We start from the raw sequence: 114,188 nt of genomic DNA, 5'->3' as shown, positions 1-114,188 counted from the left end.
GAGGTTATATTGGTCGCCGCAGTCAGAGTCCAGGAATAGCGCCGCCAGAAATTGACTTGACCGGCATTCCCAGTGAGGGAATAGTCTCACGTCGTCATGCGCGAGTCGATTGGGACTGGTCGCAAAATTCCTACATGATTGTTGATATGAGTACAAATGGTATTTATTTAAACAACAATCCTTTGACTCCCGGTATGCAGTATCGCCTACTGAACGGCGATTCCCTGCGATTTGGTCAGGATAATCTAGTTAATTTCACTGTATATGTTGTGTAGTAGAAAGCTGAATTTATAACTTTAAATTAATAAGACTTGGGGCTTAACAACAAGCTTAAGCCCTTTGTTAAAGGTAGACAAACTTTTGGGCTAAATAATTTAGTAAACCTGCTGTTGACGACTCATTTTTACCTTCTTACAGCGATTTTCAGGTAAATGAACCACAAATAGACCTCACTTCCATTCCTCTCTCCTAAAAGGAGAGAGGCTTTGATTTTCTCCCCAACGCTTAGTAGGGAAGGGGCTGGGGGTTAGGTCTCATAATTGTGGTCTAAATACATGAAAACTGCTGTAAATCCATAATTCGGTCATTAGCCATTTTCGGTTATTCACGGACAATGGACAAATGACAGTGGACAAAGGACGAAGGACAAAGGAAAAATGAGCAATGTATTTCGGGAATTTCTGCAAAAAGTAGGCAGTGGAAACCACACATCTAAGAATTTAACTCGTATTGAAGCAGCCACCGCTACTAAAATGATGCTGCTGGGTGAAGCGACACCAGCCCAAATTGGAGCCTTTTTGATTGCTCACCGAATCAAGCGTCCTACGGGAGAAGAGTTAGCCGGAATGTTGGATGCTTATGAGGAACTGGGGCCAAAACTGCAACCCATAGCCTCTGGGCGACCAGCGATCGCTCTTGGCATCCCTTATGATGGTAGGACACGTACAGCACCAATTAGTCCCGTCACAGCTTTACTACTCGCCGCAGTGGGACAACCAGTGGTAATGCATGGTGGCGATCGCCTACCCACGAAGTATGGCTTACCCCTGATAAATATTTGGCAGGGTTTAGGAGTCGATTGGACTACTTTACCCATAGCCCAAACTCAACAAGTGTTTGAGCAAACGGGAATCGGCTTTATTTATCTACCTCAGCATTTTCCCTTAACTACAAGTCTTTGGGAGTACCGCGACCAACTTGGCAAACGTCCGCCGTTGGCGACAATGGAGCTAATTTGGTGTCCTTATGCTGGGGATGTTCACGTAATTGCTGGGTTTGTCCATCCACCGACAGAAGGGATGTTTCAGATAGCTTTAGGACTGCGAGGAGTGACAAAATTTACATTAGTCAAAGGATTGGAAGGTAGTTGCGACTTACCGCGCGATCGCACTGCAATCATCAGCTTATCTTCATCCGTAGCACCCCAAGAGGTAGAACGATTGCACCTCGTACCGCGCGATTACGGCTTTACTACCAAGAACGTACCCCTTGGAACTACTGAAGAACTGGTGGCGGATATTCAAGAGGTTTTGGCAGGTAAACCAGGTGAATTGATGCAAACAGCCTTGTGGAATGGCGGATTTTATCTATGGCGCAGTGGTATTTGTTCAGATATGGCAGAGGGTTTAGCTAAAGCAGAAGAATTATTAACCAATGGTGCAGTAGCAGCTAAACTCCAAGAACTGAGCCAGGTAATAAATTCAGTATCAGCAGATGTACCCTTTAGGGTGTCAACGACTTCTCCAAAATAGATTTTTGTTCCAACCAATCTTTACCTACTTGGATACTGATATCCGATGCAAGGTTGCCAGTGCTTTCCACCCGCACTTCTCCAAATCCCAAAGTGCCGCGAATTGACTCGGCACTGTCACCATCTCCCTGTTGGGCGACAATATGAGTTACATCTAGAGGTTCGCCCCATGCCTTGGCCACATAGATATTGCGATATCCAGATTTTTCTAAGGCTCTAATTAACGGTTGCAGGTTAGAGCGATCGCCACCTGTACTATCTTGAATTGCTACACGCAAAGAGCGGGGGTTAGTTGTAGTTGCCAGCTGTTCCTGTTCTGACTCCAAACCAAAGTGTTGAGCCATCAGTTTCGCAATTCCATCTTTGTTGGGCAACCAATAGCTAGCATCAAACTCATTCTTTTCGCTAAAGCGACCTGGCAGCATTAACATTTGCATATTAGAGCGATTTGTCCGCACCCCAAAACCCATTAGCGCTACTAACTCTTCAACCGTCAAGTTAGTATCAATGTGGTCTTTCACGACATCAAGAACTTTCGGTAATTGAGCAACAGTAGCCGGGTTGAGTGTTTGCTCCATCAAAGCACGCATGACCATTTGCTGGCGCTGAATCCGACCAATATCACCGAGTTCGTCATGGCGAAAACGCAGTAATTGCAATGTTTGCTCGCCATTGAGGTGCTGCTTACCAGCCTTCAAATTGATGTACAAATGCTGAGAATCATCTTGATATTTCATATCTTTAGGAACGTAGACAGTCACGCCACCCAAAGCATCAATTAGCTTGGCAACTCCCAAAACGTTAATTCGGACATAGCGATCGATTCCTGCTCCTCCTAAGAGATTACTAACAGTTCTGGCAGTCAAAGCTGGCCCACCGTCAACATTGGCAGCATTAATTTTTTTCACTCCATACCCCTCTATTTCCGTGCGGGTATCTCTGGGAATGGAGAGCATATTTATTTTTTTCGTCTCTGGATCGAATTTGACCAAGAGCATCACATCAGAAAGACCATCAAAAGAGTTGACTTGGGGCAGGTATTTGAGATTTTTGGTATCTTCAGGAGGGTTTTGGATATCTGGGGGAAGTACGCTCATTCCCATCACCAAAAGATTCACTGGACGAGTTAATTCTGAAAATCGCAGCACACCTCCAGAAATGCGATCGCTATCAAAGGCCGCCTCATCCTTTGGAGTTAGCTGCGCTTGTTGCAAAGGCGTACTCGTCAAAGACACTGCTAAAAGCGCCCCCGCAGTTGCTGATACCATCGCAATACCACCCATACCTACCCAAAACCACAGCCACCGCCCTGATGTTGAGCTTTGGGGAATTTTTTTATTGGATTTTGAGGCTTTTCCCGACTGGTTTTCTTCCGCCGAACTTCTTTGAATGGTCACAGACTTCCTCACACTTACTCACTAATCAAATTCAGTAATTTTGCAGACTAAAAACACCCAAACAAATTAACCCATAATAGCTAACTCTTAATTATCGGTGCTAACTTTTTTAATGTAGTGTCAACCACAACACTTATAGCAGCATTTATTCTTTTTTTGGGACAACCTGGAGATGTTTTACTGAAGTATGGCAATAATAAACTGGATTTGACTAGATATATAAAGAAATCAGCCAGAAATTTTCCAAAATTCAGTAAAAACACCGACAATTTATCGCCTTAAAAAATTAAGATAAATACTTGCCAAGCACTCGTTCAGCTAAATTACTAAACCCTGGTAAACGACTAGATCTGCCCTGCATTAGGCGCAAAATCAACCAAATACTTACTAAAAAGTAACCTGACGTGAGAAAGCTATTGAGGATAAATAGACGTAGCGGAAAAAAATCTGAAGTTGCTACCCCGGTAGCCAATAATAAATAACTCAACAACCAAGTAAGTGCCAAAGTAATAGACAGACGACTAATAGCAAGTTGTTCCCGATTACCCTGGCCTCGATAGAGCGTCCACAAGGATGGAAAAAAGCCGACGATCGGAACTAAATGTAAAAGCAACTGTGTTTTAGGCATTGGGTACTGGGGATTGGGTACTGGGGATTGGGAATTGGAAGAAGACAAAAAAGAGACTTCTGGAATAATTCTTCCTTGTCCTCCTTGTCCCTCTTCTTCCCCCAGTCCCCAGTCCCCAGTCCCCAGTCCCCAGTCCCTATTGTCTTTCGGTTCAAAATTCTTCATTGGGGTTAATCTAACTCCTAAACTAGAAGGATGAATAAGATTCATATAGTTAGAGATAATAAGCTGTAAGGAAAAATTTCATTTAGTTCTATTCCGCAATCAGCTCAAAATGCAGACACGTAAGCTACTCGACTGGTGGCAAACATTTACTCCAATAGCGCGAATCGGGGCGATCGCGCTATTTGCTCCGCTGCTAGTTATCAATGGTTGGGCAATTTCGGTATTTTTCAATTATTTCCATTCTCTCATAGTCATTTTAGTCGGAGCCTCAGTGCTAGCATTTCTGCTCAACTACCCCGTGAGCTGGATGGAGCATCATGGTGCTAAGAGAGAGCAAGTTGCTATTTTAGTATTTCTCTTGGCTTTATCGATTTTATTAGCGTTGGGTGTGACACTTTTTCCCTTGGCTCTTACCCAAGCTGAACAACTGGTGGCTCGTTTGCCAGAGCTGATCGACTCTGGACGCTCTCAGTTAATGATATTAAACGAAAAAGCTGAGACTTTTGGCTTGCCGATTAACCTCGATGCTCTGGTAGTGCAAATCAACGATCGCGTCAAAGGACAATTACAAGCGATCGCCGGACAAGTTTTAAATCTAGCTGTACTGACAGTTACTAGTCTGCTAGATATTCTCTTGACGATGGTTTTGACTTTTTATCTTTTACAGCATGGGGGTGAACTCTGGGAAAGTTTAGTGGAGTGGCTACCTAATAAATTTCGCGAGCCTTTCTCTAAAACAGTCCGCCTAAGTTTCCAAAATTTCTTCATCACCCAGTTGATTTTATCTACCTGTATGGCTTCAGCCCTTATTCCTACCTTTTTGTGGCTGAAAGTGCCGTTTGGATTGTTATTCGGACTAACTATTGGCCTGATGGCTCTCGTTCCCTTTGGCGGTTCTGTAGGCATTGCCCTGACTACACTGTTGGTAGCGTTGCAAGATTTTTCAATGGGTGTGAGAGTGTTGATCGCAGCGGTAATTGTACAGCAAATTCTCGAAAACTTAATTGCCCCCCGAATTTTAGGCAGTTTTACCGGTTTAAATCCAGTTTGGATTTTAATTTCGGTCTTAACAGGGGCAAGAATTGGCGGACTGTTAGGTGTAATTGTGGCAGTACCTACAGCTGTTGTGATTAAGACTGCTTTAAGTGCCTTGCGTCCTGGTACTGGGACAAACGACAGCGCCATTGGGGAGATAACTGCATCCGTTCCAGGAAATGAGTCCTCGAAAGCCGACGACAACAAAACTTTGAGCATTTCTGAAGCAACATTGCCTTAATACAAGAAGGCAGGAAGGAGCAGGAAGTGTATCATCAGTTATTTATCAGGAACGGTAAGGGACAAGGGAAAGGGTAAAAAGCTATTGCTTCTATGGTGAGAGACTATTATTAACCTTTTTCCCTTTACCTCTCTTATTTCTTAAATTCTGTTGCAAGCGATTGTTTAATATCAAAATTTTCTAAATACTGTGAAAAGTCAGCTTTTGCCACAAGAAATGAATGCCAGTTGGTGTTTCGCTTCAATATTCTAAATAGCTTTTAAGCTTTTAAATAAATCTAACTTTCAGAATCATTATCTAATTTAGAATTTAGGAAAGGAAACTACTTTGCAAGAAGTGCTTTTAAATTGCAGCAGGAGTGAAATTGCTAGGTTCTACACTTGCCGATCGATACCATCTCCCTGAATAATCACCTGGGAACGTGACTGAATTAATTCCCGAATTTGTGGACATAATTCACGCCTGGAGATTACAGCTTGAAATGAACTCTGCAAGAATTGCTATTTGCTGAGTAAATTGGGATATAGATGCGGAAAATTTTTCTGGGTAAACTTGACCAGCAAATGGTAATGAAAAACTATTATCAAGATTTTTTAATTCGTGATTGGGTGAAAAGCGATCGCACAAGAGCCGCCGAAGTCATCAGTTATGTATTATCAGAATACGGTCTGGCTTGGGAACCCAAGGGTGCTGACCAAGATGTGCTGCGAGTTGAGGAATGTTATTTAGCTACTGGGGGAGAGTTTTGGGTAATTGAACACCAAAGTCAGTTAGTAGGTACTGGAGCATACTACCCCATACACCGAGGTGAAAAAGCTGTAGAAATCCGCAAAATGTATCTTTTACCCAGCATTAGGGGTTTAGGATTAGGGAAATATTTGTTACAACAGCTAGAAGCAGCGATCGCAAAGCGTGGTTTTCAACAAATTTGGATTGAAACCGCCAGTGTTTTGGTGGAAGCAGTCAAGCTGTATGAAAACAATGGCTACACTCCAGCAACAGGAGTGGAAACAACAAGGTGCGATCGCGTGTATGTTAAGTCATTGATCAATAGTCATTAGTCATTAGTCATTAGTCATTAGCTAAAAACAAACGACAAAGGACAAATGACAAACGATAAATGACAAATGACAAATGACAAAGGACAATTTTAAATGCACGCTTGGATTAAAAATCTCACAGGCTTACTCAATCTTTTTCTTCAATCCCATTGCCCTCTATGTCAACGCGCAACTTCCCAAGAATTCTGTCAAAACTGCACCAGACAACTGCAAAAATGTCAACGTAAAGACCCGATTTCTCTATGGCAAGAGCCTATACCAGTGTTTGGCTGGGGGGAATATGGTGGGCCAGTGAAACGAGCGATCGCAGCGATGAAATATGAAAATCAACCCCAAATAGCTCGTCCTTTGGGTCAATGGTTAGGGGAAGCATGGTTGTTAAATTCACCGAAGCGAGATAGCCAGCCTGTAGTAGTTCCTATCCCACTTCACGCTAGCAAACAAAAACAACGTAAATACAATCAAGCCGCACTGATAGCACAAAGTTTCTGCGAAATAACTGGATTAAAATTGAAACTAAACGGTTTAGCAAGAGTGCGAGAAACTGAAGCGCAGTTTGGTTTGTCGGTATCTAAACGAGAAAAAAACTTGAACCAAGCTTTTGCTATTGGGCAAGAATTTCGCCATCGTCCTCCAAATGTCCCAGTGCTGTTAGTGGACGACATTTATACTACTGGTGCTACTGCCAGGTCTGCTGTGCAAACACTTCGTCAGTATGGAATTGTGGTCTTAGGATTAGTAGCTGTAGCCACTGCCGTCAAAGACGGATAAATTAAGAAGCAATAGGCAAGCTTTGACGGATAAGTACATAAATTGACCTAATTACCCTATTTTTGTAGAAAAATTGCTTGAAATGTATGAATAAAGTTTTTGCGGCAGGTTTAAAACAACTTGTCATCATTCCTGCCACATTGCTGGCAATAGGCATTAGTACTAGTGCAGCTTTTGCTCAAAATAAATTGTATAGTCCAATTCCTTTATCCAACAGTACTGAAATTGACGATCGCCTTTCGGATAAAGATATTCCCACAGGTCAAGGTGGGTTTGCCCGTGATTACACTGTGAAGTTGCAGAAGGGCGATAATTTAGCAGTTGACCTGTCATCGGAAAACTTTGACAGTATCATCACACTGCTGGCACCTGATGGTTCGACTTTAGCAGAAAATGATGATGGCCCTGATGGGAGTAGCAATTCCTTACTCTTTACTCGCATCGTAGAGACAGGGAATTATGTGATTCGTGTCCGGTCTTTTGGAGAAACTGGAGTTGGGGCTTTTAAACTCAAAGTGACAAAGTTGCAACCGATTAAATAAAGTTAGGAGTTTGGAGTTAGGAGTTTGGAGTTTGATTTTTAACTCCTCACTTTTGACTCCTCACTCCTAACTTCCTACAGTAGTCAGTACGCAGAGAAATAAGGCTTCAGTCCACTCAACGACTGCGCCGTAAGTATCTCCAGTGTGTCCACCTAATTTGTGGTTGAACCATGCACCAGTTAAAGTAGCGATCGCACTTCCAGCAATTATCATTGCCAGTGCGAGAAATAGTTGCTGTCTATTTATCAGCCAAAGTAAACCACTCAAACTAAACAACAATAATAATCCTGGTAACAAATCTTTGTAAGAACGAATGGCTTGTTTGTGAAATGCGCCTTTACCAGTTGCTTTCAGATAAGGGTATCGGGCGATCGCTAGCTGTTGTCCCCAACGTCCCCAGCCACAAGCAGCCATCAGCAACAACCAACGGTTTTCTGGTATATCTGTCAAAGCTGTTATTTTCAGTAGCATCAAGGCGATCGCAGCCATTGCTCCAAAGGCTCCTGTAGCACTATCTGCCATCACCTCCAGTCGCCGATCTCGGTCGCCCACTGCTAAACCATCGGCAGTATCCATTGCCCCATCTAAGTGCAATCCTCCAGTTATGGCAATCCAAACACTTACTACTAAAGCACTACGAGTTAACACGGGCATCCCCAGATAATCCATCCCCGTATCCAGAAACCCTAAAATTCCCCCAATCATCACTCCAACAAGCGAAGCAAGACGTGCTACTCTTTGAAAGTCCAATCCGTTCAAATACGGTAACGGAATACTTGTGTAAAATATAATACTAGCCGCCAGCTTTAACAGCAGCTTTTTCCACCACTGTTGCTGTTTCGTCATCTGAATTACATTAATTTTTGGTAAATTGCTGGATAATAGTCATAATTTCGGTAGAACCGACATCAGTAGACTTTAAAACTTTAAATAAGATTTACTTCTATTAAACATTCTCGTTGAAAATTTTGTTATGCTGGTCTAAGTGGTAAACAAATATTTTTGAGTATTTTTTTATACAAAAACGACTAACTTAGGAAGTTAAAATTCCATCAAGGAGCAAAATTTCTGTTTTGTATTCGTTAACTAAAAACTTACTCCAAATTATTAGACGATTGCCCCATAAAATTGATATTTTTTTAAATGTAGGGAGTAAACAAGCTATTCAATTATGACAGTTTAGCTATGTTGTTGCTCTCCTTAGCTCAATCGCAATTTTCCTATGAGTCATCATCTACCCGACACCAGGATACCAGCTCCGTGCATTATTAACACGGGCATCATTGTGAATAAGCTCGACATCCGGCGATTGCTGGCAGATTTAGGTCGAGTCCACTACATCTACACCCAAGAAGATAAGGTACTGAGCGAGGGTGAAGGGGATGTGATGGAAGTTTTTGCCAATCCGCAAAGGTCTACCTTAGTGGCTAACCGCGCGCTATATCTGAATGTTTGTAGTTTTGATTATTTAGAACTAAAACAGTCGTCGCAACAAGAAACCTACTTCGATTTGATGCAAGAAGGATTGTGTCTGCGGTTAATTCCCCGCTCGACACCTTTACAAGAGCGACGAGAGCGAAGCTTCAATGTCAGCGCTATAGAAGCGATGATGGAACAAGTACTCTCAGCCAAGTGGGATGCAGAAATTGACGATGACTGTTCTGATTCTTTCTAAATAACAATTATTTAGAGTATATACTTGTAAAGTTGGTAACTAGGTTAATAATGAATGCTTAAGTGTTCGCTAAAACTCAACTACCAATCTTGATGTTTGTCCATAATTTAGCCAAATAATATGAATTTTGCCCTAATACCATTTGGTTTTATGGCTGCTAGTATCGCAAGGCAAAAGCCAAAAGTCAAAAAGCTTTCATTTTGGATTTTCTGGCTGTAATGAAATGGTAGGTTTAGTTCTGCTCCGTTGTACTAGTTATGGATTTTTGAAACTCTTTACCGATTAGTGTTTCACAATCCAAAATCGTTCGACTGAGCGCAGCCGAAGTCTAAAATCTAAAATTCCAAATGGCATGAGTGCGAATTTTTCTTTTCAATGTCTTGCTTGCTGTAGTCAGACAAAAGCTAGAGCAGGAGTGTTTTTCACCCCTCACGGTCTTGTAGAAACCCCCAGATTTATGCCAGTAGGAACGCTGGCTAATGTCAAAACTATTACTCCATCTCAACTCCGAGAGACTGGGGCGCAAATGATCTTATCCAATACTTATCATCTTCACCTACAACCAGGAGAAGCGATCGTGGCTGGAGGTGGTGGGTTGCATAAATTTATGGGGTGGAACGGGCCAATGCTCACAGATTCAGGTGGGTTTCAGGTCTTTAGCTTAAGCGAGATGCGAAAAATTACTGAAGAAGGCGTAACTTTTCGCTCGCCCCATGATGGACAAATTATTAATTTAACACCAGAGCGCTCCATTGAGATTCAAAATACTTTGGGGGCAGATGTGATTATGGCCTTTGATGAGTGTCCGCCTTACCCAGCGACTCGCCAAGAAGTAGAAACTGCAACTGAGCGCACTTACCGCTGGTTAGAACGCTGCATAACGGCTCATCAACGCAGCGATCAGGCTTTGTTTGGGATTGTGCAAGGGGGCGTGTATTTGGATTTGCGTTGCCGTGCGGCGGAAGCTTTGGCTAAGTTGGATTTGCCGGGATATGCCATTGGTGGCGTGAGTGTGGGAGAACCGCCAGAATTGATGGCTGAGATTGTCAAAGTAACAGCACCACTTTTACCCCCCGAAAAGCCGCGTTACTTGATGGGTGTGGGAACTTATCGGGAAATGGCGATCGCGATCGCATCTGGTATAGATTTATTTGATTGCGTCATTCCCACCCGTTGGGCAAGACATGGTACAGCGATAGTCCAAGGCGGACGCTGGAATTTAAAAAATGCTAAGTTTCGTGAAGATTTTACGCCATTAGATGAAACTTGTCCTTGCTACAGTTGTCAAAATTTTAGCCGTGCTTACATATCTCATTTAGTGCGATCGCAGGAAATTTTGGCTTATACCTTGTTGAGCATTCACAACATTACCGAACTAATTCGCTTTACGCAAAAAATTCGAGAAGCAATATTGAGCGATCGCTTTGTCGCAGAATTTGGTCATTGGCTCACCGAAGAAAGCAAAGATGAGAAATAGAGAGTCAAAGAGCAGAGGATTAATGACAAATGACAAATGACAAATGACCAATGACCAATGACCAAACCATGTTAAGATACTTCTCAATTATGAAAGCTGTGTTGGATAGGTGGATTTAAACAAACATGGAAGCAGCACTTTTATTAGCAAAACTGCCAGAAGCTTACCAAATCTTCGATCCTTTGGTAGACGTTCTCCCAGTTATCCCGGTATTCTTCTTGTTGCTTGCTTTCGTTTGGCAAGCAGCTGTGGGATTTAGATAAGTTAATCTATTGTTCAATTTATAGGACAGGTAGACTACCTGTCCTATTTTTTTGCAGTGTCATGTTTGAAAAAATTAATATTTATTAATATTTTGCAATGAATTATGATAATAAATAAGATGTTAATCAAGCTATGTCAATATGAAGCCTTGAAAGCCAAGCTTACAGTCAAGGAGGAATCAGTTATGGGTAATATCAAATTCGTTAAAGAAAATAAAGAAGTAGTGGCAGCAGATGGTGCTAATCTCCGGCTCAAGGCGATACAAAATGGTATTGACATATATACATTGATTGGCAAGATGACCAATTGCGGTGGTAATGGTCAGTGTGGTACTTGTGTTGTTGAAATAGTCGAAGGACTAGAAAATCTTTCCCCGCGCACAGACGTAGAAAACCGGAAATTCAAGAAAAAGCCAGAAAATTACCGCCTTGCCTGTCAAACTTTAGTGAATGGCTCAGTCAGCGTAGTCACGAAGCCTTAAGTTCTCAAATCTGTCATTATATCCAGTCAGTAGTCAAAATACTTACCAAAATTGAGTTTTCTCTCTACGAGACGCTACGCGGACATTTTGAATACTTCAACAAGCTCAGTACAAGTTTTGAATTTTGAATTGGTATAACTCTGTCATCGATAATGCTATCCTAATGTTGTTGACTGGAAATTTAAGAGAGGCTTTCTTGCCATGCAAGTTAATGACCTGGGGTTCATAGCGAGCATTTTGTTCGTACTAGTCCCCGCCGTGTTTTTACTAATTCTTTACATCCAAACTGCTAGCCGCGAAGGTGGAAAAGATAGTTAAGAGTTTGTGTATAAAATAAATAACCCCTGCGCCAATAGTGTAGGGGTTTTTATTTATCAACTATCCATTTAGTGCTGTTAGCGTAGCCTATGCTGAGTGCCCAATAGTAAAGACAAGAAAAATCTTACTTCTTTACTATTTTATTACAACAATTATTATACTCAGCACTGTTTACTTTAAGAAGCGATTGTCCGCGCCAACAATACCGGACAAGTGGCATTGACTCGAACATAGTCAGACAAGGAAGATCCGATAAGTCGATCGATATCAACAAAACTCTTAGCGATCGATGGCCGACGATCTGGAGAACCGAGCAATAATAAGTCTATATTCAACTCTTCTGCCAATCGACAAATTTCTTCACCAGGTTTGCCACTGCTGATATAAGAACGAGATTGGATGCCTTGTTTTTCAGCTTCTGCAACAGCGGCTGCTAAAACTGGATTTTGAGCTGGGTTAACCTTGGTTATTTCCGATTTTTTACCGCCGAAATCTGTACTAATATTTGCCAAAATTAATTCGCCACCTGGAATATCTCGCAGTAAAAACAATGCCAATTTCAAGCAATTTTTTGCTGAATCAGAGTTATCTATTGCCACCATAATTCGCTTAATTCTTTTAACATAAATGTCATCTTTTACCAGCAGCATGGGGCGAGAAGATAACTGGAAAACATACTGACTGACTGAGTTTGATAAAATCGATTGCAGCCGCTTCAGTCCACGCGAACCCATAATAATCAAGTCAGCATCGATTTCATCAGCGACCTGGCAAACCACATCTTTGGGATCGCCTTCACGTAAAATTGAAGAAACTTGGCTAGGATCTAAGTTCAAGGTTTGAATGGCATTCGCCAGAATTTTACCCCCATTTTCCCATTTAGTTGTCATGGTAGCAGCAGCATTTTGTGCTTGAACAACATGCAAAATTGTAACTTTTGCAGATTGAATTGAAGGGATTTCTTTCAGGGTTTTGAGCATTTCTTCTGCGTGTCCCAATCCCGATACAGCCAGCAAAATTCTTCTGATCATTTTACGTAATTTTTGTGAAGTTTACTTTTGTTTTCGCTGTTGGTACTTGGCTCTGGTCGGATTTTCACCACTTTGCTTGACAACCTAGTTAGGAAGTTGGCACAAATAAACTTTGTTTTTTAGTATTTAACACTCAAATAAATGACAAAGGAGAAAAAACTAAACAAATATTTAACTTTATTTGCACTTAGTACTTCAACTCTAAACTAGGCTTCAACTATTCAGCATACTCTTAATTTAGTCTAATGAACTTAATAAATTATGATGTTAGTTATTATTTTTAATCTATGTTTACTTTTGTTAATTATAGATAAGTTAAGTATTGCAAATAAATGCCAAAATAACTCTATAGGAAAATTGATTTAGTATAACCTTTAACAGGCGATCGCTTCCCACTTAATATAGTCTACGCTCCTTTTGAGTTTCCCATATTCTCTAGCTTTTTAAACCTTTAGCAGTTTTAGTAACTCAGATAAGATTGCTATATCGGAACACCCGCAAAATGTGGGATAACAAGCTCCGAATTCAGATATTCTAATAGTCGAAATTATATTTAATACTATATTGAAACCCCCCAGATTCTATTTGGAGGGTTTGTTTGATTACTTGTGAGATTTGCTTAACTTGGATGCGCCCCTGGTTGTCCGTTTTGGACTATAAACGAAGCTAAGGTTTTGACTGAAGCATTCAAGTCAACGATGCTTGATACAACACGATAGTCGCTTTGCCAGCGTTTTGGAGTCAGGTTGCAGCGGACGTATCCTCGGTAAGCACCATCAAAGAACTTAGTATGGGGATTATTAGTTAGGGCAGCTTGAGATGGAGCGATGAATGAGGTGGGAAAGTCAGAGGTGATTGAAGTTCCTACAAACTCAGTGCCTACAGTCGGCGAGTTTGGGTTATTAAAGTCAAGCTTTAGGTCGTGTACCCAACTAGAATGAATATCTCCAGTAATTACCACTGGATTAGAGGGTTGGCGCTGGTTGAGAAAACTCAAAAGCCGATTACGCGCAGCCACGTAACCGTCCCACTGATCCACATTGAAGACACCAACACCTGGATTACTATTGAAATTGTACTCGGCTAGCATGGTCTGTTGAGCAATCACATTCCAGCGCGATCGCGATTGGTCTAACCCTTTTCGTAGCCACTGTTCTTGCTTTGAGCCGGCCATGGTAGCATTTGTATCAAAAGCTTGGGAACAGCGAGGCTTAAGTCCATCATCACAAGGTTGGTTAGTGCGATACTGCCTCGTGTCTAGCACATTGAACTCAGCTAAATTACCGAAAGTCAACCGCCGATAAAGCAGCGCGTCTGGGCCCTTGGGCAATGAAGACTGACGTAAGGGCATGTGTTCGTAGTAAGCCTGGTAAGCATTAGCTCGCCGTTTTCTAAAAGCCTCTTGGGTTTGGTTGTCTTCAGGGGTTAAGTTGGCGTAGTTGTTGTCAACTTCATGATCGTCCCAAGTCACAATCCAGGGAAAAGCCGCATGAGCAGCTTGCAGATTCGGGTCAGTTTTGTACAAAGCGTGGCGATCGCGATAGTCTTTAAGAGTGATAATTTCTGGACTATTATGCTGGCGCGGCCCACCAGATTGTGGCCCGTATTCGTAGATGTAGTCACCCAGATGAACCACAAGGTCGAGATTTTCCTCAGCTAAATGCCGATAAGCTGTATAGTAGCCATTTTGCCAATCTTGACAGGAGACAAAAGCAAAGTTCAGTTGTTGGGTATAGCTATAAAATGCTGGTGCTGTACGAGTCCGTCCAATGGGGCTAACTTCCCTACCTGCTTGAAATTGATACCAATACCAATGGTCAGGGTTTAGCCCACGGACATCAACGTGGACTGAGTGCGCTAACTCTGGTGTTGCTAGTACTGTTCCTCGCCGCACAACCTGTTTCATGTTTTCATCAAGGGCAACTTGCCACCGCACTGGAACATTTACCAGTGGCATTCCGCCTCCAGAGAGTGGATTTGGAGCCAGTCGTGTCCAGATAACAACACCATCCGGCAAAGGATCGCCAGATGCAACACCAAGACTGAACGGATAGCTAGAAAACCTTGAGTTAGCCAATACCGGATGCCATTGGCTAGCGATTGTTAACCCCGTTAAAAATCCTGCACCCAACAAAAAATTCCGCCTTCTGCACCGATTTGCTAGGAGGCGTGTGCTATCAATAAGTTCCATATTCACCCCTATTCAGATGTAAATACAGTTGGCATTTAGGAAGGTCAGTTGTGAAAAGCACAAATAATGGCTTGATTTGACTTGTTTCCTAATTGCTGCTCAACCAAACACAAGGAACTTAGCAAACCAGGATCAAGCAGAAATTAAGATTTTGTTAAGTTTAAATTTGAATTAGGGAATTGGCACTGGGAGAATTTTGTGGGGAATTTAAACCCACCACCTAAATAGTAAATAATTTATGACAGTTAACAATACAATTTTGGGAGCGATTGAAAGAGTTAAGCAATTGCTAGCTTATGGAAAATTTGAACAAAAAATTGATGCCCTTCTAGATGCTTTTGAGTATGGGGAAGCTGGCTTAGACTTGATTATTCAAGCTTTAGAGAACTCAGAAGTTGATGTTCAAGAAGCAGCTTATTGGCTACTTCTTGAAAGTGCAGAGCCAAGAGCTAAACTGGCATTACAGGCATACAACCCCTATTTATTTTTTGAGTATCTTTTTACTATTGAAAGGTATACCGATAAAGTTCGCAGGATAGCTTGTGTAGATATAAGCCAAGAGTTGCAAACCTTAGTTACTTGTAATTATAAAAACATAATTCAAGTGTGGAATATGCAAACACAACAAGTAATATGCACATTCCAGTCAGAAGCAACGAAGGAATTCGATCAAATCGCGATCGCACCCAACAATCGCGTTTTAGGACTTTGGAATTGTAATGATTATGCTGAAGTGTGGGATCTAAAAACAAAACAAAAAATCTTCACTACACATCGGCGCTCAGATTGGTTTTGGTATATTGCCTTTAGCCCAGATGGTCAATCATTTTTAAATGCTGTTGACGGAGAAATTTTTGAATTGTGGGATATACAAATAGGAGAAATAATTTTCTATATTTCTATGTTTAATCTGGGTCAGAATTTTATCTATTCAAATTCGCAAGTTTTAGTGACTCAAGAACAAAGCTTTGACCAAAAGTATAAAATATGGGATTGGCAAACACAACAAGTAATTTGCACTTTAAGCCTTTCAGGATATATGCCTGTAATTACTGTCAGCCGCGATCGACGCTTTTTACTTAGTGGTAGTCGTGAAAATGGAACCATTAAAGTGTGGAATATTCGGACAGGACATGAACTTTGTAGTCTCACAAGTCATTTATCGTCAATTACTGGTCTTGCAATTAGCTCAGATGGACAGAAACTATTTGTTTGGAGTGGAGACAACACCGTTGAGGTGTGGGAAATTTAATTTTTCACGGTGATTTCAGATAGTTTTACTTCAAAATTCCGAATTACACTGTATAAATTACGAATTATTTAAAACCTGCCATTTCCCTGAACAATGTGCTTAACAGTGGTCAAAGTTTCCAGACTGATAAATCCCCGGCGATGACCTTTTTGATTAGACATGCCGAGAAATACTGAATCTCCCCGCGAGGGGTTACGGGAAAAACGCGGAGAAGTGTTGATGTAGGTAGAGGCACTGTTAACTCCCAAGGCAAACTGCCGACTTTCCTGGTAGGATTCAGTCACGATGGAGTCAGCATGACCACTGCTGTATTCATTAATCCAAGCGATCGCACCCTCTAAGCTATCCACCAGTTTAAAAGCTACTGTCCTCGTTAAATAAGGGTTTCCCCATTCGCCTTCTTTTACCAGCTGCAACTGAGGAAAGGATTGGACTAGTTCTGCATCTCCTTTAATTTCAAAGCCTTTTTCCATCAAGCTGTTCCACAAGACTGCTAAAGATGATGGCAAGGCTTGACGATGAATTAGTACTTTTTCAATGGCGTTGACTTGATCGGGTTCACTTTGATGACTATTAAGAATCATCCAGCGCACCATTTCTAAGCTACTATTGAGCGACCAGTAGAGGTAACAGTTACCCATCGCCGACTTTAAAACTGGGCAAGTTGCCTGTCGGACTACCTGCTGCACTAAGCTAGTACGTCCGTAGGGAATAACTAAATTCACGTACTGGTCTTGGGTGACTAGATCCCGAACAGAAGCCCCATGTTCTGCTGTGATCAGTTCTAGACAGCCAGGAGCTAGGCCAACTTCTGCGATCGCATTTTGCAGTACCTCAGCGATGACCGCGTTGGAATGGCTAGCTTCGGTACTGCCTTTGAGAATTATACAATTACCAGTTTTGATACAAAAACCCGCTGCGATCGCCCCTAAATCGGGAAACGCCTCATAAATAAATCCAATCACTCCCAAGGGCATTAATTGGGTATAACTCTGGGAATCTTCCAGTTGATAATCAGCAGTTCTGACGCGTCGCAGCGGATCTGATAATTCCCCCAACCGTTGTAAAATGTCCACTGTCATCTCTAGCCTTGTGGGAGTCAGCTTCAGCCAGTCCAATATCAATTCAGGCACTGCCATTTCCCGACTAGCCTCTAAATCCAAGGTATTGGCTTCTAGAATGTCGTCAAATGAGCGCTCAATCGCCTTTGCCATTGCCAATACTGCACGACTTCGGTCTGCTCCCTTTGTGAGCGCCAACTTTAGGGAAGCTTGATAGGCTCGTTGGGCACTAGTAATCGGTTCGGGGTGGTCATACAATTCAACAGTCATTGAGTTAACGTCTGTAGGTAAGCCAAACCATTAGTGCTGGTAAGATAGCCAATAGCACCGCCACCATTGCCCAAGCAATAATGCTGGAACCATTTGCCAATCGCAGTGCTAATGGCAGCCATATAATCACTAGCACGAAAATAATCCCCAGCGCTATAGGCAAATAGCTTTCTCCCAAGCGGGGATGGACAACATGCCAACTATTTCCCATCCAACGCCAAGCCCGTTTGTAGGGATAGGTGGTGGAAAGCTGTTCTAGGACATGACCATTATCTTCTACAACAAAGATTTGCTGACAGCGATCGCAACCAAATGCTTCTGTCAGCGTAATCGGAATTAACTGACCCCGGCGACGACAGGGACAGGGGTATTCGGTATTGAAATCGATTTTTTCGGGTTTTTGAGATTGCACAAGCGTTCTAATAACTTGAGCGTGTTTTACACGAACTACGAGAATATAATGCCTTGGTAAACACCTTAAAGGCTTCTGTCTTTATATACATAAAAAGGTGATGCAAACATTGCCCTGATTACCAACAGTAGATGCAGCTAACTTTAAGTATCCTACTAATTGCCACAGTACGGAGTTATCTATTTTTAATCTTTCCCCGTAGTTGGCGATCTTGTTTAAAAATTTCCTTCTCTTCATCTGTCGCTTTCAAGGTAATGTGGTTGCGTTTTTGGGGATTTATTATGCGCATAAGTGGCGACCACTCCTAAAGCCAATCCTTTGGGAAGGCTAGGCTCGTAAACAACACGCATTAACAAACCCGCTAATTTCCCTTTGGGTCACTATATATTACAATCAGTTATCAAGGTTAGATCGGGATTGTCTCCAATCTCTATGCCTTGGAGTTCACAGGCGTTTCCAGAGCAGAAACTGCTAAAACATATTTAGTGTCTAACTCTTTGTCCAAATATATAGATTGTGGCTAATTTTAACCGATCTGTCCACATTTGGAGCAGTTTACAAGAGTGCAGAGGTAATCTACGAACACTTCAACGCACCCTAAAAACACTAAACCTCTTGGAATTGTTAAATTCAAGAGGTTTTAGTTGGAAGCGGGTAACGCGATTCGAACGCGCGACATTCACCTTGGCAAGGTGACGCTCTACCACTGAGCTATACCCGCGATCATCACCCAAATACCAATATCTCAGATTTATCTGTAATTGTCAACCCCTTAATTTAGTCATTGGTCATTGGTCATTGGTCATTGGTCATTGGTCATTGGTCATTAGTCATTGGTCATTCGTCATTAATGAATAACAAAGGACAAATGACTAATGACGGACTAGCTGAGTTCTTCTGACTCGACAGTTAAATTGCTAACGCTGGCACTTGGAAAAGAAGGTGGCAGAGACTGGCTACTACGAGAATATGGCTCTGCTAGGTTAGAACGCAGTTGTCGCATCAGGCTAGCCATTTCTAAAGCATTCAGGGCGTAATCCCAGCCATGATTACCTTTTATGCCTGCCCGTTCTAGGGCTTGCTGCATAGTATCTACTGTCAAAATGCCAAAAATTACTGGCACTCCAGTTTGAAAGCTAGCGGCGGCAATGCCTTTAGAAACCTCTGAGGATACGTAATCAAAATGGGGTGTTTGTCCTCGAATCACTGCGCCAAGACAAATTACAGCATCATAACGATGGGAAAGTGCTAATTGGCGAGCTACTAAAGGTACCTCAAAACTTCCCGGAACCCAAACATAGTCCACCTGATTACCTTGGGGATTAGGGTCTACACCGTGGCGTTTTAAACAATCTTGACATCCCTCTAGCAGCTTTCCGGTAACGAGGTCATTGAATCGACCAATCACCACTGCAAACCGCAAAGGCTCCGTTTGGGTAAAAGTTCCCTCGAAAACTGCCATGACTGCCTCTTTATCAACTATACTTCTGGCCAATATACATTTCTTATTTAAATGTAGAGGAGCAGGAAAGCGCGGTCAAAATTAAGTTAGTAGGAAAAAGAAAAAATCCCTTGTTTCCCTTAACCTTTGACCTAGGCTTTTCTGCCCCTCTATTTCTTATATTATGTGCCTGCGCCAGAGCGAAGCCGTCGCCTACACGACAAAAAAGTTTAACAAACCAACTAAAAACACCAAACCAATCCAGACCCCAGAACCAAGCCAGAGCAGTTTTTTAGATTCATTCCAGTTTTGGGGAGTGGCATAAGCAACCGGAACGCCTACAACGAGGACAAAAGACAACACTACTAGACCGATCAAGGCAAATTGGAATATTATGGTCATTTTTGCTTCTCCCAATACAGCGAAATACTAAGGATAGAATATCCTAAAGGGCGACACTGACACTTTCTTATTATTTTTAAGCTAGCAGAAATTGCAACATTTTTGTCATTTGTCCTTTGTCTAAACACCAATGACTAATGACTAATGACTCTTAACTATGGATTTAATTCTTTGCCACACAACAGCAGATTTTGACGCATTAGGAGCAGCAGTAGGGTTGACGCGCCTACTATCGGGAAGCAAGATTGTGCTACCTGGCGGCTCTCATCCTACTGTACGGGATTTTTTAGCATTACATCGGGATGAATATCCACTGATTGAACGCCGTTCGGTGAATCCAGAAAAAATTCGCTCTCTGACCGTGGTGGATACACAGCAACGCGATCGCTTGGGTAAAGCTGCCCAGTGGTTTGATTTACCTACTGTAAGAGAGATTATAGTTTATGACCATCACTTAGGACAAGAATCAGATATTCCCGCCACGCGATCGCATATTGACTCAGTAGGAGCCACCACAACTTTAATCGTCGAGCAATTGCAACAACAGGAAATTTCCTTGACTGCTGCCGAAGCAACTGTGATGGCTTTGGGTATCCACGTTGACACTGGCTCTTTAACATATGACCAGTCCACAGCACGGGATGCTTTAGCTTTGGCTTGGTTGATGCAACAAGGGGCTAGTTTATCAGTAATTTCCACCTACCGTGACCCTGGATTATCTCCGCAATTGCAGCAGCTATTAACTGAATCTCTGGAAAGTTTAGAATATCTCTGTCTACATGGATATACGGTTGCTTGGGTAACTTTGAAAACTGAGGTTTTTGTGCCGGGGCTATCGAGTCTAGCTTCGGAACTTGTGGAATTAACCGAAATTGATGCCCTACTGCTGGCTAATGAGTATCCTTTAGGTGAAGAGGATTCACGGTTAACGGTAATTGGGCGATCGCAAATTCCCAAAACGAATCTTAACCTATTATTTCAACTCTTGGGTGGCGGCGGTCATTCGCAAGCCGCATCGCTAAATCTCAGGGGAGTTGATTCGCAGGCAATATTAAAACAACTCCTTGACGGGATAAAAGCACAAATTCCCCATCCCCTCACTGCTAGGGATTTGATGTCTTCTCCTGTCCGCACGATTCTGCCTGAAACCACAATTGCCGAAGCCCAGCGCATTTTATTACGCTACGGACACTCTGGTTTATTCGTAGTCGATACTCAAGGGCAACTAGTAGGTATTATTTCACGGCGGGATATTGATATTGCCTTACACCACGGATTTAGTCATGCACCAGTCAAGGGCTACATGACCAAGAATCTCAAAACGATTACACCAGATACGACACTGCCACAAATTGAGTCACTGATGGTGACTTATGATATCGGACGCTTACCAGTATTGGAAAATGGGCAGTTAATGGGCATTGTCACCCGTACTGATGTCTTGCGAGAATTACATCAAGAAAGGGATGAAGACCAAGAAGGACAAAAATTCAAAATTCAAAATGACGCTCACGGACTCGCTAACGCTGCGCTAACAAAATCTAAAATTCCTCTCAGCACTGAATTGCAAAATCGCCTTGCTCCCCAACTGTGGCAATTACTCACTACAGCATCGCAAGAGGCAGAAAAACAGGGTTGGCATCTTTATCTAGTGGGCGGTGCGGTGCGGGATTTGCTATTAACAGAAGCAGTAGCGGGCACTTTGATGATTAAAGATATCGATCTTGTGGTTGATGGCTTTCATAAATCAGCAGATGTCGGTGCTGGTGTGGAATTAGCCAAAGCACTCCAACAACTTTACCCTATGGCTCGCTTAGAAATCCACGGGGCTTTTCAAACTGCGGCTTTGCTGTGGCACAAAGACCCAGAATTAGATTCTTTATGGGTAGATATTGCCACCGCTAGAACAGAATTCTATCCTTATCCAGCCGCAAATCCAGAAGTTGAGGCGAGTTCTATTCGTCAAGATTTGTATCGCCGAGATTTTACCATCAACGCCCTCGCCTTGCGCCTGACTTCTCCTCGGACTGGTGAATTACTCGATTTTTTTGGTGGATTACTAGATTTACAAGCTAAACAAATTCGGGTTTTACACGCCAATAGCTTTATCGAAGACCCCACCCGCATTTTTCGTGGCGTGCGCTTTGCCGTGCGCTTCGGATTTCAGATAGAATCGCAAACTGAAGAGTTTATCCGCTATGCCATCAACAGTGGTGTTTACGATCGCACTGCTCAAGAGAATAGCAGAACTCCAGCCCTGCAAACTCGACTGAAAACAGAACTAAAACACATCCTAGAAGCCCCCTACTGGAAATCGGCTTTGCAGTTGCTAGATAACTTAGAGGCATTGCAATGCATCCATCCTAGCCTGAAGCTAGATGTGGAAGTCCTACGACAATTACGTTTGCTAGAACGCTGTTTGCGGCGATTTGACCCGCAACCAACCCTCATTCATTGGGAAATGCGTTTAGAAACGTTAATCGCCCATCTAACACCAGAATATCGGGCAAAAGTGGCAAAAAATCTGCAATTGCAAGAAGATGGGATTAAACGCTTGCAAAACTTGGTTTGTGCTCAAACTGAAGTAATGGAATCTTTGCCTAAGTGCCAAAGTCCTAGTCAAGTAGTACAGTTATTGCGACAGTATGATTTACCAATGCTGATTTTAATTGCTGTGCAAAGTTTGCGATCGCTTAGACATCAGATTTGGGAATATTTAACTGTTTGGGCTAATGTGCAGCCACTACTGAATGGCAATGATTTAAAGAAACTGGGTTACAAACCAGGGCCTCAATATCGACAAATATTAGATGATATGCTTGCAGCTACCTTGGATGGAGTAATTAAAGATAAGACTGAAGCTAAGGAGTTTTTAGCACAACACTATCCTAAATGAAATAGCTCTGGTCTAAATTGTATCTGGATTGATATTTAACTCCCGCAGTTTTGCTGCTAAACGTTCAGCTTTTTGTTCGGCTTGTTCAGCTTTTTGTTCAGCTTGTTCAGCCTTTTGTTCGGCTTGTTCAGCTTTTTGCTGTACCTGTTCTGCCGTTTCTTCTGGCGTTGGTACTAGTTGTCCATCTCGTGTAAAAAACCGCAATAAACCTTCATAAACTCCTAAGTATAACCCTAGCTGATGACTCCACAAATACCCTTCTTCACTTGCTTGTAGAGGTTGATATTCTCCATCTATTAAATGAAATCCCGCAAATTCTTGTGTGTAAGGGTCGAACCAAAAATAGTCGGGTGTGCGGAAAGTGTCTTGATAAATTGTTTTCTTTAAACCTTTGTCAGTATTAGCTGTTGAGTTAGATAAAATTTCTAGAATTACATTCGGATATTTACCATCTTCTTCCCAGACTACCCAACTTTTGCGGGTTTTACGTTCAGTTCCCAGCACAACAAAAAAGTCTGGCCCCCGGAAGTATTCTGATTTGCGTTGGCGCGGACTGTAGTAGATAGTCAGATTTCCCGCCGCATAGAAATCATTTCTCTCTCGCCACAACCATTCCAGACAGGTTAAAAGTAAAATTATTTGCCGTAAATGCAGTTCGCTTTCCAAGGGAGGTTCGTCACTATATAAATCACCAGGGGGAAATATAATATCTTGGCAGATGCCTTCTTGAGAATCTAATTCTTGAGCAATGGTCATAGAATGGATATGGCATCAAGTAGTTATAAATTTACTTTAGCAGTTTTGTAGTTAGCGATCGCCTAGCGTACCGTAGGTAATCGCCTATTTGTAGGGTAAGGGTAAATAAACTATTCTGTCTTGATATTCATCGTCTTCTGATGCCAAAGCAACTATTATGAGTTCTTCTATATTTTCACCAATACTTAAATTTTGATTGAGGATAAAAATTCCTGGTACGTGACGATTAACAGCAATATGTTCAGCTAAATGTACTGGCATAGAAGTTCAGTTGTTTGTCACTAATATAAAATTATTATTCTCACACCAACACAGGATTTCTGGATCGAGTGTACTTTTTGGTGGAGTTCTTGATTCTCCTACCACTTCGATCGCAATATCAGGTTCTCGTAGTCTAATTTGATTTGGATATATAGGATTGACATTTTCATCAATCAGATATTGTAGTGTCATGCTTGCTGTTTAGCTTGTCTTTTAATTCGGAGTTGGCGCAGTTTTTCTGACACTGGCGGGGGATTAAGCCTCTGTTGTTCTCGCATTCTATGACCGTGTTCTATCCAGTTTTTGATGTAAGCACTGACAGTTTCTTTGTTTTGCAGATAATAAATAATTGTTGTATATACTTGTTCTAAAGATATTGTTTGATAAATTTGGGCAATTTCTTCTGGAGAACGTCCACAATGAATGTATTCATAAAGAATTGTTTCAATACCGATTCTTGAGTCTTTCAGTCTAATGTCTTCAGAAGAGAGAAATTTGAAATACTCTGCGATATGCTTGGTAGACATAGATTAACCTATATTCATAGTTAGTTATTATATATAGTAATCTTTTTGCTCAAGCGATAAGCTTGACGGCATAGCGATCGCTTACCGCACTACATTAAGGCTTGGGAAAAAAAGGCTTCGCATTCTTAAGTTAGACACAAAAAAAGAGAGTGCGATCTTATCTTTGTCACAAACAAGACTAGATCCCCGACTTCTTAAACAAGTCGGGCATCTGTTTGATTACAGTTTAATTAAAGTTCTTCATACTGGCGATATTTAGTAATTAATCTACGTCTTTTTAGGGGTGAAAAAAGCAGCATGGAAAGTGCGGATAAACTGGTTACTGTTAGTGCTAACAAAATAAATTGATTTAGAAAGCTTGCTATTATCCCAGTTCCTACAGTAGCTCCAAATCCTAATGTTAGTAGTATTAGTACTGTTGTAAATGAGTCTTCAGCCAAATTTATAACCCAATCCCTAGCCCAACCCACAGCCTCACCCACAGCCCAACCCGCAACCAAACCCACAACCCAACCCATAAACCAACCCACAAACCAACCCACAGTCCCAACCACAACCACACCCACATCCCTACCCATAAACGCACCCACAAGAGTATTTAAGACAAAATCAAACTGCTGTAAGTCTTTCTAGTAGGGCTGGGGAGTGTGGAAATAGAAAAAGCGATCGCATTCTCACTTTCCGAAATACCTTAGTGCTACACTGTAGTCAATATCAAACCTCATCACAACTCCAATGAGATAGCACAAATGAAGTAGTACCAAACACCTGTTGCACTAAAGCAACAAATGTCAACGAAGAATAAACGCAACTAGTTTGACAGGGTTACTTCACATAGTCATGCACTAAAAATATTGTCATCATTCCTATCTATATAGAACCGTTTGACGATTGTCTGCGGCTGAGTTTTTTTTGTGTCTAATTTACCCGTAAATTTTGGAAATATGCGGGTGGAAGTTTGCGAATTGAGGTTTGAGAATAATGCCGAAAAAATCAATATTGTTAGCTGAGAATTTAGCCTATGACCTCAGCGTAGATAGAACTTTGTTTCAAGGAGTTCATGTGAATATCGACGCGGGCGATCGCATTGCTTTGGTTGGTCGCAACGGGGTAGGAAAATCAACACTTTTCAAGATACTTGCAGGTCAAATTAACCGATATACAGGTTCAGTTTGCTGTAATGGTATTGTCTATTATTTGCCACAAATCAGCACTATCAGACAAGAAATTACAGCAGATACAGTACTTAATTTTTTGATTTCTATCTCTGATGAATGGTGGAAGATTGAGGATATTTTGCAAACACAATTCCACACCAAAGTTGACTTATCTTTACCAATTGCTAACTTGAGTGGTGGAGAACTTACTAAACTGTTTTTGGCGATCGGTTTAGCTCAAAAGCCAAACTTGTTATTGCTCGATGAACCAACTAATCACATGGATTTGCAAGCATTAGAAAGCTTAAGACAGTTTCTTTTGAATTTCACAAGTGCGTATGTAATTGTCTCTCACAAGCCTTTTTTCTTAGACCAAGTAACAGAAGTAACCTGGGAACTTACACCTGTTGGTTTGAAAGTATATGGAGGTAATTTTTCTCATTATCGACAACAGAAAGAAATAGAGTTAGAAGCAGCATTGCGATCGCACGAAGTTGCCAGAAAGGAACTCAAACGTACCCAAATCACAGCGATGCAAGAACAGCAACGCGCAGCCCAATCTAGTCGCAACGGTCGCGCCAAGTTTCTGAATGGTAGTATTGATAGAATGGCAGCAGGACTGATTAAAACCAAAGCTGAGGTGTCTACCGGAACTGCGAAAAAGAAACATGAAGCAGCAGTAGCAAAGGCTAATCAAAAGGTTACACAGACGAAGGTCAAAACTACCAAAGTAACGAGTATTCAGCTAGAAGAAAAAAATCAAAAACGCCGAAATCTAATTAATATCCAGGGTGCAAATCTTAGGATATCAGAGCGTCTATTGATTCAAAATATTCAACTGCATATATCATCTGGCGATCGCATAGCCATTATCGGTGCAAACGGTTCTGGTAAATCGAGTCTGGTAAAGGCAATTTTGGGAATGGAAAACCAAACAGCGGTTTTAGAATCAGGTGAGGTTTTGCTCACACCAGCGATGAAAGCTGTATATCTCGATCAAACCTACGAATTGGTAAATCGCCAATACACAATTCTAGAAAATATGCAAGCTGCCAATCCCGATCTCAGCTATCAGCATTTACGTCAACAACTGGGACACTTTCTCTTTAAATATGATGACGTTCACAAAAGCGCCTCTGTACTGAGTGGAGGTGAATTAGCAAGATTAGCGATCGCTATGATTAGTATCTCAGAAATCGATCTACTGATTCTCGATGAACCAACTAATAACTTAGATATTGAAACTGTTGAACAAATAGTAATAGGTATCAATGATTACCAAGGAGCGCTTTGGGTAATTTCCCACGATATAGATTTTCTCAGCCAGATTAACATTACCCAAGGTTTCAAGTTGAGGGAACAAACTTTGCAAATGACAACTTATTTACCAAGTACACCAGAGCAATATTATCGAGAGTTGCTGGAATACAATCAATAAAGCGATCGCCTTATGTAAATTTCTAGTAAATTTCTACCTCAACAACAGAAGCCGTAAAGCATACAGGCAAGTTATAATTCTCTTGCGGTGCAACGTAACAAAAATTTATGAGTAACCCCCTTGTACAAGCCTTTTTCGTAGGCAGAGCGGTAGCAGAAGTAGTTAATGAGCGTTTAGAGGTCGCCTTGACCGATGCTTTGAGCGATCTGGGCAAATTTGATGCAGAAGCTAGAGAGCAACTGCGCCAATTTACAGAAGAAGTTTTAGAGCGAGCAAATCGGGCAGCAGAAGCAGCTAATGCCAGTCAACCTACCCCAGGTACTGGGCAAGCCAGTTCTGATTCAGGTGACTTGCAAGCAGAGATTGATGAATTACGAGCTGAAATTGCCCTGTTACGAACAGAATTGCAACATTATCGTAGAACTTCTGCATAAATTTTAGTCATTGGTCATTGGTCATTAGTCATTAGGCTAAGAATTATGCACAAATGACAAAGGACAAAGGACAAATGACACTTAAGAAAGAATAGTTTAGGAATCAGAGTGTCTTTTCTTCCAAGTGATTCGATCGCAAACCAACGGTAAACAAAGTATATGGAACAAGGTTATTCAGAGAAGGCATACCGTTGGAATCGGGAAAAATACTCTAGCAAACGGCGTTTTGTGGACATTTGGTCTTTTGTCTTGACCTTACTGTTCAAACTTTGGCTATACAACAAATCTTGGAGTTATCCGGGAGGTGTGACTGATGTCAAGCAAGCTGCAAGACGCAAAACCCAAGCAGTCTGGATTCGCAATACTCTATTGGATTTAGGGCCAACCTTCATCAAAGTTGGGCAACTGTTTTCTACCCGTGCTGATATATTCCCTGGTGAATATGTAGAAGAACTAGCCAAGTTACAAGACAAAGTACCGGCATTTAGCTATGAGCAAGTAGAAGCGATCGTTGAGAAAGAACTAGGCAAGAAAATTCCTGAACTTTTCCATAATTTTGAACCTATTCCCTTAGCTGCTGCTAGCTTGGGGCAAGTACACAAAGCTATACTACATACTGGAGAATCAGTTGTTGTTAAGGTGCAACGTCCTGGGCTAAAGAAGTTATTTGAAATAGATTTACAGATTCTCAAAGGAATTACCCGCTACTTTCAAAACCATCCCAAATGGGGACGTGGACGAGATTGGTTGGGTATTTACGAAGAATGTTGTCGCATTCTTTGGGAAGAAATTGATTATCTTAACGAAGGTCGTAACGCCGATACTTTTCGCCGGAACTTTCGCGGCTACGATTGGGTGAGCGTCCCCAGAATATACTGGCGTTATGCTACTTCCAGAGTGCTGACTTTGGAATATCTCCCTGGAATTAAAATTAGCCAATATGAAGCTTTAGAAGCAGCAGGTTTAGATCGAAAAGCGATCGCTCGTCAAGGTGCTCAAGCCTACTTACTACAATTGCTCAATAGTGGCTTTTTCCACGCCGATCCTCATCCAGGCAATATTGCCGTTAGTGCAAATGGTGCTTTGATATTCTACGATTTCGGCATGATGGGGCGGATTAAGTCCAACATCCGCGAAGGATTGATGCAAACACTGTTTGGTATTGCCCAAAAAGATGGCGATCGTGTTGTGCAATCTTTAATAAATTTAGGTGCGATCGCCCCAACTGATGATATGGGCCCAGTACGGCGTTCCGTCCAGTATATGCTGGATCATTTTATGGATAAGCCCTTTGAGAACCAATCAGTTGCAGCAATCAGTGACGACCTTTACGAAATAGCTTATAATCAGCCATTTAGATTTCCAGCAACTTTCACTTTCGTGATGCGAGCCTTTTCTACTTTAGAAGGGGTAGGTAAAGGCTTAGATCCAGAGTTTAACTTTATGGAAGTTGCCAAACCTTATGCAATGCAACTTATGACCGATATGAATGGTTCTGAGGGGAATAGCTTTCTTAACGAATTAAGTCGTCAAGCAGCTCAGGTAAGTAGTACCGCCTTTGGTCTACCACGTAGATTAGAGGATACACTAGAGAAGCTAGAGCAAGGAGATATGCGCTTGCGCGTTCGGTCTATAGAAACTGAACGCCTGCTGCGACGACAGAGCAGTATTCAGCTCTCAATAAGCTATGCTCTGTTAATCAGCGGTTTCACGCTTTCAGCTACTATTTTAGTGGTTAAGGATTATGTATGGTTAGCACTGCTGCCTGCTTTAATTGCAGCTGCGCTTTCAGCGATCACGATCCGATTACTTTTACGCCTCGACCGTTACGATCGTATGTATTAATTGTTGCAAAAAATTTATGAAACTTAATTTCACGGGTTTTAGCGATCCGGGACTTATTCGTTCTAATAATCAGGATGCTTACTATATAGACCCAGAAGGACGATTTTTCGTTGTTGCCGATGGTATGGGTGGTCATGCCGGAGGTGAAGAGGCAAGTCGGATTGCTACTGAAGAAATTCAGGCGTATTTGGTAGCAAATTGGGAAACTTCTAAGTCTTCTCAAGAATTACTAGAGCAAGCTTTGTGGGGTGCCAATGAAGCGATTTTGCAGGATCAGCAAAATCATCCCGAACGCGCCGATATGGGGACAACTGTTGTAGCAGTAATTTTTCGCTCCCCAGAGTCGCCTTGGTGCGCTCATGTTGGCGATTCGCGGCTGTATCGCTTCCGCGAGTCGCACTTAGAACAGGTGACGGAAGACCACACTTGGGTAGCACGAGCAATCAAAATCGGTGACATCACCTTAAATGAAGCACGATTACATCCTTTTCGCCATGTATTATCGCGTTGTTTAGGGCGTGAAGACTTGCATCAAATTGATGTACAACCACTAGATGTAAAAGTTGGCGATCGCTTGCTGTTATGTAGTGATGGTCTTACAGAAGAACTTGTCGAGCAGAAGATTGCTAACTGCCTCCAAAATAGTCCTTGGCTTGATAAAGCCGCCATCTCTCTTGTTGAGGCTGCCAAAGAGCATGGAGGGCACGATAACATCACAGTTGTCATCGTCTCGCTTGAAGAAAATAGTCATTAGTCATTAGTCATTAGTCATTGGTCATTAGTCGATTTGGTAACTTTAAACAAATGACAAAGGACAACTGACAAAGGATAAATGACAAATCCGGTAAATATACTCAGTAATTTGTTCAGCGTGAGCATTTTTCCTTTTTACAATTTGATACAAATATTTTTAGCCTCTAAAATCACCCAAAGAGGATAAATTTGTATAAATTAGTAAATTGACATCTTGCACGTAATAAGGTAAAGCGACTATAATTCACGCTTATTACCATTAATTCCCCAACCTCCTTACAATTTCCCTCCTCCGAAGCTTCTTCCACCCTTGCGGAGACAGCATCTTAGGCTTTTTAAACACAAAGACTAAGACAGGTTTTACATAGCACCAAATATTCTCTTTAAAAGATATTTGTGCAAAACAGGAAGGAATAAGGGAGGTAGTTATACCTATCTAAGACCAAATAGAGCTTATTTTCCGGAATATGGTTCAGCTGACTTGGGTGGTATATCAGTAGGATTAGGTGCAAGATATCAAAGCAGAAAAAAGTCCACACTTTGGATGTGGGCAATCTGTCAAACAATTGTTATCTTTCGTAATACGGAGGAACAAATGTTGGACAGATATAAGTCCAAATATTATCCCATTTGGACTTCTGTGAGCGATATCACCTTTACGCGTTGTTTTTTCGGAGTAATTATGAATCAACCAATGAAACTATCCTTGGAACAGCAATTCAGCATCTGCTCATTTGCTACTCAGGTGCAAAATATGAGCCACGATCAAGCTAAAGATTTTTTAGTCAAGCTCTATGAGCAAATGGTCGTGCGCGAGGCAACTTATCAAGAGCTTCTTAAACACCAGTGGGGCTTAGATTCCGGTTCCACTATGGCATAGAGTCGTTCTAATGTCGCAGTGGGCGACCTCCTTCTCTTGCTTGGTTCCAAGGAGGAAAAGAGCTGGGGATGCCGGGGCGTCAACTTCGATAAGTAATTCCACAATAATATGGCGCAAAAGTTCAATTCCCGAAATTAACTAAGAATGAGTAAACATTGTCTACGGCATATCTGATGAAGTCTAGACTAACTTTAGCATTGCAGGGTAAAACTCTTGTTTGCTTTAGCCAAACTTTTTGTTGTTTCGTCTAATCAGGGAATCACACCTGCACAAATTGACAATCCACTGGAATATTTGCAGAGGAAGATTCAGAGATAATTTATATACTACTGCTTTAGCAGCTAGTGATTTCACTCTTTATACATATAACTAGAAGTTACATCTTTATATATATTTTGTTTATAAAACGTTACATTGTGAGAGCGACCACCTATGAAACACGTAACATTAAGAAATTATGCCTAGCTGGAAAGATCGTATGGAGAATCTGTATCTATACTTTCCAGTTTTGTTATAATCTGAGGCTTAATCTTTTCGTACTCGTTTTTGAGTAAACTTTTACTAATTTGCGGGTCGGCAGAGGACATCAAGGTATTGCTGATTGCGACCCACTCTTGCAGTCGTTGCCGCTGGGCAGAAGCGACGCTGGAAAGTAAGATGTGGGTACAGGGATTTGGTGCTTCTCGTGCAAAGAATAAGAGGCGGTAGTAACCTGTGTGCTGTAGTAACCGAGCAATTTCTTGACCAAGGCTGGTTTTGAGATCGAGATAATAAGGCAACCATTTAGCGCCATGCTTGCGATTGTAGATGACAGTAATCCATAGGAGCATGGGATGGGGGATAGAGATGAACAGAAATTGGTTATAGCGTGTACAGAGTAAGCGTTTTTGAATTTCTTCTTGCGGTAGCATCACCCACAAAGCTGGTAAAACCTCCCCATTGGTATGAATGGGCTGGGGAAACACAATATCGGCAATTGGTTTATTTTTGGGCCAGGAAATGGCACGAGCGATTTCATCGTTTGACCAGGATACCCGCAAATCGGCTTTGGTCTTTTGTTCAAGCTCAGTGCTAGCTGTAGTAGTAGGAACGAGGGAATGGCTGGCTTGCTGAATTTTGCGTGTATGCTCAGGCTTTTCTAAAGATGCTAAAACTCTGAGGATTTCAGTAATACTTTGGGGGCGATCGCGTGCTACTTTAGCTAGACAACTCATCACCAAATTTTCAATTTCTTTTGGTAGTTCTAATCCAGGCACAGCCTCAGAAAAAGAACGTGGTTTTTGATAGTGATGTGTTTTATACCACGCACCAAAAGAGTGAGTTGGTGCCACCAGTGGCATTTTGCCTGTGAGCATCTCAAACATCATGACGCCCAAACTATAAATATCAGCACGGTTGTCTAATTCTTTACCCTCCATCTGTTCGGGAGAAGAATAAGCCAATGTCCCCAAATAAAATTTTGTATGGTCGCCATCTGACTGTAATAACTTAGCAATACCAAAATCTAGAACCTTGACCAATTCTCCAAAACTGGGATCTTGAATCACCAGCATATTGCTTGGTTTGACATCGCGATGGATAATTGGGCAAATAGCGCCATCAACCGGGATGCCATCATGGGCGCACTGTAACCCTAAGCTGAGTTGACGCGCCATACTGAGGAATCTAGCTAAAGGTAATCGTTGCTTGCGAATAATATTGTTCAGGCTTTGTCCTTGTAAGTATTCCATAACGTAGAACGGGGTGTTATTGTCATCTACGCCGTAGTCCATAACTCGGACAATATGGATACTTTTTTGCCCTAGTAAAGCACAGGTTTTTGCTTCTCGCTCAAAACGGTCTTGCAATCGCATCTTTTCATTTTGGATTGATAGAGCCAGAAACTTAACTGCAACAGGTACACCTCCCAACAATGTATCTTTAGCACGATAAACCCGACCCATTGCTCCAGTACCGATTAACTCTTGGAGTTGGTAGCGTTTGCTGAGTAAGCGACCAATGTTGGGGTCTGACATAGAAAATTCGACTCCAAAAGCAGTTTGTAAATATTTGGGAGGACAAGTGCATTCAAAAATTGTGGTGTAGTTTTAGTTTGCCCAATTTTGACTAATGCGCTATCACTCTTGGCATCTCCTTTTCTCTACGAGACGTTGGTTTGTGTTGGGAGAAGACGGCATTAGTTTGGCTACACCAGGACTTACGCAACTGATTAAGCAATGGCGTGCGGAGCGCGCCGACTGCCTAAAAACTAAGCCATTGACATAGCAATATCTGGACGTTTTAACTGCCCAATTAAATAATTTGACAACTAGCCATGTTTAATTTGATAAACCTGTCTTTGTAGGTTAACAAACCCTTAAATTCGCATTAGTTCACGAAGATAGACTTAGTTTATGTAATAACGAATTATATTCACCCAATACTTTTAAAAAATTTTCTGATTACCTAACAATCTTTTTAATCTTCAAGCTAATTATTACTATGTAATAATGCATTATTCATTGGTAAACTGTAATATTTAAGTGTTGTTTTTTCGTTTTTCCTGTTGATTAGGATATATATCAAAACTTGATTTATTATTCATTATATAATATTGAATTCGACGCTCGACAATACTATGAAATCTGGACATAAAATCATAAAAGAAACCCGGATATTTCCTGATTCCTGTGAATGCTGTTAACCATTTTCTTTGTTTTATAGGTTCTACAACTTGAAGATAAGCTAGATTTTTCTTATAGACTGAGAGATTATAAGATAGAGCACGCATTAGAGTAGGATTATTTTTCACAATGTCTTGTTGCATGAAAGAAGTAGTAGTTTTGCAGTATTGATTTAGACGTGGTAATTGGCTTTGATATACAAGAGAACCAGGGCGTGAACGGTAGAAATAATAGGGTTTTGGCTCAATAAAAAACCTAGCTCCTTTGATTAAGCATTTCATGTCAATCCAAAAATCTTGACCCATTCTAATTTCTTCATCGTACTCGATGCAGTTCTTAATCAGGAATTCTCGTTTGAATAGAGGCTTGCTTAAGCCAAGATGCAACCCTGGTTGCCCATAGACATCAGTTTCTACAAAATAAACGATATCAATTTGGAAGATTTTATCTATACGTTCTCCACTTTCTTGAATCAATGTACTCCAAGGAGATGTTGTACCGTCTTCGATCAAATAAACATCATCAGCAATCATGTCTGCATTTGTTTGATTTGCCAGAGACACAAGATTTTCTAATCTTTTGGGAGCATACCAATCATCTGAATCAAGTACAGCAATCCATTCTCCTTGGGCTGCTCTGAAGGCGCGATTACGTGCCGCCGCCGCTCCAACATTTTGCTGATTAACTATCACTTTGAGACGTCGATCGGTGAAACTTTTAGCGACTTCTACAGTTTTATCACTTGAGCCATCATCGACCATGATAACTTCAATGTCAGTGAGTGTTTGCTTTAAGGCTGACTCTATTGCCTTTCCAATATAAGTTTCAGTATTGTAAGCAGGGATAATAACAGAGACTTTAGGATTCACGAAACTGAACTCCTGACTACATGGTTAGGTAAAATACTAAAATCCTGACCATAATTTGATCGTTTCTTTTTTACTATACAACTCAGTAGGTCGGTAAGAATATACGATGAGTGGTTAAAGTCGGGTAGGAGATATTAGGCGTTGGTAAACCAGTGCGTTGCCAGAGTTCTTTGAACGGCAGTTTTTGGCTTAGAAGAACAGCAAAGCGGTGAGGTAGGGCTGCTTTTAAGCTGACTGACGCTCTAGGCTAGCTTCCATTGTGCTAGTTAAAAAATGACCAGCCAAGATACCACTACTGAGGTAATATGTATCTTGCGAAATCCGGTGTAGGGTTTCAAAACCACTACGACGCTGACGATCGCTTAGTACCCAGTAACGCTGTACGATAGTATCTAGACCAATCCAGCCTTCGCCTTCAACCTGCCCCAAAATATTATGTTGTAGTAAAAAAGTATACTGACGCTCTCCATCATGCAACCGCCCCTTATATTGCAAAGAGATTTCAGAGCGATCGCTACCTGGAAATATCAGTTTTGTGGCCATAGTAAACCAGTTATCTCGATTCCAAGCTACCAATGTCATACCCTTGACGCTGATTGGCGTACCATTACGTTCCAGCCAATTTCCTTGCATTGCCCAGCGTCCTGGTTCCAATAAAAAAGTATGAGCCACCTTTTATTCCTTGTCTTGCTTGAGTGCTGCCAAGACTACAGTTATAGCAGTGCTAAGTTGCGTTAGCGATAGCGGGACGTTTAGCCTATAAAGATAGTAGCTTTGAATATTGATAAAGACAGTGCTAAGTTGCGTTAGCGATAGCGGGACGTTTAGCCTGTGGAGAATGGAGAAATTTTTTATCTTGTTTATTGTTCTTGACTCAGAACTGACCTTGGTAAATTTCTCCCAAAAGTACTTCTTGAGGTGCACCAGTGGCAGCAGGTAAGTTGCCAGGAATACCCAAATGTCGCCAGTAGGCTAAAACCGCGAAGGCGATCGCTTCTTTAAAATCTGCACTCAAGCCGACTTCATCTGTTGTGGAGACTGGTATCGATCCTAACAACAACTGTAACCTTTGTTTCAAATATAGATTGCGACTACCACCACCACATAATAGTACCCGTTGTGGCATTTCTGGCAAAAAAGTGTGGTAACTATGAAAAATTGAAGCAGCTGTAAGTTCTGTGAGAGTTGCTAGTACGTCAGCAGGATTGAGTTGGTATGCTTGAGCATCTTTTAAACACTGATGCAAGTAAGTCACACCAAATAATTCGCGTCCAGTGGATTTGGGCGGCGGTAGATGAAAGTAGTCTTGGTTGAGCCATTGTTCTACTAATTGATAGCAAGGAGTACCACTTGCTGCCCAATTGCCATCTTCATCATAAGTTTTAGCACCACCGCTTAAATGCTCTACCGCTAGGTCCAACAGACTATTTCCAGGGCCAGTATCCCAACCACGAATTTTTGAGAGCCAGTCTCCATGCCGAGGTGGAATATAAGCAACATTGCCAATACCACCAATGTTTTGAATACAACGCCCCTCCTGGGGATGACTGAGTAAATAAGCATCGACTCTAGGCACAAGAGGCGCACCATGACCACCAATAGCAATATCAGCAACGCGGAAGTTACTCACAGTCGTAATGTTCATAAGATGTGCAATTAATGCACCTCGCCCTAGTTGAAGACTATAACCCAAAGGACTGCCCAATGCTGTTAACGGATAGCTAGGGTTTAGCCCGTGGGTAGCGATCGTTTCTCTCCCCCTGCTCCCCTGCTCCTCTGCTCCCTGTGCTCCCTCTTTGGGTGGTCGATGATAAACCGTTTGACCGTGGGAACCAATGAGAGTGGCGCGCTGATGACCAATTTGAATATTTTGGGCGGCTTGGGCAAAGACTTGGGCGATCGCATCATCTATTTCCGCTAATTCTGCCATTGAGATGGCAACGCCTGCACCAACTGCTAATATTTTTTCTCTGAGTTGGGCTGGATAAGGATATGTTGCCCCGGCTAGCAACTCAACTTTGAGATCCAATTCTGTACCGGAAATCTCTACCAACGCAGCGTCTATGCCATCTACGGATGTGCCACTAATTAAACCAATAACGCGAGTAGGGACAACAGCTTTTTCAGTTGGATGCATCGGTCAAAATTCTTTTGTTGATTGCAAGAGTTTAGTTTAATTCATGTTAATAGCTATGTCAAAACACTCAGGTTGCATAGTTAATTACAGAAGAAAAAGTAAATATAGCGACGGAAGAATCTCAAAACCAATAGCAATACCACGAATCTATTTATATTTATCAGGAAACAAAGAATTTAAAACAATTTTGTTTGTTATCTTAATTGCTCCTTAATCAGGACAACATCCGAAGATACAAATTCTTAATATATGCAGGCTTACTTTACAACTTTTTTAATTTCAGATAAATAACAGATATACTATCCACTTTTTCTGCAAGTGAAACTACTGATTTCTGTTCAAGAATAGGGCAAAATGTTGGCTAAATATAGGAATTTTTCAATAAATACAAATCCAGTAGTTTCATCCTATTGTTTCTTCTAGAAGACACTACATAATGAATCCAAGTCGCAAACGAACTTTTCAACAATTAAAAATACAGAATTTCAAGATTATGTCTTTTACAAAAATTGCTTGTATCGCTGCTCTATCTTTATCTGCAATCTCCTCATTTATCTATGCAGGTTCTGCCCAGGCTATTTCCTTCCAAATAACCACTGGCATTGCAGGCCCTAATGGAGAAACTGACCAAGGTGCTTTTTCTGAGTTTACTCAACTTCCTGGTACGACAACTGTTAACTTCAATAATGGTCAAGCACCAACCACTGGTTTTGCTAAATACTCATTTGAGAATAACAGTGGAACCAGCAGTGTGAGGTCAGATGTATGGGCACCTGCTGGGGCAAATGGTGAGGTCAATAATGGGAAGTATTTGGCAGTTTTCAACGGCGATAAAGTCACAATTAACCTTGCAAGTTCCCTCAATTATTTCGGTATTGACTGGGGAGCTATTAGTTCTGGTAACGTTTTTTCCTTCTACAATGGCGATAATTTAATCAAATCATTTACAACTGAGGATGTGAACCCAGTTGCTCCAATTCGTGCATCACAGCATGGCGGTGAAGGAAATGGCTACCTTCACTTCTACTCAGATAGTAGCAACGACATTTTCAACAAGATTGTCATTACCCAAACAGGTGGTGGTGGATTTGAAAGCGACAACCATTCTTTCCATCTAGGAACTGACAAATTTACAGGTTTTGACCCTAAGTCTGTTCCTGAGCCTAGTATTACATTAGGTATGCTGGCTGTAGGTGGTATGTTTCTACGCAAGCGCAAGAACGAAAAGTTACAAACTGTAAGACAATCTCATTAAACATATCAATCTGAACTCAGTAAGATTTTCTCTATAGTCTAACCTTAGCCTGTAGAAGGATTTCAAAACTTAGTTAATATAAAATGCAACTCAGGGTGAGTTTACTTAGGTAAACTCGCCCTAATCCATTTGCCATTTATAATCGGGGCTTCTTCTACAGTCAATGCTACGCGCAGCAAGCTAAGAAAATTTTCTTTAACTAGACTTTTTATTCATGCAAAATTGGGAGAAGGGGTTGAGGGATGTAGCAAGATCCCGTAAGGTGGGCAAATTTTACATTTCATTTGTGCAAGAGGTCTACTCAATACTGCTTAGAGCTTAACCAGACTGTATTGAGAGTGAACCGTAATTTTGACTCCTATAGGTTATTGCATGAATAAAATATACGTGGATTAGTTTAGATATAATAATGACTCATTCTTTGTTGTCCTAACTGGAGAAATTAATGGGTCGCGCCAAAAAGGTTGTCCTGGCATATTCTGGCGGAGTGGATACCTCAGTTTGCATCCCCTACCTTAAGCAAGAGTGGGGTGTGGAAGAGGTGATTACCCTAGCAGCAGATTTAGGTCAGGGAGATGAATTAGAGCCAATCAGAGAAAAAGCTCTGAAATCGGGTGCAAGTGAATCCCTAGTGGCGGATGTCAAAGACAGCTTCGTTAAAGATTACGCCTTTGGAGCGATTCAAGCCAACGCCCTTTATGAAAATCGTTATCCTCTAGGAACCGCCCTAGCTCGTCCACTGATTGCCAAAATATTAGTAGAAACAGCCGAAAAATATGGTGCTGATGCGATCGCTCACGGTTGCACTGGCAAAGGCAACGATCAGGTTCGCTTTGATGTCTCTGTCACCGCCTTAAACCCCAACCTGAAGATCCTCGCACCAGCCAGAGAATGGGGAATGAGTCGTGAGGAAACGATCGCTTATGGGGAAAAGTTTGGTATTCCCTCACCAGTTAAAAAATCTTCTCCCTATAGTATTGACAAAAATTTGCTTGGTCGTAGTATTGAAGCTGGTTTACTCGAAGATCCTTCATTTGAGCCACCAGAAGAAATTTATGAGATGACCAAAGCGATCGCTCACACTCCCAACGAGCCAGAGTACATTGAAATTGGTTTCCAGGGTGGTATCCCCACAACTCTCAATGGAATAGCTAAAAAGCCAGTTGAGCTAATTGAAGAACTCAATCAGGCGGTGGGAAATCATGGCATCGGACGGATAGATATGATTGAAAACCGTCTGGTGGGGATCAAATCGCGGGAAATCTACGAATCACCTGCAATGTTGGTGCTAATTCAAGCACATAGGGATTTAGAAAGCTTGACGCTAACAGCAGACGTTACCCATTACAAGCGTGGGATTGAAGAAACTTACAGCCAAATTGTTTACAACGGTTTGTGGTACAGTCCACTCAAAGTTGCACTCGATGCTTTTATTCAAAAGACACAAGAGCAAGTCTCTGGAACTGTGCGAGTGAAGTTGTTCAAGGGCAACTCTACGATAGTTGGGCGTTCGAGCGATAATTCTCTCTATACTCCTGATTTGGCAACCTACGGAGCCGAGGATAAATTTGACCACAAAGCCGCTGAAGGCTTTATATACGTTTGGGGACTACCGACTCGCATTTGGTCAAAGCAGATTAGGGGTTAAGAGTTAGGAGTTGGGAGTTAGGAGTTAGGAGTTAAAAAAGCAAAATACAAAAGTAAAAGTTAAAAAAATTCACTTTTTACTTTACTCTTTACTCCTCACTCCTCACTTAGTTTATGCTTGACTTACTCTTCTGCTGCACCTTTAACTTGGCGAGACTCCAGCCACAGGGGCACAATAATTAAGGCAGCGAGGATTAGTAAAGCTGCGATCGCAAATTGACCCACCCAAGCAACCAATTGTTCTAAAGAGACTATTTTGCCAGCAAAAAAAGCTAATGTCACCATCAAACTAGCCCAAGCAACTGCTCCTAAAAAGTTATATAAAAAGAATTTTCTAAAGGGCATTTCAGCTATACCAGCTAGTGGTGCAGCAAAAACTCGTAACAATGCCAAAAAACGCCCAAAAAACACTCCTTTAGCAGCGTTTTGACTAAATTGATCTTTAATACTCAGCAGCCGCACTTCAGAAATCCGAAATATACTGCCAACTTTTACCAGAAAAGCCCAACCGCTAACTCTACCAATCCAATAGCCACAAGTACCACCAATGACAGCACCCATAATTGCGTCACCGAGAACCAGCCAGAAATTTAGTTCATCGCTGCCAGCTAAAAACCCGCCTACTAAGGTCACGGTTTCACCAGGAAGGGGAATGCCTAAATTTTCTAGCAAAATTCCGAAAAAAATTGCCCAATACCCGTAATTATGAGCAACTTCCTGGATATTTTCTAGTGAAATCAGCTCTAAAGACATTCCACACCGCCGTCTTTACAAATTTTTACTTTTACTATATTTTTACATTTTTGCTTGTTTTTGGGTGGGGTGTCAATCAAACTAATACATAACTTCTACTCTATGGGAACTATTAATTTATGACTATTAAATATACAAATTTTGGGATTGGTACCACATGTTCATAATTTATTAAAAAAAGATTAAAAATTTTATAGAAAATTTATAAATATCCGTTTAAATTGTGAAAATCTTGTAAAAGATACGGTTGATACCGAAATTGTTAGGCGCTTATGCCTATATTGATGAAAGTTATCACAAATTATACGACATGAATACTGAAATAATCTCTCTCAACTGTAGGACTAAAATTGCCCAAATATCTGGGTAAAAGGTCATTTTACCGTTGAAAGAGAAGAAGTATTGATGTCTTTTTCAATTTTTTGTCAAGTGTTCCAATTACCCTGTTAAATTCATGGCTTTCACACAAGAACTTCAAGTGATTTTGTTTAAACCCCAAGGAAGCATAGATTTGCAAGGCGGTAAGGCTTTGAGCGAACAAATGGCTGGAGTAGTCCCTCAAGCTTATCAACTCTGGGTTATCGACCTAGCAGAAGTTAACTTCATGGACAGCTCTGGGTTAGTTCCTTTAGTAAAAGGCTTAAAAGCTGCACGTCAGAGTGGTTGCCGCTTAGTTCTATGCAATGTACAAGCTCCTGTACGGTTGATTTTGGAACTTACCCAACTCGATACAGTGTTTGAAATTTTTGACACTTACCAAGATATTTTTACCAACGTTAAAGATAACAGTCTGATGCTAGCAGACTAACTAATAAATCTACCTACAGAAGGATGGCGGAGTCAAGCGATATTTGCATTTGTTCATATTCTTTCATATTCTCTTTAAAATAACAGTCTGGTGCTAGCAGGCTGATTTTGTTTATTGTCCAGAGAAGAATGTTGAGGGAAATTCATATCTTTGAAGCTAGGTAGTATAAATTGCATTAGTTGGAAGTCATCTACCTAAAGCAGTAAAGTCAAAAATTGCCAAAATCGATCAAATCAAATGCAACTGTTTGTGACACTCCCCAGCCTTTTAAATCCAGGGTTGTGCAAATTACTCTAAGCTAATTGTTTTATATGGGACGTAACTAGTGAAAGGAAGCAGGAGGTAAGAAAGGTTAAAATCTCAGCTTTTAGGTTATTTCTAACTTTATAGTTATTTTTGCCTCGATCTACTACTTGGATGCCTCCAAGATGTTTTGATGCACCAATTTCTTACCTCTTAGATTCCACCATTATGATAATTTTAGGCATTCTGGGGAGTTGAAATATTAGTTTGTTCGGATGCTGGGCGGGGAAAATTTGGTAAATCAATACCGCTGTGACTAGCATTGCGAGTTTTGAGTGCTAAACGGTAACTCACACTTTGCAGTTCTGCTTGCAGTTGGCGGTTTTCCCGTTGTAGCGTTGCTACCTTTTCTCTCACTGGCGTCATCCGCTCCTCAAACTTCCGACGGTAAATTTGAGGCAACTCTTGTACTACTTGCTCCAACATCCGAGTGCGGTCGGTAAGTTCTTGAACTGACTGTCGCAATTGATAAATTTCGGAGTCACGAGTTGTAATTTGCTCTTGGTAGAACGCCACCTGCTGTTCTACAGCTTGAAGTTGTTCTTGTAAAGCGTGTAACTGGGTCAGATCGCGCTCAAATTCCGGCTGCTGTGGCATAAAACTAGTGTTACCCTTTACCAGCCGGAAAAGTTCTTGAGATAGTTGTTGCACTAATTGATCGCGAAGTTGCAGCTCCTGGCGTAGCTGCGATACTTCCGTCGAGAGAACTTGAATATTAGGTGTATCAGATTGGCTCACAGTAGCTTAAAGCTCCCATTCAGAATCTTGTCCACTCTTAGGTATAACTGCGGGAGTACTACCTTTGGCAAGTATTTGTTAATTTAGCATTCCCAAACAAGTGACGAAAAAAGAAAAAGACAAAATTTTATTGAATGGGAGTGGGGATTGGGGAGTGGAGAGTTAGGAGTTAGGAATTCTTCCCCTGCTTCCCCTACTCCCTCATCTCCCTCATGCACCTCACCTCCCTACACTGTTGCAGGTGCAGCTACTTTAGTAGGCTTTTCTTTTTCCTCTTTAGGGGGTTTTTCTTCTTCAATGTCCTGCTTAATTGTCAAGTAGCGAATCACTTCTTCACTTAAACGCATAGCGCGTTCAAAAGGAGCGATCGCAGTTGCAGGCGCGCTGTAGTTTAACTGGATGTAGATGCCATCCCGGTGTTTTTTGATTTCGTAAGCTAGACGGCGCTTACCACGATTTTGAATTTGGATCTCTTCAGCACCCTGTTCGCGAAGCAAATTCTGATATTTAGTAACTGCTTGCTCTACCTGTTCCTCTCCCAAGTCAGGACGGAGGATGTACATTGTTTCGTAATTTGTAGTCATATTTTTCAGTTTCCTCATGGACAAAAGTGGCTGCTGATATTAATTTATACCTGTCTTTTCTTTAAAATGCCAGTATTAATCAACATCTGAAGCAACAAGGAACTATAATCTTACCAGTTTTCAATTTTGTTTCATTAGCCAAATCGCCAAAGTTTGGATTTTTTGCATGTCCCTAATGAAAACTAGGTTGAGAGGCAATCCTGATATTTCTTTCACAAGATCGATCGAGCTATCAGCTTCGCTAAGGGGTATCTTTCTTTAAAGGGCATCTTATAGCGATCGCTTTTTTGCTCAAGGCTCAATCGGTTGGCTAAACAGCTAACTGACGATTGCTAGGTACTCACAGCAACTAAAAAGCAGAAAAAAGGTATTTATCAAGGTTATGGCGCAGCGCTACGTGCGAATTCAAAATCCAGAAGGACAGATTTACTATGGGTTACTACAGCTATCCCTGAATGTACAGGTGCTAGATGCTCCACCCTGGTTACAAGGACAACCCACTGATTTAACTTTGACACCAGAAAATTACCAAATTCTGGCTCCCTGCGCTCCCTCAAAAATTGTGGCCGTGGGTAAGAATTATGCAGATCATGCGGCTGAAATGGGAACTCCAGTACCTTCTGAGCCATTAATCTTTCTTAAGCCACCTACGTCGATCATTCCATCTGAAAGGGAAATTAAGTATCCTCCCCAGTCACATAGAGTTGACTATGAAGGAGAGTTGGCTCTAGTGATTGGCGATTACGCTTTTGAATGTACGCCAGAGGTAGCCCAAACCAAAATTTGGGGCTACACCATCGCCAATGACGTAACAGCGCGGGATTTACAAAAACAGGATGGTCAGTGGACGCGAGCCAAAGGTTTTGATACTTTCTGTCCTTTGGGGCCTTGGATTGTGCGAGAATTAAATCCAGGAGCGAGATTGCAGACTTTTGTGAATGACGATGCTAATCCAGTTCAATCTGCCTGTATCGATCGGATGGTGTTTTCCCCCGATGTTTTAGTTTCCTATATCAGTCAGGTGATGACGCTACTTCCTGGTGATTTGGTGCTTACAGGTACGCCGGAGGGTGTAAGTGCTTTGCATCCAGGCGATCGCGTCCGCGTAGAAATTGAAGGTATCGGTCGCCTGGAAAACACCGTAGCGTCCCGTTAACTTCTAACGCACTTGCATATACACTGCATCAGAAATCGCTGGAATTTCTGCATAACGTCCGCTCACAGACTGGATGACTGAATATGCTGCTGCTCCCACTATGCCGATAAAAATGGTTGTGGATAGAGTTTGGATTGCAAAACCACCGGAAGGAACTAGTCCCACAACATCAGTTAGGATGCTAAACAAAAAGATAATGATATCCAAAAGGATTGCTTGCATGGTGTTGAAACGAATAAAATGACTAATTTTTTCATTTCTTACTACCAGCAAAAATAAAGCAAAGAAAATAATCATTCCTGCATAACGCACGCCGTAGTAAATTCTTAATAATGGCAGAAGCGGTAAAAACAGTAGTTGTAACGGTGGAAACTCTGATAGTAAATATCTACCAAATACAAAAACTTCAATTAGAGGAAGCAAATAAGGCAAGGAAGCAAAAATCCGATCTGAAACTGTTGTAGACCCGCGCCAAGACATTATGCGTTCTCCTGTGGTTAAATTTTAATAGTTACTTGAGCATAGGATAACGCAATTGCTGGTCTTGCTGAGAAATTCAACTATTCTATATGGGCGATGCGAAAGCCCATCATACATTCATATTGGTCTGGCTGCTGTTGAGTAAGTTTGCGAATGGCTTGACCACAGCGCAGTTGACCCCCACGCCAACGAGGTTGACCGCTCCCGTCAGCGAGTAAACAAGACTGGCAAACTTGCTCAGGGGCAAGGATTTGCTCGTCCATTAAAATGACTAGCATCGAATCCCTCCTGTAAATTCTCATTGTCAACCCACATTTCACTCAAGGGAAGACGTGTTTTGTAGCGGTTCAAAGAGCCACTTCTGATAGATTGGATGCGTTTTGTGTGGTTAAGTGTTGTGATTTGCAATCTCGCTTTGCGCCTAACTTGGGTGATCGCAGAGGACACTTAAGAACCGCATCCTACCTCTTTGTAGCAAAAATGTGGGCAATTACGATTCAATAACAATTCTCAAGCGAATTTTAATTTATTGTACGTTGTGTCTATTGCAAAGTGGAAATTCTAGTAAAAAATAATACAAAAATTTTTGCATTAAGTTGAGCAAAGACAACTAACGCTATCCATTGCATCCCTGTTAATTTAGCACTAGAATCTGTCAAACTTAATATTTAGAAAACAACAAAAGCTTTACGCACAAGCAACACGGCGACTTATCAAAATTCCCTTGAGGTGAGTAGTTAAAGTGTGAGAAGTCAAGTCAGTAAAATTGAGTTAACTTGATAGCCATTTAAGTGAGGCATTTCTAAAATACTGAGGTAAACTTGCAAGCAAGTTAATACACAATATTACTCAGCGGCTCGTCGGTCTGGGCATCACTTACAATGGAACACTGGCAATTTCTGATACAGAAACAAGGCGCTCGCTCGTGGCATATCCTAGAATCGCCAAATTTGGAAATTTTGGAAGGGCAGTATAGAGTTTTGGCTCGTTCTAACCTTCTTAATACAGACGTGGAAGTGCGGGTAACTCACTCTTCAACCGAGGAAGTTCAACCAACGCGGCGAATTTTCAAGCGATCGCGTCGCACTAATTCAGAAGGCATAATGGCGGTAATTCCTTTTACCTACTTCCAACCGGGAGTTTGGGAGTTGCGGTGTTCCGGCGATTTGATGTCGGATCTGCTCGGTAAATCTTGGCAATACAGCGTGCAAGTACAAGTCTTCTCGCTATTAGCAGAGAGAGAGCCGAGGAAAAATTTAGGATCGAGTTCACCCGACGATGGCGTAGATACTGTTTCTGAAAACTTGGAATCTAATGCCCCAGCAGAAACTGCAATTACGTTATTTACGTTTGAGAAAGCGATCGCAGTTTCTGAAGGACTGGCAATTACTACAGATGGCAACCTCACTGTTGCACCAGATGAAGAGAACTTGGAATCTAATGCCCCAGCAGAAACTGCAATTGAGCCAGATCGAGCGATCGCAGTTTCTGAAGGACTGGCAATTACTACAGATGGCAACCTCATGGTTGCGCCAGATGAAGAGAACTTGGAATCTCATGCCCCAGCAGAAACTGCAATTGAGCCAGATCGAGCGATCGCTGTTTCTGAACTGGCAATTACTACAGATAGCAACCTTGTTACCACTGTTGCCTCAGATGAAGAGAACTTGGAATCTAATGCCCCAGCAGAAACTACAATTGAGCTAGATCGAGCGATCGCAGTTTCTGAAGGACTGGCAATTACTACAGATGGCAACCTCATGGTTGCGCCAGATGAAGAGAACTTGGAATCTCATGCCCCAGCAGAAACTGCAATTGAGCCAGATCGAGCGATCGCTGTTTCTGAACTGGCAATTACTACAGATAGCAACCTTGTTACCACTGTTGCCTCAGATGAAGAGAACTTGGAATCTAATGCCCCAGCAGAAACTACAATTGAGCTAGATCGAGCGATCGCAGTTTCTGAAGGACTGGCAATTACTACAGATGGCAACCTTGTTACAACTGTTGCGTCAGATGAAACGGAAGAAGATGAAGATATAGTTATCGATCGGCCTGTAAGTCCTGTATGGCTCAAAGGAGAGACGGCAGAGCAGATTTTACAAAATTTAATAGATTTAGCTTTACCCACCTCTGAACTGCTGCCGCAAGATGAAAAAGTTACAGATTCTTCGGCAACACAACTACCGCCACCATTACTGCTAATTTTAAGTCAGGATAATTATATTGCTCGTTGGGGACAAGCTCTTATAATCAACGGGTACATAGAATTCCAAGAAAAGACAAATCTAGATTGGGATGAAACATCATCTTCAAAAAGCTTGCGGGCGCTTGAGGTAGAAATTGAACTGCGATCGCCCAAGAACTCGAAAATATTGACCAAAGTACGGCAACCCTTATCAGATAAGGAGTTGCCCTTTACCATCAATACCTCAATTGATATTCCTGCTGATTGTGAATCTAAGCTAATTTTGGCAGATATCAGTTTGTATGGGAAATTCGCCGATGCTGGCGAAGTCATGCCGTTAGCTACCCAGTCCTTCACCATTACAGCAGATGTAACAGAATTACTGGCAATCACAGCCGCAGCAAAATCTAGTACATCTTTAAATCACCTCATAGCAACATCGGACTCATCTGCTGCTTTCACAGAAACAGAGACACCTGTTAGGCTCGATTTAAAACTATTAAATCTGGTCAAAACTCCAAAAACAGACCAGTCTCAGATAGTTAATCCATCCCCAAACACACCTTTACCACCGCAAATTAACCTGCAAGTTCTGCGAGAAGCTAACCTGCGGACATCTAAGTTCAAGAATTCAAGCATTTCGTTGCCTCAATTACCGAAACTGCCCCCTATTCAAAGTGATGCCAACCTTACCACAGATGTTGTTGCAGAACCACAGACACCGGAGGAGCTAAAAAAGGATGCTACTATAGCCACCATAAATTTAGAGCAGTTGGTCATCAAGCAACGTCGAATGCCAATAATCGAGACTACTTTGCCATACTTGAAACGGCTACAAGCTTCACTAAATGATGCCGAAGAAAAAGTAGAAAATAATGTTCCTCCAAATACATTGGAAGTTAAAGCGGCTGAAGACTTACCAAAATTGGACGCAACTGTGGCTGAAGATGAAAATATACTTGAATTAGGAGTAGGTGACGCACAATTCCAGGAAGAATCTGTTGCTGAAATCGAAGCCCCGCAAAATTCACAATTCCAGGAAGAATCTGTTGCTGAAATCGAAGTCCCGCAAAATTCACAATTTCAGGAAGAATCTGTTGCTGAAATCGAAGCCCCGCAAAATGCACAATTAATTACAACCGGAAACCTTTATTCATCTCCCCTACTCAGGAAGTGGATGCAGAGCCAAGGATACTCCTTGCCTGAATATATCAACCATCTGCAACCTCAAGATTACAATAACTATGTTCCACCGCAGCAGATACCCCTTCCTCCTAGTACAGAAAATGCGAATGTTGATGTTAACTTGCCATTAGACCTAAATGCCAACACGGAGAATAATCTGAACGAAAATTGGAGCCGTTCACAACTTATGTTGGCTGAAATGCCCAACGGACAAGAGACATGGGAAGAAGTCGAAGGATTGGCTCCTGAACTGGAGAACTTAGGGAAAGATATAGACACAGCGCAGGAAGTGGAACTAGGGATTGGAGAAAATACGGAAATAGAAAAAGTACTAGAAGAACCAACAATCTCATCGGCTCTGCTAACACAAGTACCGCCCCCTCCCCCTCCGATAAAAATAAATATAGCGTCAGCTTGGTTGGCGCAAGAAATCGTTGTAGATGATACAGATACCGAACTGGAAGGCGATGCAAAAGAGAGTGACACCTTTGAAGAAAAGGAGCAACCACTGTTATATTCATCTTCTTCCTTACCTCTAATTGCGGCAGCCACTGAGCCTTTGCCAACTCCACATTTGTATGTGCCAGAAGGCGAATTAATTGCTGGCAAGTCTGTCATAGTGCGCGTAGTACTGCCGGAAGTACCTCTGCAAGTTGTTGTCAAGTTATGGCTTGAAGATTATCAAACTCGCTACTTACTAGATGGCCCCCATTTATTGACAAATTTACTTCCTAATGCATCGGGAGATTTGGAAGTGATGACACAATTAAACATTCCCTTTGGCTGTTTAGAAATTCGCTTAGGAGCGATCGCACTCGATCTAACAACCCAACAGGAGAGTCACAAAGTCACAATAGTGCGAACCGTGATTCCTCCAGACTTGCCAAGTTTACAACTAGATGAACTCCTGGGTATGTGAGGTGGTATGGGGAGGTTTTGGTAAAGGTTGAAGTCAAAAAAATCATGGAGGGCTACAATGAGTGGATTTTGGAATTATACTTACTGCATTCATTGTGATGATTTGACACTAATCGAGCAAACACTAAGTCGCCTTTTAGAGCAAGAAGGCTGTCACCGCATCACCTTGCCTGAGCTTGCTGTGGATGTTGAAGAACTACGTCATAATCCGTGGCTTTTGTGTGATGAGATGTGGACATTCGCTTTATTCGTTGGTAACTATGGATGGACAATTGTCAAGATATTACCAGAGGAAATACTATGCCAACGAGCTATCAATGCCGATCATCCTCGATTGTCGGCATTAGCAAGGCAAATTGGTTGCGATACTTTTTATGTGGGTTTGTACGAATACGGTGGGATTCTTATGGAAACAGATGCAACAGGTGACATTTTCATCTCTGGTTCCATTAGCGAAGAGTATTTACAAGAAGGTAAATTTTTTGATGAGCAGATTAACTTAGTAGATCCTCCTATCCAATCACTAGAGCAGATGAAGCTGATACACTCAAAAGTGCCTCAACGCTTCTTCCTGTTAAATATTCCAGAACAGATGCAAAGAGCAGAGCAAGAGCTAAAAGAAGAGAAAGATAAAAGCTTTGACGAGTGGCAAGAGCAGTTTTTAGATGAATATACTAAACGTTATTTTTATCTAATGACACCTGATAAGTTGGAAAAGTGGAAGGCAAGGTTTAGGCAGAACAAAAATCAGGTATTTAACAAAAAAGGAGGGAATCAATTATTTCGAGCTTGGTCTTCTGCATATACATGGCAGAACTTTAGCGATTTGGGTAGTGGTTTTCAACTATTCGAGAGAGCCATAGGACGATTTTTAGGTGGTACACCTTCTTATTGGTATTTAGGAAGAGATCCTTTAATTTACCGTGCCTACAGCCAGCAGAAACAGCTAGAAGCGGATGGGGCTAAGTTATTATACTTTCGACCTATCCAATAAATTCAGTTTTAGAAACCACAAAGATATTCTTCCCAGTTTATGATAATTGTCACTGAATTCACTCATAAAGATTTTAGATTAAGAGCTTCAGGGGCGGTAGTGCGTAGCTTGCCACTTTAAGCATCGCTGATTTCCCTATTCAGCTAGAGGTAGAAGTCCCAGCACTCTCAAAACTGGACAATCAATTAAACAAACTTAACAACCTACCAGACAACAGCGAAAAGCTTACAGTATTAAGTCTTATGGCTGGACTGGTTGAGAAAATGATGAATTATATGGGGAATAGGCGATCGCGGCCCCATATCTTCCCCTGTGTTAAAAATATGAAAGAATTTCAAAAAATTGGCAGAATTTGCAGTAAGCTCATCTTGAATTGTAGTGTGATTTCATAGGAACCTTTAACTATGGCAGCATCTTTTTTACCTACTGTCTTGGCTAGTACTTCGTACTTGTCTGCGATCTTCGTGCCCATAATTGGTTGGGTTTTGCCAGGTGTGGTCTTTGCGTTTCTGTTTTTATACATTGAAAACGACGATATCAGCGATATCAACTGATACTGATGTAGTCATTAGTCATTAGTCATTAGTTATTTGCAAAAAACAAATGACAAAAGACAAAGGACAAATGACCAAAATTAATACCGCCCATCTCATAGAGACAGGCGGTTTTTTTAACGTTGATTTCTCAACAAATGCTGAAAAATTCTAACTTATAGTGTTCGGTTCAAACTAACTAATGTTAAATCGAAGAACCGAGTCCGGCGTAGGCACCATAAAAGAAAATGCCCAAGACTGTAATTATACCTAAACCTGCGATCGTAGCGACGACCCACAGGGGAATTCTCCCACTTCCAGACACAGCTTCTCTCCTCCCTTAACAACAAATCAACACACGTTCATAAACCAAGATTAACAACAGTACTTCTAATTAGTTAAAGAAGTAACTGGAAAACAGAATACCCAGAACGAAAATCATTAGTAATCCCAGGTATAGAGAAGTCCGGTTTAGTTCAACCGGCTGATTATTGGGATTAGGCGATCTTTCTACCATAATTGCTCCTAACGTTGAATAAATTGCATTGCGGCGATCGCGCCTAAAAAGAATACAGTTGGTACACCTAAGGTGTGTACTGCCAGCCATCTAACGGTAAAAATTGGATAGGTAACTGGTTGATTGATGTTGTTTCCGCTAGTCATGATCTCAAACTACTTTCCAATAAATTCTTCAACTTGTTTTTTAGCTTCAAAACGGTTCTTCACAATGGGCACTTCTTGCCGCGCTGGTGTGAAATACTCGTTGGGACGGGGTGTACCAAAAGCATCATAAGCCAGTCCGGTGCTGACAAATAGCCAACCGGCAATAAATAATGCCGGGATGGTGATGCTGTGGATTACCCAGTAACGAACGCTAGTAATAATGTCCGAAAACGGACGTTCTCCAGTGGTACCTGACATTTAGATCCCTACCTTATACATAGAGTGTTATTGAGTTTATTATCCTACAAAGTTAAGAAAGAGTTACAAGTTGCAAAGTTCTTCTCAGAAATAGGTATTGGGGATTGGGTACTGGGTATTGGGTATTGGGTATTGGGTACTGGGCATTGAGAAAACTCTTACCTAGTCCCTAATCCCCAGTCCCTAGTCCCTAGTCCCCAGTCCCCATTAAGCTGCTTCTGGGGAAGTTGTTTCAGGATTTGGTAGATATTTGAGCAAAACGCCGCGATCGCCAATTATAAATCCCCGCTCTGGCTCTAAAAACACAATCTTGTACAAATTAGCTGCAACTTCTTCAACCTCACGGTCTTTTTCCCAGGTTTTGCCACCGTCGGCACTGCGTAGCAAATTACCACTACCGCCACCGACCCAAATTTCATTGGGTGTGCGATATGCCAAATCCAGTAAACCCCAACTGGTGGATAACTCTGGATATTTTGCTTCTTGCCATTCTTCAGGTTTAGTTGGGTCACTAAACTGAACTTGACCTCCTCTAGCTAGCAACCACAATTGCCCATTGTCACCAAAGCCCATGTTTTCTACGCGCCGAGAACTATTGCGGTTATGGGGAACCCAAGCATCTTGGCCTGGTTCCCAAGTCGAGTAGAAACTCCCCTTAGCGGAAACAGCAACATACTTACCATCAGCAGAACGCTCTAAGTTACGCACCACACCCACTGCTGATTCCACTTGGGCTTTCCAGTTTTTGCCGCCGTCTGTGGTCTTATATATGGCTCCAACATTAGTAGCCATTTCCGCTGTATTGCCTGCTAGCGCCTTAACTGCGATCGGACTACCTGGTAGCTTTTCGCTCAGGGGGATACGCGACCAAGAAGCACCTTCATCGGTAGTGTGTAGTAAAAGTCCAGGCTCTCCGGCAATCCAGCCTTCTTTACCGACAAAACTTACTGAGTCAAAGCGATACTTTTGCTCATCCAGTTGCAGTGTTATTGGTTTCCAGGTATTACCACCGTCATTGGTTTCCAATAGTGTGGCATTGCTACCGACTAAGTAGCCATGCTCAAGGTTATCAGTAAAAGCAATATCCAATAAATTTGAGTCTGTTGGCACAGAAATGACTTTCCAAGGGTTGTAGCTAACAGAGGGAACTTGGCTACAACCTATGCAGATCGCGACTACTATTAACAAGGCAAATATTCGTTGCCAACCTTTCACAATTGAATGCATCAGTATTTCTTAGTTATTTCTAAATTTTGGTAGCAGTTGGCAGCCAGGATGCTGTAAAGTCCTGGCTTTTTCATTTTGAATTTTGTTAGCGCAGTGTAAAGCCTCTGGTAGAGAGGGTTATTTGGAATTGCTTAAAGGCTGTCATTGTAAGCCGTAAAGACTGATAAAAAACAAGAAGCCAAGAGCCAAAGCACCAAAAATTAGGATATTCTTTTGGGTTGGCGTTAGGTTGTTAACACCCAAACCATAACCGAGATTTTCTTTAAAGCCGGATGCAGTACCGGCAGGGCCGATGTTGGCAAAAGCAGTCTTTTTAGCAGAACAAACTGGACAACGCCAATTTATGGGCAGTTCTGCAAAGCTTGTCCCTGAAGCAATATCATCTTTGTCGTCTCCCTTTTCGGGTTCGTAAACATAACCGCAGGCGCGACACTCGTAGCGGTCTAACACCGTAGTCTCAACAGCTGGTTCGCTCATGGCTAAGGCCTCGCAAAGGAGAAATCTTAAATATACGTTAAAAATTATGACATAATTGTTAGGCTTTTCTATCACTAGCAAAAGCGAATCAAATACCTAAAGTGCGTCTGTTTCCCAGATTTCAGAAAAACCAAACAGATATAATGTAAAAGAAAGTTACGCAGTTAAGGGATTGGGCATGGGGGCATTGGGCATGGGGCATTGGGTATGGGGTATCAAGAGGCAGAGGTGCAAAGGGGCAGAGGGGCAGAGGGGAAAGAACTTATACAAGAACTCTCCCCTGCTCTTCTGCTCCCCTGCTCCCCTGCTCCCCCACTCCTAAAATCCTTAATCTCTAGTCATCAGTACTCAATCTCCACTCACTACTTAAAATACTCCATAAGCGGTAGATACTCATTGTGTTTGTCCTCAGCGGTTACGAGTACCTTCTAGGTTTCTTCATCATCTGTAGCCTAGTACCTGCCTTAGCGCTCTCAGCTTCCAAGCTCCTACGACCCAGTGGTTACGCTCCAGAACGTCGCACCACTTATGAATCTGGCATGGAACCCATCGGGGGAGCCTGGATTCAGTTCAACATTCGCTACTACATGTTTGCTCTGGTCTTCGTCGTCTTTGATGTGGAGACTGTTTTCTTGTATCCTTGGGCGGTAGCTTTCCACCGTTTGGGGCTATTGGCTTTTATTGAAGCGCTAGTCTTTATTGCAATTCTTGTAGTCGCTTTAGTTTACGCATGGCGTAAAGGAGCTTTAGAATGGTCTTGAATTCTAACTTAACAACCCAGGGTAAAGAACGAATCATCAACCCCATTGAGCGTACTAATGTCACTCAAGACCTTTCAGAAAATGTCATTCTGACGACGGTTGATGACCTCTACGACTGGGCGCGGCTTTCTAGTTTGTGGCCGTTGCTGTTTGGTACTGCTTGCTGCTTTATTGAGTTTGCAGCCTTAATTGGCTCTCGATTTGACTTTGACCGTTTTGGGCTAATTCCCCGTTCTAGCCCCCGCCAAGCCGATTTAATTATTACGGCAGGGACTATCACGATGAAGATGGCTCCGCAACTAGTGCGTCTTTACGAACAAATGCCAGAGCCAAAGTATGTAATTGCGATGGGTGCTTGCACAATTACTGGCGGGATGTTCAGCGTTGATTCCCCCACAGCAGTACGCGGAGTCGATAAACTGATTCCTGTGGATGTGTACTTACCTGGTTGTCCTCCCCGTCCAGAAGCAATTATCGACGCAATCATTAAGCTGCGGAAGAAAATCTCCAATGAGTCGATGCAAGAGCGGGGTAAAATTAAGCAAACTCACCGCTATTACAGCACGACTCATAACCTGAAGCCAGTAGAGGAAATCTTAACTGGTAAGTATTTGCAGTCAGCAACTCGCTCTGCACCACCGAAGGAATTGGCGGAAGCGATTGGTATGCCAATACCACCTGCACTGCTGACAGAAAAGGCGCAAAAGGAGGAACAAACCCGTGGCTGAAGAAGAATCTAAACCAGTACCAGCAGCGAAAGAAGAGGCATTGGTACAAGCGGGTAAAGTTTCCCAGTGGTTGACGGAAAATGGCTTTGACCATGAGTTTTTAGCACCGGATAAGAATGGTGTAGAGATAATTAAGGTGGGGGCAGATTTCTTGCTTCCTACCGCTACAGCCCTTTATGCTTATGGGTTTAATTATCTCCAGTGTCAAGGTGGTATAGACCTTGGTCCAGGACAAGAATTGGTGAGTATGTATCACTTGATTAAAGTCGGTGATAATAGCGATCGCCCCGAAGAAGTTCGAGTTAAAGTGTTCTTACCACGGGAAAATCCTGTAGTGCCTTCTGTGTACTGGATTTGGAAGACCGCAGATTGGCAAGAGCGCGAGTCTTACGATATGTTCGGCATTATCTACGAAGGACACCCAAATCTCAAACGGCTTTTGATGCCGGAAGATTGGGTAGGTTGGCCTTTGCGGAAGGATTACATCTCGCCTGATTTCTACGAGTTGCAAGACGCTTATTAGAGATTGCTGAGTTTCGGCAGTGATTAACCCCTTTCCGGTGGCGGAGAGGGGTTATGTTTTTGGTGTTTTAAGTAAAATTGGTTGACAAAATTTGCTGTAATTGAGTGTTCAAATATTTTACACAGAGGATTTTGGTTACTCAAATCTTGATGAGTTGAAGTTTGTCTGTACTTTCATAGTCTTGATAACGTGTACATGGTTGATTAGTTGAATATGGATAAACAATAGTAGTTTTTTATACATTTAAAGCTAGATTGATATCACTGCTTAATGAGTGTTAGTGCGTTATATTTTGTAAAAATAGTTACTACGCTAAAATAGTATTAATCAATACAATCTTTATCTTCATTAAAGGATGTGAAATCAATGAAAATCGAAGCTAATGACAAAGAAGTTCAGGATATATTTGCTCTAGGTTATTTTAAAATCCCAAGATTTCAACGTCCTTATTCATGGACAGATGAAGAGGTTAAGGACTTTTGGGATGATGTTGTCATTAGAGATTATGAACATTATTTTATAGGCTCAATGGTTGTTTATCAAACAGAAAAACCATACTATGGAATAGTCGATGGTCAACAAAGATTAACAACTATTACATTAATGCTTGCTGCTATAAGAAATGCTTTTCTTGACTATGGGGATGAAAATTTAGCTAAAGGGGTACATCAATATATTGAGAAAGCTAATATAGATAATATACCTGAATATGTTTTAAACTCTGAGACATCTTTTCCTTATCTCCAAGGATATATACAAAGCTTTAACAAAGCAGAATTACAATGTAATGTAGGTAGTGAAGAACAAAATCTAAAATCAGCATTTGAATTAATTAATAAGAAACTTTATGACATAATTCCTAAATTTGATAGTAAAGAATCTTGTAATGCTTTATCTGAAGAGCGAATATCCCCAATTCTAGAAACTCTAAAATCTCTAAGGAAAAAAGTTCTTTCCTTAAAACTAGTATTTATTCAATTAGATAATGAAGACGATGCTTATTTAATTTTTGAAACTCTCAATACTAGAGGTAAAGACCTTACTACACCTGATTTGGTGAAAAACTTAATTTTACAGAAGCTGCGAGCTTCTAACATAACATTAGATACTTATAAAGTGATATGGAATGGCATTTTAGAAAAATTTGATAATAATGGGCTAGAACAAACTGTTGTAGAATCTTTTTTGTACCATCATTGGCTTTCTAAGTATGGTGATACAACTCAAAAACAGTTATTTGGTGAAATAAAAAAGTATATTGATTCTTCTAGTAAAAATGAATCTGAAAATAAATCTCGTTTATTACTATTAGAATTTCAAAAAAATTCAGATTATTATGTTTCTATTGTATCTCCAGATAATCATCAATGGAGCCCTGAAGAAAAAAATAGTATTTATCAATCGTTAAAAGCATTACGCCTTTTTAATGTAAAGCAACAAACATCAATGATTTTATCTCTTATGAGGGCATATAGAGAAAATAAGATAACATTGAAGGCATTACGTCCAATACTATGGAAAATTGAATGTTTTCATTTTATTTTCAATTCTATTACTTCTCAAAGGTCTTCTGGATCAATTGCTCCACTTTATTCCAAATATGCTCAAGAACTTTCTAATACTGACAATCTAGATAAAATTCAATCAATTAATACAAATTTAATAAGAAAGCTCAAGGAAAAACTACCTAGCTTGGACGAATTTGAAGTTAATTTTATGGATTTAATTTATACAAAAAATAAACAGAGAGATAAAAAAGTCATACAATATATACTTGAAAAATTCATAGGACAAAATATTAATGGACTACCTATTGATTATAATTCTGCCAGTATTGAACATCTCTTAGCAGAATCTAAAGGAGAGGAAGAAATAGTCGGCAGGATAGGAAATTTAATATTAGTAGATAAAACAACCAACAGTGAAGAACTAAAAAATTATGATTTTCTGAAAAAAATTGAAATTCTAAAAGATAAAAAATATCCACTTGATAATTATTTGTTGAAGGCTAATCAATGGACTGAGGAGGAAATCAAAGAGCGAGGCAAAGCAATGTCTCACAAAGCATATAATGAAATTTGGAAGTTGTAAATGTAAGTGTGAATGCGTAAGCTTTTCAGTAGCTCAAAATTTTTGTGCTTGTAATAAACTCATTTAATACTTTTTTTATTACGACTTAATGTGAAGTAATTCGTAGGTTGGGTTGAGGAACGAAACCCAACATTACCCATCTACCCAACGCTGATGTTGGGTTTCACTTCGTTTAACCCAACCTACAATTTCAGCTACAATTTAGGCGATATCTACTCTTTACCGATATTAAAGTCAAATACAATTTCTTGCCCAGCACCCCACGTAATATCATACTTACCCTGACGAACAGAACGATGAAAGCTGGAATATTCCCAATCTTTTGAAGCTTTCACTAAACCATGTTTGACAGGATTGTAGTGAATATATTCAAGGTGATTTTTAAAATCTACCTCGTCTCTAATCAAGTGTTCCCAAAAACTACGCTGCCAAATAGCCCGCTCTTTTTTATTTTGCCTAGAAGTAGATAGATTTTCCTGTGATAGAGTAATGCACTGGCGACTAAAATAGCTTTTGATCTCGACTTTGGTGATTCCATCAGTGTAAATCATTTAATCCAGTTAACCGGGCAGCTTCGCAACCAGATTGACCAATATAATATGATGTTAACCGCCCTTGACACAGCAAAGTCAGAAATAGAAACTCTTGAAAAGACCATTCGCGAAACTTCAGAATGCTTAGTCAGTGGTGTGGCGTTGAAGTATGGCAAAGACAGCCGGGAATACGAAATGACAGGTGGAGTACGCAAGAGCGATCGCATTCGTAGAGCCACTATCACCCGGTTAAAATCTAGGGCAGACTCAAAAGCGGCTGCTACACAGACGGCGTAATGAGCAACAAATACAGCGTATTTCAGGTAAATGAAGTACACGGGTAGGGGCACAACATGTTGTGCCCCTACGATTATCTGTACCTTACTAAGTTGCAATTTGCTGTAGGCATCATTCACGGTGAATGATGCCCATATTTAGCGTAGGCGTAGCCCGCACTTCTCTACGAGACGCTGCGCGAACGGCATGGTTCGACTCCGCTCACCAGCCGCTTAGTGACTACCACAGGTATCGCACGATCGCAGTTTTATTCCTCAATCAACTCAAAATTCACTCGTTCGTAAATATCACGCAAGGCAATTTTAAAATCGATAGAATCTAAGACTAAAACTGCATCTTCACCTTCATATTCTTTAAAAATCCATTGACCTTCTGCTTGCTTTGCAAATTGTTCTACAGCAAAACTATACTGGTCAATCATAATATATTCCTGAAAACCAGAAATTGAACGATAATATTTAAACTTATCTGTTTTGTCATAATTTTTAGTTGAATTTGATAAGACTTCAACAATTAATAATGGATTAGTAATAATTGTTGTACTTGTTCCCTCATAAATAGGCTTACCTTTGATGACGATTACATCAGGATAAGTATAAATGCGATGACGAGGTATTGATAATTTTACATCGCCTATGTAAATCTCATAATCTTGTCCTTGCACTGTCAAGGGAAACCTTTTATAAAAATTACCTGCAATCTTATTGTGGTTGGTTGTCCCCCCTGTTATAGGTATAATCTCTCCATCTCTGTATTCATTTTTATATTCAGCTTTCTCTTCTAATTCCAAATATTCTTCTGGGGTGTAGCGCTTTTCTGTTTGTAAAACCATATTAATTAACTCATAAAATGAAGGAATTATTCTGTTATCAATAGCGTAACGTACCCTATTGATAGGCAAAATAAATATTTTTGTTATACAAATACGGTTGCAGACAATGTAACAATAGCGATCGCAAGCCAATACTTTTAGCCATACCCACCAGTGAACGCCCCTACCAATATCTCTGCACAAACTCAGAATCGCAAAGCCGATCACATTCGCATCTGCTTAGAAGAAGATGTTCAGTGCGATCGAATCACCAATGGATTAGAACGTTATCGTTTCACCCATTCTTGCTTACCCGAACTCAACCACGACGATATTGATATCAGTACAACTTTCCTGGGGAAGCACCTTGACGCACCCTTGTTAATTTCTTCCATGACTGGCGGAACAGAACAAGCCGCAATGATTAACCAACGTTTGGCCCAAGTCGCACAACACTACAAAATTGCGATGGGTGTCGGTTCTCAGCGAGTAGCGGTAGAAAAACCCCAAGTAGCTGATACTTTTGCTGTCCGCAAGTATGCCCCTGACGTTCTACTATTTGCAAACTTGGGGGCTGTGCAACTTAACTACAAGTACGGTTTAGATGAATGTTTGCGCGTAGTTGATATTTTAGAAGCTGATGCCTTGATTTTACACATTAACCCTTTACAAGAGTGCATTCAACCCAAAGGTGATACTAATTTTCGGGGTTTACTTGACAAGATTTCTATCTTATGCTCAAAATTGCCAGTACCAGTAATTGCGAAGGAAGTTGGTAACGGCATTTCAGCAGCGATCGCCGAGAAACTGATCGCCGCTGGGGTAGCAGCAATTGATGTCGCGGGTGCAGGGGGTACTTCTTGGGCAAAAGTAGAAAGCGAACGAGCAGAAAATCCCTTACAACGTCGTTTAGGGAGGACATTTGCCGATTGGGGTTTACCGACAGCAGAGTGCATTACAACTATTAGAGCGATTGCCAAAGATGTTCCCTTAATTGCTTCAGGAGGTTTGCGTCATGGATTGGATGTTGCATCTGCGATCGCTTTGGGAGCAGATATAGCTGGTTTAGCAATGCCTTTCTTGCAAGCCGCAGCAATATCAGAGACAGCAGTTGCGGAACTCGCTGAGGTATTAATCGCTGAAATCACCACAGTCTTATTTTGTACTGGCAATGCCACCTTGTATCAGTTAAAGCACTCTGGCAGTTTACAGCGCATAGAATAAGTAAATAGGTCATTAGTCATTAGTCATTCGTCATTTGTCCTTTGTCATTTATAAATGCCCAATGCCCAATGCCCAATGCCCCATGCCCCATGCCCAATGACTAATAACTAATGCGTAATTTTATCAAACAAACTTTTGCTAGTTTAGTTGGCACTTTACTAGGACTAATTATTTTCGCTGGTCTGGGAACTACTGGACTGTTCTTGCTGATCTTTGCTGCTAGCTCGTCTAAAGATACTGGGCCAAATGTAAAAAATAAGTCAGTGTTGGTTTTTGACTTGTCAATGAAAATTACTGATGGCGAACCTAGTTCAGGCGAACTGTTTCAAAACACAATCTCAGGTGTGGATGAAGATAGAATGGCACTCCGCAAAGTTGTGGAAACTTTGGAAAAGGCGCGGCGCGATCCGCGCATTGTCGGGATCTATGTGGATGCAACGAACACAAGCCAAACTGGTAACGTTGGCTATGCTTCTCTGAAAGAAATTCGGAAAGCGCTGGAGGAGTTTCGCGCTGCGGGGAAAAAGGTTGTCGCCTATGGCAGTGATTGGAGTGAAAAGGAATATTACGTTAGTTCAGTGGCAGATTCCATTGTCCTTAACCCTCTAGGAATGATGGAAGTCAACGGTTTGAGTTCACAACCAATGTTTTTAGCGGGAGCATTGCAAAAGTATGGCATTGGCGTTCAAGTCGTGCGAGTTGGGAAATTTAAGGGAGCCGTTGAACCATTTATTCTCAACAAGTTGAGTCCAGAAAACCGCGAACAAACTCAGAAATTGTTGGATGATGTTTGGGGAGAGTGGCGCACTGCTGTCGGCGCAAGTCGGAAAATTGAACCCAATAAGTTACAAGCGATCGCAGATAATCAATCCTTACTAGAAGCCACGCAAGCCAAAACTAGCGGTTTAGTCGATCGAGTCCAATACCCCGATGAAGTTGTCGCTGACCTGAAAAAGTTGACAAATAGCGATAAAGAAGACAAAACATTCCGACAAATTAGCCTGAATAGCTACGCACAAGTTTCTGGTAAATCTTTGGGTGTAGAACGTAACTCCAAAAATCAAATTGCTGTTGTTTATGCTGAGGGCGAGATTGTCGATGGTAAAGGAGAAGATGGGCAAGTAGGAGGCGATCGCTTTGCGAAAATCTTCAACAAGCTGCGACAAGATAAAGATGTGAAGGCTGTTGTATTACGAATTAATAGTCCTGGTGGTAGCGCTACCGCAGCCGAAGTCATGCAGCGAGAAGTGAAATTAACTCGTGAGGTAAAACCAGTTGTAGTGTCAATGGGTGATGTCGCCGCCTCTGGTGGTTATTGGATTGCTAGCGACTCTAATCGCATTTTTGCAGAACCAAATACCATTACAGGCTCCATAGGGGTGTTTGGGATCTTATTCAATGGGGAAAAGTTAGCCAGTAATAATGGTATTACTTGGGATTCGGTGAAAACTGGACGCTATGCTGATAGTCAAACAGTTTCGCGTCCGAAATCGCCTCAAGAGTTAGAAATTTATCAGCGCAGTGTTAACCGTATTTATAATATGTTTCTGAATAAAGTTTCTCAAGGTCGGAAACTCCCAGAACAAAAAGTAGCAGAAATTGCCCAAGGAAGGGTTTGGTCGGGTGAAGCGGCCAAAGAAATTGGTTTGGTGGATGAGATTGGTGGTTTGAATACTGCGATCACTTATGCTGCCAAGCAAGCGAAATTAGGAGACGACTGGGAAGTGCAAGAATATCCTCGCACTAGCAGCTTCGGAGAACGCTTTTTTGGGCGTGCAACAGAAGAGGCGCGGACTGCTTTCGGGATTGAGTCAGCGCAACTCAAATCAGCCAATCCCCTCACCACCGAATTCCAAAAATTGCAACAGGAAGTAGAGATTCTGCAAAAGATGAACGATCCACAAGGGGTGTATGCCCGCTTGCCTTTCAACTTGAAGATTGAGTAGATATTTTTTTGAGCATCAATCAACAGTTCAGATAAACCCAAAACGCAGATTGTAGAGACGCGATTCATCGCGTCTTGAAAAACCAATCATCTACACCAAACCCTTAACCCAAGCCTATGAGGCAAAACTTACCGAATACTAATTTGTGAAACTAGCTTTGAGTCTTTGTAGTCAGGATTTTAGTGCTGAGAAAATAAAAACCAAAGTTCTTACTACAAAATTCTTTACCCATAATTTAAAGACAGACCAGTACGGCGAAGCCCATGAGTTTGCCTCGCCAGCCATAAACCAGCTGACATTTGCTGCTCGGATGTGTAAAGTAGTTGAGAGTCAACTACAATTTCCAACCTTTGACAGAATTTTAGATTTGGAATTTTGCTGAAACAGCCCGATTAAACAGTGGCTCAAGTATGGAAAAATCTAAAATCTTTTATCCAAAGCAAGTGTATTTACATACCGAGCTAATTTAAAGTCTAAAATACAAAATTGAGTAAAACATCCATCTATGGCTAGAAAAACACAACGTCTTTTACTGCTAATTGTTTCTTGTAGTATCACTGGTGTAATTTTAGGAGGTACTGCTGGTTGGGCAGAAAGTAGTCTCTGCCTGGAAGACAGTAAGGTTACAAGTGAGTGCCTAACTCAAGATCCATTCCAAAAAACTATTCAAGGAATGAGTACTGGATTGTTAGCTGGGGCTGGGGCCGCTTTTGGTGCAGTCTGGCAGTTACGGAATGAAGATTGAGTATGAACTACTACTAACCCGGAACTCCGGGTTAGATTAGGTTTCTGTACTAATTAGCCAATGCCTCCACTTTGACTGTCGCCCAGCATTAAAGTCATGTGGGTCAATTATTTTAATTTATATGGCTTTGGAAGAATACCGATCTATTAATGCACGAGCAAATTTCTGGTGTTGTTCAGCTAGATATTCAGGAGAGATAAACTGAGCATTACCCATGAAGCGATACACCCAGCGACAAAACTCCTCCAGCGATCGCTCAGGCAATTTAATAATGTAATCTATCGCTAAGTGCGCCATCTTTGCAGAGCTAAGGAGTTCCTGAAAAGCTTGCGGCTGCAACTCTGGGCTAATCCAAGCCAAAACACTAGCAGTCTGATATGAAGAAGCTAAATCTTTGTGCAATGCTTCTTGTGCGTTTGCTCAATAATTCTATGTTCACTTTAGTTCTCCGAACAGCGTAGATCGTTAACGCAGATGGATTGACAATGAATTAATCATCCCTTGCTGTAATTTTCTTTCCTTGGCTAGCAATGCCGTTAAAGTGCATAATAATGATTTAACTTTACGCATATTCAACCTTGGGAGTCGGTTCAGTTTCGTACATTAAGCTACTTTTGTGCCTTTTATAATTGCAGGTCGAGGCAGCTAGTAGGTTATTGTCCTTGAAGCGATCGCGTCCTGCTGCCTTTGCCTGATATAATGCTCTATCCGCTGCTGCAATTATTTCTTCAAAGTTAGAACCAAGCTCAGGAATTATTGTGACCAACCCACTACTTATCCAACTCTATAGTAGTTTGAGTTTCGCTTTAATTATATTAATCCGATGCACTAACTCTGCTTGATTCGTCTTGAGCAGATTCAGTATTCATTTTTGGGTGTTGCATAGTCAGGACTGAGCAGGGAGCATTGTGGAGTACGTAATTGCTGACACTACCCAAGGCTAACTCACTCCAACCAGATAGACCCTGACGTCCAACTACGATTAGGTCAGCACCCCAAGTGGAGGCTAATTTACAGATGGTTTGACCAGGATTGCCAGGGGATTGGATGAATTCTGTACTCACGCCTGTTAGAGTTGCTTCATTTGTACACGATTGTAGTAGCTCTAGACCTTGCTTTTCCAAAACCTCCCACTGCTGTTGGTTGAACTCCAAAGTTTTTTTACTCATCACGGGATATGGATAGTAATCCTGCCTGGGAAGTATAGGTATATTTACTTTGGCCTGTTCTTCACCCGACAGAACATGCAACAGCATAAGGCTGCCCTTGCTCGCTTTTGCTAAGAACAAGGCTTTATCAAAGACATCCTTGGCGGATGCAGAGGTGTCGATTGCAACTAGAATCTTGTGAAACATATAGACTTTCTCCAAACTGTTGTGACTCCATATAAGAGCTGATTTATAAAGGTTCTCTTTAGGCAGCAAGGCGCTTCAACATCAAGCGCACCATTGCCGTTTCGCTCATCAACTCGCTCACGCCTAGCAATAGTTCATAGTCCGTGGCTTGTGCGATGCAACCAGCGAAAGCACCCAAATGTACACTCGACAATCCAGGTTTTGGCAATACCTGAAATTATGCTTCGGTTCGCTTGATAATTTCAACTTTGGCACCACAAATCTGCAAAAATGCTTGGGTGAACTTCTCCTTACTGTAGCCCTAGTCTATCTAAATCACAACTAACATAGATCAATCTTAGTTCCTTTCTTTCTATCTCCTGTCTCATCAATAATTAAAATGATTGGTCTACCTTTTAGTATCTATAAAATTAATTAGTTCTAAACACAAAGCTCTTAACTTCTCTATATCCCAAGATGATTTGTTAAGAAATGATGTAGCCCTTAATACTGATCTAATCCAACAATCTTTGCTATTTCTAGAGACTTTTCGTTTTAAATCAGAAATACATCCTATATTCCTATATGTAGATACTTAAATGCTTCAAAAAGCCTAACATCTAAAAACAGCTTTTTATACAACAGACAATATTCGTCCACAAAGTTAATGGTTTGTACGGGTGAGCGAGGCTCTCCCATACTTTGTATATTAATTCTACTTTATGTATATTATTATACTATTTCTCAGGTGACACAACAGGGCTAATAACCCCTCATTCCCTAACGTATCTTTCAAAAAGATTGTCCCAGTGGGCTGATGCGTGCCTACTGTTCTCTAGATTAAACCAGCAATTAAAGCCGCGTTAACTCTTTTTAAATTTTGGCTATTCAGTATGTTCCAGGAAGTAGAAGACGAAAGCTTACTAAAAAAGATCCCTCTCCCCATTCAGGAAATCCCAGAGGATAGGGAATTAACACAAACGGTAATTCTTCCCACAAATCTGCCTATTAAACTTTCCAAACCGCAAATTCGCACAAGTCTCAGGGCATTAACTCTCGAGAGTCTTTTTGCTGCCGTTTTTTACAGTATCATCGGTTCAGCGTTGCTCAGTAATTTCTTGCTAGAGCTGGGTGCCGGGCCAGTAGAAATTGGTCTGCTCGCCTCTATTCCTCAGCTGGTGAATCTGCTCCAACCACTGGGAGCTTATTTGGTAGAACGAAGTAGCAGCTTCAACTGGTATTGCATGAGCATTTTCATCCCGGCGCGGCTACTGTGGATAATTCTCGTGCCAGCGATTTGGTTGGTCAGCTCATCTAACCATATCACTAAGCACCAAGTGGTGCTGTTGACATTGGGAATTATGTTAGTGGCTAATATCATTGAAGCTTTCGCCCGTGCTCCCTGGATGACCTGGACGGCTGTGTTAGTACCTGGGCGGTTGCGGGGGCGGTATTTTGGCTTTCGCAATAGTGTTCTCAGTTTGATGAATCTCATCGGTGTGCCGTTGCTGGGTCTAGCAGTATCGATCTGGCCTAGTGGAACGCTCCAAGGCTACGGTGCAATCTTGGTTCTAGGAATTGTGCTTGGGCTGCTTAGTCAAGGCTGTCAGTTCTGGATGAGCGATGTGAACCCGCAGCTTTTAAAAGTCGTGGGGTCAGAGCCACCCCAACCATACCGCAGCGGGATACATCTTCGCTTCCTTAATGATGCCAATTTTTTGAAGTTACTGATTTACCTTGCCATCTGGTGCTTTGCCGTTAACCTCAGCGCTCCCTTCTTTAACCTCTATATGCTAGATAACCTGGATATAGATGTCAGCCTAGTAACAATCTATAACGGTTTAGGAGCTGGTGCTAATATGCTGCTGCTGGTTTTCTGGGGCAAACTGTCTGACCGGATTGGGAATCGTCCCATCATGTTATTAGTAGGAATCTTGGTGGCGGTGACGCCTGTATTATGGTTAGTAGCTGGCAATGATTCAATTTCCCTTTGGATATGGTTACCCTTTTTACACGTGCTGGGATCTGGGACGTGGGCGGCCATAGACCTGTGTACCAACAATCTGATGATGGGAGTGGCACCGGTGACTAATCAATCCACTTACTTTGCGATCGCCGGGGCGGTTGCTGGTGTCACTGGAGCAGTGGGAATCATAGCTGGTAGCTTTCTTGCGACTCTGCCTGGTGCCGGTGGCTTACTGGGACTGTTTGCTCTTTCAACCGTCCTACGGACGGCTGCTCTCTTGCCCTTGGTTTTTGTTCAAGAGCAAGGCTCTGTACCTCTGGGTCAGCTTTGGCGAGTCCTATTCTCAGTCAAGCAGCAAAGAGTACCGATTTAACAATATTGAACGTCAACCACTTGAGGCTTTGTTAATTGCTGTAGTTTTCATAATGAATCAGAAGATGGATTTACGCAAAAAAATATTACTTGGCAATATATAAGGAGTGGTATACAGAAAATCCAGATATTGCCAAGGAAGCTTTTAGTCAATCTGCTTGTGAGGTAATTGACATTCTCAAGAATATCGAGAAAGTTCTTGCAAAGCATTAAAAGATAACATATCACCAGAGCCGAACAGCGAGAAGTAATTGCTTGATATTCATTTGCTACTTGTGTAGGCTCAGTTCAACCGTTATGTGGCTTAGTCCGTTGATGGGAGGCTACAAATGGTACAAAACCCAGGATCATTGTCTAACTGTGCTATCCATTACAGCTAACGCTTCGCTGCAACAGACTGAATCGATATCTGGGTTGGGATACAAAGAAGTATTCCTATGGGCGCATTTGCTTTCTTGGTAACTTATAGAGAATAATCACAAATAAAGCAGCTTTGGCATCTTCGTGCGAGAGAATAAATATCAAATATGGCGATCGCAATCGATTTTGGTACTAGCAACACAGTCATTGCTCGTTGGAACCCTGTAACCCAGCAGCCAGAAACCCTGACTCTACCAGGTTTATCAATCAAACAAAGTCTCAATCCGCCACTGATTCCCAGCTTGGTTTATGTTGAAGACGCAGCCCAAAATAAAGTCTTAGTCGGGCAACAAGTACGCGATCGCGGTTTTGACCTCAAAGGCGAAACGCGATTTTTCCGCAGCTTCAAACGCGGTATTGGTGCAGATATTCAAGGTTTCTTACCCGAACTAGATGGGCAAATTGTCACCTTTGAACAAGTAGGGCAATGGTTCCTTACTCAAGTAATTGAAGAACTAGCACCCCTGGAAGGTGGGTTAGATTCTCTGGTGTTAACCGTACCTGTAGACAGTTTTGAAGCCTATCGTCATTGGTTGGGAACAGTATGTCAAAGCCTCCCTGTCGAACAAGTACGAATGCTGGATGAACCCACAGCCGCCGCCTTGGGTTATGGCTTGGCAGATCGAGAAAATCTTTTGGTGATTGACTTCGGCGGTGGTACTTTGGATTTGTCCCTTGTTCGGTTGGATCAAAGCGTGCAGGCAAGCACAAAGCCCTTGGGATTTCTCCTCAAATGGGGTAATAAGTCTCTAGCTGAAGATTCAAAACAAAAAGTCAAAACTGCCCGTGTTCTGGCGAAAGCAGGGCAAAATCTAGGTGGTACTGATATTGATAATTGGTTGGTAGATTACTTTGCTAAAACTCAAGAATTGGCGGTAAGTCCCTTGACAACACGATTGGCTGAACGGGTAAAAATTCAGCTATCAACTCAAAACCAAGCTAGTGAAGTTTATTTTGACGATGAGACATTTGAAAGTTATGAACTGGAACTAAACCGCGATACTTTTGACGATATCCTCAAAGAACACGCATTTTTTGAGTTATTGGATGAGTCGATGACGATACTGTTGCAGCAAGCAAGACGGCAAGGGATAGAACTTCCAGATATTAATGCAGTTTTGTTAGTTGGTGGCACAGTGCAATTGCCAGCAGTGCAGACATGGATAAAACAGTATTTTGAGCCAGAAAAAATCCGTTGCGAACGTCCCTTTGAAGCGATCGCTCAAGGTGCATTACAATTAGCACAAGGGATACAAATCAAAGACTTTCTCTACCATAGTTATGGTATCCGCTACTGGGATCGCCGCAACCAGCGTCACAAATGGCATTCTTTAATTAAAGCTGGACAAGCATATCCGATGACTCAGCCAGTGGAATTAGTCTTAGGTGCTTCTGTAGAAAATCAACCCAGTATTGAACTAATTATGGGAGAATTGGGAGCAGATACAGGTAGTACTGAAGTTTATTTTGATGGCGATCGCTTGATTACTCGCCGTATGGACAATAATGAAACCAACGTCAAACCCCTCAACGATCGAGAAGGTGCGAAGACAATTGCCCAACTGACACCAACCGGATATCCTGGAAGCGATCGCATCAAAATCCTCTTTCAAGTTGATGAACAACGCTTTTTACGAATCACTGTTGAAGACTTGTTAACTAATGACACGCTGTTGGAGAATCAACTTGTGGCACAGTTGAGTTAATTAAGTAAAAGGATTTAAAAGTGGGATACCGCAGCCATCGAAATCCCGGATGTTGCGCGTTACTAAGGTCAATTGATGAATTTGAGCAGTAGCAGCAATCATCATATCTGCTTGGGTGTGTGTTTTCCCACTTAATCTTAGTTGACCTCGCAATTCACCGGAGCGCTTGGCAATTTCAATGGTGATGGGCAATACTTGACAGTTATTTTCTAAAAAGTTATCAAACTATATTTGAATTCTAGGGTTGGGTTTGGATGTCAGCCTATAAAATATTTCTTCAACAGTGATGGCACTCAGAACTATCGAGAAATCTCCTTCTGCCCATTTCACTACACCAGAGTTAGGTTTAAGTTTTACTAATTCGCTGATAATATTAGTGTCACAAAGAAAAGTCATCTATGGCATCAGCGAAAGAGTTAGGACGGTCTTGGCGGGAGGGTATTTCGAGGATATAATCATTCCTCAGCAGCTATCTGACGTACTTCTTTGAAGGCATCAGCTAAAGAAAACTTTTCCCGTTGCTTGCGCCACGTCAAGAAATCCTCAAACATTTCAGCTTCAACAACAACAGCCACCAGTTCATTTCGGTTGTAGATGAGTTGCGGTTCTTTAGTTACAGAATGAATTAATTTGGAGAATCTCTGTTTCGCTTCTGCAATTCTCCAGTTCATTCTCCTACCTCTTTTATTCATAATCATGTCTATAATAGACATGATTTATATCTATATTTGCTATTCGCCAGAGAGCTATGTCTACGATGGGGTATTTGGCGCCGCACCTTATCATTCCAGGCGAGTTATTTCTAACCACCCATCTTTAACCATCCAAAAACTTGATTGACGGTTAGTGCAAGTTGAATTTCTGGTAATACAGGCAAAAAATCTTCTCCCTGGAGTAATACTGGTTGTTGGTCCGAACGGAAAACCAAAATTGAGCGATCTGTTGGATCAATTAACCATCCTAATCGGCAACCATGTTGTAAGCAGTAAAGGATGTTGCCAATTACTCGGTTTGAACTCTGTTCTGGAGAGAGGATTTCAATTGTCCAATCTGGCCACAACAAAAAATCGTTGGGAACTTCCCCATCAACATCAAATGGAATTCGTAACCAGTTAAAAACTGCTACATCAGGCACAATTGAGCGGATACCAAAGCTACAACGCAACTCTGGAAATGCATAAGCAATTTTTTGGCTTTCTGTTACTTCGTTAATAGTATTACAGAGTCTTAGCTGCAATCGACTATGCTTCCCTTTCGGCATTGGCTTAGGAATAATCTCACCGTTAATATATTCATTTGCAGGCTTTGTTTCTGGGAGCTTCAGAAACTCATCCAGGGTAAGTAGTTGAGTCGTTGGGTAGCTCATAGCTCCTAAATCCCTCGAAGATGTGTTTTTAGTCTAGCAGTGATGTAGGGTGCGTTACATTCGGTAAACGCACCTGTCAAAGGCAGAATTGCAACTCTTAATTACGTTAGCGCAGCGTTAGCGAAACCTTGAGCGTCATTACGTAGCTTGCTTCTCGCCAGAGGCGAGTATTACGAATTATTTCCGCACCACTACTAAAGTTCCATTCTTAGCCCAGTTGTAAAGATTGCGAGCTTGTTTAACAGGTAAATTTACACAACCGTGGCTGACTGGAGTGCCAAAACGATTATGCCAGTAAGCGCCGTGGATGGCGTAGCCTCTGTAGAAATACATTGTGTAAGGAACGTCAGGAATATTGTAGCCTCTGCCTCGCATCCGATGAGTGCGATACTTAGAATTAATCCGAAATCTCCCTATGGGTGTAGGAGTCGATCGCTTACCTCCAGAAATGCGATATGAATAAACAAGTTTATGACCTTCCCATGCACGTAAACGTTGCTCTGACAAATCAATTTCAATCCAGCGAGGTTGGTTAATATTATTAGTGCTGTTTTGATCGACTGAGGTGGCTGTTGCTGTAGTCGAGTTGGGTATACCTGTTAGCGGTGATGACCAAGAGAATAAAGTCACCACCATCAGCGCTACGCCTGTACAAAAAGTTCCTGAAGAACGAATCGCACCACGGCGAATCCAAGTTTGCATTATGCCTCACCTTTTAAACTACGCAAAAATTATGAAAAGAAGTAATTTTCTGGAAAACTACAAATTTCCAGAGTGACTACTTGTTTTCTGTGGAGGATTTACGCAATTCATCCGCTAAGGCTTCTCAAGACAAGTCCTAAGCTAATCCGCATTCAATTGGTATATTTGTCCTTAATTAAATGATGAGTTCTAACTAATGACCGATCGTTAATTACAAAGGACAACCTTTACAAAAAATCTGTCATTTAAATGCCTAAATACAAATTTTCCCCAAATTCATATTTGCATTTGTAATTTCACACAGGAATTGTCAGGATTTCCGCTTATTTTTTAGGCAAGTCTTTAATGCCCTTTTCTATATTTTATTTCAATTTCAGTAATTGCGACTCCGAAGATTCCCAGCATAAAATATTGCTGGGAATCACTTAATTATCTTGATTTGTTGTTATTTATAATTTTACCAAAATAGCTTTTTGGCTGCTTCAACTATCATTTATGAATGACTATTGGTGTCCCTACCGATGCCCACTCGAATAGCCATTTAGCATGTTTAGGTGCAACATTCACACAGCCGTGGCTCACTGGAGTGCCAAATCTTTTATGCCAATAAGCTCCGTGAATAGCGTAATTACCTTGGTAAAACATCGCATAAGGAACGTTGGGAACGTTGTAGTTTTCTCCCTGCATCCGCGTAGTTTTAAACTTGGATTGAACCTTAAAAGTACCGACAAGAGTAGGAGTGGCTTTTTTCCCAGAGGAAATAGCACTTCCATAAACAACTTTGTCACCTTGCCAAGCTATTAATCTTTGCTTGGAAAGATCGATTTGAATCCAGCGCTGATTTGATTGTTGTAATGTCTGGATTCTTTGTGCAATCACTTGAGTTTTGGAATTCGCCCAAACTTCAGTGGTTCCAGTAGTAGTAAAAACACTTAGGGACAGTACTGTACCAGTGAGGATTATTTGTAAGCGACGCACCCAGTCAGGAAAAATTTGTTTTTTCATTTTAGATACACTCACACTCAAATCATAGGGTCTTGAGAAACTGATCGGGTTTCACCTTTATTTCCCTATCTATTACTTTAATAGACGCGAATTTTGATGATTTGATTCTAAGTTAACCTAACTGTTGCATTAGGTTTTTTGCCTGAGTTGCGATCGCTGACCAATTTCTCTCTATGACAAGCTTTTTAGGAAATAATTCCCCGCTCAAACCGACAGCGATCGCTCCAGCTTGCAAAAATTCTTTGGCATTTTCTAGAGTCACACCGCCAGTAGGAATTAAGGGAATCTCACCCAGCGGCCCTTGCAAACTTTTGATATAATCAGCCCCTCCCACTGCCTGCACGGGAAACACTTTTACACAACTAGCGCCTTGACTCCAAGCGGTAACAATTTCTGTAGGAGTCAGCGCTCCTGGTATGATAGGGACATTTTTTTCTTGTGCTGCTTGAATCATTGCCGAATCAACGTGGGGTGTGAAGAGGAATTGCGCCCCAGATGCGATCGCATTTTGTAACTGCTGCACATTAAATAGCGTACCAGTGCCAATAATACAAGCTGGTAATTCCGAACGTAGTTGAGTGATTAATTCCCCAGCGCGATCGCTATTCCAGGTAATCTCAATTAGCTGCACTCCCCCAGATGCTACAGCCATTGCCATTTGTTGTCCCAGTTCCATTTGAGGGGCGCGGATAACTGCGATCGCTCGGTGTTTTTCCAACTGTGATAACCAAATTTGATTAGGCATTTTGACTATAGATTGGGGACTGGGAGTAGGGATTGAGACTAAAGAATAGTTTTCAATCTAGTAAATACTAATTTTTAATACTAATGCCCAATACCCCTCAAGAGTGCTGAGTAATGTTAGCACAACTGTTTTGCCCTATTCCCAATGCCCTTAAAACTTGCTTATTGCATCAAGCTATGAGATATTAAATATAAATAACATAAAATCTATAGTATTACCGTAGTTTAAAATTAATACTTCAGCATTTGGGTTTAAAGGAGTAATTAAAATGACAATTGCACGACCAAACACAGTAGCATCCTTACCAATCACCATTCACGATTCTGAAAGTGCTGATATAGCAGCTAACTTATGGAAGGTTGTGCGACTAGGTGCGAATGGCTTTTGGTGGCGCACTAAGGCATATACAACGATTCTGGGCGTTATGCTGCTAATCTTAGTAAGTCTGATTTTTATAAGTATGCATTGGTCTTACCGCAGATTGTTGCCTTTTATCAACCATCAAGTCATTGGTAGCGATCGCGAGATAAGCAATTAAAAGTTAAAAACTAGACATGAACTTGCAAAGGGATAGGCGATCGTTTCAATTGCCTGATTTCGCTTGCTTTACATTACTTTAGAAGCAGTCTCTAAAAACTCAGCTTAATTCTTCTAGTAGAGGAGAGAGTTAATTAAAAATGCATATACTGCAATTACCAAGCAATAGTTTATATAAGCCCCTAGTTAAAGACCTACTAGGAGCTTTTTTTTAATTGACTATCTACCTCAAATGGGTTATTTAGCAGCGATCGGACAGCTTAGGACATTGGCAAATCCTAAGAGAACGGCTAGTCATACCTATCCATAGCCGACTTATCCTAAGTAGGATGGTAGCCGCAATACAATATATTAAAAAATCTAGTAGCAATTAAACTATTCCTAATGGATATTCATAATTAATTCTGATGGTAGATTAAGTTAAAAATGAAGATCGTTAATATGTACTTGTAAGTCAAAAACGTTTACCAATTTAACAACAATGAATATTCTTGCTTGGATTGTTTTAGGTCTAATTGCTGGTGCGATCGCAAAAGCTATCTACCCCGGTCATCAAGGTGGCGGAATTATAGGAACCATATTGTTAGGAATCATCGGTGCTTTTGTTGGCGGTAGTTTAGGTGTATTTTTCAGTACGGGAACTTTATCTTTAGCAGCTCCTAGTCTCAGCATTCCAGGTATTGCGGTAGCAGTTCTTGGTGCAATTGTCGCAGTTTTCCTGTGGAATCTATTAACCAACCGCAGTGCTGTATAAAAAATTGCGGTAAATCAATGACAAAGATTTAGCAAATTCATTTAACTATTTTTAACTGTGAATTAAATTAAAAAAATAGCGCCAGTCTGTAATAAGTCTGGCGCTGTTTTGTAATTATAAAGGTTATCAGTAGAGTCCAATACAGACTTAAACCCCAAGCAAGCCCCTTCAACCTCTCTATACCGTCAGATTAGAGAGGAATTTCTGTATTAGGCTCGATTTTGGGACAGATATTGGTAAAAATTTTATAGGAAGATTAGCGATCGCTAAGTGTAAAATTATCTTAACAGTCTTAACTAGCTCTAAAAATTCCTATACCAGCTTCTCTTTCAATGTAATCTGCTAAGTTGATAAAATCTTCACGCGGGTAGCATCTTCCGCCAACTAGATCAAAAGCTAATCTACTGGCAGGATTTTCTGGATTTTCGAGTATATGTATACCCCAGTAGTAAAGTAGGTCGCTAGTCCGAATGCAAACTTCTTCTGGATCTATACAATGAAATTTTTTATCTATTTTACTAATTTCTTTATAAGTATTAGAATAGACTTGTTTAAGAAGCCTTAAGCGTTTAATACCAGGATCTTTAAAGTTGTTAACTAATACAAACAAATGAGCTAAATTATTGATTTCGCGTATTTCTTTAACAGTATCTTGAATAACTTTACCGTGCTTACTTATTCCCAGTGGATTGAAGGTTGTTGGGATAATACAATAATCTAATCGCTTAACTAGCTCTGGGGGATTACGCTCTAATGCTGGTGAGCAATCGCAAATTACTATCTGACAGTCACGGGCAGCATCTTCATGCCAATCATTTCCATCAAAAACTTGAATAGTTGTACCTACCCCTTTAGGATTGGGAACAAAAACCCCATCACCTACTAATTTTTGCAGATTTTGTTCTGGGTCTAAATCCACAAGTGCTACATTAAATCCTTGCAGGGCTAATGCTCCTGCTAAATGACCTGCTACAGTTGTTTTTCCTACTCCGCCTTTACAAGTAAAAACTCCAAAATAAACTTTTTTTGACGTAGTTTCTTCGGAATTGTCAGGATTACCTCTGCCACCAATGACGTAATCACCATCAATTCCAACCAGCTTATTTTCATGGGCAATCCCACAGCGAATTTTAGTATCTTTACCCCAGGTTCTCATTAATGCCAATGCTGGGCCGCCAAATCCTTTTGTAGTTATAAACCAACCAAAATTAAATTTTTTGCCTTCGTCAGAATCTAAAAAGTCAGCAAACTTTAAAAGCTGTGGCGCTGTTACGTTACTTTTTAGCCATTTAACCTGAACAACACCAACTAGGTTTCCTTTTTTAACTACTAGATCGTAGCCAGGTTGATTGGTCTTTGCAGTTTCAACTGTCCAATCTGCTTTATGGATTAGTTTTGCTACGTGTTGCTCAAAGTGGGTAAAATCCTGGATGAATTGTGGCTCTAATGATGATGACATAAACAACTTTAGGTGTTTTGCTTCAAGGCAGTAGTACGTAACATAGTATACCCAAATAAATAAACTTTGTCCGTATAGTTGATTTATATACGTAACATGAATTACTATCCCCCTGATTTTCACAGAAATGCACTATACTCTGACATAAATTAACACCAAACTTATGTCTGATTTAAATAAGTATAAATAAGCTAAAATCCACAGGTTTCATAAAATTTTCAACAACTTGCACTGGTCGCTGTACACGAACTGACAATGTTTCGTTAAGCTGTAAGCGCTATGATTGAAGTTTATTAAACGTCTTATGCATTGGTTGTTATCTGGGCCGTTGAGTATAGAGAAATTGACGGTTAACATTGCAGGTTTGCCTGCATTGTTACAAGGTAAGAAGCTAGTGCAGTTGTCAGATTTTCACTACGATGGTTTGCGACTGTCGGAAGAGATGTTAGAAAAAGCGATCGCACTTACTAACGAAGCTGAACCAGATTTAATTTTATTAACTGGTGACTACGTAACTGACGAACCGACGCCAATTCATCAACTGGTACTTCGACTCAAAAATCTGCAAAGTTGCAGCGGTATCTATGCTATCCTTGGCAATCACGATATATATAAACACGCAAAAGCAGAAGTTACAGAAGCCCTTACTAGCATTGGAATTCACGTTCTTTGGAACGAAATTGCCTATCCATTAGGAAAAGAATTACCACTCGTTGGACTGGCTGATTATTGGTCGCGGGAATTCCACCCCGCACCAGTTATGAACCAGCTAAACCCCGACACACCCTGCATTGTTTTATCACACAACCCAGATACTGCGGAGATATTACAAACATGGCGAGTTGATTTACAATTATCTGGTCATACTCACGGTGGTCAAATCGTGATTCCCGGAATTGGCCCTGCGGCGTTGTTTTACGAAAAGCTTGTAGAAAAAATACCCAGAAAAGTGCGGCGTCGAGTCCCATTTTTGGAAGAAAATGTTTCTGTAGTCAGACATTGGGAATGGGCGCAGGGTTTGCATCGGCTAGGAAAAAATCAGCTATATGTCAATCGTGGTTTGGGAACTTACCTCCCAGGACGCTTATTTTGCCGCCCAGAAGTTACTATAATCACCCTACAAGGTGAGTAGGTAATTACCAAATTTAACAAAAAAGAACGCAATTTTAGCAGGTAGTCTGGCTAATGAGTGCCTGCAAACTCAGGCATAACCTGCTACTTTTATCGCCAAAATTTAAATCCAAAATTTAAATCAATGAATTAATTGTATCTGAAGTAGATGACATAAATTCTTGCATTTTATCAAGTTACATTCTTATTTTTGGTAAGCTGTAAGCGCTGGTATGAGGAGTATCGGTTAACTTATGCATTGGTTGTTTACAGGACATTTAAGAGTAGATAAAATAACGGTTAAGATTGCAGAACTTCCTGCATCTTTACAAGGTACAACATTAGTACAGTTGTCAGATTTTCATTACGATGGTTTGCGACTATCGGAAGAGATGTTAGAAAAAGCGATCGCACTTACTAACGAAGCTGAACCAGATTTAATTCTATTAACTGGTGACTACGTAACTGACGATCCCACACCAATCAATCAATTGGTGCTTCGACTCAAACATCTGCAAAGTCGCTGTGGTATCTACGCTGTACTTGGGAACCACGATATCTATTACAGCCACTCCAAAGCAGAAGTTACACAAGCGTTAACCAGCATTGGGGTGCATGTACTTTGGAATGAAATCGCCTATCCATTGGGAAAAGAATTACCATTGGTAGGACTAGCTGATTATTGGTCACAGGAATTTTACCCCGCACCAGTGATGAATCAACTAGACTTGCTTACACCGCGCATCGTTTTATCTCATAATCCAGATACAGCCAAGATATTGCAACAATGGCGCGTAGATTTGCAACTATCTGGTCATACCCACGGTGGTCACATCGTCATTCCGGGCATTGGCCCTCTAGTACTCTATTACAAAAAGCTACTTAAACAAATTCCCAAAAAATTGCGGCGTTGGGTAACATTTTTATTAGGAGACTGCTCGAAAGTAGTCCGATATTGGGAGTGGGCGCAAGGGTTTCACAAGGTGGAAGAAAATCAACTATATGTCAATCGTGGTTTAGGAACTTATAAACCAGGACGTTTATTTTGTCCGCCTGAAGTGACTGTAATTACTTTAATTGGTCATTAGTCATTGGTCATTGGTCATTAGTCATTGGTCATTGGTCATTGGTCACTTGTACTGAGCGTAGTCGAAGTATTGGTTATTAGTCTAAATAAATGACAAAGGACAAAGGACAAATGACAAAAATGCATAAAACTCAAAGCAGAAACCGCCTGAAGCTACGATGGATAAATCTCAATAGCTTGGGGCGGTTCCTTGAAGATTGGAGAATTCAGAAATGGCTAACTTAAAATAAGGTGGACAGTATTTGCGATCGCTTTACTCAGAATTGCACATCCTTAATATTCCAACTAGGCAGGCATTTTCTGGCTGTGCGTCTTAAAACCTCCAAAACGAACTCATTGAACTTAAGGCAAAAACACATTCAATGGATGTCACAACTTCAGAGCGATCGCAATAAGATTAGAGCAGGAGGCACAGGCTCTAACTTGAAAGTTTTTGTTTAACTTTTAACCTGTTTGTACCTTGGTCTTAATCTAGCATTGTGTTTGTTTAGCTACAAGACACCTTTACTAAACTTGAATCCCATTAATTTATCGCAACAATTCAGAAATATTGCTTAAAATTTGTCCCAGTTGGTAATATTGGCATTCACGCCAACATTACCAACTGGGCTGAAAGTTCAGTTAGAAAGCGTTATTGACCAGAACCGCCTGCGGTAGAAGAATCGCTATTAGATGTACTGTTTGACTGGTCTACTACTCCTTGAGGTGTAGTACTTTTAGAGGTGTCACTTTTTGTACCAGGAGCAACAGTATTAGTAGAACTATCGTTCTGCGAAGCCGGACTATTAGTAGTTGGACTCGTCACCGGACTTTGTGTCGCTTTAGGGGCCGGCTGAGTTACAGAAGGTGCTTTTTCTGCCGCAGGCTGCTGGGGTGGAATAGTAATGTTAATATCCGGTTGGCGAGGTGCAGACGGAGGTGTAACTTGCTGTTGGGGAACAGGAATAGGAACAGCAACAGGTACAGGGACTTCCTTAGTTGTTTCGATTATTTTCGTTTGTGGTTGAGGAGATGCACTGGGAGTTGGATTACTCTTACTCGGTACAGGAACCGCAACCGGCACAATATTGTTAACCGCTGCGTTATTCTGCTGGTTGAAGTACCAGACCCCACCTATAACCAAACCAAGCAGGGAAGTAATGATAATACCCAACAATAAACCACCACTAGCATTGTTTTCATCACGCTGGGCTAAATCTGCTTGCTGGTAGCTACGCTCAACATTTCGACCATGTACGTAACCGTTAGTGTAAGAGTTGGGATTAGTTGTATTGTTCTTAACTGTTTCAGTGGTTTGTGTGAAATGGGTCTGAGTATTGCCATTAATATCAGTGTAAGATTCTTGTCTAACTTCACTGTTTTTGCTTTCGCGTTCATTAGGAATAGACATAACCGTTGATTTAACTCCTCAGATACGATATTGACAAACTAAAGCTTTGTGAAAACAAGGGATTTTAATGAACTGAAAATATATGTTGCTGATAAAGATTGAGTCTTATTTGCTACTCAACTGTTGGTAATCTCAGAATAACCTCTGCGATTAAACAACTGGCTCTATCTCCAGGGAGTTAATACTTAATCTTTAGAGAGTTAATACTTAATCAAGAGAAAGAGTATCCCAAAGATAGATGTTATTAAACTGTCAGATGATGGTTTGATAAAAAATCTAGCAATTTACTAAAATCATCTAAATTTTTAATTTGTCGTTAAATATCGCAGCGCCAAAGCTTGGTTGTCATATCTCGACTACCACTAACTAAAGTTTTGCCATCAGGACTGAAAGCCACAGAGTTAACCCAATCTGAATGGTTATCCAAAGTGTAAAGATTTGGCTCTTCCGTATTTGTATTAGCTTTTTATCTCCAACGCCGATTTAGCCGCAGGAAACTTTTTATCCTCTGACAAAATCTTTCTACTAGAGGTCTAGGTTTTGATACATATCTAGGCGATCGCGATCTACGTGTACTTCCCGGATTTCTTAACTCTTCTTCTATTTGTGCAGCTTTATTTAAATCTGAAGCAGCTCTATATTCGTATCCCAATTGTGAGCAAACTAGCCCACGATATTTATACGCGTCAATATAGTGAGGATTGAGCCGAATTGCGTGGGTAAAATCTGCGATCGCATCTTCATATCTTCCTTGAGTAGCATTTTCTACTCCTAAAGTGTAGAAAGTTTCTGCATCCCAACGATTGACAGATATTTTTGGGGGATTTTTAGGCGAAGATGAAGATGGATTTTCAGCAATAGGAGGCTCAGATGGAATTTCGGATTTGAGCCTGTTGTAAGCTGCGTTGATTGATTTGATTTTTTCTTCAGCTTCCTGTTTTTGTCTTTGCTCGACAAAGCGATCGGGATGCCAAATTTTCACCAGTTTACGGTAAGTTCGCTTCACCTGTGCTTGAGATGCACCGGGTTTTAGCCCAAGAATTTCATAAGCATCATTGATATCAAAGCGATCGCGCATACTGAAAAAATCGGCAGTTAGATAAATCTATGTTAACTATTCCCAAAAATCCTCTCCAATCAACCCAAACGCCCCATTCTGGTTATCACTGGGATGGCAGTAGCCGTCGCTTCTTTGAAGGTTGGTATTACCGCGTCACGTTACCGGAAATTGGGCAAACATTCGCCTTTATGTACTCCATTGAAGATCCCATCGGCGGTAAACCTCACAGTGGCGGTGCAGCCCAAATCCTCGGCCCGGATGATGAGTATCTCTGCCGTACTTTTCCTGATGTCAACAAATTTTGGGGTAGTCGAGATGTTTTAGGTTTAGGTCATTGGGGTAAAAATAATTTGCAAGTTTCCCCCCTATACTTACTCCCAGCAGAGTTTGAGTATCACGTCCAAGAGGGATATCAAGCTACAGCTACCTTGAATCAGGGAATAATTCGCGATCGCGCCACCAATAATTATTGCCGTTGGCAGTATGAAATTCAACCAGTATACGGTTGGGGCAATCAAAATGGCATTCAGCAATCAACTGCTGGCTGGCTGTCATTCTTGCAGATTTTTGAACCTGGATGGCAAATTTTGATGGCTCACGGTTTAGCCAGTGGAAAGATTGACTGGAATGGCAAAATCTACGAATTCACTAACGCCCCAGCCTACGGCGAGAAAAATTGGGGTGGTGCTTTTCCTCAGAAATGGTTTTGGATAAACTGTAATTGCTTCGAGGGCGAACCCGACTTAGCATTAACTGCTGGTGGTGGACGGCGGGGTGTGCTGTGGTGGATGGAATCTGTAGCGATGATTGGACTGCACTATCAAGGCAAGTTTTATGAATTTGTTCCCTGGAATTCCCAAGTTGAGTGGGAAATTCAGCCTTGGGGTAGATGGCAAATGAAAGCTAGCAACACTAATTATGAAATTGAGTTAACAGGAACCACAGATTTATCTGGTACACCTCTACGTGCGCCGACAGCAGAAGGTTTAAGATACTGTTGCCGGGATACTATGCAAGGAAAACTAAACTTAGAGTTACGAGAACTAAATGGCAGAAAATCTAAAGTAATTTTAAAAGCAAAAAGTTTTCTTTGTGGTTTAGAAGTAGGCGGTGGCTCTTGGGATAATTTTTGGCAGTCTACCTAAAACTACTGCTATCTAATGCTATAATTATATATGCTTCGCAGTTGGGGTTGTAGCTCAGTTGGATAGAGCGGACGCCTCCTAAGCGTCAGGTCGTGCGTTCAAGTCGCACCAGTCCCGTTATCTTTAGACAATTCATATATACAGCAATTAATATGGTAAGAGCATTGCTGTACCCATAAAAGTAGTACGCCAGTTCTTACAAGTCGGGATATCCGCCCATGCTACTAGCTCCTGTATTCCGTGCAATTGAAAACTACTATATAAAGTGGTTAAAAACCCTTTGATGAATCGTCCGATATCGGTTAGGATAATCCATCAATTAGAGGAAAAACTCCAAGCACGCTTAATCGCGCTGTTACACAAAAACCAACCAAATTTATATTTGGGCAGAATTTGTGCAGATTCTTGGGAAGTTTGCTACTCTACTATCAATTGTTTTTTCTTATAGCCAGAGAAAATTGTGTACCAAGTAAATTAAGTTATTGAGCCTTGAATAAGCTACTCTTTACAAATAAATCTTTTCGTTTTATGGCTTTTGTCCTACCAATATTTATGTGGTGGGGATACAAAGAAGTACAAAACCAATTTGTGCAGCCGCAAGCAGTCGTAGTGTTAGGTGGTTCAACGAGACATTTAGAGCGAGAAAAATTTACAGCAAAATTCGTTAGCGAGCATCCAAATATACCGATTTGGATTACAGGCGGCAGTCCACGTACATTCACCCAAAGAGTGTTTACCAAAGCTGGTGTCGATCCTCAACGTTTACACTTGGATTATGAAGCAGTAGATACAGTTACTAATTTTACTACTTTGGTAGATGATTTGCAAGCTCGCGGCATTAAGAGCGTTTATTTGATTACTTCAGACTTTCACATGCGTCGGGCTTGTGTCATTGGCGAAATTATTTTGGGTAGTCGGGGTATTTATTTAAAACCAGTGCCAGTTCCTTCCGAAAAACCCCCTGAATCTATCGAAAAATCTGTTCGTGATGGAGCTAGAGCGATAATTTGGTTAGCAACTGGTTACACTGGTGTGGGTGCCGCTAAAAATAAACGGTAAATCAAACTGATTTTGGATTTTTAATCAGTCAAAATCCAAATGACTAATGACAACCGTCACTAGTCACTTATATGGTTAGGGAAAAAACGCCCCAAATTTCCCCACAATTTGATACCCTAGCTTAAACAGATTTGAGTAAAGTTAAAGCGTGGAAATTCAACTTGGGCGGGGAAAAACAGCTCGCAGAGCTTACGGAATAGATGAAATTGCTCTAGCCCCTGGTAATAGAACACTAGACCCCAGTTTGGCAGATACTAAGTGGCGTATTGGCAATATTGAGCGAGAAATCCCGATAATTGCTAGTGCTATGGATGGCGTAGTAGATGTTCGTATGGCTGTACGTTTGTCACAGTTAGGAGCATTAGGTGTCCTCAACTTAGAGGGTATTCAAACTCGCTATGCCGACCCAGAGCCAATATTAGATCGGATTACCTCTGTGGGGAAAGATGAATTTGTTGCCCTGATGCAAGAACTCTATGCCGAACCAATAAAACCGGAATTAATTGAACAACGTATTCAGGAAATTAAACAACAAGGTGGCATTGCGGCGGTGAGTGCGACTCCAGCCGGTGCAAGTAAATACGGTGAAGCAGTGGCCAAAGCTGGGGCAGATTTATTTTTTGTTCAAGCTACGGTAGTTTCTACTGCACATCTATCACCAGAGTCTTTAGTACCACTCGATTTAGCAGAATTTTGTCGTTCCATGCCCATCCCCGTGGTGTTGGGGAATTGCGTGACTTACGAAGTCACGTTGAATTTGTTGAAAGCTGGGGCGGCTGGGGTACTGGTGGGAATTGGGCCTGGTGCGGCTTGTACTTCTCGTGGGGTATTGGGTGTTGGTGTGCCACAGGCAACTGCGATCGCAGATTGTGCCGCAGCACGAGATGATTACTATAACGAAACTGGCAACTATATCCCCATTATTGCTGATGGCGGTTTAATCACCGGTGGCGACATTTGCAAATGTATCGCCTGTGGCGCTGATGGTGTGATGATTGGCTCCCCCTTTGCCAGAGCCGCAGAAGCCCCTGGAAGAGGTTATCATTGGGGTATGGCGACTCCTAGCCCAGTTTTGCCCCGTGGCACCCGCATTCGCGTTGCCACCACTGGTAGCCTAGAGCAAATACTCATTGGCCCAGCAGGGCTAGATGATGGCACTCACAATCTTTTAGGAGCCTTAAAAACCAGCATGGGAACTTTAGGAGCCAAAAATATTAAAGAAATGCAACAAGTGGAAGTTGTAATTGCACCTTCTTTATTAACCGAGGGTAAAGTTTACCAAAAAGCTCAACAATTAGGTATGGGGAAATAGAATTGGGGCATAGGGCATAGGGCATAGGGCATAGGGCATGGGTTATTAATTCTTCTTCCCCTGCCTGCCCTGCCTCCCCTGCTCTCTACTCCCCACTCCCAAATTCTTCAATAATTTTTCCAGCCCCTAAACAATTGCTGGAAAAATCCGATATGTCGCTTACAATAGAGATAGCGGAGACGCATGTTTCCGTTCACTCCTCACACCACACTCCGCCCGGACTACTGTTCGGGCGGTTCCTTATGTTTGTAAATAAAATAAGAGAGCTTCTTTGCAAATGTACATCCTTGCACTCCCAAGCTGAGGTTTTTGCTATGGTAGAATTTTCACCAAGTTCAGATATTATTGGCGAAGGTTTTAGGCATGTCAACAGCCGCACAAGTTACCGATTCTAGTTTCAAGCAAGAAGTACTCGACAGCGATGTACCAGTTTTAGTTGACTTTTGGGCACCCTGGTGCGGACCATGCCGTATGGTAGCTCCTGTTGTCGATGAAATCTCCGAACAGTACAAAGGTCAAATAAAGGTCGTAAAAGTCAACACAGATGAAAATCCTCAAGTTGCTAGTCAATACGGCATCCGCAGTATTCCCACATTAATGATTTTTAAGGGTGGGCAAAAAGTGGATATGGTGGTCGGCGCTGTGCCTAAAACTACATTAGCTTCCACTCTCGAAAAGCATCTTTGAAACTCAATCGGTAATAAAATCCTCTTGAGTTATCCATTTTGTTCTAACTTTAAGTTAATTTTCATAAACAAGTTTGAGAGCCGCGAATTTCTCGTTTCTCAAACTTGTTTACATTTGTATACAGTTTCAGAATATTTTAACGCAAGTTCGACAAGCCCTTTTTTGACCTCTCCCCCAACCCTCTTGGACACGGAAAGGGAAGTCAAAACCCTAATTTCTCGTTGCTCCTCCCTTTCTCCGTAGAGGGAGGTTGTCCGGGAGAGGTTCATCGAACTCACGTTATTTTAGGAGTTTTCTACCTCAAAAACAACTCCCTAATTCCCGTACTACCAATTTCCACTGCTAACGCCGCTAATAGAAAACCTAAAAGCTGAGTCACAATCACTCCACCTTCTGCACCAATCCACTGGTCAATCAGATTTGCTAAACGCAAAATCAACCAAGTGCTAAACATTGCCCCTAAGATACCCACCGCCACAGCAATATGCGGACTCTGTGATTTCGACATCAGCAACATCACCGTTGTTAAAGTCCCCGGCCCCGCTAACAGTGGTAAAGCTAGTGGAGTAATTGCGACATCGCGTCCTTCTTCAATAATTGGACTATCTAATTCTCCCCGCAGCATTTGCAAAGCAATTAACAGCAATAATATTCCTCCTGCTATTCGCAAAGAGCCGATACTGATTTCCAAGTAATTTAAAATTATTTGCCCTGCAAAGGCAAATAGCAAAAGAACAGCGATCGCAATGATAATTGCTTTATCTATAACTTTGTTTCTTTGGTCTGGCATCATGCCTTTAGTCAAAACTAAAACAATCGGTATATTGCCCACAGCATCCGCCAAGACAAACACAGCGATAAATGTTTGAATGAGAATAGAAATATCCACAGTAGACAGTTTTTATCAAGGTTTGATCGCAATCTAATCTTTATCTTGCTCAGTTTGCTAGAACCCAGAGGAAGATTAAGATGGGCAATAAAACCAGTGTGTTAAAGAAAATCTTGGCTGACGCATTTCTAATTAAGTTCCACAAATCTTGAAGTAGCGATATATTTTGATAATCTCTTTTCCATAAATCAACTGTTCGTTGTTGAATCTATGAAGTCTTATTTAGCCGCCGCTATTCAATTGACCAGTGTGCCCGATTTACAGAAAAATTTGGCACAGGCAGAAGAATTAATAGAGCTTGCCGTGCGTCAAGGTGCTGAATTGGTGGGTTTGCCAGAAAACTTTTCCTATATGGGAGAAGAAAAAGATAAACTCGCACAAGGTGATGCGATCGCTCTTGAAAGTGAAAAATTTCTCAAAAAAATGGCTCAACGCTTTCAAATTACCATCTTGGGCGGCAGCTTTCCACTTCCGGTAGACAATACAGGCAAAGTTTATAACACTACTCTACTCATCGACCCTAGCGGTCAAGAGCTTGCCCGCTACTACAAAGTACACCTATTTGATGTTGATGTCCCCGACGGCAACACCTATCGCGAATCCAGCACGGTTGTGGCTGGTACGCAACTACCACCCGTCCATTTTTCAGAAAAACTCGGTAATTTAGGGCTTTCCATTTGTTATGATGTGCGATTTCCAGAACTGTATCGTCATCTGGCAGATAAGGGAGCCGATATTATCTTTATTCCCGCCGCCTTTACCGCCTTTACAGGTAAAGACCACTGGCAAGTACTACTACAAGCCAGAGCCATCGAAAATACCGCTTACGTCATTGCTCCGGCCCAAACGGGGAATAACTACGCCCGTCGTCTAACCCACGGTCACGCGGTCATTATCGACCCTTGGGGTGTAATTTTAGCCGATGCTGGAGAAAAACCGGGAATTGCGATCGCAGAAATCAAGCCCACTAGGCTAGAACAAGTCCGCCGTCAAATGCCTTCCTTACAACATCGGGTGTTCTAAGGATTGGGGAAGAGGCAGGGGAAGCAAGGGGACAAGGGGACAAGGTGACAAGGTGACAAGGTGACAAAAGTTTAGAACTTACAACAAGTCTTTCCCCTTGTCCCCAATTCTCCTTGTCTCCAAGTCCTCTTTCCAATGCCCAATGCCCAATGCCCAATGCCCAATGCCCAATCCTTATGAATAAAACAAAAAACCGGGTAAACACCCGGTTTCTGACAACATTAAAATCCTCAGTTTTTTAGCAGCATAGAAAAACTATGCCCATATTTATTTGCTGTCAAAATTAAACTTTAGCAGCTGATTTGGTAACAACGTTAAGTTCACCTTTAGCATACTTAGCAGCAAAATCTTCCAAAGAAATTTGCTTAATCTTGCTTGCATTGCCAGCTGTGCCAAATTGCTGATAGCGTTCAGCACAAACCTTTTGCATGTATGTAATGGAAGGCTTGAGGAAGTGACGGGGATCAAACTCCTCTGGCTTTTTAGCCAAAGCTTCACGTACAGCAGCAGTAATAGCCAAACGGTTGTCGGTGTCGATGTTTACTTTACGTACACCACTCTTGATACCTTTTTGGATTTCTTCTACAGGTACACCGTAGGTTTCAGGAATTGCACCACCATATTGGTTAATCAGTGCAAGCAAATCTTCAGGCACAGAAGAAGAACCGTGCATTACCAAGTGGGTGTTAGGCAAACGGCGGTGAATTTCTTCAATACGGCTGATAGCCAAAATTTCGCCAGTCGGCTTGCGAGTAAACTTGTAAGCACCGTGGCTTGTGCCAATGGCAACAGCCAAAGCATCTACTTGAGTTGCTTCTACGAAGTCAACAGCTTCATCGGGATCGGTTAGTAGTTGAGAGTGGTCGAGTGTACCTTCAAAACCGTGACCATCTTCAGCTTCACCAGCACCAGTTTCTAGAGAACCCAAACAACCGAGTTCACCTTCAACACTGACACCCAAAGCATGAGCTACGTTTACAACTTCGCGGGTAACACTGACGTTGTATTCAAAGCTAGCGGGAGTTTTAGCATCAGCTTCTAAAGAACCATCCATCATCACGCTGGTGAAGTTGTTCTTAATTGCTGAGTAGCAGGTAGCAGGCGCATTACCATGATCTTGGTGCATGACAATGGGAATGTGAGGATAGGTTTCTACCGCTGCCAAAATCAGGTGGCGTAGAAAGTTTTCTCCTGCATAATTACGAGCGCCGCGAGAAGCTTGTAAAATTACGGGGCTATCTGTCTCGACAGCAGCTTTCAGGATCGCCTGAATCTGCTCCAAATTGTTAACGTTGAAAGCTGGGATGCCGTAACCGTTTTCAGCTGCGTGATCCAACAGCAGCCGCAGTGGTACAAGCGCCATAGATAGTCCTCCTAATGTGGTTGTCAGCTAGTCGGTCTGAGAGAAGCGCAATTATTACGCTAAATCTTAAGAGTTTTTTCAACTTACTTATAGGAAATTATAACTAGTGTGGTGTATCTATGTTGAAAAAGTTTACGCCATAGTTATTAGAAATATGTTCTATACTTGTTCTCTACTGCTGTACTATGCCCTATAGTTGCTCTGTACTGCTGTACATTTAGCTACCCTATAATTAGTAGCTATGGTAGCCCATTATCCCAAATGCTTGTTTGTGCAATTACAAAGAGGAGCGATCGCTTCTTTACATCATTTAATAAACTTTTATATGGGTCGCCCGGGATTCGAACCCGGAACTAATCGGTTAAAAGCCGAGTACTCTACCGTTGAGTTAGCGACCCTTTCGCTGCATTTCGCAACTTTGCAATCATAGCATACACATCTATAGATTTGTAAAGGGGTTTAGAAAAAATTAGCCCTTAACCTTATAGATGCTGTATGGCTAGCTCCTGGTGCTAACACAGTCAGGTTATCGCCAGTATTGAGAGAGTTACGGGTGGCACTCCAAGGTTCTAAACAGTAGAATTCTTTGCCTTTGACTGTCCAAAATACTAGGTAGGTAGAGAAATTATCATAATCCAAAGTGAGTTTTAACTTCCGGCTGCGGTCTATTGCAGTGGCCGATTGACTTGTTAGCTGTCCAAAGGCAAAATCAATTTCATCACGGCTAAAGTCAAAATTGCCGTCAAAAGAGTGAATTTCTTTAGTTTGATTATCTTGATACTGCTTAGAAGGAATTTCCACCTCTAACTGAGTTTTATCACCACACAGAAAGTAGGGATGGAAACCAGCCGAAAAGGGCATTGATCTAGATGACAAGTTTTTATATTGTTGGCGGACTTCAAGGGTATTACCTTGAAGTTCGTAGGTGAAAGTCAGCTGAAAATCAAAAGGATAAACTGCCTTAGTTTGCTCATTGCTATCAAGAACGACAGTGAGACTAGCTTTATCTCCAGTTTCTTGTTCTGTTACTTTCCACGGCAATTCACGAGCGAAACCGTGTTGCTTGAGAGTATATTTTTGACCGTTGTAAATGTAAGTATTATCTGGTAAATTACCACAAATAGGAAACAAAATTGGATTCCCACCTCTGACACTCAACTCAGGATGAGTAAAGCGCTCAGTATCTAGGTAGAAAACTTCTTGCCCTTGAATGCGCCAACGGGTGATGATACCGCCGCGTTCTGGTACGACTTCCAACTGAGAACCAGCGCCTTCGTCAGAAAGAATATAAGTCTTGTACTGTTGCTGTTGAACTGCAATGCTAAACACAAATTTTAGTCCTGGGTATATGGATAGTTAGAAGTTAGGAGTTGTGAGTTAGGAGTTAAAAATTCATAACTCCTAACTTTTAACTCCTAACTCCTAAATTTGTTATTCGTCTTCTGCAAACACGAAACGATATAACTCGCTGGGGTCTGGTTCAGGGCTGCTTTCGGCGAACTTAACGGCTTCGTCGATTACATCCTGAATTTTACGGTCAATTGCTTTGATTTCTCCCTCATCCGCCAGGTTTTGCTCTAGCAAATAAGCTGCCAACTTCTTAATTGGGTCGCGGGCGAACCAAAATTCTTTCTCCGCTTTGCTTCGCATTTCATCTGGGTCTGCCAAGGAGTGACCCCGGAAGCGGTAGGTAAGCGCCTCAATTAATGTTGGGCCTTCACCTGCACGGGCACGGGCTACAGCTTCTTGAGCCACGGCCCGCACTGCTAGTACATCCATGCCATCCACTTCCACGCCAACCATGTTAAACACGCTGGCTTTTTTATAAATCTCTGGCTGGGAAGTCGCTCGTTCGTGAGACATCCCAATGGCCCACTTATTATTTTCGACTACAAACAGAATTGGCAGTTTCCATAGGGCTGCCATATTTAGTGTCTCAAAAAACTGACCGTTATTAGCAGCACCGTCGCCAAAAAAGCAAGCTGTCACTTGGTCAGCATTTTTATCTCCCAGCACTTCGCGGCGGTATTTGCTTTGAAAAGCCGCTCCAGCTGCTACAGGAATTCCCTCAGCCACAAAAGCATAGCCACCCAACAAGCGATGTTCGGCAGAAAACATGTGCATCGAACCACCGCGCCCTTTGCTGCAACCTGTGGCTTTGCCAAATAATTCTGCCATTACTTCTCTTGCTGGTACTCCCGCACTCAGAGCGTGAACGTGGTCGCGGTAGGTACTACAAACGTAATCTTCACCCGGTCGCATTGACTGCACAACACCACTGCAAACGGCTTCTTGACCGTTGTACAAATGGACAAAACCAAACATTTTGCCTCTGTAGTACATTTCAGCGCACTTGTCTTCAAACAAGCGCCCTAACACCATATCCTCATACAACCGTAACCCTTCTTCTTTTGTAATTTGCGTAGTAGCAGGATTAAAAGTGGGTAAAGTACGCTCTTGAACCATTATTTTTGAGTATCCCTGTTGTACAACTTAAAGTTACAGTCTTAAATAAGTTGGTCTAATAACACCTCAGCTTTTAACAGGCTAGCGTTTGTAAGACTCAACAATCAAACTTTATTTATGCACCAAAAAAGGGTCTTAGGGAATAGCTGAATTTTTAATTTTTGATTTTTAACTTTTCAGCTCATGCCCCGTGAGGATTTGACTCTAAGGGCAATATCTGCCACTTTAGGTTGTCTCTCTCTATTCCCCTTCACAGACTAGCAATCAAGATAGACTGCTTTCTGCATATCCATTAACAATTTAAAAAAAAGCAGGCAAAAATCTATAATACCCAAATAGGTAATTGTAATGAAGGGTAAATTATGATATGATTTTTGTCTCCTGTTATCAGGGTAAAACCCTCAATAGTGGTATTTTTGTTACTGCCTAGTAGGAAAGTACCAAAAAAATCAATCACCAATAGATTCTTCCAGCCACAACAATTATGCCGTGATTAAAAGCGGTAGTTGTGGTTTGTGGTATCGAAGGCTGATAATAGTTGTGTTAAACAAAAATACTAAGAATTAAAACAAACAATTGAGGCTTTCTAGGCGAAAGCAAAAAATTAGTACTAAAATGTGACTCAAAATTTCGGGAAGGTACAAAACAAGTTGTTGCAATATACACTTGTAGAGTAAATTCTATACGGCATTTTTATGGCACGGTTTTACGGCCTGGAACGCTCTAGGTAAATTATGTTGATCGCGGTGCAGGGGAAGTAGGCTGTGCGAATTCCGCTAGATTACTACCGAATTTTAGGACTACCGTTAGCGGCAAGTGATGAACAATTGCGACAGGCATACAGCGATCGCATTGTACAATTGCCGCGACGTGAGTATTCTCAGGCAGCAATTTCTTCTCGTAAACAACTCATAGAAGAAGCTTACGTGGTTTTATCAGATCCAAAACAACGCAGTACCTACGATCATCTGTATCTTGCCCACGCCTACGATCCTGATAACCTTGCTGCTGCCGCAGTAGCACTGGAAAATTCTCCAGAAAGCACCAAAAGGGGTAGCAATACCCAGAGTCTGGGTATCGAAATTACTCAAGACGAATTAGTGGGCGCTTTATTAATTTTGCAAGAGTTAGGGGAATACGAACTTGTACTAAAACTAGGTCGTCCGTACCTGGTAAATAAAAATGGTGCTACAAGTCCAAGAAAGGGTAATAATTTAGCAGAGGAAGAAATACACGAAAGTGCTGAACACCCAGATGTTGTTCTGACTGTTGCCCTTGCTTGTCTAGAATTAGGTCGCGAACAGTGGCAACAAGGTCACTATGAAAATGCCGCTATATCCCTAGAAACTGGTCAAGAACTGTTAGTACGCGAAGGGTTGTTCGCCAGCGTCCAGGCGGAAATTCAGGCGGATCTTTATAAATTGCGACCATATCGAATTTTGGAGTTGTTGGCACTACCTCAAGAAAAGACTGCCGAACGAAGCCAAGGTTTGGAATTATTACAAAATCTTTTAGAAGATCGTGGCGGAATTGATGGCACGAATAATGATGATTCTGGTTTAAACATAGATGACTTTCTGCGGTTTATTCAGCAGTTACGCAACCACTTAACAGTCGCCGAACAGCACAAGTTATTTGAAGCCCAAAGCAAACGTCCTTCTGCTGTTGCCACTTACTTAGCTGTTTATGCCTTAATAGCGCGGGGATTTGCTCAACGGCAACCTGCTTTAATTCGTCAAGCAAGGCAAATGCTCATGCGTCTGGGCAAGCGCCAAGATGTACATTTAGAACAGTCATTATGTGCTTTACTTTTGGGACAAACTGAAGAAGCAACTCGGGTTTTAGAACTTAGTCAGGAGTACGAAGCTTTAGCTTTTATTAGAGAAAAATCTCAAGACTCTCCCGATTTGTTACCAGGGCTGTGTCTATATGCAGAACAATGGTTACAACACGAAGTATTTCCCCATTTTCGAGATTTAGCAAACCAGCAAGCGTTTCTAAAAGATTACTTTGCTAACCAACAGGTACAAGCTTATTTAGAAGCACTGCCAACTGATGCAGAAACAACTAATGAGTGGGCTGTAATTAACCCCCAAAATTTTCCCCAGCCACAGACAAATAATTTGCCTTTCCCTAAAAATTCAACTAGGACTCCAAAGCAATTTAACCACAACAGAACACCTGACCTAGATTTGCCAGACACACCAGAATATTCAAACTTCTCACCACCGATGTGGAATTCATCTGGAAACGTAAAATCAGAGGTTCCTGCTGCTGAACGAACGAGCAGAGGCACAAAGGAGCATTTGAACGGTTCAGTTAAAAGTGCTACACCTGCTCATAACCAAAAGCGTCGGCGGAGAAAACCTGCTCCATCTCCTATCCGAGAGCGTTTACCGGACAATCGCCCCCATTCTCGTCGTCCTCGGCGGCGGCGAACTTTTGCTAATACCATTGAAGGGAAAACACGGCTGGTATGGAGAGTGTTTATTTCTTTGGTGAGTATTTTAGTTTTTTGGGTGTTAGCCACAACAACTTTTGGATGGTTAAAAAATCTGTTTTTTCCCACACGACCTGCACCTGTTTCACAGTTGTTTGTACAAATAAATCAACCACCAATATCTATTCCCGATCCAAATAGTCAACCACAAGGACTAGATGGCTCTTTAACAGATGCAGCGGCAGAGGAAGTCATTCGCACTTGGCTATCTACTAAAGCCGAAGCTTTAGGGCCGAATCATGAGATTGATAACTTAGAGCAGATTTTAACTGGTTCAGCTTTGTCTCAATGGCGGCTAATTGCTCAACAGGCTAGGTCAGACAACCGCTACCGCAAGTACGAACATAGTGTAAAGGTGGAATCTGTAGAGAAAATTGATTTATTTGCAGATCGTGCCACAGTGGTAGCTACGGTGAAGGAAGCGACGCAGTTATATGAAAATGGTCAGTTTAAAAACTCTTCTAACGAGAATTTGCGGGTTCGGTATGATTTGATTCGACAACGAGGTAAATGGCGTATTCAGAGTGCATCTGTTGTGAATCAGATAATTAGATAAGTTGTAATGTTTAGGTTTCCAATACCCCTAACAAAGTTTTCAACATCAAATAAGCAGAAGTCCCTCCTGGATCTTGATGTCCGATACTCCGTTCCCCCAGGTAGCTAGCCCGTCCCTTTTTCGCCTGCATTGGTATAGTTTCCTGTAACCCTTTGTGGGCTGCTACTACAGCCTGTTGCATAGCTTCCAGCGTTCCCTTACTTTCTTTTACAGCTTGCCCAAAAGTGGCTACAGCCGGAGACAGCACATCCACCATTGTTTTGTCTCCTAGTTGCGCTTTACCACGTTGCAGCACCCCATCTAAGCCTGCTTGCAGTATTCCTAAAACATCTTGTTCTGTTAATTCTTGCTTACCAACTACTGCTGTACTGGCTCTTAAAAACCAAGTGCCATAAAGAGGGCCACTAGCACCGCCAATAGAAGAAATTAAGGTCATACTCACGGCTTTGAGAATGCTGCTGATATCCTTGTCTGTAAAAGTTGGTAACTGAGCGCTTACTTTTTTGAAGCCGCGATCCATATTGATCCCGTGGTCAGCATCTCCGATCGCAGCATCTAATTCTGTCAAATAGGCTTTATTCTGCTCTATCTCCGTTGCATAAGCCTGCAACCATTGCAATATCTGCGCTTGAGTCAACATAATTCGTAATTAGTTAAATTCCCCAACGCCAACTTGGCGTTTTTACTGGTGCATCCCATAGCCCGATCATTTCATCATCTAATTTCAGCAGGGTAATGGAGCAACCTTGCATTTCTAGAGATGTAATGTAAGGGCCTATCAAGTTTCGCACAATTTGCAATCCTTGCAGTTCGCAGATTTGGGCGAGTTTGCGGTAAACAATATACAGTTCGGAAATTGGGGTTCCACCCATACTATTGACGAAAGCTAATAAGCGATCGCCTTTGGCAAATGGTAGACTTGTTAGCTCTACATCTACCCATTCTTCTTTATCTTCATCCCATTCGCGCAGTGTGCGGGTGTATGGTGCATCTTCAATGAGCGATCGCGTTAAAATTTCGGTAATCTCATCTACTGATTTGATGGCTGTACGTTCTGTTCCTGGCTCACCGTGAATACCGATACCTAATTCAATTTCGCGATCGCTCAATTCAAATGTCGGCGTTCCATTAGCGGGGACTATACAAGATGTTAGAGCAATTCCCATACTCCGCCCATTCAAATTTACTCGGCGACACAAATTTGCTATTTGTGGCAAATCATACCCTGCCTCAGCCGCCGCACCACAAATTTTTTCTGCCAGGATTGTTGTTCCTACACCTCGCCGTCCTTGGGTATAGAGACTATCTTTCACTGCTACATCGTCATCAATCAAAATATTTAGCGATCTAATGCCCTCACTACGGGCTAACTCCGTTGCCATTTCAAAGTTCATCACATCGCCACTGTAATTTTTGACGATATAAATAATACCAGAGCCTCCATCTACAAGCTTTGCTGCTTCTAGCATTTGGTCTGGAGTTGGTGAAGTGAAAACCTCACCAGGACAAGCTGCATCAAGCATTCCTTTGCCCACGAAGCCAGCGTGCATTGGTTCATGTCCACTGCCACCACCTGAAATAATTGCTACTTTACCCGGAATAGGTGCATTGGCTCGATAGACAAAAGCGGGATCGTAGTTCAGTTTAATTAAATCGGAATGAGCCGCCGCCATACCTTCTAGACTTTCGCGCACAAAGTCTTCTGGCTTGTTGATCAGCTTTTTCATAATCCGTGTTTGGTTAAAAGAGTGCTAAAACTCAGGTTATAGCGATCGCTGGTTTGTATGCAATAGAGGCTGACCTCTCTCTAAATCTCTCTCCTAAAAGGAGAGAGACTTTGAAATTTCCCCCTTCCCGCGACGAGTTGGGGGTTAGGGGGTTAGGTTTTTCTACATGAGGTAAAAAGTCAGTTCTTTAACGTCAATTCACAGATTCCATCCACTCAATACACTTGTGCATCTGCTGGCGTATGGTTTCCTTATCAGCATGAAACCTTCGTCCATGACCTGGTAGCACCCACTCAAAAGAGTAATTAGCCAAGTTACGCATTGATTTAATCTGTTCTGACCAAGAATACCAGCAGAAATCGCGGAATGCAGCCAGTTGGTGCAAGCTTTCTGACCAAGCAAGATGATCGCCTGTGAAGAGAAACTTATTTTTGTAGAGTAGTACGGTTTGTCCTTTGGTGTGACCGGGAACTGGGATAATTAATAAATCTGGTGTCAAGGTAAATGGTTCAGAACCAGTTAGCTGTATTTCTACATTGCGAGTATCCGCAGTAATATCATCAGCATGGAGGATGCGATCGCACTGAAAATGCTCGGCAAACTTTTGATGATCTGCCACATCATCCTTATGAGTTAAATACATGTAACGAATTGGCCCCAGTTCTTCTAAACGCTTAACTAAAGGCGGCGTAAACCGGGGAGAATCCACCAATATGTTACCTTCTGGAAGCTGAATTAAATAGCTAGCTGCACCGTAAGATTTTTCAGAATGATAGCCGCAGTGGTAAACATTTTCTGCTACTAATATTGGAACCTTTTCTTGAGCAACTTTGATATCTTTTGGTTTCTCAACTGTGCCAATAGAACTAGTAGGACATGCCAAAAGTGCTTCCAGCGCTGCTAATCTTTCCGCCTCATTCGTTGGTTGATGGTAAACAGCCGATTGGTCATCAACATCATAAAATACTTCAGGAGCCATCCAGCGACAGGTATCACAATCAATACAGGTAGTATCTACATAAAAATCGCCGTTGACATTTTGAGAGCGACGCTGATTTAAATGAGCCATATTAATCCTTTTGCTTCCAGGCGCTTACTGGGGAGCGATAAACCTTATATCACTACGCTAGCAAAAGTAATTTGAGACTGTAGCCGCCACTAGAAGTAAATCCGTTCAAAAATATTAAGACTGGTGAAACCCAGTAAGCAGAAATTGGGAAAACTGAACATAGACACTATCTGCTGATATATTCCCAAATATGCTTTACTGTTCTAATTCTAGTTGTGCAAATCCGTTTAACCTTGATGACAATAAGTTTTGCATTAAGTGTGGACAATGACCTTTATAGTTTGGGTGTAACTTGTATTCGTCTGTTAACCCAAGTTTTACCAAATGCAGATGGTTATGATGAACTTTATGATGCACTCAAGGGTTGCTGGATTTGGAGAAAATACTTATTACAAGGTAGAAGTATTACTCCTGAGTTTGGGCAAGTTTTAGATAAGTTAATTCAGGATTATGTGGAGGAACGCTATCAATCTGTTGATGAGGTTATACAAGCTCTTAATGCTGAGAATCTAAATTCAGCAGTAGGGATAGATTATACAATTTTGCAAAAGCTACTAGCATCTGGAAAATGGAGAGAAGCCGATCAAGAAACCTGGAAGCTTATGCTTAAAATATCTCATCGAGAAAAAGAATGTTACCTCAGAGTAGAAGATATAAAACAGTTTCCCTGTCAAGACCTCTTAACTATTGATCGCTTGTGGGTAAAATACAGTAATGGGCGCTTTGGTTTTAGTATCCAGAAGCAAATATGGGACAGCGTTGGGGGAAAACCTGACTTAGATTTGGAAACCTGGAAATATTTCGGTGAGTCTCTAGGATGGCGGATTAAAAATAATTGGAAGCCTTATGAATTTCTATCATTTACATTAACTGCTGCGGTAGGACAACTACCCAGAGCGATATGGAGTATGAGATTGGATGGAAGAAGAAAAAGATTTTCTGCCCTCACATCAAGACTAGGATGATTAAGCATATAATTCATAACGTCTCCCATTCATCTCTGCTGATATTAGCTTGACGTAATATTCTATTTAGTAAGCTTGGGCTGATGTCTCCCTGATGTGGATTGGGAATTGTCAGCTTTAATTCATCTTTTACCATGTATTGATGCTTACCACCTGGGTAAGGCCCATCAAAACCTGCATCTTTTAGATAATGAATCAGATCCCGCCGATTAATTGATCCAAAGGGTGGCATTAGGCGACCTCTTTGGTAAGATTCAGGTCAACATCATTAAGTATTGGTAGAGTATGACCCAAACGCAATCCTAGTACAATCCATCCTTCAAGAGTATCTTGCAAATCCTCCCGGCAAGCTTCTAATGTTGTAGCGTTTGCCCACACACCTTGACATTCTAGAATTTCGCCGTAGAAAGTTCCATCCTCAAGCAACTCATAAGTTGCTTTATGCATTGCTGTACGAATGTAATTTGTCAACATTCAGCTTTTTAATCAATTTGGTTACAACTGAAATTTTATTTTTAATCGCAAATCCGCCAAACTCTAAGTATTATGTATAATTTTTAATTTCCGAAAATGCGATCGCGCCCCTTTACCAAACGCGATCGCTAAATTTTCCATCCCCTATCCAATAAAATGCAGATGATTACTCACCGCACTAATTAAATTATGGGTAACGGGAAGACTATCAACTACCATCCCCAGACACAACAGCATCATGTAGGAGATGGAAAACAGAAACAACTCTTTAGCTACAGCGCGATCCTCTGGATTTTGCAACAACCGCCAAGATTTGTGGATAAATAATCCTCCCAGAATTAGGGCGATCGCAGCATAAAGAATTCCACTCGCGCCCAAAGGATATACCAATAACACGGTTGCAAATACTGTTACCAGCGTATAGTACCAAATCTGCTTCACGGTTGCCGTATCACCTTCAATCACAGGTAGCATTGGTATCCCAACTTTTGCGTAATCATCCCGAATCATCAGAGCTAAAGCCCAGAAATGGGGCGGTGTCCACAAAAAGACGATGGCAAAAATTAACCATGCTGACCAGCTTAATGTGCCTGTGACAGCAGCCCAACCCACTAACGCCGGAATTGCCCCAGCAGCTCCACCAATAACGATATTCTGGGTGCTGTGGCGTTTTAGCCAGTGGGTATAAACCAAAATATAAAAAACGATCCCAGAAAATGCTAGCAGGGCGGCTAACAGGTTGGCAAATACTGCTAGGAGTGTAAAGGAAATTGTCGCTAGTGCGATCGCAAAAATTAGAGCATCGCGCGGCTGTACCTTACCGGATGGCATCGGACGATGGCGCGTCCGCTCCATATCATAATCAATATCTCGGTCATAGACACAGTTAATCGTCTGGGCGCTTGCAGCAGCCAAGGTGCCACCAGTGAGAGTTACTAGCAACAGCAATGGGTCTACTTCACCCTTAGCAGCAATCCACATACTCCCAGCCGTAGTAATCAAAAGCAACGGAATAATCCGAGGCTTGGTTAGCTGGTAGTAACTTTGAATTACCTGTAAAAATGTTCCGTGGTGGCGAGAGACATTAGTCTCAATCATTTTGGCTCTGGTTCCTTATTTTTCAACAACTTATATACAGCCCCCGCTCAAGCTGGCTCTTTTAAGCAAACGAAAACACAGATTTTCTGCACCTGCATAGATCGCAATACTCGCCGTTGCGGCTTTCGTCGTTTAGTGGAGAGTGGGGAGCAGGGGGAGATGAGGGAGCAGAGGGAGATTAAGGAGAAGAACCAATGCTCAATGACGGCAGTTGCTCTACTTGGGGAGACCCCATCGCCCTTGGCGTCTCCCCTTGGGAGAAGACCGCACTGCCTCCCCAATGCCCAATGCCCCATTCCCTACTCAGCACTCAGTACTCGTGACTCAGCACTCACAGAGTCACGCAGTGCGAGAACTGTGAAAACCACCAAAGTACCCAGCAAAGTAGCTCCTATAGCTTGGTGAGAGACGGTGAGAGGCTCTACTTGGAGATGTAATTTGAAAGTGGCGAATCCCAACAAGATTTGTAAGGTTAGCAACGCACCAGCCAAATTTGCCAGTCGCCGTAAGGCTGGATGTAGTGCTGGTGTCCGCCAACAGATAAATACTATTGCCAAGGTTGCCAAGGAAGGCGGCACCAAACCAGCAATATGACTGTACATTACAGTACAAAGTTGAGAACCGCCGAGGCATTGGTGTAGCGCCCAGCGAGAGCCTACCAAAGCACCCAAGAGACTTTGCAGGTAAACCAGAACAGTGGCAGTTAAACCGACCCAAGGCAACTTACCAACGGTTCCATTCCCCTGATAGGGAGTAAGTCCCGTGCCGATAATCAGCAGGGTGCAAAAAAATAACAGCGCCGTTCCTAAATGAGCGGTAACGATATCAAACCGCAACAGTTCGGTAACGGTGAGTCCCCCCAAGATGCCTTGGAAGACGATTAGAAATAGGGCGAATGTAGATGCCCAAGGCAGCCAAGAGGGTAAGAAACGACGATGCCACCACGACAAACCGAAGAGTGCGATCGCGCTTACACCAATTAAAGCCGCATCCAATCTGTGAAACCACTCCAAAAACACTTGGAGATTCATTTGCTTGGCTGGCACCAGTTCGCCATAGCATAAGGGCCAGTCTGGGCAAGCAAGTCCAGCATTCATCACACGGGTGGCGCTGCCTATTGCCATCAAAATTAAGGTGGCTATGCATATTTTCCACACCAAGCGACGAATCATTTCCTTGGGTTTTTGCTGCTGAAGCGCCGCTTCATTTTGTTGTTGTAGGACAAATTCGCTCATGAAGGATACCTTCTGCCCGCTCTTGGTGAATCTCTTAAAATTTTCAATTTTCTTTTAGTGTCCCATCTCCACCCTAGCGTATAGGCTATGGGTTTATAGATTAGCACTCACTTATACTTTGAATCACTCCAGAAAGGTTTTGCCTGAAGCTTTAGGTATTTTTCAAGATGTGAGAAATTGATTCATGGGAATAAATTTAAACATCCTAAATTTTTCCTTAAACTTTTTCACTGATTTTCATCTATTTTTGGCGTTGTATGATAGTAAACTCATACTAAAAATTAGTGAAATAGCCAAAAAAATTAATAAAAATTTCAGACCTTTCTCCCCCATGTCTGACAGCCTAGACTACCTTAGTAAGTGAGCAGCTTTAAGATAACGTAGTAAATTCAATTAAGTAAGCCGTGAAGATTCCAAGTTCAATCTGGACATTACTCATTGGCATCGTGCTAACGCTCGCCAGCCTTTGGTACGGTCAAAATCACGGTCTGTTGCCAGCAGCAGCCACGGATGAAGCCGTCTTAGTGGATGGTCTGTTCAACGCGATGATGATCGTTTCAACAGGTATATTCCTGCTCGTCGAAGGTGTTTTAATTTACTCTGCATTTAAATATCGTCGGCGTGCAGGTGACAATGAAGACGGCCCACCAGTTGAAGGCAATGTACCTCTAGAAATTCTCTGGACGGCGATCCCAGCAATTATCGTTATCGGTATTTCTGTTTACAGCTTTGATGTTTACAACGAAATCGGTGGCTTTGATCCCCATGCTATCCATGAAGCACCGATGATGAATCAGGAGTCGATGAAAATGCCAGGGCATGGGAGTGCTATGGCCGCAACTTTAAGCGATACTCCACCCAGCACCGAGCCCAACCTCAATCAAGAAAAATCTGATGAGGCAATGCAAGACCCAGCTACCGCAGAAGTCCGCAATGCTGACCAAATTCCCCAACTGCGGAATGCCCCAGGTGTCGGTAGTGTTGCCCCGACGATTGGGGGAACTCCTGATAAAGCAGGTAAACCAGCAGAATTACAAGTCAACGTCACTGGTTTACAATATGCCTGGATTTTCACCTATCCTGAAACTGGTATAACTACAGGTGAAATGCACGTCCCCATCGGGCGAGAAGTGCAAATCAGTATGACCGCCAACGATGTCATTCATGCCTTCTGGGTTCCAGAATTCCGCTTGAAACAAGATGCGATCCCCGGTAGGCAAAGCGAGATTCGCTTCACCCCTCAAAAAGCAGGAGACTATACCCTGATCTGTGCAGAACTTTGTGGCCCCTACCACGGTGCAATGAGAGCGCCAGTAGTTGTTGAGCCACAAGAAGCCTTTGACAAATGGATGCAAGAACAGCTAGTTGCCAGCAAAGAAACACTAAATCAAGCCGTTGCTGTTAACCCTGCGAATCTATCCCCAAATGAATTTCTCGCTCCTTACACCAAGGATATGGGAATTAAGCCAGAAATCCTGCATCAAGTTCACAAATAGTCATTGGTCATTAGTCATTAGTCATTAGTCACTGGTCATTAGTACTCATACAAATGACAGGTGATAAAGGACAAGTGACAAAGGACAAATTACAAAGGACAAAGGACAAATGACAAATGACCCAAGCTCAAGTGCAAGAAACTGCCAACGCCCCTGCTCTTGTTGAGGAGTCAGGGATCAGAAAATGGCAAGACTACTTTAGTTTCAACACTGACCATAAGGTGATTGGGATTCAATACCTAGTCACTACATTCATTTTTTACTGTATCGGTGGCGTGATGGCTGACTTGGTTCGTACAGAACTGCGAACTCCAGAAGTCGATTTCGTCACCCCTGAAGTCTACAACAGCTTATTTACGCTGCACGCCACGATCATGATTTTCTTGTGGATCGTGCCAGCTGGTGCGGGTTTTGCTAACTTCCTCATCCCTTTGATGATTGGGGCAAAGGATATGGCATTTCCGCGCTTGAATGCTGTTGCCTTTTGGATGATTCCGCCTGCGGGTTTATTGTTGATCCTCAGTTTAGTGGTAGGCGATGCACCGGATGCGGGTTGGACTTCCTACCCTCCCCTGAGCTTGGTAACAGGTCAAGTCGGTGAGGGAATTTGGATTATGAGCGTCCTCCTACTAGGTACGTCATCGATTTTAGGAGCAATCAATTTTCTGGTCACATTGCTCAGGATGCGTATCCCCGGTATGGGTGTTCATCAAATGCCGTTGTTCTGCTGGGCGATGTTTGCTACCTCGGCGCTGACTTTGGTATCTACACCAGTGTTAGCAGCTGGTTTAATTTTGCTGGCTTTTGACTTATTCGCAGGAACGACATTTTTTAACCCAACTGGGGGTGGCGACCCAGTTGTGTACCAGCACATGTTCTGGTTTTACTCCCACCCAGCCGTTTACATCATGATTTTGCCCTTTTTTGGGGCAATTTCAGAAATTATTCCCGTGCATTCCCGCAAGCCGATTTTTGGCTATAAAGCGATCGCTTATTCGTCTCTCGCTATTAGCTTTCTGGGGCTAATTGTTTGGGCGCACCACATGTTTACCAGCGGTATCCCCGGTTGGTTGCGGATGTTCTTTATGATCACCACGATGATCATTGCCGTACCTACGGGAATTAAAATATTCAGTTGGTTAGCAACCATGTGGGGTGGGAAAATCCGGCTTAATACTGCCATGCTCTTCGCCATTGGCTTTGTTGGCACCTTTGTCATCGGCGGGATCAGTGGCGTGATGTTGGCAGCAGTGCCTTTTGATATTCACGTTCACGACACCTATTTTGTGGTAGCACACTTACACTACGTGCTCTTTGGCGGTAGCGTGTTAGGGATTTATGCAGGCATTTACCACTGGTTCCCGAAAATGACGGGACGAATGGTGAACGAATTTTGGGGTAAAGTTCACTTTGCCTTAACAATAGTTGGTCTAAATATGACCTTCTTACCAATGCACAAGCTGGGATTAATGGGCATGAACCGCCGTATTGCCCAGTATGACCCCAAATTTACCTTTCTCAACGAAATCTGCACTTACGGCGCTTACATACTAGCAGTTTCGACATTCCCCTTCATCATTAATGCGATTTGGAGTTGGTTATACGGTGAAAAAGCTGGTAATAATCCCTGGAGGGCACTTACCTTAGAATGGATGACAACCTCACCGCCAGCGATCGAAAATTTCGATCGAACCCCAGTACTAGCTACAGGCCCCTACGACTACGGTTTAGAAAAGGCTGACGAAGGTGTACCTTTGTCCGATCCCAATCCAGTCTTATCTGGCGGGCCGAACTCAGTATTAAGAGCAGAACCCGATCCAGCGGTTGCTGCTAATCCCGAAGATCGGAAATAGAGTTAGGAGTTATGAGTTATGAGTTATGAGTTATGAATGATGAGTTATGACTTTAATAAAGTTGTTAGTTCAAAATTTTTAACTCCTAATTTTTAACTCCTAACTTCTAATTCCTAACTTCTAACTCCCATTCCCCATTCCCCATTCCCCACTTATAAAAATTCATGCAAAGTCAAACTATTGACCCAGCTAAAACCGAACTAAATCATCACCATGCAGCGGAAGCGTCCGTCGGTCATCATGAAGAACATCCAGACCATCGGATGTTTGGGCTAATTGTCTTCCTAATTGCTGAAGGGATGATTTTTATGGGGTTGTTCGGAGCCTATTTGGCTTTCCGTGCTACCTTACCTGCATGGCCGCCAGCAGGTACTCCAGAATTAGAACTTTTGTTACCTGGAGTCAACACCATCAATCTAATTTCTAGTAGTTTTGTCATGCACAATGCCGATACTGCTATCAAAAAGAACGATGCGCGGGGTGCGCAAATCTGGTTAGCAATTACCGCTGCAATGGGTGCTATCTTCTTGGTGGGTCAAGTATATGAATATACCCATTTAGAATTTGGTCTAACTACCAATTTATTTGCGAGTGCATTTTACGTTTTGACTGGTTTCCACGGATTGCACGTTACCATCGGCGTTTTGGCAATCGTTGCCGTGTTGTGGCGATCGCGCCTTCCGGGTCACTATAGTAACGAAAAGCACTTTGGCATTGAAGCAGCCGAAATTTATTGGCACTTCGTTGACGTAATTTGGATTATTTTGTTCGGATTACTGTATCTACTGTAAGTATTAATTAACTAGTTGTTTAATCCACGCGGACAACTTAATCAGCCCCCACTAGGGGGCTTTTTTAATTAACAGAATAAAAATATCAGTGAAAATGAACATAAAGACGTAGAAGTGCTACTCTTATGCAACAATACGCTTGGGTTAGCTCCAAAAACCTTAGACTTCTTGGCATTGTAGGGAAAAGGGTAAGCGGTAAAGGTTAAACAATTTTTCTGTATTGCCTTATACAAAGATTATTAATATAAATAAGGTATATTTATTGCCTACCTAAAAAAGTTAAATAAAAAATATATAAAAATCAGCTTCAACTATTTATTCCAACTATTACTTTTGCTAGATGCAACTGAGTGATTGAAAGTGATAAAAAGGCGAGTAAAGTAAAAGGTGGGAAAAGTCGGAAAAGTAGGATGTTTTAGAGAAAGTATTGAAGAACCAGTTAATATACTGTAAATTAATGTTATAAGGACTGAGTAAACCAATAAATAAAGTTCGCAAATTTATACGGATTTATATTTAAGGAAATATAATTCTAATATTTATTTTATTCATAAAAGTAGCAAGAAACTTGAAGTTATTGGCGAGATTGCAAGTATTGTAATTCGCTTTGCTTTCTCATTGAAGTATTTGATACCAATTCAAAAAATGTTTACGACAGATAACCCAACCTGCGCTGACACGCACCCTCGCCTTGCTAAGGGTAGGTAGGAATGGATTTTTTTTAACAATTGGTATCACACATATTAATTGGGGCATTTTGTGGAAGCGAATACGCATTAAAGATTTGCTATAATTATTAGTAAATCGAGATCGTAAAATGTGTGAGTAATTGAAAAGTTACACCTAACTATCTCAAAAACTTACCCAATCTTTTTTAGTTTTTTCGTCAAACTCACATCGATCTGACAACGCGATCGCAGTTAGTAACGACTAGAATCTGATGACAAAATAGTAGCGAACACTTTAATTGCTACTTGTGCCTTGAAATTTCACTGCTCAAGGTTTCATCAGTAATCAGACTTAACAATTAAAAAAATTAACCATCTTAACTCATAAATCTTATTCTCTGCCCACAGTTTAAATACTGTGGACTAGTCTTAAATTTACTTAAGTGATAATATTACAGAAGTATTTCATAAATTAATTTTGTATTAAGATACTTGTAAGAGTATTTAACAAAGCAGTCAAGCAACTAAGCACCAAAGGTATCCAAAGCATAGGTCGCGCGATAGCTAACTGCCGCAAAGATCGGCAAATCTAGCAGCAAGCAGTTATTAATAACCTCACTCAAGCTCTGAATGGTCAGTAAATTAAGAAGTAGTATACGCCACATGAGCCAGAACCCTCTAGTTAGAAAAACACTCCGAAGTCGCTTTGAAACTGTCAAAGTGATAGGAAGCGGAGAATCTGGTAATACTTACTTAGTAGGGGGTGCTACACGTAACAGACATCGCTCCTCTTTCAACAGAAAAACACTTCGGAATCGCTTTGAGATTGTCAAACAGTTAGGAAGTGGCGGTTCTGGTGATACCTACTTGGCCATTGACTTGGATTTACCAGGACAACCTCATTGTGTGGTCAAACATTTCCATCCAAAAGATTCCAACCCTGCTGTTCTACCCATTGCTAAAAAGCTATTCGATCGGGAAGCAGAAGTTTTATACCAGCTAGGCAACAACCACGAGCAAATTCCCAGACTGTTTGCTCATTTTAATGAAGACGGGGATTTCTATTTAGTTCAGGAATATATTGACGGTCATGCCTTGACTCAAGAAATTGTCCCAGGTCAGCGTCTCAACGAGAATACAGTCGTAAATTTATTAAAAGACATCCTAGAAGTACTGGCTTTCGTCCACCAACACGATATTATTCACCGAGATATTAAGCCTCAAAACTTAATGCGGCGGTACTCCGATCGAAAGATTGTGCTAATTGATTTTGGGAGTATTAAGAAAATTGGTGCTTTGGGAGCAGGCTTAACAATTGCGGTTGGGACTCCTGGCTATATGCCAAGCGAACAGGCTAAGGGAAAGCCAAAACTTTGCAGCGATATTTATGCAGTCGGGATGATTGGCATCCAAGCTTTAACAGGTTTAATGCCTGAGCAATTACCAGAAGATCCCACTACTGGAGAAGTTATCTGGCGCGACAAGGCAGAGGTAAGTGATGCTCTGGCAAATATTTTAGATACAATGGTTCGCGATCGCTACAACCAGCGTTATCAGTCTGCCACAGAAGCTTTACAAGCACTTAATTCTGATGTAGCGTTATTACAGTCATCACAATCTCCTGACATCAACTACAAGGCTGATGATACCAATTTGCTAACTTATAGAAACTTTATTTTGCTACTGGGTATTGGTCTTGGTGCAACTACGAGTTTGATAGTAATAGTTTTAATCTATACATTTATTAATACGGGGACATCGCTTCCAAACCAACCTACTCCACTAAAGAGTTTTATAGAAAGATTGAGTTCCCGTTATTAACTAATATAAGTAGTCTACTAGCTAAATCAGCAGCTAATAAAAGAATCTGTCAAAGCAATTGCACCATTGCAAAAACTACCAAAGAGTAAATTTAATTTCACTAAATTAGAAAAGTTAATTATCTAGCAGCAATCATCAAACTGGCTATTAACTAGCTATTACAAATTTACTGTAAATTTAAATATTTCAAGATTACTGTAGGATAAATACCTAGATATTCCTGTAAGATAAATACAATGAAACAATATTTAAAAAAATGGACAATACAAATCAAAGAAAAGCTTTAATTAACAGCGAAATCTCCCTCTTTCTTAGAGGTTTGATTATTGGTAAAGTTCTCACACTTATGGTTATTGGCGGATTACTTTGGTGGTTATTGAAGCCAAATTTATTGTCTGGCAACAGCGTTAATTCCTCTAATCAAAATTTCAATCGCGTCTCTAAGAATGAATCAACTTTTCAGACAGTTGCTGATGTTCCCCCTGCATCATTCAACTACGGAGGTAGTACCGCTTGGGCATCTATTCGGCAATTGGTAGATTCTCAGATCCAGAGCGATCGCCCGGAACTACGATTACGCTACGTAAACCCTGTTAATGGTAGTCCTGGTTCTAGCTCTGGCATTCGGATGTTGCTTGATGGGAAAATAGACTTTGCTCAGTCTTCCCGTCCCCTCACAGATGAAGAACAAGCTATGGCAAAAGAGCGAGGTTTTACCCTTGAGGAACGCCAAGTGGGTAAAGATGGGATAGCAGTGGTAGTCAACCCATCACTCAATGTGCCTGGTTTAACTGTTGACCAATTGCAGCAAATTTATTTGGGGAAAATTACTAACTGGAATCAAGTCGGCGGGCCAAATCTACCCATCACAGCTTTTTCGCAACGACCAGAAGACGCAGATACAGTAATATTTCCTAGCAATAGCGACTTAAAAGGGCAAGCATTTGGCTCTAATGTGCAATATGTCTACTCAGCTACAGAGGCAGTGCGCCAACTCAGTAAAACCCCTGGTGGTGTGTATTATGCTTCTGCCCGTTCGGTAGTCTTTCAATGTAGCGTGAAGGCTTTACCATTGGGTCAGAGTTCCGATCGGCTAATTACCCCTTATCAAACGCCGATGGTTTCGCCTGAACAGTGTCCGCGTCAGCGCAACCAGCTAAATACTCAGGCGATCGAAAATGGCAGCTATCCGATGATTGCGAATTTGTTTGTGATTATTAAGCAGAATAAAGGACGGGAACAGCAGATTGGAAATGCTTATGCCAATCTTTTATTAACCGATCAGGGACAAAGGGCAATTGAGAAAGCTGGTTTTGTTGGCGTTCGCTAGTAGATTTGCAGGACAATTGAGCAAGCTTCCCAGGGATACCCGACTTGTTTAAGAAGTCGGGTATCTAAAAGTATAGACTGTGTGCGATCGCGGCTAGAACTGGGAACTACCAGCTTGCAGAATCTGTTGAGCAATCAGGTTTAGTTCGGGAAAAATAGGTGATACGATGCGGTCATCGCCTCTAAATTGAGTAACTCGGTATTCACCGTCAACTAATTGGTAGATAGAGATAGTAGGTTGTCTAGGATTACCGATAAACTTTTTACCACCGATAGCTAAATAATCAACAATCCAATATTCTTTTATCCCTATTTGTTCATATTCACCTAGCTTTTTATAATAATCATCCCGCCAGTTAGTACTAATAACTTCAATCACTAAAGGGATAGAATCGGCAAACTCAACCGTAGAATATTTCTGCCAAAGTGGCTCTAATTTTAAAGCAGGACGGTTGAGTAATAGCAAGTCTGGAGAATAGCAAGACTGACTAATAGCAGATTTAACTAATGCTGTTTTTGGGATGAAATAAGGTAGACCATTGCGAACGTACTCAACTGCAATTTTTTCAACCAAAAACCCAACAATATCTTCATGCTCTCCTACTGATTGTGCCATTTCAACAATCACGCCATCATGTAATTCATACCTTCCACCTTCAGGACGACAAGCTGCAAAATCTTCAAAGGTTACTAATTTGGGTATAGCTTGAGTCATAAATTGCCTACCTTAGCTTATATATTGCGAACATTTTTAGTCATTGTTATTAGGTTTTTCATCACAGATCGTTTCAATCGCTACTTCCTTTTAATTATTCTGCATTGCTGCGGCAAGTTTATCTAAATTTTGACGAACAGTAACACTACGGTGATGATTTACACCCCAGACTCGTTCGCAAATATCTAAAGCTTGCAAATAAAGCGGTTCTGCTTCACAGTAACGTCCAGTTTCACGATAAATTTCTGCCAGATTATTGAGACTTTCGGCAACATTGGGATGATTTTCTCCCAATAGGTGCTTATCAAGTTCTAAGGCTTTTATACATAAGGGTTCCGCTTCATTGTAACGTCCCTGTTCTCTGTACATATAACCCAGAGCATAGATCGTATCTGCTAATAGCGGATGCGCTTTTTGTAATACACGCTGCTTGAGTTCTAATGATTCTAAAAATAAAGATTCCGCTTCACTGTAGCGTCCTTGAGCGCGGTATATTAAACCTAAATTGTGCAAATCTGTGGCAACATCAGGATTTTCTTCTCCCAAAAATCGCTTATCTAATTCTATTGCTTGTTGCGACAAAGGTTCGGCTTCACTGTAACGTCCTTGATGATAATAAAGTAGCGCTAAATTATTTAGTATCAGAGCAAAAGAAAGATGATTTTCACCTAGCAGACGTTTTTCGAGTTCTAATGATTGCAAATACAGAGGTTCTGCTTCGTCATAACGTCCTTGTTCATCATATAGTAATGCCAAATTGTTCAGACTGGCAGCGACGTCGGCATGGTTTTCTCCTAACAATCCTTTCCTCAGTTCTAAAGCTTGTTTATATAGGAGTTCTGCTTTACTATATTGTCCAGTAGATTTGTAAAGTCCTGCCAAATTATTCAGGCTAGTAGCAAAAGCAGGATGATTTTCTCCTAACAGACGTTTTCTCAGTTCTAAAGCTTGTTTATATAAGGGTTCGGCTTCACTGTAGTTTCCCGTTGCACGATATATTCCTGCTAAATTGTTGAGACTATTAGCTAAATCTATCTGCAAACCTAATTCATTTTGTAACTCACTCGCTTTCCGCAAATATTTAATTGCTAATTCTTGTTCTTCTTGATAGTTTTGAGATTCACCCCGATCTAATCTGCTGTGGTAAATATCGCCCAATCTTGAGTATAAAGTAGCCAAGGTGGGGTCTTTAGTTCCCCGTTCTTGTTCTACTTTCTCGATTAACCTTTGTAAATCTTGAATGGGTAAGAAAAAGCGATTAGTTTCATTAGTATCTGTGCTAGCTAATTCTGTGTCTCGAAAAACAAAGCGGATATTTTCTAATTCTTTACCAGGAATAGCATTTGTCTTTTGAGATTCAAACCGAAATACACCGTTGCGCCAACTCCAAAAATCAGGAGCTTTTTTAATTAAGTTGACTAAAATTTGATTAGTTACCCAAAGCACGATCGCAAATGGAAATTCGCGCAATCCTTCCCTTGTCCACTGTAAGTAACCAAACAATTTCTCCTGTTCCGATTGCTCATTTCCCAATCTGAGAAAATACAATTGTTCAGCACCCGTCACAGTGATTACCGCCGGGTTCTGCTGACGGAGATATTCTTCTTGTTGTACCAGTTGGTTAATAGCAGCTTTGAGACTAGGTTCTTGACGTGCTAGAGTTACTCGATATACACCGAAGGCGGGTTGTAGTTCAGCTTCATATTGAGCAATAATCCGATCGCGAAAGCTAGCATCATCGCAAACTGCAATCAGTAAATTTAATCCCCGCTTTTGAGCTTCAATAGAAACAATTAAATCATCATACGCATCTTGATTTTCTCCTTCATCAAATAATTCCTCATTTAACATTAATGGCTCCCTGTCTTCTCAAGCTTTCGATAATAATTGGATGAACATCATACCAAGTTTCATCAGTGCGATATTCTAGAACATACAGCCCATGTAACAAATCTAAAAACTCTGCTTGTTTCGGGTCGTTGGGCATAAATTGTTCATAAACGCTCTGCAAAATATCGATATCAGTTTTTCCTAAGCGTATCGAAAAATCATTGCGAATTTTATTGATTGCTTGCAGAAGAATTTTATCATCAATAATAACTTCGGCTGAGGGGTTTCGCCGGATAGTTCGCAAACATATACGACAACATTCTTTAGAAATCCGAATTAATTCTCGCAATACGCCACCACTGTAAATCACAATTTTTTCAGCAGTTTCTACCGCGATTAATTCACTGGGAATCCGCTTTTGTAAAACTTCACCGAGAATCTTTGTTGCTTCCCGACGAGGTTGGGCATTCGGTAAGCGATTTTTACCTTTATCAAATATTTTTAATACAGGCATTGCCACAACTTGATCGTTGGTTTCAGTAGCAATTATTGTGCTAATAAATGTTTCTCGAAGGACTGCGATCGGGATAGTGTAGATAATTTGAAAGTTAGGTTGACAAAGAGCTTTAATGTTATCTCGATAAATTTCGTTAACTCTGCCTAAATCCAGTTTATCTAAATCATCAATAATTACTAAAACGTTTTGTTTAGTTGCAGCTTGAATTAAAGCAGCTATTTCGTTAATTCTCGCAACTAAATCTGATAACTTGCGTTCAAATTCTTGCTTAATTTCATCCCGAACGCTTGCATCAGCTTTTAATTTAGAGCTAATCAATTTTAAGAGGTCAAAACCTATACTAGCTTCTGCTTGCAAATTTAATTCTTCAGTGCGAGTGCGGGTAGCAAACCACTTATAAAGAGCTTCTTTAGTCGATTGTGGAATATCAACTCGGCGGGCTTCTGCCTCTGTCATTAAATTAACTGCGATCGCAAACAGTATATTAATATGATTAACTGCCGACATTTCAATTTTATCGGCAATAGAAAACAGAACTACAAAATATTTATCTTGAATTTGTCGGCTAAACTCAGCTAACAAAGTAGACTTACCACATCCTCGATGTCCTGTAAAGACTATTTTGCCATCTCCATTAGGACTATCTTCTACTAATTGGTTCAGGTCTGCAATCAAATCATCACCATATTCGACTCGAAATCTTTCCATTTCGTTCCGTTCCATTAACGGAAACAGTTCGAGATTACTGTATGCTTCTTGAAAGGAGTTTAATAAGTCTTGAGACATTGGATAGTGCTGTTAACGTGCTAACTATTCATATAATGGCTCATGATTTTTGAAGCACAAGTTTAGGTCATGTCTAGGATAGAGTATGCCTATATAACTTCTCAAATCCCGTTAATAAATAACTACTAAGTGAGTGATATGTTATGTCTGAAAAAGAGATGCCATAATTCCCAAATTTCAACCTATCAATGAGTAACAGAGGTTAATAATCAATAAGACTGAATGATAGATTATACATTCGATAATTCAGACTGAATGATAGATTATACAAATAACATCCTAAAAGTTACTTAACATATAAATAAAATAAAATTTTCAGTTATAAAAATAAATTTTTAGTGTGCTTAATCTCATCCCCCTCTAGCCGAAATGACTACGGTGTAGACACAAGTCTGAAATAGCTGATTACCCCACCCTAACCCTCCCCTTATAAAGGGGAGGGAACTAGATTTCTTTTCTTGTTTCCCCCCTTTACAAGGGGGGATTAAGGGGGGTAATTCGACTTGTGTATACAGCGTAGCCCCAAAAGATGGAGAGGCTTTGATTCTTGCTCCCCTTCCCTGCAAACTGGGGGTTAAGTTTAAAAGAAAGTTGCACGCGGCGCTAAAAAGCATTATTTTAATTCCGCCTTGCGGTAATAGTCGCAACCCCACGGATAAATCTGTGGAGTTGTTCTGTTGAACTAATTAAGCGTTATGGAATTATTTAAACAATCTTTCATCAAACCAGCTTTTGCGACTTCAAAACTAGCTTTTGCGACATCAAAACTAGCTTTTGCGACATCAAAACCTGCTTTTGCGACTTCAAAACTAGCTTTTGTGACATCAAAACCTGCTTTTGTGACTTTAAAACCTGCTTTTGTGACTTCAAAACCTGCTTGTGCGACTTCAAAACCTGCTTTTCTCAACGAATTTCAGCAAATATACCCGCATCTATCTAGTTAGCTAATGCCATCCATGCTTTTATAATTCTGTAACTTCACTGTGGCTAGTGCATCCGCTTGTTGCGTATTTTGATGATATATAAATAACTCAGTGTATAACATCCGGGTTATTTATAAATTAATCGAAACAGGAAAACTATATGACGCAACGCAAACGAAACTCCATGTCGCTGACCAAAGCTGAACGACGGATTGAAGGAATGCAGACAATTAACCCTGAGTTAGACTTTAGTAATGGGTTTTCAATTGCTACTTACAACACTAAAGTAGTTGAGTTAAGAGAGAAGCTAGCCGCTTATAATCAAGCACAAGCAGTAGTAAATAAGACACACAACGCATTGATAGAAGCAGAACGAGAGTTGAATACTTATTCTGAGCAAATGCTGTTAAACGTTGCATCTCACTATGGCAAAAATAGTGATGAATATGAGATGGCTGGTGGAACGCGCAGGTCAGACCGCAAGAAACCACGCCCAGTAGTAAACCAAACAGTGACATCTGTGAAGTAATTGTTTGGACTCGCCGCTTCTTTAGATAAGGGTGCGTTGACCTTTGTGACAACGCACTATTAAATAATTCGTAATTCGTAATTCGTAATGGGCTACGCCCCGCTACGCTAACGTAATTCGTAATTAAGTTTTATGACGGGGATTTAGATTCGATATTTGATGGCGAGATTGAAAAACACTGCCTTATCAATTTACAACATAGATGGTTTGATATTTTCCCCTTACCTGCTATTCTGATTCCAAGCTATGGGGTTATGAGGTATACAAATCTTGCCAACTGCTGAACAAGGCATCAGGTGTGTCATACTATGTCAATCTTTGACCAATACATTCACTCCTATTTACATTATCCGCCTCAATGAACAAACAGGTAATGTGTTTATTTTGGCAGGATATAACATAGAGATAGAAATCTATCGCAATGGTCTTTAGAGGTTCTTGTGATTGAGCCAGACTTTAGCAGCATGAGCAAAACCGAGTTAAGAGCCTTCGTCATTGCTCACCCCGACAACAAAGCAGCGTTTCGTGCTTTTGTTGACCGCTTTACATCTGAAGCGTCTCCAGAGACTTTTGACATCCCAAAATCGAATGCTGAGATTGAAGAAGTTGAAATTTTGATTAAACAAAAATTAGAACAATTAAAAATGAGCTAGATTTTAGAAGTTTCTTTTAAATGTCGCAGAATTAATTGAGTCGAACAACTGTTCGGTTTTGCAACCTACCAAGCTATCCGACTCGATTTTATATTCGGAGGTTGTCGCCTTCCTCGCTGGTTCAGGTCTGGACTCCCTGGTGTATGCTCGATAAATTCCCATTTCTCAACTATGACTTTGGGGAGTACTCACGCCACAGCCACCGCCACCACGCGAAAACCAACATTGTTGTTACGATTCGCGCGCGCTGATGTTGCGATCGGCAGAACGGCAAACCCTGGCATAGGAGATCCAACTACCGCTACGCAGCAGCTAAAATCGACCTGCCCCATGCTTAAACTCTCAAACTAAGTGAGAAATTTGATTAAATGTAGTGTATGATGGTTTTGATATCAAGACACCAGTTTTTGAAAAAAATTTTTTGATCCGCCTGTGGCGGAGACTGAATAAGAAGTGCAGAGGGCAAAAGGGGAAGAGTATAAAGTGCAAATAATCCTCACGCCACAGCCACCAACACCACCCGAAAACCAACATCGTTGTTAAGATCCGCGCGCGCGTGCCCACAGCGATCGGCAGAACGGCAACCCCCAGCGCGATTGAGCCAACTACCGCCACGCAGCGGCATAATGTTATTATCTTTACCAGTCAGCCATGCAGTACCATCTTTTGGCGCATCCTGGTAATTGTCGTTATATACATCTTGACACCACTCAAGTATATTACCATGCATATCGTATAAACCGAAAGAGTTTGGTGGAAATATTCCTACATTTGTTGTTTCATTACGAAATTTACCTTTTGGAGCAGAACCGTAGGGATAGTCACCGTTGTAGTTAACTAAATCTGTGGTAATCGTTTCACCAAAATAAAATGGGGTCTTGGTTCCAGCACGACAAGCATATTCCCATTCGGCTTCACTGGGTAGTCGATAAGTTTTTCCTGTTTTCTGGCTCAATTTTTTACAAAATTTTACTGCATCATCCCAACTCACGGTTTCTACAGGTCGTTTCTCACCTTTGAAGTTGGAAGGATTACTACCGATAATTGCTTGATACTGTGCCTGGGTAATTTCATATTTACCCATGAAGAACCCAGGTACTTTTACCTGATGCTGTGGACTTTCATCTTCATCTCTCTGTGCTTCTCCTCCAGGTGAACCCATCATAAAAGTTCCCCCTGGTATCCACAGCATATCCAAAGTGGTATTATTCCCTAAGTCTTCAATAAAGTCTTTTGGTTTCTGTTTTATTTCTGGTGTAGATGCTGGTGTATAAGGTGTTCCTGCTGAATAATCAGTTTCTCCTGAATCAGACCACAAAAGGCGCGGTAATACAATTGTCAAACCCAACCCAGCAACTGCAAACCCAGTAGTTTGAATTACACGTCGTC

Annotated in this window: 115 protein-coding genes, 3 tRNA genes and 3 pseudogenes (2 of these 121 cut by a window edge); 57 read left to right on the top strand and 64 right to left on the bottom strand. The window is 41.5% G+C overall.

From position 1 onward, the window contains the following. Both RMZ42_RS04825 and RMZ42_RS04820 read left to right on the top strand, forming a co-directional pair. Window positions 1–275: the final stretch of an FHA domain-containing protein gene (locus tag RMZ42_RS04825; protein ID WP_322670322.1), read on the top strand. The gene continues 367 nt to the left of window position 1, outside the view; the window shows 275 of its 642 coding nt (coding positions 368–642); its start codon lies off the left edge, out of view; the stop codon is at window positions 273–275. Window positions 276–656: 381 nt separating this feature from the next. Continuing rightward, complete coding sequence (locus RMZ42_RS04820) at window positions 657–1,751, top strand: anthranilate phosphoribosyltransferase family protein (protein WP_322670321.1); 1,095 nt, start codon at window positions 657–659, stop codon at window positions 1,749–1,751. On the opposite strand, the gene RMZ42_RS04815 is transcribed toward RMZ42_RS04820, so the two are convergent. Both RMZ42_RS04815 and RMZ42_RS04810 read right to left on the bottom strand, forming a co-directional pair. Further along, on the bottom strand, window positions 1,723–3,147 hold the full coding sequence (locus tag RMZ42_RS04815) for an LCP family protein (RefSeq protein ID WP_322670320.1): 1,425 nt from the start codon (window positions 3,145–3,147) through the stop codon (window positions 1,723–1,725). The genes RMZ42_RS04820 and RMZ42_RS04815 overlap by 29 nt on opposite strands. Before the next feature lie 286 nt (window positions 3,148–3,433). Next, complete coding sequence (locus RMZ42_RS04810; RefSeq protein ID WP_322670369.1) at window positions 3,434–3,775, bottom strand: hypothetical protein; 342 nt, start codon at window positions 3,773–3,775, stop codon at window positions 3,434–3,436. Between the two features lie 274 nt (window positions 3,776–4,049). Between RMZ42_RS04810 and RMZ42_RS04805 the strand changes: the two genes are divergently transcribed. The 4 genes from RMZ42_RS04805 (at window position 4,050) to RMZ42_RS04790 (ending at window position 7,590) form a co-directional block, all read left to right on the top strand. After that, the gene (locus RMZ42_RS04805; protein ID WP_322670319.1) at window positions 4,050–5,216 is read left to right on the top strand and encodes an AI-2E family transporter; all 1,167 of its coding nucleotides are present in this window, start codon (window positions 4,050–4,052) and stop codon (window positions 5,214–5,216) included. Window positions 5,217–5,785: 569 nt separating this feature from the next. Then, complete coding sequence (locus RMZ42_RS04800; protein WP_322670368.1) at window positions 5,786–6,277, top strand: GNAT family N-acetyltransferase; 492 nt, start codon at window positions 5,786–5,788, stop codon at window positions 6,275–6,277. Window positions 6,278–6,370: 93 nt separating this feature from the next. Then, window positions 6,371–7,048 carry a ComF family protein gene (locus RMZ42_RS04795; RefSeq protein WP_322670318.1) on the top strand — a complete coding sequence of 226 codons (678 nt, stop codon included), beginning with the start codon at window positions 6,371–6,373 and terminating at the stop codon, window positions 7,046–7,048. Window positions 7,049–7,134: 86 nt separating this feature from the next. Next, a complete protein-coding gene (locus RMZ42_RS04790; RefSeq protein ID WP_322670317.1) occupies window positions 7,135–7,590 on the top strand; it encodes a PPC domain-containing protein in 456 nt (151 codons plus the stop codon). Window positions 7,591–7,656: 66 nt separating this feature from the next. Here RMZ42_RS04790 and cobS read toward each other — a convergent pair whose 3' ends face one another. Next, window positions 7,657–8,436 carry an adenosylcobinamide-GDP ribazoletransferase gene (cobS, locus tag RMZ42_RS04785; protein WP_322670316.1) on the bottom strand — a complete coding sequence of 260 codons (780 nt, stop codon included), beginning with the start codon at window positions 8,434–8,436 and terminating at the stop codon, window positions 7,657–7,659. A gap of 376 nt (window positions 8,437–8,812) precedes the next feature. Between cobS and RMZ42_RS04780 the strand changes: the two genes are divergently transcribed. From RMZ42_RS04780 to psbM, 5 genes are all read left to right on the top strand, one after another. After that, the gene (locus tag RMZ42_RS04780) at window positions 8,813–9,265 is read left to right on the top strand and encodes a hypothetical protein (protein WP_322662022.1); all 453 of its coding nucleotides are present in this window, start codon (window positions 8,813–8,815) and stop codon (window positions 9,263–9,265) included. A 352-nt stretch (window positions 9,266–9,617) separates the two neighbouring features. Next, a complete protein-coding gene (gene tgt, locus RMZ42_RS04775) occupies window positions 9,618–10,742 on the top strand; it encodes a tRNA guanosine(34) transglycosylase Tgt (protein ID WP_322670315.1) in 1,125 nt (374 codons plus the stop codon). A 125-nt stretch (window positions 10,743–10,867) separates the two neighbouring features. Then, complete coding sequence (locus RMZ42_RS04770) at window positions 10,868–11,005, top strand: photosystem II reaction center protein K (RefSeq protein WP_006195022.1); 138 nt, start codon at window positions 10,868–10,870, stop codon at window positions 11,003–11,005. A 185-nt stretch (window positions 11,006–11,190) separates the two neighbouring features. Further along, window positions 11,191–11,487, top strand: a complete 297-nt coding sequence (locus tag RMZ42_RS04765) for a 2Fe-2S iron-sulfur cluster-binding protein (protein ID WP_292779083.1) — start codon at window positions 11,191–11,193, stop codon at window positions 11,485–11,487. Window positions 11,488–11,688: 201 nt separating this feature from the next. After that, complete coding sequence (psbM, locus tag RMZ42_RS04760) at window positions 11,689–11,805, top strand: photosystem II reaction center protein PsbM (RefSeq protein ID WP_084227279.1); 117 nt, start codon at window positions 11,689–11,691, stop codon at window positions 11,803–11,805. 176 nt (window positions 11,806–11,981) lie between these two features. Here psbM and RMZ42_RS04755 read toward each other — a convergent pair whose 3' ends face one another. Continuing rightward, a complete protein-coding gene (locus RMZ42_RS04755) occupies window positions 11,982–12,836 on the bottom strand; it encodes a universal stress protein (RefSeq protein ID WP_322670314.1) in 855 nt (284 codons plus the stop codon). A gap of 619 nt (window positions 12,837–13,455) precedes the next feature. Further along, a complete protein-coding gene (locus RMZ42_RS04750) occupies window positions 13,456–15,027 on the bottom strand; it encodes an alkaline phosphatase (protein WP_322670313.1) in 1,572 nt (523 codons plus the stop codon). A gap of 238 nt (window positions 15,028–15,265) precedes the next feature. On the opposite strand from RMZ42_RS04750, the gene RMZ42_RS04745 reads away from it, so the two are divergent. After that, on the top strand, window positions 15,266–16,279 hold the full coding sequence (locus RMZ42_RS04745; RefSeq protein WP_322670312.1) for a hypothetical protein: 1,014 nt from the start codon (window positions 15,266–15,268) through the stop codon (window positions 16,277–16,279). Window positions 16,280–16,347: 68 nt separating this feature from the next. Here RMZ42_RS04745 and RMZ42_RS04740 read toward each other — a convergent pair whose 3' ends face one another. The 5 genes from RMZ42_RS04740 to psbZ form a co-directional block, all read right to left on the bottom strand. Then, window positions 16,348–17,610 (bottom strand): glutamate-5-semialdehyde dehydrogenase, encoded by a 1,263-nt coding sequence (locus tag RMZ42_RS04740; protein ID WP_322670311.1) that lies wholly within the window; start codon window positions 17,608–17,610, stop codon window positions 16,348–16,350. Between the two features lie 4 nt (window positions 17,611–17,614). Continuing rightward, window positions 17,615–18,022, bottom strand: a complete 408-nt coding sequence (locus tag RMZ42_RS04735) for a hypothetical protein (RefSeq protein ID WP_094348002.1) — start codon at window positions 18,020–18,022, stop codon at window positions 17,615–17,617. 649 nt (window positions 18,023–18,671) lie between these two features. Beyond that, window positions 18,672–18,743 (bottom strand) — tRNA-Gly (locus RMZ42_RS04730). Between the two features lie 162 nt (window positions 18,744–18,905). Continuing rightward, complete coding sequence (gene ribH, locus RMZ42_RS04725; protein ID WP_322670310.1) at window positions 18,906–19,484, bottom strand: 6,7-dimethyl-8-ribityllumazine synthase; 579 nt, start codon at window positions 19,482–19,484, stop codon at window positions 18,906–18,908. 192 nt (window positions 19,485–19,676) lie between these two features. Further along, window positions 19,677–19,865 carry a photosystem II reaction center protein PsbZ gene (gene psbZ, locus RMZ42_RS04720; protein WP_322670309.1) on the bottom strand — a complete coding sequence of 63 codons (189 nt, stop codon included), beginning with the start codon at window positions 19,863–19,865 and terminating at the stop codon, window positions 19,677–19,679. Window positions 19,866–20,022: 157 nt separating this feature from the next. On the opposite strand from psbZ, the gene RMZ42_RS04715 reads away from it, so the two are divergent. Then, complete coding sequence (locus RMZ42_RS04715; RefSeq protein ID WP_322670308.1) at window positions 20,023–22,761, top strand: CBS domain-containing protein; 2,739 nt, start codon at window positions 20,023–20,025, stop codon at window positions 22,759–22,761. 12 nt (window positions 22,762–22,773) lie between these two features. Here RMZ42_RS04715 and RMZ42_RS04710 read toward each other — a convergent pair whose 3' ends face one another. From RMZ42_RS04710 to RMZ42_RS04690, 5 genes are all read right to left on the bottom strand, one after another. Further along, a complete protein-coding gene (locus RMZ42_RS04710) occupies window positions 22,774–23,517 on the bottom strand; it encodes a Uma2 family endonuclease (RefSeq protein ID WP_322670307.1) in 744 nt (247 codons plus the stop codon). Window positions 23,518–23,601: 84 nt separating this feature from the next. Beyond that, window positions 23,602–23,778: a hypothetical protein gene (locus RMZ42_RS04705; RefSeq protein WP_322670306.1), complete on the bottom strand. Its 177-nt coding sequence runs from the start codon at window positions 23,776–23,778 to the stop codon at window positions 23,602–23,604. 6 nt (window positions 23,779–23,784) lie between these two features. Further along, window positions 23,785–23,970: a DUF5615 family PIN-like protein gene (locus tag RMZ42_RS04700; protein WP_322670305.1), complete on the bottom strand. Its 186-nt coding sequence runs from the start codon at window positions 23,968–23,970 to the stop codon at window positions 23,785–23,787. Then, window positions 23,967–24,305, bottom strand: a complete 339-nt coding sequence (locus RMZ42_RS04695; protein WP_322670304.1) for a DUF433 domain-containing protein — start codon at window positions 24,303–24,305, stop codon at window positions 23,967–23,969. The genes RMZ42_RS04700 and RMZ42_RS04695 overlap by 4 nt, the downstream gene beginning before the upstream one ends. Window positions 24,306–24,535: 230 nt before the next feature. Continuing rightward, window positions 24,536–24,883 (bottom strand): hypothetical protein, encoded by a 348-nt coding sequence (locus RMZ42_RS04690; RefSeq protein ID WP_322670303.1) that lies wholly within the window; start codon window positions 24,881–24,883, stop codon window positions 24,536–24,538. 403 nt (window positions 24,884–25,286) lie between these two features. Here RMZ42_RS04690 and abc-f point away from each other — a divergent pair, with 403 nt between their 5' ends. From abc-f to RMZ42_RS04665, 5 genes are all read left to right on the top strand, one after another. Continuing rightward, window positions 25,287–26,900 (top strand): ribosomal protection-like ABC-F family protein, encoded by a 1,614-nt coding sequence (gene abc-f, locus RMZ42_RS04685; RefSeq protein WP_322670302.1) that lies wholly within the window; start codon window positions 25,287–25,289, stop codon window positions 26,898–26,900. Window positions 26,901–27,007: 107 nt separating this feature from the next. Then, complete coding sequence (locus RMZ42_RS04680; protein ID WP_322670301.1) at window positions 27,008–27,334, top strand: DUF6825 family protein; 327 nt, start codon at window positions 27,008–27,010, stop codon at window positions 27,332–27,334. Between the two features lie 159 nt (window positions 27,335–27,493). Further along, window positions 27,494–29,179 (top strand): AarF/ABC1/UbiB kinase family protein, encoded by a 1,686-nt coding sequence (locus RMZ42_RS04675; protein ID WP_322670300.1) that lies wholly within the window; start codon window positions 27,494–27,496, stop codon window positions 29,177–29,179. A 16-nt stretch (window positions 29,180–29,195) separates the two neighbouring features. Beyond that, entirely contained in the window at window positions 29,196–29,933 is a 738-nt protein-coding gene (locus RMZ42_RS04670; protein ID WP_322670299.1) for a Stp1/IreP family PP2C-type Ser/Thr phosphatase, read from the top strand. Window positions 29,934–30,614: 681 nt separating this feature from the next. Next, complete coding sequence (locus RMZ42_RS04665; RefSeq protein WP_041565841.1) at window positions 30,615–30,812, top strand: NblA/ycf18 family protein; 198 nt, start codon at window positions 30,615–30,617, stop codon at window positions 30,810–30,812. A gap of 461 nt (window positions 30,813–31,273) precedes the next feature. On the opposite strand, the gene RMZ42_RS04660 is transcribed toward RMZ42_RS04665, so the two are convergent. The 4 genes from RMZ42_RS04660 to RMZ42_RS04645 all read right to left on the bottom strand — a co-directional run bounded on the left by RMZ42_RS04660 (window position 31,274) and on the right by RMZ42_RS04645 (window position 36,481). Beyond that, window positions 31,274–32,827: a serine/threonine-protein kinase gene (locus RMZ42_RS04660; protein WP_322670298.1), complete on the bottom strand. Its 1,554-nt coding sequence runs from the start codon at window positions 32,825–32,827 to the stop codon at window positions 31,274–31,276. A 503-nt stretch (window positions 32,828–33,330) separates the two neighbouring features. Then, window positions 33,331–34,344 carry a glycosyltransferase family 2 protein gene (locus tag RMZ42_RS04655; protein ID WP_322670297.1) on the bottom strand — a complete coding sequence of 338 codons (1,014 nt, stop codon included), beginning with the start codon at window positions 34,342–34,344 and terminating at the stop codon, window positions 33,331–33,333. Between the two features lie 225 nt (window positions 34,345–34,569). Then, on the bottom strand, window positions 34,570–35,016 hold the full coding sequence (locus tag RMZ42_RS04650) for a hypothetical protein (protein WP_322670296.1): 447 nt from the start codon (window positions 35,014–35,016) through the stop codon (window positions 34,570–34,572). A 202-nt stretch (window positions 35,017–35,218) separates the two neighbouring features. Continuing rightward, window positions 35,219–36,481, bottom strand: a complete 1,263-nt coding sequence (locus RMZ42_RS04645) for an anhydro-N-acetylmuramic acid kinase (RefSeq protein ID WP_322670295.1) — start codon at window positions 36,479–36,481, stop codon at window positions 35,219–35,221. Between the two features lie 493 nt (window positions 36,482–36,974). Between RMZ42_RS04645 and RMZ42_RS04640 the strand changes: the two genes are divergently transcribed. Both RMZ42_RS04640 and RMZ42_RS04635 read left to right on the top strand, forming a co-directional pair. After that, window positions 36,975–37,736, top strand: coding sequence for a PEP-CTERM sorting domain-containing protein (locus tag RMZ42_RS04640; RefSeq protein ID WP_322670294.1), 762 nt, complete (start codon window positions 36,975–36,977; stop codon window positions 37,734–37,736). A gap of 445 nt (window positions 37,737–38,181) precedes the next feature. Further along, window positions 38,182–39,384 (top strand): argininosuccinate synthase, encoded by a 1,203-nt coding sequence (locus RMZ42_RS04635; RefSeq protein WP_322670293.1) that lies wholly within the window; start codon window positions 38,182–38,184, stop codon window positions 39,382–39,384. Window positions 39,385–39,506: 122 nt separating this feature from the next. Here RMZ42_RS04635 and RMZ42_RS04630 read toward each other — a convergent pair whose 3' ends face one another. After that, window positions 39,507–40,136, bottom strand: a complete 630-nt coding sequence (locus tag RMZ42_RS04630) for a DedA family protein (protein ID WP_322670292.1) — start codon at window positions 40,134–40,136, stop codon at window positions 39,507–39,509. A 454-nt stretch (window positions 40,137–40,590) separates the two neighbouring features. Here RMZ42_RS04630 and RMZ42_RS04625 point away from each other — a divergent pair, with 454 nt between their 5' ends. Continuing rightward, window positions 40,591–40,944 carry an STAS domain-containing protein gene (locus RMZ42_RS04625; RefSeq protein ID WP_322670291.1) on the top strand — a complete coding sequence of 118 codons (354 nt, stop codon included), beginning with the start codon at window positions 40,591–40,593 and terminating at the stop codon, window positions 40,942–40,944. A gap of 480 nt (window positions 40,945–41,424) precedes the next feature. On the opposite strand, the gene RMZ42_RS04620 is transcribed toward RMZ42_RS04625, so the two are convergent. Together RMZ42_RS04620 and rpsF are read right to left on the bottom strand one after the other, a co-directional pair. Continuing rightward, window positions 41,425–41,985: an Npun_F5560 family protein gene (locus RMZ42_RS04620; protein ID WP_094348024.1), complete on the bottom strand. Its 561-nt coding sequence runs from the start codon at window positions 41,983–41,985 to the stop codon at window positions 41,425–41,427. Window positions 41,986–42,212: 227 nt separating this feature from the next. Then, entirely contained in the window at window positions 42,213–42,569 is a 357-nt protein-coding gene (gene rpsF / locus RMZ42_RS04615; RefSeq protein WP_322670290.1) for a 30S ribosomal protein S6, read from the bottom strand. A 382-nt stretch (window positions 42,570–42,951) separates the two neighbouring features. Here rpsF and RMZ42_RS04610 point away from each other — a divergent pair, with 382 nt between their 5' ends. Beyond that, a complete protein-coding gene (locus RMZ42_RS04610; protein WP_322670289.1) occupies window positions 42,952–43,725 on the top strand; it encodes a fumarylacetoacetate hydrolase family protein in 774 nt (257 codons plus the stop codon). 3 nt (window positions 43,726–43,728) lie between these two features. Here the strand turns inward: RMZ42_RS04610 and RMZ42_RS04605 are convergent, their stop codons facing one another. Together RMZ42_RS04605 and RMZ42_RS04600 are read right to left on the bottom strand one after the other, a co-directional pair. Next, entirely contained in the window at window positions 43,729–44,205 is a 477-nt protein-coding gene (locus tag RMZ42_RS04605; RefSeq protein WP_322670288.1) for a Tic20 family protein, read from the bottom strand. An 80-nt stretch (window positions 44,206–44,285) separates the two neighbouring features. After that, the gene (locus tag RMZ42_RS04600; protein WP_094348028.1) at window positions 44,286–44,483 is read right to left on the bottom strand and encodes a hypothetical protein; all 198 of its coding nucleotides are present in this window, start codon (window positions 44,481–44,483) and stop codon (window positions 44,286–44,288) included. Window positions 44,484–45,086: 603 nt separating this feature from the next. Here RMZ42_RS04600 and RMZ42_RS04590 point away from each other — a divergent pair. The 3 genes from RMZ42_RS04590 (at window position 45,087) to psaI (ending at window position 50,044) form a co-directional block, all read left to right on the top strand. After that, window positions 45,087–48,497, top strand: coding sequence for a hypothetical protein (locus RMZ42_RS04590; protein ID WP_416211787.1), 3,411 nt, complete (start codon window positions 45,087–45,089; stop codon window positions 48,495–48,497). Window positions 48,498–48,554: 57 nt separating this feature from the next. Beyond that, on the top strand, window positions 48,555–49,490 hold the full coding sequence (locus tag RMZ42_RS04585; protein WP_322670287.1) for a hypothetical protein: 936 nt from the start codon (window positions 48,555–48,557) through the stop codon (window positions 49,488–49,490). Between the two features lie 404 nt (window positions 49,491–49,894). After that, window positions 49,895–50,044: a photosystem I reaction center subunit VIII gene (psaI, locus tag RMZ42_RS04580; protein ID WP_322670286.1), complete on the top strand. Its 150-nt coding sequence runs from the start codon at window positions 49,895–49,897 to the stop codon at window positions 50,042–50,044. A gap of 184 nt (window positions 50,045–50,228) precedes the next feature. Here the strand turns inward: psaI and RMZ42_RS04575 are convergent, their stop codons facing one another. The 6 genes from RMZ42_RS04575 to RMZ42_RS04550 all read right to left on the bottom strand — a co-directional run bounded on the left by RMZ42_RS04575 (window position 50,229) and on the right by RMZ42_RS04550 (window position 52,648). Then, window positions 50,229–50,348: a photosystem II reaction center protein J gene (locus RMZ42_RS04575; RefSeq protein WP_012411803.1), complete on the bottom strand. Its 120-nt coding sequence runs from the start codon at window positions 50,346–50,348 to the stop codon at window positions 50,229–50,231. 69 nt (window positions 50,349–50,417) lie between these two features. Beyond that, a complete protein-coding gene (locus RMZ42_RS04570) occupies window positions 50,418–50,540 on the bottom strand; it encodes a photosystem II reaction center protein L (protein WP_322670285.1) in 123 nt (40 codons plus the stop codon). A gap of 8 nt (window positions 50,541–50,548) precedes the next feature. Beyond that, window positions 50,549–50,686, bottom strand: a complete 138-nt coding sequence (gene psbF, locus RMZ42_RS04565) for a cytochrome b559 subunit beta (RefSeq protein ID WP_015115279.1) — start codon at window positions 50,684–50,686, stop codon at window positions 50,549–50,551. 9 nt (window positions 50,687–50,695) lie between these two features. Further along, window positions 50,696–50,944, bottom strand: coding sequence for a cytochrome b559 subunit alpha (gene psbE, locus RMZ42_RS04560; protein WP_094348030.1), 249 nt, complete (start codon window positions 50,942–50,944; stop codon window positions 50,696–50,698). A 207-nt stretch (window positions 50,945–51,151) separates the two neighbouring features. Beyond that, the gene (locus RMZ42_RS04555) at window positions 51,152–52,171 is read right to left on the bottom strand and encodes a photosynthesis system II assembly factor Ycf48 (protein ID WP_322670284.1); all 1,020 of its coding nucleotides are present in this window, start codon (window positions 52,169–52,171) and stop codon (window positions 51,152–51,154) included. A 141-nt stretch (window positions 52,172–52,312) separates the two neighbouring features. Next, on the bottom strand, window positions 52,313–52,648 hold the full coding sequence (locus RMZ42_RS04550) for a rubredoxin (RefSeq protein ID WP_094348032.1): 336 nt from the start codon (window positions 52,646–52,648) through the stop codon (window positions 52,313–52,315). Window positions 52,649–53,046: 398 nt separating this feature from the next. On the opposite strand from RMZ42_RS04550, the gene ndhC reads away from it, so the two are divergent. The 4 genes from ndhC (at window position 53,047) to RMZ42_RS04530 (ending at window position 56,751) form a co-directional block, all read left to right on the top strand. Next, window positions 53,047–53,409, top strand: coding sequence for a photosynthetic/respiratory NAD(P)H-quinone oxidoreductase subunit C (gene ndhC / locus RMZ42_RS04545; RefSeq protein WP_012411797.1), 363 nt, complete (start codon window positions 53,047–53,049; stop codon window positions 53,407–53,409). Beyond that, window positions 53,400–54,137, top strand: a complete 738-nt coding sequence (gene ndhK / locus RMZ42_RS04540) for a photosynthetic/respiratory NAD(P)H-quinone oxidoreductase subunit K (protein WP_322670283.1) — start codon at window positions 53,400–53,402, stop codon at window positions 54,135–54,137. The genes ndhC and ndhK overlap by 10 nt, the downstream gene beginning before the upstream one ends. Next, a complete protein-coding gene (locus RMZ42_RS04535; RefSeq protein WP_322670282.1) occupies window positions 54,130–54,660 on the top strand; it encodes an NAD(P)H-quinone oxidoreductase subunit J in 531 nt (176 codons plus the stop codon). The genes ndhK and RMZ42_RS04535 overlap by 8 nt, the downstream gene beginning before the upstream one ends. 366 nt (window positions 54,661–55,026) lie before the next feature. Beyond that, window positions 55,027–56,751: a DUF262 domain-containing HNH endonuclease family protein gene (locus RMZ42_RS04530; protein WP_322670281.1), complete on the top strand. Its 1,725-nt coding sequence runs from the start codon at window positions 55,027–55,029 to the stop codon at window positions 56,749–56,751. A gap of 212 nt (window positions 56,752–56,963) precedes the next feature. On the opposite strand, the pseudogene RMZ42_RS04525 reads toward RMZ42_RS04530, so the two are convergent. Further along, window positions 56,964–57,269, bottom strand: a pseudogene (locus RMZ42_RS04525) (REP-associated tyrosine transposase); the annotation flags it as partial. Between the two features lie 81 nt (window positions 57,270–57,350). Between RMZ42_RS04525 and RMZ42_RS04520 the strand changes: the two are divergent. After that, window positions 57,351–57,581: a hypothetical protein gene (locus RMZ42_RS04520; RefSeq protein WP_322670279.1), complete on the top strand. Its 231-nt coding sequence runs from the start codon at window positions 57,351–57,353 to the stop codon at window positions 57,579–57,581. A gap of 247 nt (window positions 57,582–57,828) precedes the next feature. Here RMZ42_RS04520 and RMZ42_RS04515 read toward each other — a convergent pair whose 3' ends face one another. Further along, entirely contained in the window at window positions 57,829–58,413 is a 585-nt protein-coding gene (locus RMZ42_RS04515) for a Uma2 family endonuclease (protein WP_322670278.1), read from the bottom strand. A 153-nt stretch (window positions 58,414–58,566) separates the two neighbouring features. Between RMZ42_RS04515 and fni the strand changes: the two genes are divergently transcribed. The 3 genes from fni (at window position 58,567) to RMZ42_RS04500 (ending at window position 62,307) form a co-directional block, all read left to right on the top strand. Continuing rightward, on the top strand, window positions 58,567–59,616 hold the full coding sequence (fni, locus tag RMZ42_RS04510) for a type 2 isopentenyl-diphosphate Delta-isomerase (RefSeq protein WP_322670277.1): 1,050 nt from the start codon (window positions 58,567–58,569) through the stop codon (window positions 59,614–59,616). A gap of 110 nt (window positions 59,617–59,726) precedes the next feature. Then, window positions 59,727–61,562: a signal peptide peptidase SppA gene (gene sppA / locus RMZ42_RS04505; protein WP_322670276.1), complete on the top strand. Its 1,836-nt coding sequence runs from the start codon at window positions 59,727–59,729 to the stop codon at window positions 61,560–61,562. 505 nt (window positions 61,563–62,067) lie between these two features. After that, a complete protein-coding gene (locus RMZ42_RS04500) occupies window positions 62,068–62,307 on the top strand; it encodes a hypothetical protein (RefSeq protein WP_104909601.1) in 240 nt (79 codons plus the stop codon). Window positions 62,308–62,424: 117 nt separating this feature from the next. On the opposite strand, the gene RMZ42_RS04495 is transcribed toward RMZ42_RS04500, so the two are convergent. The 5 genes and pseudogenes from RMZ42_RS04495 to RMZ42_RS04475 form a co-directional block, all read right to left on the bottom strand. Next, window positions 62,425–62,709, bottom strand: a complete 285-nt coding sequence (locus RMZ42_RS04495) for a WYL domain-containing protein (RefSeq protein ID WP_322670275.1) — start codon at window positions 62,707–62,709, stop codon at window positions 62,425–62,427. A gap of 160 nt (window positions 62,710–62,869) precedes the next feature. After that, on the bottom strand, window positions 62,870–63,073 hold the full coding sequence (locus RMZ42_RS04490) for a hypothetical protein (RefSeq protein WP_322670274.1): 204 nt from the start codon (window positions 63,071–63,073) through the stop codon (window positions 62,870–62,872). A 49-nt stretch (window positions 63,074–63,122) separates the two neighbouring features. Further along, window positions 63,123–63,662, bottom strand: a complete 540-nt coding sequence (locus RMZ42_RS04485) for a universal stress protein (protein ID WP_322670273.1) — start codon at window positions 63,660–63,662, stop codon at window positions 63,123–63,125. Between the two features lie 58 nt (window positions 63,663–63,720). Continuing rightward, complete coding sequence (locus tag RMZ42_RS04480) at window positions 63,721–63,870, bottom strand: hypothetical protein (protein WP_322670272.1); 150 nt, start codon at window positions 63,868–63,870, stop codon at window positions 63,721–63,723. Between the two features lie 122 nt (window positions 63,871–63,992). Further along, a pseudogene (locus RMZ42_RS04475) lies at window positions 63,993–64,340 on the bottom strand (transposase); the annotation flags it as partial. 194 nt (window positions 64,341–64,534) lie between these two features. On the opposite strand from RMZ42_RS04475, the gene RMZ42_RS04470 reads away from it, so the two are divergent. The 3 genes from RMZ42_RS04470 to RMZ42_RS04460 all read left to right on the top strand — a co-directional run bounded on the left by RMZ42_RS04470 (window position 64,535) and on the right by RMZ42_RS04460 (window position 68,105). Continuing rightward, entirely contained in the window at window positions 64,535–65,980 is a 1,446-nt protein-coding gene (locus RMZ42_RS04470; protein ID WP_322670271.1) for an MFS transporter, read from the top strand. A gap of 89 nt (window positions 65,981–66,069) precedes the next feature. After that, window positions 66,070–66,192 (top strand): hypothetical protein, encoded by a 123-nt coding sequence (locus RMZ42_RS04465; protein ID WP_322670270.1) that lies wholly within the window; start codon window positions 66,070–66,072, stop codon window positions 66,190–66,192. Window positions 66,193–66,506: 314 nt separating this feature from the next. After that, complete coding sequence (locus tag RMZ42_RS04460; RefSeq protein WP_322670269.1) at window positions 66,507–68,105, top strand: Hsp70 family protein; 1,599 nt, start codon at window positions 66,507–66,509, stop codon at window positions 68,103–68,105. On the opposite strand, the pseudogene RMZ42_RS04455 reads toward RMZ42_RS04460, so the two are convergent. The 6 genes and pseudogenes from RMZ42_RS04455 to RMZ42_RS04430 all read right to left on the bottom strand — a co-directional run. Further along, window positions 68,106–68,306, bottom strand: a pseudogene (locus tag RMZ42_RS04455) (PIN domain-containing protein); the annotation flags it as partial. It lies immediately after the preceding gene. Window positions 68,307–68,560: 254 nt separating this feature from the next. Then, window positions 68,561–68,776, bottom strand: coding sequence for a type II toxin-antitoxin system prevent-host-death family antitoxin (locus RMZ42_RS04450; RefSeq protein ID WP_322670268.1), 216 nt, complete (start codon window positions 68,774–68,776; stop codon window positions 68,561–68,563). Between the two features lie 131 nt (window positions 68,777–68,907). Further along, window positions 68,908–69,471, bottom strand: coding sequence for a Uma2 family endonuclease (locus RMZ42_RS04445; RefSeq protein ID WP_322670267.1), 564 nt, complete (start codon window positions 69,469–69,471; stop codon window positions 68,908–68,910). Between the two features lie 177 nt (window positions 69,472–69,648). Then, the gene (locus RMZ42_RS04440; RefSeq protein WP_322670266.1) at window positions 69,649–70,173 is read right to left on the bottom strand and encodes a L,D-transpeptidase; all 525 of its coding nucleotides are present in this window, start codon (window positions 70,171–70,173) and stop codon (window positions 69,649–69,651) included. A gap of 489 nt (window positions 70,174–70,662) precedes the next feature. Continuing rightward, on the bottom strand, window positions 70,663–71,178 hold the full coding sequence (locus RMZ42_RS04435) for a L,D-transpeptidase (protein ID WP_322670265.1): 516 nt from the start codon (window positions 71,176–71,178) through the stop codon (window positions 70,663–70,665). A 112-nt stretch (window positions 71,179–71,290) separates the two neighbouring features. Beyond that, window positions 71,291–71,923 carry a bifunctional 4-hydroxy-2-oxoglutarate aldolase/2-dehydro-3-deoxy-phosphogluconate aldolase gene (locus RMZ42_RS04430; RefSeq protein ID WP_322670264.1) on the bottom strand — a complete coding sequence of 211 codons (633 nt, stop codon included), beginning with the start codon at window positions 71,921–71,923 and terminating at the stop codon, window positions 71,291–71,293. A gap of 268 nt (window positions 71,924–72,191) precedes the next feature. On the opposite strand from RMZ42_RS04430, the gene RMZ42_RS04425 reads away from it, so the two are divergent. Both RMZ42_RS04425 and RMZ42_RS04420 read left to right on the top strand, forming a co-directional pair. After that, on the top strand, window positions 72,192–72,461 hold the full coding sequence (locus RMZ42_RS04425) for a hypothetical protein (protein ID WP_322670263.1): 270 nt from the start codon (window positions 72,192–72,194) through the stop codon (window positions 72,459–72,461). Between the two features lie 480 nt (window positions 72,462–72,941). After that, window positions 72,942–73,214: a GlsB/YeaQ/YmgE family stress response membrane protein gene (locus RMZ42_RS04420; protein ID WP_322670262.1), complete on the top strand. Its 273-nt coding sequence runs from the start codon at window positions 72,942–72,944 to the stop codon at window positions 73,212–73,214. Between the two features lie 292 nt (window positions 73,215–73,506). On the opposite strand, the gene RMZ42_RS04415 is transcribed toward RMZ42_RS04420, so the two are convergent. Continuing rightward, window positions 73,507–74,673 carry an AAA family ATPase gene (locus RMZ42_RS04415; RefSeq protein WP_322670261.1) on the bottom strand — a complete coding sequence of 389 codons (1,167 nt, stop codon included), beginning with the start codon at window positions 74,671–74,673 and terminating at the stop codon, window positions 73,507–73,509. Between the two features lie 304 nt (window positions 74,674–74,977). Between RMZ42_RS04415 and RMZ42_RS04410 the strand changes: the two genes are divergently transcribed. Together RMZ42_RS04410 and RMZ42_RS04405 are read left to right on the top strand one after the other, a co-directional pair. Further along, on the top strand, window positions 74,978–75,805 hold the full coding sequence (locus RMZ42_RS04410; RefSeq protein WP_322670260.1) for a metallophosphoesterase: 828 nt from the start codon (window positions 74,978–74,980) through the stop codon (window positions 75,803–75,805). A gap of 232 nt (window positions 75,806–76,037) precedes the next feature. Next, window positions 76,038–76,871, top strand: coding sequence for a metallophosphoesterase (locus tag RMZ42_RS04405; protein ID WP_322670259.1), 834 nt, complete (start codon window positions 76,038–76,040; stop codon window positions 76,869–76,871). Between the two features lie 630 nt (window positions 76,872–77,501). On the opposite strand, the gene RMZ42_RS04400 is transcribed toward RMZ42_RS04405, so the two are convergent. The 3 genes from RMZ42_RS04400 to RMZ42_RS04390 all read right to left on the bottom strand — a co-directional run bounded on the left by RMZ42_RS04400 (window position 77,502) and on the right by RMZ42_RS04390 (window position 79,338). After that, window positions 77,502–78,260 carry a hypothetical protein gene (locus tag RMZ42_RS04400; protein WP_322670258.1) on the bottom strand — a complete coding sequence of 253 codons (759 nt, stop codon included), beginning with the start codon at window positions 78,258–78,260 and terminating at the stop codon, window positions 77,502–77,504. A gap of 316 nt (window positions 78,261–78,576) precedes the next feature. Next, on the bottom strand, window positions 78,577–78,687 hold the full coding sequence (locus tag RMZ42_RS04395) for a WD40 repeat domain-containing protein (RefSeq protein WP_322670257.1): 111 nt from the start codon (window positions 78,685–78,687) through the stop codon (window positions 78,577–78,579). Window positions 78,688–78,726: 39 nt separating this feature from the next. Then, entirely contained in the window at window positions 78,727–79,338 is a 612-nt protein-coding gene (locus RMZ42_RS04390; RefSeq protein WP_322670256.1) for a DnaJ domain-containing protein, read from the bottom strand. 29 nt (window positions 79,339–79,367) lie between these two features. Here RMZ42_RS04390 and RMZ42_RS04385 point away from each other — a divergent pair, with 29 nt between their 5' ends. From RMZ42_RS04385 to trxA, 5 genes are all read left to right on the top strand, one after another. After that, window positions 79,368–80,465 (top strand): tocopherol cyclase family protein, encoded by a 1,098-nt coding sequence (locus RMZ42_RS04385; protein WP_322670255.1) that lies wholly within the window; start codon window positions 79,368–79,370, stop codon window positions 80,463–80,465. 43 nt (window positions 80,466–80,508) lie between these two features. Then, window positions 80,509–80,582 (top strand) — tRNA-Arg (locus tag RMZ42_RS04380). Between the two features lie 411 nt (window positions 80,583–80,993). After that, the gene (locus tag RMZ42_RS04375; RefSeq protein WP_322670254.1) at window positions 80,994–81,524 is read left to right on the top strand and encodes a YdcF family protein; all 531 of its coding nucleotides are present in this window, start codon (window positions 80,994–80,996) and stop codon (window positions 81,522–81,524) included. Window positions 81,525–81,672: 148 nt separating this feature from the next. Continuing rightward, window positions 81,673–82,836 (top strand): GuaB3 family IMP dehydrogenase-related protein, encoded by a 1,164-nt coding sequence (locus tag RMZ42_RS04370; protein ID WP_322670253.1) that lies wholly within the window; start codon window positions 81,673–81,675, stop codon window positions 82,834–82,836. Window positions 82,837–83,199: 363 nt separating this feature from the next. Next, a complete protein-coding gene (trxA, locus tag RMZ42_RS04365) occupies window positions 83,200–83,523 on the top strand; it encodes a thioredoxin (RefSeq protein ID WP_094348071.1) in 324 nt (107 codons plus the stop codon). Between the two features lie 295 nt (window positions 83,524–83,818). Here the strand turns inward: trxA and RMZ42_RS04360 are convergent, their stop codons facing one another. Next, window positions 83,819–84,412, bottom strand: coding sequence for a MarC family protein (locus tag RMZ42_RS04360; protein WP_322670252.1), 594 nt, complete (start codon window positions 84,410–84,412; stop codon window positions 83,819–83,821). A 210-nt stretch (window positions 84,413–84,622) separates the two neighbouring features. On the opposite strand from RMZ42_RS04360, the gene RMZ42_RS04355 reads away from it, so the two are divergent. Then, window positions 84,623–85,435: a carbon-nitrogen hydrolase family protein gene (locus RMZ42_RS04355; RefSeq protein ID WP_322670251.1), complete on the top strand. Its 813-nt coding sequence runs from the start codon at window positions 84,623–84,625 to the stop codon at window positions 85,433–85,435. 283 nt (window positions 85,436–85,718) lie between these two features. On the opposite strand, the gene fba is transcribed toward RMZ42_RS04355, so the two are convergent. The 4 genes from fba to pdhA form a co-directional block, all read right to left on the bottom strand. After that, on the bottom strand, window positions 85,719–86,798 hold the full coding sequence (fba, locus tag RMZ42_RS04350) for a class II fructose-bisphosphate aldolase (protein WP_229485451.1): 1,080 nt from the start codon (window positions 86,796–86,798) through the stop codon (window positions 85,719–85,721). A gap of 326 nt (window positions 86,799–87,124) precedes the next feature. Next, window positions 87,125–87,196 (bottom strand) — tRNA-Lys (locus tag RMZ42_RS04345). 61 nt (window positions 87,197–87,257) lie between these two features. Continuing rightward, on the bottom strand, window positions 87,258–88,127 hold the full coding sequence (locus tag RMZ42_RS04340; protein WP_322670250.1) for an aldose epimerase: 870 nt from the start codon (window positions 88,125–88,127) through the stop codon (window positions 87,258–87,260). A 102-nt stretch (window positions 88,128–88,229) separates the two neighbouring features. After that, window positions 88,230–89,264 carry a pyruvate dehydrogenase (acetyl-transferring) E1 component subunit alpha gene (pdhA, locus tag RMZ42_RS04335; protein ID WP_322670249.1) on the bottom strand — a complete coding sequence of 345 codons (1,035 nt, stop codon included), beginning with the start codon at window positions 89,262–89,264 and terminating at the stop codon, window positions 88,230–88,232. A 764-nt stretch (window positions 89,265–90,028) separates the two neighbouring features. Here pdhA and RMZ42_RS04330 point away from each other — a divergent pair. Then, window positions 90,029–92,320, top strand: coding sequence for an IMS domain-containing protein (locus RMZ42_RS04330; protein ID WP_322670248.1), 2,292 nt, complete (start codon window positions 90,029–90,031; stop codon window positions 92,318–92,320). 10 nt (window positions 92,321–92,330) lie between these two features. On the opposite strand, the gene dhaL is transcribed toward RMZ42_RS04330, so the two are convergent. The 3 genes from dhaL to RMZ42_RS04315 all read right to left on the bottom strand — a co-directional run bounded on the left by dhaL (window position 92,331) and on the right by RMZ42_RS04315 (window position 95,116). Then, the gene (gene dhaL, locus RMZ42_RS04325) at window positions 92,331–92,960 is read right to left on the bottom strand and encodes a dihydroxyacetone kinase subunit DhaL (protein WP_322670247.1); all 630 of its coding nucleotides are present in this window, start codon (window positions 92,958–92,960) and stop codon (window positions 92,331–92,333) included. A 13-nt stretch (window positions 92,961–92,973) separates the two neighbouring features. After that, window positions 92,974–94,047 (bottom strand): dihydroxyacetone kinase subunit DhaK, encoded by a 1,074-nt coding sequence (gene dhaK / locus RMZ42_RS04320; RefSeq protein WP_322670246.1) that lies wholly within the window; start codon window positions 94,045–94,047, stop codon window positions 92,974–92,976. 193 nt (window positions 94,048–94,240) lie between these two features. Further along, window positions 94,241–95,116 carry an MBL fold metallo-hydrolase gene (locus RMZ42_RS04315; protein WP_322670245.1) on the bottom strand — a complete coding sequence of 292 codons (876 nt, stop codon included), beginning with the start codon at window positions 95,114–95,116 and terminating at the stop codon, window positions 94,241–94,243. Between the two features lie 190 nt (window positions 95,117–95,306). On the opposite strand from RMZ42_RS04315, the gene RMZ42_RS34650 reads away from it, so the two are divergent. Then, window positions 95,307–95,387, top strand: a complete 81-nt coding sequence (locus RMZ42_RS34650) for a 4-Cys prefix domain-containing protein (RefSeq protein ID WP_416211789.1) — start codon at window positions 95,307–95,309, stop codon at window positions 95,385–95,387. Then, the gene (locus RMZ42_RS04310) at window positions 95,353–96,081 is read left to right on the top strand and encodes a GUN4 domain-containing protein (RefSeq protein WP_322670244.1); all 729 of its coding nucleotides are present in this window, start codon (window positions 95,353–95,355) and stop codon (window positions 96,079–96,081) included. Before RMZ42_RS34650 ends, RMZ42_RS04310 begins: the two co-directional genes overlap by 35 nt. A gap of 13 nt (window positions 96,082–96,094) precedes the next feature. Here RMZ42_RS04310 and RMZ42_RS04305 read toward each other — a convergent pair whose 3' ends face one another. The 4 genes from RMZ42_RS04305 to RMZ42_RS04290 form a co-directional block, all read right to left on the bottom strand. Then, entirely contained in the window at window positions 96,095–96,313 is a 219-nt protein-coding gene (locus RMZ42_RS04305) for a type II toxin-antitoxin system HicA family toxin (RefSeq protein WP_322670243.1), read from the bottom strand. Further along, a complete protein-coding gene (locus tag RMZ42_RS04300; RefSeq protein ID WP_322670242.1) occupies window positions 96,313–96,555 on the bottom strand; it encodes a type II toxin-antitoxin system HicB family antitoxin in 243 nt (80 codons plus the stop codon). Before RMZ42_RS04300 ends, RMZ42_RS04305 begins: the two co-directional genes overlap by 1 nt. Before the next feature lie 144 nt (window positions 96,556–96,699). Next, on the bottom strand, window positions 96,700–97,653 hold the full coding sequence (locus RMZ42_RS04295) for a heme o synthase (protein ID WP_109010120.1): 954 nt from the start codon (window positions 97,651–97,653) through the stop codon (window positions 96,700–96,702). Window positions 97,654–97,952: 299 nt separating this feature from the next. Next, on the bottom strand, window positions 97,953–98,888 hold the full coding sequence (locus RMZ42_RS04290; protein ID WP_322670241.1) for a heme A synthase: 936 nt from the start codon (window positions 98,886–98,888) through the stop codon (window positions 97,953–97,955). A gap of 404 nt (window positions 98,889–99,292) precedes the next feature. Between RMZ42_RS04290 and RMZ42_RS04285 the strand changes: the two genes are divergently transcribed. The 5 genes from RMZ42_RS04285 to RMZ42_RS04265 all read left to right on the top strand — a co-directional run bounded on the left by RMZ42_RS04285 (window position 99,293) and on the right by RMZ42_RS04265 (window position 106,847). Continuing rightward, window positions 99,293–100,384 (top strand): cytochrome c oxidase subunit II, encoded by a 1,092-nt coding sequence (locus RMZ42_RS04285; RefSeq protein ID WP_322670240.1) that lies wholly within the window; start codon window positions 99,293–99,295, stop codon window positions 100,382–100,384. A gap of 116 nt (window positions 100,385–100,500) precedes the next feature. Beyond that, window positions 100,501–102,237 (top strand): cytochrome c oxidase subunit I, encoded by a 1,737-nt coding sequence (gene ctaD / locus RMZ42_RS04280; protein ID WP_322670239.1) that lies wholly within the window; start codon window positions 100,501–100,503, stop codon window positions 102,235–102,237. Window positions 102,238–102,401: 164 nt separating this feature from the next. Then, window positions 102,402–103,028 carry a cytochrome c oxidase subunit 3 gene (locus RMZ42_RS04275; protein ID WP_104909637.1) on the top strand — a complete coding sequence of 209 codons (627 nt, stop codon included), beginning with the start codon at window positions 102,402–102,404 and terminating at the stop codon, window positions 103,026–103,028. A 1,331-nt stretch (window positions 103,029–104,359) separates the two neighbouring features. After that, window positions 104,360–105,517 (top strand): serine/threonine-protein kinase, encoded by a 1,158-nt coding sequence (locus RMZ42_RS04270; protein WP_322670238.1) that lies wholly within the window; start codon window positions 104,360–104,362, stop codon window positions 105,515–105,517. A 256-nt stretch (window positions 105,518–105,773) separates the two neighbouring features. Next, the gene (locus RMZ42_RS04265) at window positions 105,774–106,847 is read left to right on the top strand and encodes a PstS family phosphate ABC transporter substrate-binding protein (RefSeq protein ID WP_322670237.1); all 1,074 of its coding nucleotides are present in this window, start codon (window positions 105,774–105,776) and stop codon (window positions 106,845–106,847) included. A gap of 93 nt (window positions 106,848–106,940) precedes the next feature. Here RMZ42_RS04265 and RMZ42_RS04260 read toward each other — a convergent pair whose 3' ends face one another. From RMZ42_RS04260 to RMZ42_RS04245, 4 genes are all read right to left on the bottom strand, one after another. Next, the gene (locus RMZ42_RS04260; RefSeq protein ID WP_322670236.1) at window positions 106,941–107,561 is read right to left on the bottom strand and encodes a Uma2 family endonuclease; all 621 of its coding nucleotides are present in this window, start codon (window positions 107,559–107,561) and stop codon (window positions 106,941–106,943) included. 90 nt (window positions 107,562–107,651) lie between these two features. Then, the gene (locus RMZ42_RS04255; RefSeq protein ID WP_322670235.1) at window positions 107,652–109,412 is read right to left on the bottom strand and encodes a tetratricopeptide repeat protein; all 1,761 of its coding nucleotides are present in this window, start codon (window positions 109,410–109,412) and stop codon (window positions 107,652–107,654) included. After that, entirely contained in the window at window positions 109,402–110,694 is a 1,293-nt protein-coding gene (locus RMZ42_RS04250; protein WP_322670234.1) for an ATP-binding protein, read from the bottom strand. The genes RMZ42_RS04255 and RMZ42_RS04250 overlap by 11 nt, the downstream gene beginning before the upstream one ends. Window positions 110,695–111,376: 682 nt before the next feature. Next, window positions 111,377–111,601, bottom strand: coding sequence for a hypothetical protein (locus RMZ42_RS04245; RefSeq protein WP_322670233.1), 225 nt, complete (start codon window positions 111,599–111,601; stop codon window positions 111,377–111,379). Window positions 111,602–111,777: 176 nt separating this feature from the next. Here RMZ42_RS04245 and RMZ42_RS04240 point away from each other — a divergent pair, with 176 nt between their 5' ends. The 3 genes from RMZ42_RS04240 (at window position 111,778) to RMZ42_RS04230 (ending at window position 112,799) form a co-directional block, all read left to right on the top strand. Continuing rightward, complete coding sequence (locus tag RMZ42_RS04240; RefSeq protein ID WP_322670232.1) at window positions 111,778–112,146, top strand: hypothetical protein; 369 nt, start codon at window positions 111,778–111,780, stop codon at window positions 112,144–112,146. A 270-nt stretch (window positions 112,147–112,416) separates the two neighbouring features. Continuing rightward, window positions 112,417–112,578: a DUF6888 family protein gene (locus RMZ42_RS04235; protein ID WP_322670231.1), complete on the top strand. Its 162-nt coding sequence runs from the start codon at window positions 112,417–112,419 to the stop codon at window positions 112,576–112,578. A gap of 8 nt (window positions 112,579–112,586) precedes the next feature. Further along, complete coding sequence (locus RMZ42_RS04230; protein WP_322670230.1) at window positions 112,587–112,799, top strand: DUF6887 family protein; 213 nt, start codon at window positions 112,587–112,589, stop codon at window positions 112,797–112,799. Window positions 112,800–113,295: 496 nt separating this feature from the next. Here RMZ42_RS04230 and RMZ42_RS04225 read toward each other — a convergent pair whose 3' ends face one another. Next, on the bottom strand, window positions 113,296–114,188 hold the end of the coding sequence (locus tag RMZ42_RS04225) for an SUMF1/EgtB/PvdO family nonheme iron enzyme (RefSeq protein ID WP_322670229.1). The gene runs 1,111 nt beyond the window's last position; the window shows 893 of its 2,004 coding nt (coding positions 1,112–2,004); its start codon lies beyond the right edge, outside the window — the gene reads right to left on this strand; its stop codon occupies window positions 113,296–113,298.

The organism is Nostoc sp. DedQUE05, assembly GCF_034530955.1.
Taxonomy (GTDB): Bacteria; Cyanobacteriota; Cyanobacteriia; order Cyanobacteriales; family Nostocaceae; genus Nostoc.
Note: the sequence above shows the minus strand (reverse complement) of the source record. Positions and strands in the feature narration are given on the sequence as shown.

Excerpts from the sequence above, each read along its gene's own strand:
- RMZ42_RS04315 (WP_322670245.1), bottom strand. The coding sequence starts at position 95,116 with ATGGCTCATTTAAATCAGCGTCGCTCTCAAAATGTCAACGGCGATTTT.
- RMZ42_RS04520 (WP_322670279.1), top strand. The coding sequence starts at position 57,351 with ATGATGTTAACCGCCCTTGACACAGCAAAGTCAGAAATAGAAACTCTT.
- fba (WP_229485451.1), bottom strand. The coding sequence starts at position 86,798 with ATGGCGCTTGTACCACTGCGGCTGCTGTTGGATCACGCAGCTGAAAAC.
- RMZ42_RS04605 (WP_322670288.1), bottom strand. The coding sequence starts at position 44,205 with ATGTCTTGGCGCGGGTCTACAACAGTTTCAGATCGGATTTTTGCTTCC.
- RMZ42_RS04640 (WP_322670294.1), top strand. The coding sequence starts at position 36,975 with ATGTCTTTTACAAAAATTGCTTGTATCGCTGCTCTATCTTTATCTGCA.
- RMZ42_RS04680 (WP_322670301.1), top strand. The coding sequence starts at position 27,008 with ATGAGTAACCCCCTTGTACAAGCCTTTTTCGTAGGCAGAGCGGTAGCA.
- RMZ42_RS04700 (WP_322670305.1), bottom strand. The coding sequence starts at position 23,970 with ATGACACTACAATATCTGATTGATGAAAATGTCAATCCTATATATCCA.
- RMZ42_RS04570 (WP_322670285.1), bottom strand. The coding sequence starts at position 50,540 with ATGGTAGAAAGATCGCCTAATCCCAATAATCAGCCGGTTGAACTAAAC.
- RMZ42_RS04550 (WP_094348032.1), bottom strand. The coding sequence starts at position 52,648 with ATGAGCGAACCAGCTGTTGAGACTACGGTGTTAGACCGCTACGAGTGT.
- RMZ42_RS04795 (WP_322670318.1), top strand. The coding sequence starts at position 6,371 with ATGCACGCTTGGATTAAAAATCTCACAGGCTTACTCAATCTTTTTCTT.
- tgt (WP_322670315.1), top strand. The coding sequence starts at position 9,618 with ATGAGTGCGAATTTTTCTTTTCAATGTCTTGCTTGCTGTAGTCAGACA.
- RMZ42_RS04770 (WP_006195022.1), top strand. The coding sequence starts at position 10,868 with ATGGAAGCAGCACTTTTATTAGCAAAACTGCCAGAAGCTTACCAAATC.
- RMZ42_RS04625 (WP_322670291.1), top strand. The coding sequence starts at position 40,591 with ATGGCTTTCACACAAGAACTTCAAGTGATTTTGTTTAAACCCCAAGGA.
- psbZ (WP_322670309.1), bottom strand. The coding sequence starts at position 19,865 with ATGACCATAATATTCCAATTTGCCTTGATCGGTCTAGTAGTGTTGTCT.
- RMZ42_RS04695 (WP_322670304.1), bottom strand. The coding sequence starts at position 24,305 with ATGTCTACCAAGCATATCGCAGAGTATTTCAAATTTCTCTCTTCTGAA.
- RMZ42_RS04300 (WP_322670242.1), bottom strand. The coding sequence starts at position 96,555 with ATGTTGACAAATTACATTCGTACAGCAATGCATAAAGCAACTTATGAG.
- RMZ42_RS04670 (WP_322670299.1), top strand. The coding sequence starts at position 29,196 with ATGAAACTTAATTTCACGGGTTTTAGCGATCCGGGACTTATTCGTTCT.
- abc-f (WP_322670302.1), top strand. The coding sequence starts at position 25,287 with ATGCCGAAAAAATCAATATTGTTAGCTGAGAATTTAGCCTATGACCTC.
- pdhA (WP_322670249.1), bottom strand. The coding sequence starts at position 89,264 with ATGGTTCAAGAGCGTACTTTACCCACTTTTAATCCTGCTACTACGCAA.
- RMZ42_RS34650 (WP_416211789.1), top strand. The coding sequence starts at position 95,307 with ATGCTTTACTGTTCTAATTCTAGTTGTGCAAATCCGTTTAACCTTGAT.
- RMZ42_RS04435 (WP_322670265.1), bottom strand. The coding sequence starts at position 71,178 with ATGAAAAAACAAATTTTTCCTGACTGGGTGCGTCGCTTACAAATAATC.
- trxA (WP_094348071.1), top strand. The coding sequence starts at position 83,200 with ATGTCAACAGCCGCACAAGTTACCGATTCTAGTTTCAAGCAAGAAGTA.
- psbM (WP_084227279.1), top strand. The coding sequence starts at position 11,689 with ATGCAAGTTAATGACCTGGGGTTCATAGCGAGCATTTTGTTCGTACTA.
- RMZ42_RS04375 (WP_322670254.1), top strand. The coding sequence starts at position 80,994 with ATGGCTTTTGTCCTACCAATATTTATGTGGTGGGGATACAAAGAAGTA.
- RMZ42_RS04255 (WP_322670235.1), bottom strand. The coding sequence starts at position 109,412 with ATGTTAAATGAGGAATTATTTGATGAAGGAGAAAATCAAGATGCGTAT.
- RMZ42_RS04430 (WP_322670264.1), bottom strand. The coding sequence starts at position 71,923 with ATGCCTAATCAAATTTGGTTATCACAGTTGGAAAAACACCGAGCGATC.
- RMZ42_RS04660 (WP_322670298.1), bottom strand. The coding sequence starts at position 32,827 with ATGTCAGACCCCAACATTGGTCGCTTACTCAGCAAACGCTACCAACTC.
- RMZ42_RS04585 (WP_322670287.1), top strand. The coding sequence starts at position 48,555 with ATGAGTGGATTTTGGAATTATACTTACTGCATTCATTGTGATGATTTG.
- cobS (WP_322670316.1), bottom strand. The coding sequence starts at position 8,436 with ATGACGAAACAGCAACAGTGGTGGAAAAAGCTGCTGTTAAAGCTGGCG.
- RMZ42_RS04415 (WP_322670261.1), bottom strand. The coding sequence starts at position 74,673 with ATGTCATCATCATTAGAGCCACAATTCATCCAGGATTTTACCCACTTT.
- RMZ42_RS04515 (WP_322670278.1), bottom strand. The coding sequence starts at position 58,413 with ATGGTTTTACAAACAGAAAAGCGCTACACCCCAGAAGAATATTTGGAA.
- RMZ42_RS04265 (WP_322670237.1), top strand. The coding sequence starts at position 105,774 with ATGGACAATACAAATCAAAGAAAAGCTTTAATTAACAGCGAAATCTCC.
- RMZ42_RS04610 (WP_322670289.1), top strand. The coding sequence starts at position 42,952 with ATGGCGCAGCGCTACGTGCGAATTCAAAATCCAGAAGGACAGATTTAC.
- RMZ42_RS04635 (WP_322670293.1), top strand. The coding sequence starts at position 38,182 with ATGGGTCGCGCCAAAAAGGTTGTCCTGGCATATTCTGGCGGAGTGGAT.
- RMZ42_RS04440 (WP_322670266.1), bottom strand. The coding sequence starts at position 70,173 with ATGCAAACTTGGATTCGCCGTGGTGCGATTCGTTCTTCAGGAACTTTT.
- RMZ42_RS04270 (WP_322670238.1), top strand. The coding sequence starts at position 104,360 with ATGAGCCAGAACCCTCTAGTTAGAAAAACACTCCGAAGTCGCTTTGAA.
- psbF (WP_015115279.1), bottom strand. The coding sequence starts at position 50,686 with ATGACTAGCGGAAACAACATCAATCAACCAGTTACCTATCCAATTTTT.
- RMZ42_RS04275 (WP_104909637.1), top strand. The coding sequence starts at position 102,402 with ATGCAAAGTCAAACTATTGACCCAGCTAAAACCGAACTAAATCATCAC.
- RMZ42_RS04420 (WP_322670262.1), top strand. The coding sequence starts at position 72,942 with ATGAATATTCTTGCTTGGATTGTTTTAGGTCTAATTGCTGGTGCGATC.
- RMZ42_RS04410 (WP_322670260.1), top strand. The coding sequence starts at position 74,978 with ATGCATTGGTTGTTATCTGGGCCGTTGAGTATAGAGAAATTGACGGTT.
- RMZ42_RS04485 (WP_322670273.1), bottom strand. The coding sequence starts at position 63,662 with ATGTTTCACAAGATTCTAGTTGCAATCGACACCTCTGCATCCGCCAAG.
- RMZ42_RS04765 (WP_292779083.1), top strand. The coding sequence starts at position 11,191 with ATGGGTAATATCAAATTCGTTAAAGAAAATAAAGAAGTAGTGGCAGCA.
- RMZ42_RS04750 (WP_322670313.1), bottom strand. The coding sequence starts at position 15,027 with ATGGAACTTATTGATAGCACACGCCTCCTAGCAAATCGGTGCAGAAGG.
- RMZ42_RS04710 (WP_322670307.1), bottom strand. The coding sequence starts at position 23,517 with ATGACCATTGCTCAAGAATTAGATTCTCAAGAAGGCATCTGCCAAGAT.
- RMZ42_RS04810 (WP_322670369.1), bottom strand. The coding sequence starts at position 3,775 with ATGCCTAAAACACAGTTGCTTTTACATTTAGTTCCGATCGTCGGCTTT.
- ribH (WP_322670310.1), bottom strand. The coding sequence starts at position 19,484 with ATGGCAGTTTTCGAGGGAACTTTTACCCAAACGGAGCCTTTGCGGTTT.
- RMZ42_RS04355 (WP_322670251.1), top strand. The coding sequence starts at position 84,623 with ATGAAGTCTTATTTAGCCGCCGCTATTCAATTGACCAGTGTGCCCGAT.
- RMZ42_RS04675 (WP_322670300.1), top strand. The coding sequence starts at position 27,494 with ATGGAACAAGGTTATTCAGAGAAGGCATACCGTTGGAATCGGGAAAAA.
- RMZ42_RS04450 (WP_322670268.1), bottom strand. The coding sequence starts at position 68,776 with ATGAACTGGAGAATTGCAGAAGCGAAACAGAGATTCTCCAAATTAATT.
- RMZ42_RS04690 (WP_322670303.1), bottom strand. The coding sequence starts at position 24,883 with ATGGGTAGGGATGTGGGTGTGGTTGTGGTTGGGACTGTGGGTTGGTTT.
- RMZ42_RS04645 (WP_322670295.1), bottom strand. The coding sequence starts at position 36,481 with ATGCATCCAACTGAAAAAGCTGTTGTCCCTACTCGCGTTATTGGTTTA.
- dhaL (WP_322670247.1), bottom strand. The coding sequence starts at position 92,960 with ATGTTGACTCAAGCGCAGATATTGCAATGGTTGCAGGCTTATGCAACG.
- dhaK (WP_322670246.1), bottom strand. The coding sequence starts at position 94,047 with ATGAAAAAGCTGATCAACAAGCCAGAAGACTTTGTGCGCGAAAGTCTA.
- RMZ42_RS04425 (WP_322670263.1), top strand. The coding sequence starts at position 72,192 with ATGACAATTGCACGACCAAACACAGTAGCATCCTTACCAATCACCATT.
- RMZ42_RS04460 (WP_322670269.1), top strand. The coding sequence starts at position 66,507 with ATGGCGATCGCAATCGATTTTGGTACTAGCAACACAGTCATTGCTCGT.
- RMZ42_RS04250 (WP_322670234.1), bottom strand. The coding sequence starts at position 110,694 with ATGTCTCAAGACTTATTAAACTCCTTTCAAGAAGCATACAGTAATCTC.
- RMZ42_RS04400 (WP_322670258.1), bottom strand. The coding sequence starts at position 78,260 with ATGTCTATTCCTAATGAACGCGAAAGCAAAAACAGTGAAGTTAGACAA.
- RMZ42_RS04290 (WP_322670241.1), bottom strand. The coding sequence starts at position 98,888 with ATGAGCGAATTTGTCCTACAACAACAAAATGAAGCGGCGCTTCAGCAG.
- ctaD (WP_322670239.1), top strand. The coding sequence starts at position 100,501 with ATGACCCAAGCTCAAGTGCAAGAAACTGCCAACGCCCCTGCTCTTGTT.
- RMZ42_RS04295 (WP_109010120.1), bottom strand. The coding sequence starts at position 97,653 with ATGATTGAGACTAATGTCTCTCGCCACCACGGAACATTTTTACAGGTA.
- RMZ42_RS04745 (WP_322670312.1), top strand. The coding sequence starts at position 15,266 with ATGACAGTTAACAATACAATTTTGGGAGCGATTGAAAGAGTTAAGCAA.
- RMZ42_RS04390 (WP_322670256.1), bottom strand. The coding sequence starts at position 79,338 with ATGCGCGATCGCTTTGATATCAATGATGCTTATGAAATTCTTGGGCTA.
- RMZ42_RS04530 (WP_322670281.1), top strand. The coding sequence starts at position 55,027 with ATGAAAATCGAAGCTAATGACAAAGAAGTTCAGGATATATTTGCTCTA.
- RMZ42_RS04665 (WP_041565841.1), top strand. The coding sequence starts at position 30,615 with ATGAATCAACCAATGAAACTATCCTTGGAACAGCAATTCAGCATCTGC.
- RMZ42_RS04800 (WP_322670368.1), top strand. The coding sequence starts at position 5,786 with ATGAAAAACTATTATCAAGATTTTTTAATTCGTGATTGGGTGAAAAGC.
- RMZ42_RS04470 (WP_322670271.1), top strand. The coding sequence starts at position 64,535 with ATGTTCCAGGAAGTAGAAGACGAAAGCTTACTAAAAAAGATCCCTCTC.
- RMZ42_RS04805 (WP_322670319.1), top strand. The coding sequence starts at position 4,050 with ATGCAGACACGTAAGCTACTCGACTGGTGGCAAACATTTACTCCAATA.
- RMZ42_RS04755 (WP_322670314.1), bottom strand. The coding sequence starts at position 12,836 with ATGATCAGAAGAATTTTGCTGGCTGTATCGGGATTGGGACACGCAGAA.
- psaI (WP_322670286.1), top strand. The coding sequence starts at position 49,895 with ATGGCAGCATCTTTTTTACCTACTGTCTTGGCTAGTACTTCGTACTTG.
- sppA (WP_322670276.1), top strand. The coding sequence starts at position 59,727 with ATGCGTAATTTTATCAAACAAACTTTTGCTAGTTTAGTTGGCACTTTA.
- RMZ42_RS04780 (WP_322662022.1), top strand. The coding sequence starts at position 8,813 with ATGAGTCATCATCTACCCGACACCAGGATACCAGCTCCGTGCATTATT.
- ndhK (WP_322670283.1), top strand. The coding sequence starts at position 53,400 with ATGGTCTTGAATTCTAACTTAACAACCCAGGGTAAAGAACGAATCATC.
- RMZ42_RS04405 (WP_322670259.1), top strand. The coding sequence starts at position 76,038 with ATGCATTGGTTGTTTACAGGACATTTAAGAGTAGATAAAATAACGGTT.
- RMZ42_RS04820 (WP_322670321.1), top strand. The coding sequence starts at position 657 with ATGAGCAATGTATTTCGGGAATTTCTGCAAAAAGTAGGCAGTGGAAAC.
- RMZ42_RS04630 (WP_322670292.1), bottom strand. The coding sequence starts at position 40,136 with ATGTCTTTAGAGCTGATTTCACTAGAAAATATCCAGGAAGTTGCTCAT.
- RMZ42_RS04240 (WP_322670232.1), top strand. The coding sequence starts at position 111,778 with ATGACGCAACGCAAACGAAACTCCATGTCGCTGACCAAAGCTGAACGA.
- RMZ42_RS04790 (WP_322670317.1), top strand. The coding sequence starts at position 7,135 with ATGAATAAAGTTTTTGCGGCAGGTTTAAAACAACTTGTCATCATTCCT.
- RMZ42_RS04715 (WP_322670308.1), top strand. The coding sequence starts at position 20,023 with ATGGATTTAATTCTTTGCCACACAACAGCAGATTTTGACGCATTAGGA.
- RMZ42_RS04600 (WP_094348028.1), bottom strand. The coding sequence starts at position 44,483 with ATGCTAGTCATTTTAATGGACGAGCAAATCCTTGCCCCTGAGCAAGTT.
- psbE (WP_094348030.1), bottom strand. The coding sequence starts at position 50,944 with ATGTCAGGTACCACTGGAGAACGTCCGTTTTCGGACATTATTACTAGC.
- RMZ42_RS04555 (WP_322670284.1), bottom strand. The coding sequence starts at position 52,171 with ATGCATTCAATTGTGAAAGGTTGGCAACGAATATTTGCCTTGTTAATA.
- RMZ42_RS04740 (WP_322670311.1), bottom strand. The coding sequence starts at position 17,610 with ATGACTGTTGAATTGTATGACCACCCCGAACCGATTACTAGTGCCCAA.
- RMZ42_RS04310 (WP_322670244.1), top strand. The coding sequence starts at position 95,353 with ATGACAATAAGTTTTGCATTAAGTGTGGACAATGACCTTTATAGTTTG.
- RMZ42_RS04260 (WP_322670236.1), bottom strand. The coding sequence starts at position 107,561 with ATGACTCAAGCTATACCCAAATTAGTAACCTTTGAAGATTTTGCAGCT.
- RMZ42_RS04500 (WP_104909601.1), top strand. The coding sequence starts at position 62,068 with ATGGCTAGAAAAACACAACGTCTTTTACTGCTAATTGTTTCTTGTAGT.
- RMZ42_RS04705 (WP_322670306.1), bottom strand. The coding sequence starts at position 23,778 with ATGCCAGTACATTTAGCTGAACATATTGCTGTTAATCGTCACGTACCA.
- RMZ42_RS04590 (WP_416211787.1), top strand. The coding sequence starts at position 45,087 with ATGGAACACTGGCAATTTCTGATACAGAAACAAGGCGCTCGCTCGTGG.
- RMZ42_RS04305 (WP_322670243.1), bottom strand. The coding sequence starts at position 96,313 with ATGCCACCCTTTGGATCAATTAATCGGCGGGATCTGATTCATTATCTA.
- RMZ42_RS04445 (WP_322670267.1), bottom strand. The coding sequence starts at position 69,471 with ATGAGCTACCCAACGACTCAACTACTTACCCTGGATGAGTTTCTGAAG.
- RMZ42_RS04385 (WP_322670255.1), top strand. The coding sequence starts at position 79,368 with ATGTTAACTATTCCCAAAAATCCTCTCCAATCAACCCAAACGCCCCAT.
- rpsF (WP_322670290.1), bottom strand. The coding sequence starts at position 42,569 with ATGACTACAAATTACGAAACAATGTACATCCTCCGTCCTGACTTGGGA.